The following is a 113182-nucleotide window of genomic DNA, read 5'->3' as shown; positions in this document are numbered from 1 at the left end:
CTTTGACTTGAACCTAAGAACCTCTCGGTCAATCCCGATTGTTATCGGGATAAGCTACAGAATCATATTGCTCTGAAAATTTCAGAAAATTTAACTACTAAATGGTAGCTTAAAACCTTTCAAATTGACTCCCTAGTCTTGCTTTTTGCTAGATCATTGCCGTTATTGGACTGCAAAAATAAGGGGACAAATTTTAAATGCCAAACGTGAAATCAATCTTTCTCACAAAACTTTTGATATTTTTATCGATATCACTTCAAAGTATTCATTGTCAAGCAGATGTAATTGAGCTAAAAAACGCAGATTCTTTGTTTAATTCCAGAAGCTACAAGGAAGCGATGGAAATTTACGATTCTAACTACCAATCCGGGATTTATTCACCTGCAATGTTGCTGAAAATGGCTTTCATTGCCGAAGGAATTGGAGATAACGAACGAGCTACACTTTACCTGAGTAAATACTACGACCTGGATCCCAATCCCCAGGCTATAACTAAGATTAAAAGTCTAACGGGTCAGAGTTCTCTTGTAGGATATGAAGTGAGCGACGGGCAGCGGTTTATGATATTTCTTACTGAATATCAGAATTATATTGTAGGGGTTTTGGTAGTATTTCTTGTGCTTTCTATTGTGGCTATCTGGATAAGTGGAAGAAAATCAGAGACGACTCAAAATTTCTGGCCGACTATTTTATTGATCATTTTGATCTTTGTTGCTAATAACTTTCTAAATGGGCCGAGAACTGGACTTGTCACTAGTAGCCCTACTTTTATCGTCAGTAAGCCTACTGCTGGAGGAGAGCTGGTAGATATGGTGGAGCCTGGCCATCGCGTGCGAATTAAGTCCTCTAAAGATATCTGGTATGAAGTAGAATGGAAGGACCACAGAGCTTATATTAAAAAAGAGGACGTTACCAGATTATAATCTATAGAGATATGTATAGCCTCAAACTCTCGTTTATCAAGAAGCATTCGATGATTTACCATCCGCAAAACGAAGAGAATTGCAGATCAAAAAAATGAAATCCAGAAAATTTATGGAAGCTGGTAAGCTCAGCCTAATAAAGAATCCTTTTCAAACGAAAAAAGAGTCCCACATCAGCAGGACTCTTTTTTCGTTTTGATAAGTGTAAAAATTAAAGTTTTTTAATCATCACATTTTTGAAGGTGACTAGATCACCATGATCTTGAAGTGCAATTCTACCTTTCTTGTAAGTGCCGAAATTAGGCATGTCTTTGAATTTGCTGTCTGCGATTAAAGCTTCCCACTCAGGAGTCCAAAGTGTAGTGCTCACCACAGTAGTACCATTAAGGATAAGGTCAAGTTTGCCGTTGTTAGAAATGATCTCAGCTGAGTTCCATTCTCCATAAGGCTTCACCGTCTCTTCACTGCTTACGATCAGGTCGTACAGATCTCCTGCTCTATGGCTCACGATTTTAGAGTCAGGATGGCCCTCGTTGTCCAGTACCTGCATTTCCATTCCCGTGTTCCATGAATTTTGATATTCTGAAGCTTCATGAGAATAAAAGATAACACCACTATTTCCGTTTTGTGCGATTTTCCAATCGTATTTCAAATGGAAATTTTCGTATTCCTCATTAGTGATGATGTCTCCACCGTCTCCTGTTTGCCAGCCGTCTTTGTTTTTGGCATCAAGATATGCTTCACCGTTCTCGATTTTCCAAGCTTTGCCCACTTCTCCACCACCGTATTTGTGCCAGTTTGAGAAATCGTTGTTAGCGAATAAATCGGTCCATTCTTCTGCCGGAGCTTCTGCTACAGTGAGTTCTTCGGCCTCAGTTTCGGTTGCTTTTTCCCCAGAACAAGAAGCAAGAATACTTGCCAATGCTGCTACGATGATATAATTTTTTTTCATCTTATTTTTTAAGAATGAGTACATAAGCCACCATGTCTTTAGCATCTTCCAAACTTACTGTAGGGTGGGCAGGCATTGGAATTTCACCCCATACACCTACACCACCATTGACTACTTTTTGAGCCAACATGTTGATGTTCTCTTCAGTGCTTTCATACTTTGCAGCTACCTCTGCATACGAAGGGCCTACGATTTTTCTTTCAACCATGTGACAAGATGTACAATCAGAGGCCTTAAGTTTTGCAAGTCCTTTGATATAAATAGGGTCATCTTGGTATTTTTCTTCAAGGCTCATTTCTTTTTCTGGAGCAGCTGGAGTTCCTACAGGTTCAATTGTAGTAGTTTCAGTAGATTTTTCGCCGCTACCGCAGGCAAATGCTAAACCTGCCATTGCTGCAATCGCTAAGTTTATTGGTTTTGTAATTTTCATTTTGTTTTATAAGTTATTTAAGTAATTAAATTCCTAGGATTCTTTTGTTGAATTCCTCGTCTGCACCTCTGCCGGCGAAGTCATCAAATGCTTTTTCTGTTACTCTTATGATGTGTGAATCAATAAATGGAGCGCCTTCTGCAGCTCCTTGCTCAGGATGCTTGATAGCACATTCCCATTCCAAGACGGCCCATCCATCATAATCGTACTGGGAAAGTTTGCTAAAAATTCCTCCAAAATCAACTTGTCCGTCGCCCAAAGATCTGAAGCGACCTGCTCGCTCTACCCATCCTTGGTATCCGCCATAGACACCCTGCTTTCCGGTAGGGTTGAATTCGGCATCTTTTACGTGGAACATTTTGATTCTTTCGTGGTAAAAGTCAATGAATTGCAAGTAATCCAAACATTGTAACACGAAGTGACTTGGATCATACAAGATATTGGCTCGCTTGTGATTATTGACTTTATCTAGAAACATTTCAAATGTCACTCCATCGTGCAAATCTTCGCCAGGATGCAATTCATAACAAACATCCACTCCATTATTATCGAATTCATCCAAAATAGGAAGCCATCTTTTTGCCAATTCTGTGAAACCAGTTTCTACCAAGCCAGCAGGTCTCTGTGGCCAAGGATAAACGGTTTGCCACATCAATGCTCCCGAAAAAGTAGCATGGGCAGTAAGTCCCATGTTTTGGGAAGCTTTTGCTGCATATTTCAATTGCTGCACTGCCCAATCAGTTTTCCCCTGTACGTTTCCTTTCAAATTATCCGGTGCAAATCCGTCAAACAACTCATTGTAAGCTGGGTGTACCGCAACCAATTGACCTTGAAGGTGAGTGGAAAGTTCCGTGATCTCCAAGCCAGCCTCTTCAACTGTGCCGATGATTTCATCCGCATAAGTTTTGCTTTCGGCAGCTTTTTGCAAATCTATCATCCTAGCATCCCACGAAGGGATTTGCACGCCTTTATATCCAAGGTCGGCCATGTAGTTGCAAATGTTTTTTAAGTTGTTGAATGGCGCATTATCGTCAATAAATTGAGCGAGAAAAATCGCTGGGCCTTTAATTGTCTTCATTTTAATAAGGTTAAATTATTAGGTTCAAGAATTTATTTTTCCACTTCAAAAGTAGTCCATTTTACATCGGACTCATTACTTTCTAGTACATGATCAATGAAAGCCATTCCTCTGATTCCATCTTCTATGCCAGGATAGTCTTCCCATTCTGGTTTTGGTGTTTCTCCAGCTCGCTCAGCATATATGCATCTGGCGAAATTCCTATACAAGTTGGCGAATGCTTCTATATATCCTTCTGGATGACCGGCTGGAGTTCGTATGTTCTCATTTGCAAGCGAACCCAAATAGCCTGTCCCTGCTCTCAAAATCTGATCTGGAGCATCTGGCCAGCGAGCGATAAGCGTATTGTTTAATTCCTGCTGCCATTCCAAACCGCCTTTTTCACCATAAACTCTAATTCTTAGGTTGTTTTCTACGCCAGTGTCTGTTTGCGAGGCAGTAAGCACTCCAGAAGCGCCATTTTCAAACCTCATCAAAACCACTCCATCGTCATCAATCGGTCTACCATCCACTTTGATATACAAGTCTGCACAGATAGCAGCTACTTTTTCGCCGGAAACATACTCAGCCAAATGAAATGCGTGTGTGCCAATATCACCCATACATCCTGCCAATCCATTTCTTTTCGGATCCGTCCGCCATTCTGCTTGCTTGTTATTTTCAGATTCTAGCAATTTCCACAGCCAGCCCTGAGGGTATTCTACATAGACTTTTCTCACTTTGCCGATTTGTCCTTCAGCAATCATCTGTTTGGCTTGCTTGATCATCGGATAGCCAGCGTAAGTATGAGTGAGAAGAAACCTTTTCTCAGAAGCTTTGACTAGTTGATATAATTCTTTTGCTTCTGCGTAATTGAGCGTTAGCGGTTTGTCCAGCGCTACATGAAAACCATATTTGAGTGCTTTTACTGTAGGGTCAAAGTGCACATTATTTGGCGTCACGATTACTACTACATCTATTCGCTCAGTTTCTGGAAGTTCCAGTTCTTTGGCAAACATCTCATCGTAATTGCCATAGACTCTTCCAGGATCGAGCAAGAGTTCTTCGCCTCGTTGTTTTGATTTTTCCGGATTTGAGCTAAAAGCTCCTGCTACTAGCTCAAACAATCCGTCCATCAATGCTCCATTCAAATGGATAGCTCCAATAAAAGAACCTGGTCCGCCACCTATAATTCCAATTTTTAATTTTTGTGTGGATGACATTTGGGAAAAGACTTTATATTCAGGATTAAATGCTTGAAATAATTGATTCCGATTGGAAAAACCTTATCTCTTCTAGTGAATTGATAGAATAATTGATCAATAGCTGCATCTTGGTATGAATGGCTTTGTCAGTTAGTGAGAAGACCTTACTTCGGGAAGTCGTTGGACCTCCCTAAAATACTTCAAATTGGCTAGACTTTAAACTTTGGCTGAACCTTAAAAGTTATCACTTCTATATTCTAATTTTAAATCCATGAACATCAATACCAAGTTAAGTTTATCCTTTATGATGTTTTTGGAGTTTTTCATCTGGAGCTCTTGGTATGTGACTTTGGGGACTTTTCTGGGATCCAATCTTCTGGCAAAAGATCAGGAGATTTCACTTGCCTTTTCTACCCAATCGTTTGGTGCCATCATCGCTCCCTTCGTGGTGGGATTGATTGCTGATCGGTATTTTCATGCTCAGAGAATATTGGGTGTAATTCATATAATAGGTGCGGGTTTGATGTATATGCTTTACACTTCCTCGGACTTCTCGGGATTCTTCCCGATACTCCTTATATATATGATTCTCTTTATGCCCACTCTCGCACTGGTTAATTCCATTTCTTTTAACCAAATGAAAGATCCCGCAAAAGAATTCGGAAAGATCCGTGTGTGGGGGACGATTGGCTGGATCGCTGCTGGTTTATTGATCAGTTTTATGTCTTGGGATAGTCAGGAAGGATTAAAAGAAGGCTTATTGAGAAACACTTGGCTGATGGGGGCTGTCAGCTCTTTGGTCTTAGGTCTGTTTAGTTTTGCACTTCCGCATACTCCACCTCAGCCCAGAACAGCAGGGGATTTCAAACTTTCTGAAGTCCTTGGATTGGATTCTCTGGGATTGCTAAAGCATAAGAATTATGCAGTTTTCTTTATTTCCTCTATTCTTATCTGCATTCCTCTCGCATTTTATTATCAAAATACAAGTCCTTTTCTCACAGAGATAGGCTTGACAAATTCCACAGGGAAAATGGCTCTCGGACAGGTTTCCGAAGTAGTATTTATGCTTGCCTTACCTATTTTCTTTTCCAAATTTGGGATCAAAAAGACTTTAATTGTAGCTATGCTAGCTTGGGCAGTACGGTATGTTTTCTTTGCATTTGGAGATGCCAATGAAGGAGTTTGGATGTTGTTGATCGGTATAGCCCTCCATGGCATTTGTTATGATTTCTTTTTTGTAAGTGGACAAATCTACACTGATTCGCATGCTGGACTGAAATACAAATCTTCTGCACAAGGGTTAATTACCTTTGCCACTTATGGTGTAGGAATGCTGATTGGCTTCTGGGCGGCTGGATTAATCTCAAATTATTACACAAATGAAGCGGGAGTACATCTTTGGGAATCAATTTGGTTGATTCCTGCTGGCATTTCTGTATTGGTTTTGCTACTTTTCATGGCTCTTTTCAAGAAAGAACAAATAAATTCACATCAATAAACCCCCTCATGACCAAACCTATTGACACTGGAAGAAGAGATTCTTTCAAAAAAGTTTTACTTGGTGGTGCTGCATTCAGCACGTTATCCTCCTTTGATTTGAAGCAAGAGAAACCCTATGCATTGAAAGGAAATATAAACCACGGTGTGTGCCACTGGTGTTTTCGTGATTATAGTTTAGATGATTTCTGTGTAGAAGCTAAGAAAATCGGTATCAAAGGCATAGACTTGATCGGCCCAAGCAATTGGCATATTCTGAAGAAGCACGGGTTAGACTCCTCTATGTGTAACGGCGCGGAAATCAGCCTTACAGAAGGATTTGGCGAGGTTCAGTATCATGAGCAATTGATCAAAAACTACACAGAAGTGATTCCTCAGGTAGCAGAAGCAGGATATAAAAACCTAATCTGTTTCTCTGGAAATAGAAGAGGAATGGACGATGAGACTGGTTTGAAAAATTGCCTGATCGGTCTGGAGAAAATAATTCCTTTAGCTGAAAAGCATGGAGTCATCGTTCAAATGGAACTGCTCAATAGTAGAGTGAATCATAAAGATTATCTATGTGATAGATCTGCTTTTGGTGTCGAATTATGTAAAAGGGTAGGAAGTGAGAACTTCAAGCTTCTTTACGATATCTATCATATGCAGATCGATGAAGGAGATTTGATCAGAAGTGTTCAGGATAATCACCAGTATTTTGGGCACTACCATACTGCTGGAAATCCGGGGAGAAATGAATTGGACGATACGCAGGAGATTTATTATCCTGCACTGATGAAAGCGATAGTAGCCACAGGCTACAAGGGCTATGTGTCGCATGAGTTTATTCCAAAGTCAGAGGATAAAATGGCATCTTTGGCTCAGGGAGTTCAGATCTGTGACGTATAAATAAAAAGAAAACTTAAAACCCATATTTATGGCAAATGAAGCATATGACGCAATTGTAGTTGGGTCAGGAATAAGCGGCGGTTGGGCTGCAAAAGAATTGACGGAGAAGGGGCTGAAAGTATTACTCCTCGAAAGAGGACCTAATGTGGAGCACATTAAGGATTATACAACTGCTACGATTCCACCGTGGGAAGTACCTCATCGTGGTAGAAGGACTCAGGAGCAATTGGAAAACCATCCAAACTTAAGAAGAGATTATGTACTGAATGAGTTGAACATAGACTGGTGGGCACATGAAGATGATTCTCCTTATGTAGAAGAAAAACCATTTACATGGTTCCGAGGCTATCAAGTAGGTGGACGATCATTGCTTTGGGGCAGACAGTCTTATCGTTGGTCTGATTTAGATTTTGAAGCCAATGTAAAAGAAGGCGTAGCGGTCGATTGGCCGATACGCTACAATGAGATTGCTCCTTGGTATTCTTATGTGGAGAAATTTATAGGAGTATCTGGTTCCAAAGATGGTTTGGATGTGCTTCCTGACGGTGAGTTTATGCCGCCCATGCCGATGAACTGTGTGGAGGAAGATGGTGCTGCCAAAATTAAGGAGCATTATAAGGGAGCTAGAACTTGGACTATCGGTAGGCCGGCGAATATCACCCAGCCACTTCCAGGAAGACCAGGCTGTCAATACAGAAATAAATGCTCACTTGGATGTCCATTTGGTGGATATTTCAGCACGCAAGCTTCCACTTTGCCAGCTGCAAAAGCTACTGGTAACCTTACGCTTCGTCCATGGTCAATCGTCACAAAATTGATTTATGACAAAGACAGCAAGAAAGCCACAGGCGTAGAAGTGCTGGATGCAGAGACCAATCAGACGATAGAATACGATGCAAAAATCGTATTCCTATGTGCTTCGGCATTCAACTCTACAGCTATTCTAATGAACACCGCGACAGATGTTTGGCCTGGTGGATTGGGAAGTAGCTCAGGAGAACTTGGTCATAACGTGATGGATCACCATTTCCGATTGGGCGCAAATGGCACAATGGAAGGCTATGAGGACAAATATTACTTTGGGCGAAGACCAACGGGACTTTATATTCCAAGATTTCAAAATGTAAACGGAGATAAAAGAGATTACCTTCGAGGTTTTGGTTATCAAGGTGGAGCCAGTCGTAGTGGATGGTCTCGTGATGTGGCTGAATTGAATTTTGGCGCTCCTATGAAAGATGCACTAACCCAGCCAGGACCATGGTCTATGGGTGTTACGGCCTTTGGCGAAATACTTCCTTACCATGAAAACACGATCAAGTTTAGTGATACGGTGAAAGATAAGTGGGGAATGAAAGCATTAGTAATGAACGCAGAGATCAAAGACAATGAAATCAAAATGCGTAAAGATATGATGGCTGATGCAGCAGAGATGCTGGAGGTAGCAGGATTCAAAAATATCAATGAGTACGATGCTGGATACACTTTCGGGCAGGGTATTCACGAAATGGGAACAGCTAGAATGGGACGTGATCCTAAAACTTCTGTTCTGAACGGAAATAACCAAGTTTGGGAAGCGAAAAACGTATTTGTGACTGATGGAGCATGTATGACCTCAGCTGCAGCCGTGAACCCTTCACTTACCTACATGGCTCTGACTGCAAGAGCGGCAGCTTTCGCAGTAGATGAATTGAATAAGCAAAATCTCTAATCGTAAAAGACAAGACTATGACTATGAATAGAAGAGACGCTTTGAAGAGCGTCATGGTAATGATGGGTGGGACGATGATTGGCGCTACGGCGATCATGACTGGCTGTACACCCGAAAACCAAATTGAAGGATTAGATTTTGATCCGGATGACATTGCTTACTTGGACGAGTTGGGAGACACAATTATTCCTGAGACGGATACACCTGGGGCTAAAGCTGTAGGTATCGGGTCATTTATGGTGATGATGGTCAAAGACACCTATGACGGAGATAGTCAAAAGGTATTCGTTGATGGCTTGAACAAATTGAAAAAGGACTTCAAAGCTGCTAATGGGAAAGATTTTGTGGGCGCGCCTGCAGAAGAAAGATTGGCTTATCTGAATGGAATGTATGATGAGTTTAAGGCCAGCGGAAAAGATAGAAGTCCTGAGGTGATAAATATGCTTCGTGACTTGACTGTACTTGGCTATTTCTCTTCTGAAATTGGAGCTACTCAGACGTTGAATTATGTGGAAACTCCAGGGAGATTTGATCCATGTATTCCTTGGACAGACGCTGATAAAGCTTACGCTATTTAAGATAAATAAACCTATAAAGAATGGCCTGCTCCTGATAAGGGCAGGCTTACCTTTGTTCAATTGCCCCAAGAATCCGGGGTGAAGTATTTGGAATAGAACAAGAGCAGTTTGTAGGCACTACGCCTTTAGAAGCAGCGGAGAATAATGCTACTTGTTTAGGTAAATTGAAGGTTTGAATAAGTGAGTTTTAGGTTATTTCTGAAATGTCATGTTGTTTCTGAAAAGAAGTAAATATAAAGCGAGTGCTAAAATGATCAACAAAGCCACTTCAAACTGAGACCAGATTTGGGATCGATTGATAATGATGTTGGCTTTGTTGATTAATTTTTCTCCTTCTTCTAATTGGATTTTACTCAAATTATCGAGGTCTTGCTGTGCTTTACTAATTTTTTTATCGTAAAGCTGTACCTGACTCAAATTGACACCAGAAGAGTCGGAATAAAGCAAACTATAGTTTTTAATCTGAAGGTCATTTTCTATGATTGCTTTGAAATCAGTCAAATATTGCGCTTCATTTTCGGTTAATTTCGTTTTCTCAAAGTTTGAAACTATTTCCATAATAGCTTTTTCTTTTTCAGCTATTTCATTTACTACTTTCGAATAGTCATAGTTGTTGTCACAATGATCAACTAGCTTTTGAATCCTAAATAGATTTTCTGAAATTCTGAATATATATCCCTCCACTACCAGACGGTCGTTGTATACCTCTGTAAAAGTGCTACTGATGTTTTTGAATGCTTGACGCTCGGTAAGGTTTGTCCCATACATCAAGAGCATCAGCAAACCAATGACCACAAGAGCCGTAATTTTCCTTTTTTTAAAAGCAGTATTTAGCATATTTTACTAGTTATGGGTTATGTCTTCTATCAGTTTAAGGATATCTGTCCAATTTCCCAATTTTTTCTAACTAAGAATGGACGTTTGTGGAATATAATTTTGGTTTGAAAGTACTAACTGAAATATCATTCATGAGGTTTTTTATCATAGACTCTTACGTAGTCAATTTCCATTCGCTGAGGCCATATGTCAGTGGCAACACCCTGTAAGCCACCCCATCCACCGCCGACAGCAATATTTAGAATCAAGTGAAAAGGCTGATCAAACGGCCATTCTTTGTAGTCATGGCCTATGTTTTCAAAAGTAAAGTAGATGTTTCCGTCTATCAAAAAATCAATTTTTTCATTCGTCCAGTTTATCGCGTAAATATGGAATTCGGTGTTGTAATCAGACACTTGTTGAAAGCCTCCTTTTTGCGTACCAATGCTGTGATTGAAGGCTTCGGTGTGCACGGTGCCATGTACTTTTCCAGGATCGTAACCCACATGTTCCATAATGTCGATTTCCCCATTTTTAGGCCATCCACCATGTAAATTTTCTTCAGGAAGCATCCATATTGCAGGCCAAGTCCCGCGTCCACGGGGTAATTTTGCTTTGATTTCTAGGTAGCCATATTGCCAAGCTGCTTTTCCTCTGGTGAGTATTCGTGCAGAAGTGTACCCCTTAGGATGTGAACTGTCAGCGTGTGCTTCTATGATTAGTTTTCCATTTTCAATTCGGGCATTTTTAAGGTCACTTTGTGAATAATATTCCAATTCCTCATTGCCCCAACCATGATCTCCGACGTCGTAGGTCCATTTCTCCGGATCAGGTAAACCTTCGTCAGAAAACTCATCTGACCAGACTAATCGCGCTTCTTGCGCATTTGAGCTTAGATTTAAGTAAATAGTTAACAGGAAAAGAGTGAGGACTGTCTTCATTTTGGGTTTTTCTTGGTATGTGCTTTGTAAATTACTAAGTACTCAATGTTTAACTTAAACCACTAATATTATGTCAAGCAACTTAAAATTAAAAGGAAACTGGAATATCATGAAAGGTAAGCTTAAAGAAAAGTACGGCGAATTGACCGACGATGATTTGAGTTATGTAGAAGGTAAAGAAGATCAGTTGCTGGGAAGAATCCAGAAGAAAACTGGTCAGACGGAAGATAAGTTGAGAAAAGAACTTTTCGAAGACTAAGAATAAAAAAAGAATGAAAACGGCGCAAGCCGTTTTTTTTATGCCATTTATACTAACCGAGTGCAAGTTGTCCTGCTTCTTCAGAAGCCGGACTTCGTTGTTTTTACTCGTTTATGAAGTCCTAAGTGATAAACCTTTTTAAAATGCATTTTTTAAGTGCCCATAAATCATTTTTACCAGATACACTGACTCCTTTTGATAGTTTGTTTAAATTTAACCAAAGAAATAAACCCAGTAACTAATGGCATACTATTACAGACTAGGAGCTATCCCGCCCAAAAGGCACACGCAATTCCGTCAGCCTGATGGCAGTCTTTACAAAGAAGAGGTAGTGAGTTCCAAAGGCTTTTCTGGAATCTACTCCACACTTTATCACATTCATAATCCTAACGAAGTAAGGTCTATTGGCAAGCCAGAGCCGTATTCGTGGAAGCCAGCTGCAGAATATGGATTGAATCAGACGCACTTGAAAACTTCCGATGTGGAATTTACAGGCGAAGATTACCTCTCAGCGAGAAGAAATCTCATGATGAACTCTGATGTGATGATGGGGATTTGTTCTCCTAGGCAGCGAAAAATGGATTATTACTTCAAAAATGCAGACGGGGATGAATTAATCTATGTGCATGACGGAGAAGGTGTATTGTATTCTCAGTTCGGTAAGCTTGAGGTTCGCAAGGGAGATTATATTGTGATCCCTCGTACGACGATTTACCGCTTTGAATTCGAAGAAAAAGGTCCGCTGAGACTTTTGATCATTGAATCTCAGGGAGCTATAGAAACTGTAAAGCGATATAGAAATGAAGTGGGACAATTGCTGGAGCATTCGCCATATTGTGAGCGGGATATTCGTCCGCCGCATGAGCTTCACATCGAAAAAGAGAAGGGGGATTACCTAGTGCAGATCAAAAAGCAGGGAATGCTTCACCAATATTCTTACGGGCACAGCCCACTGGATATTGTAGGATGGGATGGGTATTTATATCCTTACGCACTATCGATTTACGATTTTGAACCCATCACTGGTCGAATTCATCAGCCACCGCCAGTTCATCAGACGTTCCAGGCTTGGGGTTTTGTGATTTGCTCATTTGTGCCAAGGCTATTTGATTACCATCCGCTGTCTATTCCGGCGCCATACAATCATTCCAATATTGACTCGGATGAAGTCTTGTATTATGCCGAAGGGGAATTTATGAGCAGAAAAGGGATCGATCGAGGATCCTTTACTTTACACATGGGAGGTTTGCCGCATGGCCCGCACCCTGGAACTGTGGAGAAGTCTATCGGAGCAAAAGCAACGGATGAGTACGCGGTGATGCTGGATACATTCAAATCACTTCAGATTACAACGGATTCGCTTGAATTTGTAGATAAAAACTATCCGATGAGTTGGACGGAGTAAGATTTGCGGTACAGGATTTTGGATTTGCGGAATTATCGCGGGAATGGAGATCTTTACTTCATGGTTGGCGGGCGTGGAATTTGTCATTTAGAACGAAACATTGTTTGTCAGTCCGAGCGGATTCGAGGACTTGTAAAGCTAGTTGACTTCGACTTCGCTCAGTTTGGCAGTCTCAAGAACCAGGTGAGCAAAACCACTAAAACCAAAAAGCCTCGATTTTTTCAGATCGAGGCTTTTTGGATTGATAAGATGGGATTTTATTTTTTGTCAGTGATTTCCAAGATAGGTTGCCCGGTAGCGCCATTTGGCAGCTTGATATCGAGCATCATAGAAAGAGTAGGAGCGATGTCGGTAACAGTCGCATAACGAGAACTCTCTCCAGCAGGCACATGCCAACCGTAAAATAGGATTGGAACATTTGTATCATAAGAAAAGCCAGTGCCGTGAGATGTGCCAGTTGCACCACCTGTTAGCCATCCTGGCTCTAGAATCATCAAAATATCACCTGAAGCTTTATGATTATATCCCATTTGAAGTAGCATTGATCTGCCTTCGGTAAATTCTCTTGTTCGCATCGCAGTACCCGTATAAACTTCCTTGATACCATCAAATTTCAAAAGGAACTGAGCAATTTCATTTTCGAAATCTTCTTGGTTCATTTCTTTCTCCTGAATCAACTCATGGTTAAGGAAAAGCTGACCGTTCGAATTGTTTTTGATCAATTTTCCTGGACCATATTTAGAAGAGATGTAGCTAAGCAATTCGGTCATTACTGCACCTGTTCGAAGATTTCCGCCTGGTACTTTCTCGCTAATCATATGTGTGGCTATCTCAGCTACGGCATGATCTGCAGAGAGGAAAACCACATATTGGTCTTTACCATACTTCTCGTCAAGGTAGTTAAGAAGTCTCTCGATCTCTTGATCCAAACGGAGGTAAGTGTCCTCGATTTCCTTGGATTGTGGGCCAAATCTATGTCCTATATAATCTGGAGAAGAAAAGCTTAGAGCTAGGAAGTCCGTTTCTTCTCCCATTCCCATTTTTTCACCTTCGAGTGCCGCCAAAGCAAAATCCAAGGTCATTGTATTGCCAAAGGGCGTAGAGGAAATCAATCCAAATTCACCATTTGTCTTTCTGAGCTCTTTGAGGTCATATGGGAAAGTAGGAGTGTCTTTTCCACTGAATTTCCCCTCAAAAATATTATCATCCACCATACTTGCCTTATAAGTATTGATAGGATAAAGTGTGTTCCAGGTTTGGGATAGGTATGTATCTACAGATTTCTTTTGGTTGAATTTATCTACCCATTCTGGCAGTTTCTCATGATAATAAGAGGAAGTCATGAATTCACCAGTGTTGGAATCAAACCAATAGGCATCGCCTAAGTGACCCGCTGGAAGGCTTGCGCCACGATCTTTGATTGCTACACCTACTACCTTGGATCGCTTCTGCGTGTTTATTCGAAGTTCGTCAGTAATGGTAGTGGTGAGTAGGTTTCGTGGGCTGATAAACCCATTTTCTGCCGATCCACCGATGTTAGTCACGGTTGTATCTCCCGCGCAATAAATCATTTGATCCAAGCTCTTTACATACCAATCATTGCCAATGATGCCATGAGTAGCAGGAGTGGTGCCCGTATAAACTGATGCATGCCCGGGTCCTGTGTATGTGGGAATGTAGTTATAATGGCCATTTTTCATCATAAAGCCATCCTTCATCATTCGCTTAAATCCACCGTCTGAATACCTGTCCGAAAAGCGATACAAATAATCTTGGCGCATCTGATCGACAATGATGCCGACGACTAGTTTAGGCTTATCTGCTTGCGCCTGAGCGAGCAAAGGGCTCGAAGCCAAAATAAAAAGCAAAAATACAATCCCGAATTTTCTCATGTTTTGATTTTTTTTTAATCCTCAAAGATAAGGATATGACTCAATCTGTAGATTAAGACTTTGTTAAATGGTCAAAAGCGTAGACATTAGAACACTTAAATCAACATGATCTATATGAAAAAGATACTTTGGACTTTGCTTTTGCTCGCGTTCTCTCTTTCCGCATTCTCTCAATCCTATTTTGAAGATGGTCTTACCTCCGAATGGCATCGTGGAAGGAGAGATGAATTAAGGAAATTGATGCCAGCTAATTCTGTTGCTGTGTTTTTTAATAATCCAGTAAAGAACAGAACCAACGATGTTGATTACATCTATCATCCTAACACAGACTTTTTCTATCTGACAGGTTTTCGTGAGCCAAATGCTGTGCTTATTGTCTTTAGTGAAGAGCGCCAAATCAACGGAGAGATGTCCGAAGAACTGATTTTCGTGCAGAATAGAGATGCACGGGCAGAAATGTGGAATGGTAAGAGATTGGGAGTAGAGGGAATGATGAGCGAATTGGGCTTTGAGGATGCCCTGCTCAATTCTGAGTTTGCCGCTAAATCTGGTATCAACCTCCAGGACTTTGATAAGATTTTGACTTTTAGCCTTTCAGAGGCAATAGAAGAAAGTAGCACGAATCTTCCTTTGATACAGATGGTGGATGAATTTAAAAATGCCACAGCATACCCTGATAAACTTAATGAAGTGAGTGCTCAGGTTTATAAAATGATTGAAAGCTCAGACCTTGAGACTTCCGATCGTGTGGTTCAAATGCTGAAGAGATACAGTTCCCAATATCCTGATATGATGCAAGATCCATTGGTTAGTTCTTTTATGAATGCTGACTCTCCAGAGAAGCGAATGATGGTGAAAGAGGAAATACCGGAGCAAAAGCTAGACATTTCTTCACTCGGGGATATGATGGGAATACTTCGTGAGGTAAAGACAGCTGAGGAAATTGTCATGCTCAAGAAAGCTGTGAGGATCTCTGCCGTAGGACAGGTAGAGGTAATGAAGGCTGCGAAAGTGGGGATGACGGAGCGAGAAATTCAAGGTGTTCATGAGTTTATCTACAAGCGCTACGGAGCAGAAGAGCTCGGCTATCCATCAATAGTCGGAGGAGGAAACAATGGTTGTATTCTTCACTACATCGAGAATGATAAACGTGACTTGACTGATCGGTTGTTACTGATGGATCTTGGTGCAGAATGGAGAGGCTACACTGCCGATGTGACTCGTACTATTCCGATAAGCGGCGAATTCAACGCAGAAGAAAAAGCGATCTACGAGTTAGTGTACCAAGCGCAGGAAGCGGGGATAGCACTTTCTAAACCCGGCACTACTTTTCAAGATATTGACGCGGCGGGGCGTAAAATCATCGACGATGGACTGGCGAAACTTGGGATTATCAAAAAAGGAGAGGGTCACATGTATTTTCCGCATGGCACAAGTCACCATATAGGACTGGATGTGCATGATAGAGGAACTTATGATGTGCTTAAGGAAGGAGTAGTTTTTACCATTGAGCCAGGAATCTACATTCCAGAAGGATCTGATTGTGATCCAAAATGGTGGGGCATCGCAGTGCGAATCGAAGATGATATTTTGGTCACAAAAGATGGAAACATAAATCTCTCTGGAGATGCACCTAGAACTATCGCTGCCATCGAAGAAATGATGAGACATCCAAGTGTGCTAGAAGAGTGGGTGCTGCCTGAGATCGATTAAAGGGAGGGGGCTCGCCGCGACGCAGAAAATCCCTCGCTGCGGCGCGGCGGCGCAGCGTATTTTATTTTGAATATGGAAAAGATTGAGAATGATATTGCTACTTTAATTCTGGATAAAGCATTTCTAATTCATAGATAGTTGGGACCAGGTTTGCTGGAGTCTATTTATGAAAGGGTATTATTCCATGAGTTGAAAAAGTCTGGACTTTAAGTAGCAAGTCAAGTTTTCATTCTTTTCAAATGGGATGATATCACTTTTGAAAACGGATTTCGGGCTGACTTGATCGTTGAAGATAAAGTGATTGTTGAGATAAAATCAGTTCAAGTTATTACACCAGTTCACTCAAAACAATTAATGACCTATTTACGCCTAACTACGATGAAATTAGGGTTACTGTTGAATTTCAACGAAGCGTTGTTGAAAGATGGGATTAAAAGAGTGGCTAATAACTTATAGCTGACCTTACTTAAAGGATACTCGTTATTATCGCTGCGCCGTCGCGTCGCTGCGAGAAATAATTTATTATAAGCCTAGGTTCGCCTTAATCCTTCCTCTTCAGATCACCCCGCTTAATAGACCGAATAAACTGCCCCCAGGCGAATGGATCGAGGAGCCTAAGCGTTCTTGGTCCGTAGAGATCCTGGTTTTGAATGGCTTGTCCCTGCTGGAAATATCTGAAGTTTTCGTTTCCTGATGCAGGCATAGATTCGGCCCAGCGTAGTAGCATCTCAGGACTCATGTTGGCTCTGGAGATGGACATAGGATCCACTATGTTCAGTGCAATTACTGCCTGTTTGAATTCCTCCTCGGTAGGATAAGGCATTACTTCGATTTCTGCCAGAGCAATCTCATCTACTTGCATCGTCAGTATCAAACTGATTCCATCACTTTCTACAGTTTCAGGTACTTTGAAGGTTTGTTTTTTCAAGCCGATAAAACTAAATACAACCGAATCGCCTGCTAGCACGGGCATGGAAAAGTAGCCAAACCTGCCTGAACTAGTCCCCCGTCCTTTCTTTGGAACGTAAATGTTCACGCCTGCCACAGCGTCTGTGCTGTCTGCATTAAGGATAATACCAGAAAGTTGGATTACTTTTTTTTGTTGCACATCTTGAGCCAAGGAATGGTTCAGGGAAAAAATCAATCCCAAAAAGAAAAGGAAGCTAAATCGAAGTAGTAATGGATAGTTCACAAATAAAATAACTTAATAGAACGTCAGATGGTTGTCAATTGTGGTACGATAATAATCTAATTTCGGTTGATTTTTTATTTTACCCTCATAAACTCCGTTAAAACTTACAAATGCGGTTAAAAAATATCAGTTTAAACTACGGGCTTAGAATCTTTAAAGCACTTTCTGAAGAACCTCGCGTGAGGATTTTTCACCTGCTGATGCTCAATAGAGAGCTTTCCATTTCTGACTTTGAATTAATCCTTGACTTTACCCAGACTAAAACGAGTAGGCATCTCATTTACTTGAAAAACGCAGGACTTCTCGGGAGCAAGCGAGTGGATCAATGGGTGTTTTACTACATTTTGGAAGAGTACATGGAAATTATTCAGCAGATTTTTAAGTTCATACAGAAAGACCCAAGTCTCATCAAGGATCAAAAGACCTTCGAAATCCTGAAATCCAACCGTGAACTTGCCATAAATAAAATTCAGAACAATCAATACCGACGTTAATTTCCCTTGAAAAATTACCAACACCTCTTCTTCGATCTAGACCACACGCTTTGGGATTACGATCGAAATGTTCAGGAATCTCTTTCCGAACTTTTCCTTCATTATAAACTCGAAGAACTCGGAGTTTTATCCTCACAGCATTTTATTGATTCCTTTTATGCCGTGAATTTCAAACTTTGGAGTGCTTATGACAAAGGTGAAATGCAGAAAGAGGAATTGAGAACTACCCGCTTTCCAAGGATATTTGCCCATGCAGGAGTAGTTGACGCAGTGATCCCTGAAGAATTTGAAGGAGATTTTATGCATCGCACTTCTAGCAAACCGCACCTTTTTCCGCATACGATAGAACTACTCGATTATCTCAAACCGAAGTACAAGCTCTATGTGATCACCAATGGATTTGACGAAAGTCAAGCCAAGAAAATGAACTCATCAGGCTTGAATGATTACTTTGAATTGGTCGTGACATCTGAGACGACAGGGCATAAAAAGCCTGATCCAAGGATTTTCCAGTATGCATTGGAACGAGCAGGTGCAAGCAAGGAAAATAGCCTAATGATAGGTGATAACCCTATTTCTGATGTCAAAGGAGCACATGGAGCCGGCATAGATCAGGTCTTCTTCAATCCATTTGGAAAGCCCATAGACTTGGTACCAACTTACACTATTTCACATTTGAGAGAACTAGAAGCCATACTTTAGGGTCTAGCAGACTATTGCTCTATGTCGCTGTAAATATTTCAATCACAGTTAGATGAATATTATCTATTGTGCCGTTGGCACTCTGTGGTTACTAATCATCAATGAAACCCGAATTTCGCTTCGCTGTATTCAGGGCTGTTATGGTTCTTGCCGTTGGCAAGAGGTTGAAACCTTATGATGAGAACTCTATAAGTTGATTTCAGGTTTTAGTTCGATAAAAATGCCAAAGGCATTTACAATAAAAGCCCAGAATACAATTCTGGGTTAGAGGGGATGTGAATGTGAATGTGAGTGCCAAAGGCACGATCAATAATCTTTGCCGCTGTGAGTGTCTCCACTCACTTCTAAAGTCCTTATGAATTTGGTTTTCCATTCGTGTGACAGGAACTGAGGCTGAAGATTTTGAAGCTCATGTTTCTCGAACTGTATCTGAGAAAACCCTTTCATGAAATATGAACGGAAGATTTAGTGAACTAGAAGCCATACTTTAGGGTTCTTTTACTTCAATTTCATCAGCCAATAAAACCTTCTGGTTATCTTTGGCCAAACAGAAAATCATAACCACAGATATTATGCTCAAAGGTTTTTTTAATGTACCTATTCCGGTAAATGAGCCGGTAAAAGCTTATGCTCCCGGAAGTCCTGAGAGAAAAGAATTGCAAGCTGCTCTAAAAGAAGCTAGATCTCAGCAAGTTGATGTGCCTATGTACATCGGTTCGGATGAGGTCAGAACTGGCAATACTCACCAAATGTCTCCTCCTCATGATCACCAACACGTGTTGGGTCATTTCCATGAAGGAGATGCTTCTCATGTGGAGCAGGCGATCGATGCTGCCCTTGGTGCCAAAGAAGCTTGGGAAAATCTAGCTTGGGAGCAAAGAGCAGCTATTTTCTTGAAAGCAGCTGATCTTTTAGCAGGTCCATATCGTGCTAAAATCAATGCGGCAACGATGCTTGGGCAATCCAAGAATGCCATGCAGGCAGAGATTGATGCGGCATGTGAGTTTATCGACTTCTTGCGCTTCAATGTGCAATACATGACTGAAATCTATGCCCAACAGCCGCCAGTTTCTGGAAATGGTGTTTGGAATAGATTGGAGCAGAGACCGCTCGAAGGTTTTGTGTTTGCCTTGACTCCTTTCAACTTTACTGCTATTGCAGGAAATCTTCCTACTTCTGCCGCGATGATGGGGAATACCATCGTTTGGAAGCCAGCCTACACTCAGATTTATTCTGCAAATGTGCTGATGCAAGTGTTCAAAGAAGCTGGCGTCCCAGCTGGTGTGATCAACTTGATCTATGTAGATGGACCAACAGCGGGAGATATTATTTTCAAGCATCGTGATTTTGCAGGAATACACTTTACAGGTTCTACTGGCGTATTTCAGCATATTTGGAAAACTATCGGAGCTAACATTCATCAGTACAGGTCTTATCCTAGAATTGTCGGTGAGACTGGCGGAAAAGACTTCGTGATTGCTCACAAATCTGCTATTCCAAAAGCTGTGGCAGTGGGACTCGCCCGTGGTGCTTTTGAGTTCCAGGGTCAAAAATGCTCTGCTGCTTCCCGTGCTTACATTCCTTCCAATATTTGGGATGAGGTGAAAGAAGGCTTAGTCGCTGATCTTGCAGATATGAAAATGGGCGGGACGGAAGATTTCACCAACTTTATCAATGCGGTGATAGACGAGAAGTCGTTTGACAAAATCGCCAAATACATAGATAATGCGAAAGCAAATCCTGCGGTAGAAATCATCGCTGGAGGTAACTATGACAAGTCGAAAGGTTACTTCATCGAGCCAACAGTCATCGTGACGCAAGATCCGATGTACACGACGATGTGCGAGGAAATTTTCGGCCCTGTGTTGACTATATATGTTTACGATTCAGAACGATTCGAAGAGGCATTGGAATTGGTGGATCAGACTTCTCCTTATGCCTTGACTGGAGCAATTTTCTCTCAGGATCGCTACGCTGTGGAATTGGCTACTCAAAAGCTAAGAAATGCGGCGGGTAACTTTTACATAAATGATAAGCCAACAGGTGCGGTGGTAGGTCAACAGCCATTTGGTGGAGCGAGAGCTTCAGGTACAAATGACAAAGCTGGTTCTATGATCAACTTGCTTCGTTGGGTTTCTCCGCGTACGATCAAGGAAACTTTTGTATCGTCAACAGATTATAGATATTCTTTTCTGGGAGAAGATTGACCTTTGAGATGTTATTCCGAAGAAGGAACAACTGAGGAATCTCCTCGAAGGTCTTGAGTACAACGCTTTAGGTTAACCTTCGAAATAAAGCCTTCGAGGTCAAAAAAAGACTTCAAAGGTTATCGAATAATTAAAACCTTCGAGGAGATTGTTCGCTACTTTGTAGCTTACAATGACACCTCGAAGGTTAATAGGGCTCAAAGTTCTTGAGAACGATCTCAAAGACTATCGAAATAAAACCTTCGAGGAGATTTTTCAGTCATCCTTCCTTCGAAATGACACCTCAAAGGTTTCTTAGATTAAGTGTACATAGCCCCATTCACCTGAAGCACTTGGCCTGAGATATAGCTACTCATATCAGATCCTAAGAATACGCAAGCGTCAGCTACTTCTTCTGGTCGACCACCACGTTTCATTGGGATTCCATCTCTCCAAGCTTGTACAGTTTTTTCATCCAGTACAGCCGTCATCTCAGTTTCGATAAATCCCGGTGCTACGGCGTTACATCTGATATTTCTTGAGCCAAGTTCCAGGGCAATAGATTTAGTGAAGCCGATGATTCCAGCTTTCGAGGCTGCATAGTTTGCCTGGCCAGCATTTCCTTTCACACCCACTACGGAAGTGATATTAATGATAGAGCCAGACTTCGCTTTCATCATCGTTCTATTGACAGCTTTTACGGTGTTAAAGCAAGATTTTAGGTTGATTCCAATTACTTCGTCCCAAGCTTCCTCAGTCATTCTCATCAGCAAATTGTCGCGGGTGATTCCAGCATTGTTGATCAAAATATCCAATCCGCCAAATTCAGTGACAACTGCGTTAACCAATTCCTCAGCGGCTTTGAAGTCCGAAGCATCCGATCTATATCCTTTGGCTTTGACGCCGAATTCTGCCAATTCCGCTTCTAGCGCTTGGCCTTTTTCCACACTTGACAAAAAAGTAAAAGCGACATTTGCGCCCTCTTGTGCATATCTGATAGCAATTGCTCTTCCGATGCCTTTAGATGCGCCGGTGATCAATGCCGTTTTTCCTGAAAGTAATCCCATAGACTTTAAACTTTTGTTTGGCCAAAATTAGAAAAAAAGCTAAAACTTATGAATCTATAATTGAATTCAGTTGTCTTTTGGATCAGTTAGTAGCTATTCGTTTGAAAAATGATGGTTATGAAAAATATAATTTTAGTCAATTTGTTTAATTCAGAATATTGATTCGAAATGTGATACTCATTTTCCTCAGATCATAGTTTCTGGCTGGAATCATGAAGGAAACCAAATTTTTTTCTGAAGTCAAAAGGCCTATTTTTGCATAGTTTCAATCAGTTTTCAAATAAGATTCTAAGATATGTCTTCGACAAAATATGACTTGATCGTGTTGGGCAGTGGTCCAGGTGGCTATGTAGCTGCGATTCGTGCTTCCCAACTCGGCCTCAAAACCGCCATCATAGAAGCAGAAGAGTTGGGTGGTATTTGTCTTAACTGGGGTTGTATTCCCACCAAAGCTTTGTTGAAAAGTGCTCAGGTATTTGAGTACATCAATCATGCTGCGGACTATGGCATTACTGTAAAAGATGCCAGTGCTGATTTCACAGGGATCATCAAAAGAAGCCGCGGCGTAGCAGACGGAATGAGCAAGGGAGTGACTTTCTTGATGAAGAAAAATAAGATCGATGTCATCAAAGGTTGGGGTAAAATCCAGCCCGGAAAGAAAGTAGAAGTTACTGATAGCGCAGATAAGAAGACTGTCTATTCATTTGATAATATCATTATCGCAACCGGGGCAAGATCTCGGGAATTGCCATCTATGAAGATCGATAAGAAGAAGGTAATCGGTTACCGAGATGCGATGACTTTGGATAAGATGCCAAAGAAAATGGTGGTCGTAGGTTCTGGAGCCATTGGAATTGAGTTCGCCTATTTTTACGCTACCATGGGCACAGAGGTGACTATCGTAGAATTTTTGGATAGAATCGTACCGGTAGAAGATGTGGAAGTCTCCAAGACTTTGGAGAAGCTTTACAAAAAAGCAGGCATGACGATCATGACTTCTTCAGAAGTAACGGCTGTAGATACTAAAGGAACAGGTTGCAAAGTGACAGTAAAAACTGCCAAAGGCGAAGAGACTTTAGAATGTGATATCGTACTTTCCGCAGCTGGTGTAATCTCCAACCTTGAGAACTGTGGATTGGAAGATGTAGGAATCTTGGTAGATAAAGGTAAAATCAAAGTTGACGAGTACTACAAAACAAATATGCCAGGCTATTTTGCCATCGGTGATGTAATTCCAGGACCAGCATTGGCTCACGTAGCTTCTGCTGAGGGAATTATTTGTGTAGAGAAAATAGCCGGTCAGAATCCTGAGCCTTTGGATTATGGAAATATCCCAGGCTGTACTTATTGTTCTCCTGAGATTGCCTCTGTGGGTATGACTGAAGCTAAAGCTAAAGAAGCTGGATACGAATTGCGCATCGGTAAATTCCCTTTCTCTGCATCAGGAAAAGCATCAGCTGCTGGCGTTAAAGACGGTTTTGTGAAACTGGTATTTGATAAGAAGTACGGTGAATTGCTTGGTGCACACATGATCGGAGCCAACGTAACAGAGATGATCGCTGAGATCGTGGCTATCCGCAAACTGGAAACCACAGGTCATGAATTAATCAAAACTGTGCATCCGCACCCGACGATGTCAGAAGCAATTATGGAGGCTGCGGCCGCTGCTTATGACGAGGTGATTCACCTTTGATATAAATATTTTGAAAATAAATAACGCAAGACCTAAAAAAATTGGTCTTGTGCTTTACTTTTAAGGAAGAATTATTCAAACCACCGATTTTTGGAAGAAGTACAAATCATCGCCGGACTAAGGGCAAAAGACAGAAAGACCACAGAGTATTTGTACGACAAATACTCTAAAGCTCTCTATGCGGTGATCTCAAGAATCATTTTTGACAAAGATATAGCTGAGGAGGTTTTTCATGATTCCTTTGTGAAAATCACTAAAAAAATAGCCCACTACGAAGAGTCAAAAGGACGTTTATATACCTGGATGGCCAATATTTGTCGTAATTCAGCCATTGATAAACTTCGCTCCAAGGAAATTTCACAATCCGGTAAGACCAACACAATAGATGACTTCGTATATGGGATGGAGAGCCAATCAGGCACACAAGAACATATAGACGGGATCGGAGTTAAAGAACTGATGATCGAACTTAATGAAGATCAAAAGTTCATTGTAGAGTATATCTACTTTAAAGGATATACACATTCTGAGGTATCAGAAGAATTTCAAATTCCTCTTGGTACTGTCAAGTCTAGGGTGAGAGCGGCCATACAAGTGTTGAAAAAAAATGTAGCAAGAATCTAGTGGACATACAATCTTACATATCGTCAGGTAAACTGGAACTTTTCCTTTTGGGAGAGCTCACAGAGAGGGAGCGCGAGGAGGTCTTAGACTTTGCGAAGCGCTATCCTGAAATCCAACAGGAATTGGACGATCTGGAGGAGACTATGCTTGCTTTTGATAATATGACTGGCATTGCGCCATCTCAGGAAGTGAAGGATAAGATTTTCTCTAAACTAGAAAGTGACTTTATCTTCAAACAAGCTCCTAAACCAACTACTGCCCGAGCTGACACGAAAGTGGTGGCTATGAGCAGTGCGTGGAAACCTTTTGCCATAGCAGCGTCTATTGCTGCAATCGTAGCTTCTGGAGTAGCGTTTTATTATGCGGACAAGTATGATGAGAAAAATATTCAGTTTATTGCTCTGCTTCAAGACCAAAGCGTGATGGCAGGTAATCTGAATCAGGTGAAGCAGGAATATGATCAAAAAGATGCGCAACTTGATAAGTTCGTGGCAGGAGACTATAAGCGAGTGGAGATGAAAGGTGAAGGATTCAATATGCAAAAGGATGCCAGAGTCGATGTGCTTTGGGATCAAAATGCGCAGGTAGTTTTTATTGCAATTAATAACCTGAATGATCTGAGTGATGAGTTTGATTACCAACTATGGGCAATCGGAGACGATGGGCCAGTAGGAATTGGATTGGTGAATAATAAAGTTGAAAAACTGACTTTGCAGCAAATGCAGGCAGTAGCGCAAGCAGGAGCTTTTGCCATCACTATCGAACCTAAAGGAGGTTCCAAAGCACCTAACCTTGAGAAGTTGGTTGTGCTGGGAGAAGTCGTATAGAAATTTAAAATTGAAAATGATATAATTTAAAAGTGCCTGTTCTGAAAAGAGCAGGCTTTTTTCATTTTCAGGAAATAGAAGCATCTTTAAGCTACCAATTTTCACCTATGGAACTCGAACTTTCAACACCAGCCTTACTTTTTTCCGCAATTACGCTTTTGATGTTAGCCTTTACCAATCGCTTTTTGGCTATTGCCAGCCTGATCAGAGGATTACACAAGAAGTATATGGAGGCACCGGAGGAAGGGATTATTGTAGAGCAGATTCACAATTTGCGGCGCCGACTTACACTCATCAAAAACATGCAGCTCTTTGGAGTTTTTAGCTTTTTGCTGTGCATTATTTGTATGTATTTACTCTTCCGGGGTTATACTATGGCTGCTAATTGGGTTTTTGTGGGAAGTATGGCATCGCTGTTGGTTTCGCTTGGGATATCGCTTATAGAGATTCAGATTTCTACCAGAGCATTAAATCTAGAGCTAAGGGATATGGAGGAGATTTTCGAAAAGCGCAGTAGCGGACTGGATTTTATATTCAAAAAAGATTCGAAGAAAGATGACTAATAATTTTTTATTGATTTCGTTTCTGGTCTTATTTCTTGGTTCATGTAGCCAAACACCAGTAGAACAACAGGAAATTCTTTCGGTGGAATCAGCAGTTGAAACGACTGGAAACTACATTCAGCTTACCAGTGTAGAAGAAGCCCGGGATTTTTATGCTTGGACTTCGGATCGTATTCCGATGGTTTCTGCGCATCGAGGTGGGCCATCTGCAGGTTATCCTGAGAATGCTTTAGAGACTTTTGCTAATGTGGTGAAATATACGCCGACGATCATTGAGCTTGATGTAGCCATGACTAAAGATGGTGTTTTGGTACTGATGCATGACGATAAGTTGGATAGAACCACTACTGGAAAAGGCTTGGTGAGCAATGCCACTTATGCAGAAATTCAACAGCTTTTCCTGAAAGATGAAGAAGGGACGATCACTGATTTCCAAGTGCCCACGCCTGAGGAAGCCTTGATTTGGTCAAAGGGAAAAGCACTTTTGACAGTCGATATTAAGAAGTCGGTTCCGTATGAGAAAATAATTGAGGCAATCCGCAAAACTGAGTCTGAAGCTCATGTAGCTCTGATCACCTATTCTTTTCCCGCTGCAAAAATGCTGCATTCTATGGCTCCTGACTTGATGCTTTCGGTGACCATCCGAAATATGGAGGAGATAGAGCGTATGGAAGAAACTGGGATTCCGTGGACTCGGGTGATTGCTTTCACGGGAGTATCTGAGCGTCCGCAAGATTTTAATCAGGCCTTGCACGAAAAAGGAGTTTTTACAATTTTGGGTGTCTTGGGCAATTTGGATAAGAGTGCCATTGCCCGTGGAGATCAGTTGTATGTTAGTTTTGTGCAGAAAGGAGCGGATATTCTGGCCACTGATCATCCCATCGAAGCTGCAACAGCCATCAAGACTTTGGCTCCATCAAAAAGTTCTAAATCCAAGTATTTCAAAAAATGATAATTGACTTAAGAAGCGATACGGTTACCCGCCCTACAGCCGGAATGAAAGATGCGATGTTTTCTGCTCCAATAGGGGATGATGTCTTCGGCGAGGACCCAACAGTAAATGCATTGGAAGAGAAAGCTGCGAAACTCTTTGGAAAGGAAGCCGCTATTTTTTGCCCTTCTGGAACTATGACCAATCAGATAGCAATCCGACTTCATACGCGTATTCAGACTGAGGTAATTTGCCATAAATATTCTCACATCTATCTGTATGAGGGAGGCGGGATTATGGCCAATTCTTTGGCTTCTGTGAAGTTGCTGGAAGGAGATTTGGGGAAAATCACTGCAGATCAAGTAAAGGCTGCAATCAATCCTGATGATGTCCATGCACCCGAGACGACTTTGGTTTCATTGGAAAACACCATGAATAAGGGTGGGGGAAGTATTTACACCTTGAACGAAATCAAGCCAATCAGGAAAGTTTGCGATGAGCATGGCTTGAAATTGCACTTAGATGGAGCCAGACTTTTCAATGCATTAGTTGAATCTGGAGAAAGTCCCGCAGCCTGGGGAGCTCAATTTGATACAATTTCCATTTGCCTGAGCAAAGGACTGGGTTGTCCAGTTGGTTCTTTGCTTCTCGGTTCAAAAGCTGATATCAAGCGAGCCAGGAAAGTTAGAAAGGCTTGGGGTGGAGGAATGCGCCAGGCTGGATTCCTGGCTGCTGCTGGGATTTATGCTTTGGATCATCAAGTTGATCGACTGAAAGAAGATCATGCGCGTGCAAGAACGCTGGGAGAAATGCTGTTGAAATTGCCATTTATTTCTGAAGTATTTCCTGTTGCTACCAATATAGTTATAGCAAGACTGGAAGGAATGTCTCCGGAGGATTTCATGAAAAAGCTTTCTGGTCAACAAATTAAATCCGTCAAATTTGGCCCAGACTTAGTCCGTTTTGTCACGCATCTAGACTTTGAAGATGAGCATTTAGAGGAGTTTGGGAAAAGGATTGGGAGGATTTTTTAACCATAGGGACGCGGAAGATTACGTAGACGACACAGCTTATTGTTATCCTGCTTTTCCAGGAGCTGGAACATTTGAATGCGCACTCTCAGCAGGTTCAAGGTGTTTACGTAGCTGAACGTTCTTTGCAGTTTCCCTCACGAACTTCACGATAAATAATTTTTTTCAAAGCAGAGACGCAGGAGAACTCGCAGAATACTGCAAAGAGATTGCTTTGGTACGTGGCTCCGGACTGCTAGATTTGGTATTGTAATTCCAATCTTTGGGAAGAGAGATAAATCTTTCGCCCTTCCTTATCGTCTGTGATGAATCTCTTCGGCGAAATGGCAAAAGAGCAGGGTGCTAAAGAAAAGTTTGGGAGGATTTAGGTTCTATTTCTGATAAGTGTAAAGAACCTTGATGATTCCACTGTTCGTTGTAAATAGGCATATTCATAAAAATGAAAGAATATGGTATCTCGGGAAAAAGGATTAGAAGCTGTTAAGAATATGCCTAAAGAGTTTTCAATAGATGATCTTATGGATAAGCTGCTTTTATTAAATAAAATCGAAAGAGGATTAGATCAATCCAAAAATGAAGAAACATTTACAGCTGATGAAGCGAAAAGGATGATCCAGGAATGGTCAAAGTAAAATGGACAAAGTAGGCTATCGAAGATATTTATTCAATTCGAGAATATTATTTGCCACTTTCACCCAAGTTTGCAAACAAAGTAACTGACCGGATTTTCTCTAAAGAGAGATTAATAGCATCATTTCCAGGAGTAAGGAGAGTGGTGCCAGAGTTAAGCAAATAAAGTATTATGAAAATTATTTACAAGCAATTCAGCATTATATATGTGGTTTTAGAAAATGAGTTGATTCATGTTATTGCAGTTCATAATAGTTCGAAACCACTTTATGAAATTTCACTTTTCGGGTAATCTTACTTTGACAGCTTTTGTCATATATTTTAAAAAGCCTTCACGGGCCTTTCTTTTTTGTCTAGTATCTTGCAGCTCTAAGTCTAGCTAGAAAATGAATAATACCCCTCTTGCAGAACGAATGCGCCCAGCCCGATTGGAAGACTTGATCGGACAGGAGCATTTATCCTCTCCCAACTCATTTTTATTTAAAGCAATCAGATCAGGTAATGTGCCTTCTTTGATACTTTGGGGCCCACCAGGGGTGGGGAAAACGACCATTGCCAATATTATCGCGAATGAAATCAAAGCGCCTTTTTATACCTTAAGTGCAATTAGTTCTGGGGTAAAAGATATTCGTGATGTAATCGAAAAAGCAAAGTTTCAACAGGGAGTTGTGCTTTTTATAGATGAAATTCACCGCTTTAATAAGTCTCAGCAGGATGCGCTTTTGGGAGCTGTGGAAAAAGGTGTGATTAGATTGATAGGAGCCACTACGGAGAATCCTTCGTTTGAAGTCAATGCCGCTTTGCTCTCTAGATGTCAGGTTTTTACGCTCAATTCTCTGGGGAAATCTGAGCTTGAGGCCATGATCCATCAGGCGTTGGTGCAGGATATTGAGTTGAAAAAAATCAAGGTGGAACTCAAAGAGACTGACGCGCTCTTGCGTATTTCGGGAGGAGATGGGCGAAAGTTGCTGAATCTTCTGGAAATAGTAATCGATGGAATCAACGAAGATCCATGCGTGATCACCGATGAAATAGTGATGCAGATCGCGCAGCAAAAAGTAGCCCTTTATGACAAATCCGGTGAGCAGCACTACGATATTATTTCAGCTTTTATCAAATCAATCCGTGGTTCTGATCCTAATGCCGCCGTTTATTGGCTAGCCCGAATGATTGAAGGTGGAGAAGATGTGAAGTTTATCGCGAGAAGATTGGTGATTTTGGCTTCAGAAGATATCGGAAATGCCAATCCTAATGCTTTGCTTTTGGCGACGAATTGCTTCGAAGCCGTCAAGATTATTGGTTATCCAGAATCTAGAATTATCCTTTCGCAGTGTGTGACATATTTGGCAAGTTCTCAGAAAAGTAATGCGGCTTATATGGCGATCAATCAAGCGCAGGCTTTGGTGAGGGAGAAAGGAGATCTTTCGGTTCCGCTTCACCTCCGCAATGCCCCCACCAAATTGATGAAGGATTTGAACTATGGAAAAGCATACAAGTATTCTCATGATTTTCCTGGAAATTTTGTCGCCCAAGAGTTCTTACCGGATGAAATCAAGGGATTGAAACTATATGATCCAGGAGAAAATACGAGGGAAAATGAACTTAGAAAATATTTAAGCTCGAAGTGGCAGGGGAAATATGGTTATTGAAAAAAGTTTGAAATTTAAAATTTTTCAATCTGAGAACATCAAATGATAAATGATGAATATCGAAGTTTTGTAATCCCTGCTATCTATTAGCCTTTTAAAACATAAACCTACAAACCCCATAAAAATAATAGAGAATTGCAATCACGATCTAGATTTTTTATATATTTGTCACACTAACTATTGGTATGACACAAGAGCAATATTCTAAGTATTCATTTCTATTGGACCGCACGGCCCGAAAGGTGAAGCAATATGCTCAGCAGCAGTTCAAATCAGGCGATTTTGATGTGACTGTTGATCAGTGGTTGGTATTGAAAAACTTGTCGGAAAACGACGTGCTAAGCCAGACGGAATTAGCAAATTTGGTCTTTAAAGACCATCCAACTCTTACTCGCATCATCGATTTGCTTTGCAAAAAAGGATACGTAGAGCGGATGCCACATCCTCAGGATCGACGCAGTTTTCAGTTGCATTTGACTGAAACGGGTGTATCTAAAGTCACATCACTGCGGCCGGAAATTCTTCACATTAGAGAGAAAGCTTGGGAAAACTTGAGTACCCATGATTTCGAAGAGTTTAAGCGGATTCTCAATACCATTTACCAAAATCTCAACGGAGAGTCATTTGACCAATAATTAGTTAACTATAAAAGAGAATTTTAATCAGGGGAAAACCACAAATTTTCATTCACCATGATCCATACAGACCTTTGTATTATCGGAGCCGGCCCAGTAGGCCTATTTGCAGTATTCGAAGCTGGTTTGCTGAAAATGCGCTGTCACCTCATTGATGCCCTTCCGCAGGTGGGTGGGCAGCTTTCGGAGATTTATCCGCAGAAGCCTATTTATGATATTCCGGGTTACCCGGAAGTGAATGCGCAGGATTTGGTGGACAATTTGATGGAGCAGGCAAAGCCTTTTTCACCGACTTTCACTTTGGGTGAGCGTGTAGATCACATAGACAAGCAGGAAGATGGCTCCTTTGTGGTGACTACCAGTGATAAAACTAACGTGCATGCAAAGGTAATTGTCATCGCTGGAGGCCTGGGTTGTTTTGAGCCTAGAAAGCCAGTGGTGGAGAATTTGGAGCTGTTTGAAGGTAAAGGAGTCACATATATGGTGAAAAATCCTGAAACTTTCCGTGATAAAAACGTTGTGCTTGCCGGTGGTGGTGACTCTGCTTTGGATTGGACTATTTTCCTTTCTAAAGTAGCTAAAAGAGTGACATTGGTACACAGAAATGAGACTTTCCGTGGGGCACCTGATTCAGCATCCAAAGTGTTTGATCTGGCTAATAATGGCAAAATTGATCTTATTCTTTCTGCTAACTTGAAAGAGCTTGGAGGAAATGGCAAGTTGGATTCAGTGACTTTCGTCGATAAATCCAAAATCGAAATAAAACTAGAAGCAGATTACCTGATTCCGCTATTTGGGTTGAGTCCTAAGCTTGGGCCGATTGCAGATTGGGGGTTGAGCATCGATAAGAATGCAATTGAAGTAGATACTCGTGATTATTCTACGGGTGTGGAGCGAATCTACGCGATCGGTGATATCAATACCTACCCAGGAAAACTGAAATTAATCCTTTGTGGATTCCACGAAGCGGCGATTATGATGCACTCAGCATTCAAATATGTGTATCCAGATCAAAAATTGAGCTTCAAATACACTACCGTGAATGGTGTAAATTCATTTTAATACTATTTTTGCGGCATGGTTAATTTCACTGTAGAAGATCAAGAAGGAAATCGTCAAGAATGCGAAGCGCCAGATGATATGGGCTTCAATCTGATGGAAATCCTCAAAGCATACGAATATCCGATTTTGGCTACCTGCGGAGGTATGGCCTTGTGCGGGACTTGCCATATAGAAATATTGGAAGGCAAAGACGAATTGGGTCAAGCCACAGACCCTGAATTGGATCAATTGGAAAACCTGCCAGAGTACTATCCCACTTCACGGTTGGCTTGCCAAATCCGGATAGGAGATGTGCTAGAAGGCTCGTTACTCAAACTCCGAGGAGAAGATCAGTAAGCGATTACTGCCTTTAGCTATTCTTAAAGCCACTCAGAAATGGGTGGCTTTTTTGTGCGTTATTATTTTTAACCACGAAGAGCGCAAAGAATTCGCAGAGAACGCAGTTGTCCTGCTTCTCCAGAAGCTAGACTTATTTAGTTTTGCGGAAATTGTAAAATACTTCGTTTGAAAAGGCAATTTCCTTACGTTCATTTTTCTTTCGGACAAGAATTTATACCACCCAATCAAAGTAATTTTCCTTCGAGACTTCATTCCAAACCGCATCCGGATACGCTTTGGCGAAGGCAACAGGGATCTTTGAATTCGCCTTTCCCCATTTGAATTCCAATCCCTGCATCTTATGTTTACTATCGATTTCCAATAAATCGATCTCCTGACCATCATAAGTTCGCCAGAAATAATAAGAAGGATTGTAATCATTTGCAGCATTAAGCTTCATACGCTCGCTGATCATCCATTGCTCCCAAAGCGCTCCGATATCATTTCTATAAGTAAGCGGACTGAAATTATTGATTAGGGCGTTCCGAATTCCATTATCATAGAAATACCATTTTTTTGATTTCGAGACTTCCTTCTTTAGATTTTGACTAAAGCCGCCCAAAGGATAAATAATGAAGACTTTTGAAAGTAGATCTAAATAGCGATCCACGGTCTCTTTGTTGATTTGAAGACTGTTTCCAAGCTCGACTGTGCTCACTTGGCTTCCAACTTGAAATGCGAGTAATTTTAAAAGTCGGAGCAAGACATCGGCACCTTTGATCATTGTCAGCGCCAGAAGATCTTTGAGCAAATAGGAGTTGACCAATGATTTTAAATACTCTTCTTTTTCCGATAGGGTCTGGAGATGAATCAGTTCTGGATAGCCTCCATAAATCAATCGATTTGGCAATTCATTCAAACTTTCCAATCGGTTTTCTAGCGTAGAAAATTCCACTTGCGCCAATGGCAACAGCTGAAACTCCAATTGCCTTCCTGCCAATGGTTCGCCGGCATCATTTATTAAGTCTAAACTGCTGTTTCCAGTAGCGATGATGGTGATCCCTTTGATGGAATCAATCATCAATTTCAAGATCTTGCCAATGTTAGGAATTGCCTGAGCTTCGTCGATTATTACTAATTTCTTTTCGCCTATTAATGCTCTATAGTTTGCTACAGTCCTGTTTTGAAGGTATTCAGAAACTTGAATGTCCTCACCAATAAGCATTAGTGTATCGGATTCGTGCAGTTTGGAAATGTTTTCGATGATGGTAGTCTTTCCCGTTCTTCTACTCCCGTAAAGCAGCAGGACCTTTTCCTTTCCAATCTTTGCGGAGATTTTTCGCTCAATATATCGTTGAATTTCCATAGCTGTAACATTAATTAGGCCGGTTGACCGGCGCAATTTACATTAATTAGGCTGGTCGACCGGCGCAATTTACATTAATTAGGCGGTTTGGTCTTATTTACAAAATATTTTGCAATCATAGCGATTAGTCCATTTGTATGAAAATTGTTATTTTGAAGAGAATTAATGGCCTTCAATTATGAAATTATCCCATATTCCCTTCATCCTACTAATCGGGTTTGCTCAAGCGGGATTTGCACAGACTTCAGACAAACAAAAAGTAGACTCCAATGAGATTTTGCATTTGATTAATCAATACTCAGCTGCTCGAGATAATCGAGATACCGTTTTATTGAGACAAATTTTAACTGTTGATGTAGACCAATTAGTTTCTTCAGGGGAATGGAGAAATGGGATTGATACTGCGGTCAAAGGCATGCTTTCAAGTTCTACTTCAAATCCAGGTGATCGAAAACTTACTGTAGAGAAAATCAAATTTCTCTCTGAAAATGCTGCATTAGTGGATGCACGCTATATCATCACCAATCCCGATCAAACCATGCGAAAGATGTGGAGTAGCTTCGTAGTGGTAAGAAATAAAAAGAATTGGCAAATCTCGGCTATTCGAAATATGCTCCCGACTAGTGGCAATTGATTAATTTTATCAATGCGAAATCTCCTCCTTCCCCTCCTTTCTTTACTCTTGTTTTTCCAATGCAAGCCAACAGAAAATCCACCTGCACTTATCCTTCACAATGCCAAGATCTGGACTGGAGAAAATGAAAGTTCTTTTGTGGAAGCAATCGCAATTCGCGACAGCCTTATTGTTGCCACAGGTGATTCAGAATCTATTTTGGCTTTGGCAGGACCGGAAACTCAAGTCTTGGATTTGGATGGCAAATTAGTCACAGCAGGATTCAACGATGCGCATATTCACTTTTTGAGCGGTTCGATGGGACTGACTCAAGTTGAATTATCAGGAGCAGAAACATTTGAAGCTGCCATTGCAAGTACCTTGAAATTCATCGCTGACAATCCTGAGAAGGAATGGATCACCGGTCGAGGTTGGCAATACACTTTTTTTGAATCCGGGCTTCCAGATCATCAGTCGATGAAAGTATTGGATATTGATCGACCTGTTTTTATTCGTGCCTATGATGGTCATTCGGCCTATGCCAATCCAAAAGCTTTGGAACTAGCAGGCTTGGATGAGAACACAGTTTTCAGCGGTTTTGGAGAATTAGTCAAGGACAAAAACGGGAAGCTCACTGGTGCATTGAAGGAAAGTGCCATGGGGTTGGTTGGGAATTTGGTTCCTGAGGATACGTTCGAAGATCAATTGAATGGGCTTCGGAAAGGTTTGGGATATGCGGCTTCGCTTGGAATCACTTCAGTTCAAAATGCCTCTGGTTCAGAAAATGACCTTCGCTTGTTTCAAAAACTTTATGAAAATGGTGAACTGACCTTGCGATATGCCGCAGCTTTTTCAGTATCTGAACAAACCAGTCCAAGTCAAATCGAGCGCTTTACTTTTTTGAAAGATAGTGTCGGAAATGCGAATCCATGGATTCGAGCTGATGCGATCAAATTCATGATTGATGGAGTGATCGAGGGGCATACCGCTGCGATGCTTGAGCCTTATTCAGATCTTTCTTCATCAGATCCTCTGGCTTTGGGTCAGTTAAATTTCTCCATAGAAAACTATCAGAACTTGGTAAAAACATTGGATGCAAAAGGCTTTCGATTATTCACCCATGCTATCGGAGATCGGGGTGTACGGGAAGTTTTAAATGCCTATGAAAAAGCGATGGTGGAAAATGATTCTAAGGGAAAACGACACCGAGTCGAGCATATCGAGACGATCAATCCTGCAGATATTCCACGCTTTGCCAAAGCTGGTATTCTGCCAAGTATGGAACCGATTCATGCGGAACCCGGCACGACGACAGTTTGGTCAAAGGCAGTGGGAGAAGAGCGATTGCCTTATTCCTTCGCTTGGAGATCTCTTTTGGATGCAGAAGCAAAACTTGTTTTCAGTAGTGACTGGCCGGCTTGTATCAGCTTGAATCCAATTCGAGGAATTCATGATGCGGTAAATAGAAGGAACCCTTCAGGCTATCCTGAGGGTGGATGGATTCCCCAAGAGCGGATCAGTATTTTCGAAGCTATGAAAGCGTATACTACAATAGGAGCATATTCATCTTATGAAGAAGATCGAAAAGGACTTTTGAAAGCAGGGTTTCTGCCAGATTTGGTGGTTTTGTCCAAAGATTTGTTTACGATAGATCCGATGGAAATTCATCAGGTTGTGGTAGAAATGACGCTGGTAGATGGGAAGATTGTCTATTCAAAGAATTAAAATTTTTGAGTAATTCGAAACTTGCTTTTGGCTAACCTATTTATCTCTGAAATCACAGACTTACGGAAAAAGCCTTGCTATTTTAATCATTCATTCTATTATTAAGTTGTAATTTTTCTGCCGATGGAGGCGGCGGAGATCCATTTTTTAGTGCACTGTATTAATTATTGACTGAAATCAATCAGTTGGCTACCTAGCAAAACTTTACGAAGTCATACAGTGGACCTGGGAGATTTCTCGAATTCGGAATATGATTCCGGCTGGGAATTTATAAGAGCTCTAATTTAGACGCGGTACTGACTTTTACATGAACAGTGTTTCTGATTCTGTTTTTTAATTTAATTTGAATCTGAAATTGATTTTTCAACATAATTTCATTCAGATATCACCAGTACTTAACCCTACTATTTATGCAGAGAAAATTATTAATCTTGCCGGCACTGCTTTTAGCCGGGATGACTTTAGCCCAAGATGTAGACCTTAAGGCAATTGAGAAAATCAAAAAAGAAGGCTTAGAGAACTCTAAAGTGGAGGAAATTGCTTTTCAATTGGTAGATAAAGCTGGCCCAAGACTTAGTAATTCGGAAGGCTATGAGCGTGCGACAAAGTATGCTGTCAAACAACTTTCTGACTGGGGTTTGGAAAATGCTGCAACTGAGCCATGGGGTGAATTCGGCCGCGGCTGGGAAATGGAAAAGAGCTATATCGCAATGACTGCGCCGTATTACATGCCTTTCATTGCTATTCCAAAAGCTTGGACAGAAAGCACGCAAGGAGAAGTAAGTGGTAAAGTTGTTTTCCTTGACATCAAAACAGAAGAAGACTTTGCTAAGTACAAAGGGAAGCTCAAAGGAGCGATCATCGCTATCAAACCTTCTGGTACACAAGAAGCAACTTTTGAGCCTGATGCTGTTCGATATACTGCAAGCGAATTACATGGAATGGAGCATCCTGTAGCAAGGGAAAATAGTACCTACACACCAGAAATGCTTGCTCAGTACAGAGCGGCTCGTGAATTTGGTACGAAGGTAAGTGCTTTCATCGCAGCCGAAGGCGCCGCGTTGATTATCAAAGGTGTGAATGGACGTCACGGCACGCTTTTCACCAGCAGTCCAAGAGGCTATCTGAAAGATACGCCTGAAGGAATTCCTGAATTGGAAACTGCTCCCGAGAATGTCAATTTGATGGCGAGACTGAGTGAAAATGGTGTAGAAGTAGAAGTGGAGGCAGAAGTAAAAACCCGGTATAGAAATGAGGATCTTCAGGGATATAATGTGATTGCAGAGATTCCGGGTTCTGATCCTTCTTTGAAGTCAGAAATAGTAATGCAAGGTGGACACCTGGACTCTTGGCATGGAGCTAATGGAGCGACTGATAATGCAGCAGGTTGTATTGTGATGATGGAAGCCGTGAGAATTTTGAAAGCTACAGGCCTTCAGCCAAAGAGAACAGTTCGAATTGCGCTATGGGGTGGTGAAGAACAAGGTTTGCATGGCTCAAGAGGCTATGTAAAAAACCATTTTGGTGATCGTGAAACGATGGAATTGACTCCTGAGTATGAGAAGATGTCCGCTTATTACAATATTGACAATGGTACTGGAAGAATTCGTGGAATCTACCTTCAGGGGAATGCAGCTGTGGAGCCGATTTTTAATGAGTGGTTTTTACCTCTTGATGATATAGTAGATGATCGCACGATCACTATCAGCAATACCGGAGGAACGGATCATCAGAGCTTTGATGCATTGAGTCTTCCAGGTTTTCAGTTTATCCAGGATCCTATCGAATACCGTACGCGTACACACCATACCAATATGGATACGTTTGAGAGATTGGAGCTTGATGACTTGAAGCAAATGGCGGTCGTCGTTGCTTCTTTTGTGTATAATACCGCTCAAAGAGACGAGATGCTTCCAAGAAAAGAATTGCCAAAAGTAGAGTAGGATTGAGGAAAGCATTCAAATAAAGACGGGTATAAAGAGATTTATATCCGTTTTTTTTTGTGAAAGTTCTTCAACTACGGTGTACGCGGAGGTTTCGCAAAGGACGCAATTAGTTTCTTAGTCATTTAGAGAAAAAGAGCTGGGTAAAGGAAGATGATGATTGGTAAAGTAAAGCGTGCTTATCAATATTTAGGAGAGGATTAAATAGAAGAGGAGCTTACTAAGATGTATTTTTTAACGTGAAAGCAGTGATTTTGCTCGATTGGCTATACTTTTGGTAACCTAAATTTTAGAATTTTGAAGAAAGAAAAAGCAATTTTAAACTGGAGCGGAGGCAAAGATTCTGCGCTTACTTTGTATAAACTTAAGCAGTCTCAGAACTTTGAAATCGCTTGTTTACTGACGAGTATCAGTGAGAAATACCAGCGGATTTCCATGCATGGAGTTCGTGTGGCATTATTGGAAGCTCAGGCCGAGCGTATTGCAATTCCTTTGGTTAAAATGGAAATCCCGGATATGCCTTCGATGGAAGTGTATGAGGAGAGGATGCGGGAGACACTTTCCAAATTGAAAAAAGATGGAATTTCAACCTCGATTTTTGGGGATATTTTCTTGGAGGATTTGAGAGCTTATCGTGAGGAAAAATTAGCAGAATTAGATATAAAAGCTATTTTTCCGCTTTGGAAGCAGCCCACAGATAGAATTATCCATGAGTTTTTGGACTTGGGTTTCAAGACCATCACGACGTGCGTGAATGAGAAATATTTGGATAAAAGCTTCGTAGGCCGAGTGATAGATGTAGACTTTTTGAAGGACCTTCCATCGAATGTGGATCCCTGTGGCGAGAATGGGGAGTTTCATACGTTCGTGTATGATGGGCCAATTTTCAGTAAGCCCGTTGAATTTGAGAAGGGAGAAATTGTGCTTAGAAAATATGAAGCTCCGAAAACCGAAAATGACTCCGATCAGTGCTTTTCTGATAAGAAAGAAGATCCTGAGAAATATGGGTTTTGGTACTGTGATCTGATTTCTAGTTGAAAATTGAATTCCAGATTCCTTTAACAAACCCTTCTTGTTTGACTTTTCTAGTTGATACCCCCATGCTGATTCCCAAGGTCATCTCCAGTTCTATTTTCTGATTAATCTCTTCCTCAATCTCAGATTTTATCTCCTCAAAATCATTTTCTGTCAAAACTTTATCTGAAAGCAATGTGACTGAAAGTCTTAGCGGATTCATCTGCATTACTTTCACTTCTCTCAGCATTCCATGTGGAATCTCCTTTCCAGCAAGGTCTTGAATGATAGAGTTTTCATTTACCATCTTATTGAAGCTAAAGCCTAAAGGCAAAGCAATAGCTATTAAAATCCCGAGGCTGATAATAAGCCCTCGCTTGGCTAAGCGGAACGGCGAAAATCCTAGCACCAAGAAAGTAAGGGATGCGGACATGACAATTCCTGCCAAGTTTGTTCCCAGCAATAGCATCGCACCTCCAAAAACTCCCCAATCCAGCCATCCAATTCCAATTCCCGCTACTGCCAATGGTGGTACCAAAGCAACAGATATGGCTACTCCAGCAAGTGTTTTATTGATTTCTTCTTTGGAATAAGCGTATGCCCCTGCGATCCCAGAGGCAACGGCGATTCCCAAGTCCAGTAAATTAGGACGGATTCGAGCAATTATTTGATCATTCAAAACTTCCAAAGGAGTGATCGAAGTAATGAGTATTGAAAAAATAAGCCCCAATACTATTCCCCAGAATATGGTGATCATGCTGTTTTTGATCAAAAGTCCGTCTTGGCGAAGTGCTCCCATCGCTAAAGAAATAATTGGCCCCATCAGTGGAGCCAAGATCATAGCGCCAATCACTACAGGTGCGGAATTTCCAAAGAGACCGAAAGTCGCAATCATGGTGGAAAGTGCCATCAAAACCAAATAGGTCGAACTGGTTTGAGCATTTTGCTTCAATAAGGAAAACAGATCTTTAAATTCCTCAGAAGTGGCGTGACGTACCCAAGGCAAATATCCATGCAGTAGTTCTTCTTTTAACGTACCAGTGGGGAGATATTTGGCATTTATTTGCGCGGGGCCTTCTTTTTTCTCATCCTCCAACAATCTCTTCCCGGGTAATATGGCTATATGATTTTCAATCAGATTTATGGTCAGCTCTTTTTCTTCACCTTCTACTCCATCTACAGCAAAATGAAATTGGTCTTTGGAAGTGATTTTTACTTCACTGGAGGAGATATAGCCTACAAAACTCGGAAGAGTGCCACCATGAGTGGGGAAAAATAGATTTTGAAGCCCAAACTGGATCAAGGCAAACAGGCTTTTTGGCGCCAAAATCAAAATGTGAATCCTGCCATCATCCAGTCCGGACTCCTCTATAATTCTTCGAAAAACAAAGTTGCTTTCACATTGCGCTACTGCCAAGATACCCATTGCTGCTGTTTCAATGGTTTTTTCTTCTTCTCGACTGTCTTGATAAGTAATCGTATATGGCTTAAGCTTTACTCTGCGAAAAAGATCGCCTAGTTGCGAAAGTCTTTTTTTAAGTCCCTCGAAAAAACTGGAAGATTTATTGGAATATAAGATACCCATAGAAGTACCCACGACCAGAGAGTTGAATACCATCTGCTCATTAACCTGCATCATATCGATTTCCGGGATCTTCTCAGCTTCTTGTATTTCTTCCCAGGCTTTTTCAAAATTAGAATTAATCCCGAACCCTTTACTTGCCTCTATCATGTCAGGGTGAGGAAGTAAAGCCAGCGATACCTTAGTTTCTCCGAGTTGTTTGATTAGCTCCAGCAATTGTTTGTCCGAGAGAGAACATGCCAAACAATCCCCTTCCGAATAGTTTTTAGTCTTGAGTTCACTAAAAGAGACTTGATTTGATGGTTTCGGATCAAGTTTTTCTAAAAGCTCTTCTAGCTTTTCTTGCTTCGTTTCAGGGTCATATACAAAAGTGATTTTCTTCATTTTAGATTTTTGAATCAGATGGCATAGTATCCCCTTTCTCAGTCAGGTGAAACTCGACCAGACAGGGTGGTCCGTTATCAGGCTGAAAGTCATATTTATCAGGATGAGAGTAGTCGAAGACCTAATTGTTAATTGTTATTGACTTCGAATCCGCTCGGAATGACATAAATAATGCTACTTGAACTTCAACATGTATTGAATATTTCATTAGATAATCTATTACTCAGAATCTTCACTCATTTCTCTCAATCGATCTATACAATGATCAAGAGATCTATAATGATGATAGATTCCTTTCCAGATATTGCCTTTACCTACAGTTTTTAATTCGGGTTGTTTATCCAATCCACCAGAATACCAGTCGCCATTTTCATGATCGATTAAGTAAGTATCTGTGTATTCCCAAAGCTTTAGAAACTTCGCATAATAATCGTGTGGATCTGCAGGATAAAGTTCTGCCATTAGCAGCAGTGCGTTCATTCCTTCAGCTTGTGCCCACCAGTTTTTGGTATCGTGAATGATTCGAAAACCATCGTTGAAATAATAGCCCTCATCATAAAAACCACCCACACTTTCATCCCAGCCATTTTCAAGCGCATGGTCTATCATCTTTTTGGCAATACCATGTGTGGTAGTGTCATTTTCCCAGCCTAAGGTTTCAGATGCTTCTATCATCAAAAAACCTGTTTCCACATCATGCCCAAATGAAACATGATCCAGTTGATGATGAGCTAGAATAGCTTCTTCCGTAGAATCTGCGAATGTTACAGGCGTCCAATCTGAGTAAAGAAATAGTGTCAAGTAGCCTTTATCTGTCACGATTTGATCTCTGATCAGAAGGAGCATTTCTTCCAGGCGATCTCTGACTAGGGGATCTGGCCAAACGTGGTAGAGTTCAGTGAATGCTTCAAGTAGGTGAATGGAGCTGTTTTGATCTTTATAGCCTAGGTCGGAAGGGGATGGTGTGGATGCAGGTCGAGAAATAGGAGTGCCGTCAGTATCTAAGTGCTGGTAGTATCCACCATTTATGGAGTCATGTGCATGCTTGTCAAGCCAGTAAAAAGCTTCTTTGACAAGCTCTAAAGCGGAGTCATCACCTGATGCTCCATAATATGCGGCAAGGGCAAAAATCCCAAAAGCATTTCCATAGGCTGTTTTCATAGGGTCGCCGATTTGGTTTCCCTGTTTGTCTACCAACCAATAAAACCCACCGTATTCATAATCCCACATTTTATCTCGTAGGAATTCGTATCCGTGTTTTGCTCCAACTTTGTAATAATCGATTTCAGGATACTTTAGCGAAGCTTTTGAATTCGTCCAAACTTGGCGCGATTGGGTTACGATCATTTTCTCCTGCTTTTCTCCAGGTTTGAAATCGTAGGAGAAATTACTTAAAAAGCCACCATCAACTGTGTCCATTGATTGGGGGTACCACTTGTCCAGCACTTCTGTTTTTAGATGATGCTCCATCTGGTTTGCAAGGATTTCTTTTTGGCTTTCACTTTTTTCAGGAGAATCGCATGCAATGAAAAACAGCAAAAATAGAAGCCAAGAATATCTAAAAGACATATAGAAAGATTTATTGGAAGTGAAAAAAATCGGTAGCTTTGAAACGAATTTAGACATTTGTCGTTATATTTATGACAGTTGTATTAATTTAAGCTGATTTGCCATGACTCAATATGCCATTTTTGATCCAGAAGTAGCCTATAATACTACTGATGACAAGTTTATAAACAACATAATAGCTCTCGTGAGAGAAGGCGTTTCATTTGAAGATTTTAGCAAATTTGCTTCTAGGAGTGCTTTTTCTTCGTCCGAATGGGCAGATTATTTACACGTCTCTGAGCGTACTATGCAACGATACCATAAAGAACAAAAGTCTTTTGATTCGTTGCAGTCAGAAAAGATAATCGAAATAGCATTACTTCAAAAGAGGGGAGTGGAAGTATTTGGAAACAAGTCAAAATTTCAAACTTGGCTTGAGACACCATGCTTGGCTTTGGGAGATTTAGAGCCAAAATCTTATTTGGACAGCAGCTTTGGTATTACTCTTTTGAAAGACGAATTGACTAGGATTGAATACGGAGTCTTGGCATGAGGGTCTATCGCTTGAGTAAATCAAAGTTCTCAAGAGACTTATCGGGCAAAGGAGCAGAACTAGCGGGCGGGCGATGGAACAGTAGAGGTAAAGCGGTGCTCTATACAAGCCAATCCAGAGCGCTTTGTACTGCTGAAATCGCCGTCCATACACCCTTAGGTAATATCCCGACGGATTACGAAATAGTTGAAATTACAATTCCAGATGGCATTAAGCTAAAGGAAATAGAAATATCAGATTTGCCGCCAGACTGGAAATCCATTCCGCATTCTCATGCGACTCAGGAAATTGGAGATAGATTTACTTCGGAAAATGAATTTTTGGTATTTAAAGTACCTTCTGTAGTAGTTGCTGGAGATTTTAACTTTTTGATAAATCCAGTTCACCGTAAATTTAATGAAGTAGAAATCACCTCAATTGACCCATTTGAATTCGATGTGCGACTGTTTTCGAAATAGAACTATCAAGATCATTCCTCAATCAACTTTTCCAGAATTTCAATTGCAGCTTCTGACAGAACTGTCCCTGGGCCAAAAACGGCAAAGACTCCAGCGTCTTTCAGAAACTCATAATCTTTAGCTGGGATCACTCCTCCAGCTACCACCATAATGTCGGATCTTCCCAAATCTTTTAGCGCATCGATCAATTGAGGAACTAGCGTCTTATGGCCTGCGGCCAAAGAGGAAGCGCCAACGATATGCACGTCATTCTCAATAGCTTGCTGAGCCACCTCTTCAGGAGTCTGGAAAAGCGGTCCGATATCTACGTCAAAACCCATATCTGCAAAACCAGTTGCGATGATTTTTGCACCGCGATCATGTCCGTCCTGACCCATTTTGGCAACCATTATTCTTGGACGGCGACCTTCCAGTTCTGCAAATTCGTCTGATAGAGAAATTGCTTTTTTAAAAGATTCTTGATTTTTCACTTCTGCTGCATATACTCCAGTGATAGACTTAGTCTGAGCTTGATGGCGGCCAAATGCCTCTTCCATCGCATCTGAGATTTCTCCCAAAGTAGCTCTTTTTCGAGCTGCATCAATCGCTAATTCAAGTAGATTTCCTTCCCCTGATTTCGATGCTTGGGTCAGAGTTTTAAGACTTTCACTCACTTCTTCCTGATTTCTGGATTCTTTCACTTTTTTCAGTCTGGCAAGTTGAGATTGACGAACCGCTTGATTATCCACATCCCGAACTTCAATTTCTGATTCTTCATCGACTTGATAGCGATTCACGCCAACAATAATATCCCGTCCGCTGTCTATTCGAGCTTGTTTTTTGGCTGCTGCTTCTTCGATTCTGAGCTTGGGCAAACCTGCTTCTATCGCTTTTGCCATGCCGCCTAGTTTTTCCACTTCCTCGATCAAAGTCCAAGCACGCTGCACTAATTGATCTGTCAAAAACTCTACATAATGTGAACCTCCCCAAGGATCGACCACATCTGTTATGCCTGTTTCTTCCTGAAGTACCAATTGCGTATTTCTGGCAATTCTAGCAGAGAAGTCCGTAGGCAAAGCAATCGCCTCATCCAGAGAATTTGTGTGAAGTGATTGTGTATGTCCCATCACTGCGGCGAGTGCTTCAATGGCCGTTCGAGTCACATTATTGTATGGGTCTTGCTCGGTAAGAGACCAGCCCGAAGTCTGGCAGTGGGTTCTCAAGGCTAGTGATTTATCGGATTTTGGGTTGAACTCCTTAACAATTTTTGCCCAAAGCAAACGACCTGCCCGCAGCTTGGCGATTTCCATAAAGTAATTCATCCCTATTGCCCAGAAGAATGAAAGTCTCGGAGCGAAATTGTCTATGTCCAAACCTGCCTTTATGCCTGTTCTCAGATATTCCAAACCATCTGCAAGTGTATAAGCCAATTCCAAATCTGCCGTAGCGCCAGCTTCCTGCATGTGATAGCCAGAAATAGAAATGGAGTTGAACTTCGGCATGCGCTCAGAAGTGAATTTGAAAATATCCGCGATAATCCGCATTGAAGGTTGAGGTGGATAGATATACGTGTTGCGCACCATGAATTCCTTCAGAATATCATTTTGAATCGTGCCACTAAGTTGCTCTGGTTTTACACCCTGCTCTTCAGCTGCTACGATATAAAAAGCTAAAATTGGAATTACAGCCCCATTCATAGTCATGGAAACTGACATTTGATCCAGAGGAATCTGATCAAACAGCAACTTCATGTCTTCTACAGAATCAATTGCGACTCCTGCTTTGCCAACATCACCTACTACACGAGGGTGATCAGAATCATAGCCACGGTGAGTAGCCAAATCAAAAGCTACAGAAAGCCCTTTTTGACCTCCGGCTAGGTTTTTTCTGTAGAATGAATTGGATTCTTCAGCTGTGGAAAATCCTGCATATTGGCGAATGGTCCAAGGTCGCATTCGATACATTGTGCTGTAAGGGCCTCGCAAATAGGGAGGAATTCCTGCTGCGTAAGTCACATGAGAAAGGTTAGCGATTTGCTTTCCATCAAAATTAGGCGGGATGGAAATCTGCTCTGGAGCTTCCCAATTTTTTTGATCCTCTGATTCGGAAGTATGGATTTTCGATGATTTCCAATTTTTTATATCTGGTCTCATGAGTCGCTCAGGTGATTTAGTTCTACAAAGTATGTTGCCCGGCTTGGAAGCAACTCAAAGTCTTCCTCAATTAGTGGTTGAAAGGGAAGATGATTTTCGATCTTACTTTTGGAGAGGTATTTATTTGCGCCAACTTTTATGCTTGAATCTGACAAGACTTTCTTTTGAGCAGTTTCACGCGAATTTCGAATTTTAGCGTGCAGCGTTAGGTCTTCGAAGCTTTTTAGCCAGCCTCCTTTCTCTTCCAAATCTTGAAGACCTGAAATCACAGATTTCTCGATTTCCTCTTGCAATTTTTCCAAGTAAAATGATCCAGCTGCAGGATCCATCACTTTGTCGAGATAACTTTCTTCTTTAAGAATGGCCGAAATGTTTCTCGCAATTCTCTTTTCCAATGCAGAAGCCTTTTTGCTTTCGACAGGTTTTACCCAAAGCGAATTTCCACCTCCAAGGATTCCTGCCATGGCTTCGTAAGTCTGGCGGATAAGATTGGTGTCTCTATCCATAAGTGATTTGCTCCATTCAGCAGTTGAGGTGACAATGTGTATACTGTCCATTTCGATTTGCACGCCGTAATTGGAGGCTAGCTCCACGATCAGCTTCCGCAAGGCTTTTACTTTGGCGATCTCCGCAAAATGCGAATCTCCCATTCCAGTATGAAAAGCAATGTTTTCGAATGCTTGACTCGGAGAAATGGCTTTTTTTGAAAGTTTATCTATCACCTCGATGACTTCACCTAATCCGTATGTCAGTTCTTGAATTCCCGTACCCCCGGCATTTGCGTAGCGTGAGAAATCAATGGTCAATGGATAAAACTCTCTGAACTCCTTGAAGTCGTTTATTGCTTTGACCGCTTGGTCCATTCCCAAATCGAAATTTTCTCCACTGCGAAATAACTCATCGCATGGATTCCAGAATATTGCCCCGCTCAGCATACTTGGTTTCAGAGTTAGAGATTCTATCCACTCCTGTATCAAATGGAAAAACTGAGAAATATCTCCTGTTGGCAAAAAGTTGGTTGATATAAATTCTGTATGAACTGCTTTTAGAATCTGGTTTAAATTTTCTGTTCCTTCCAAATGCAGAATCAGTCCGTCTGCACTATTTTGAAGTGAATGAAGTATTTCCTCGTTTGTGGATTTATCTTCTTTTGGAAAAATGGAAACCAGATTATTCCAGATTCGAGGTGAAATTTCTGGGATTTTCGAGTCAGGATGGAATTTGAATTCCGCCGAAGGACCCTTTAAATCTTCGGCTGTATAGAATGGTTGAATTTTGATTTTTTCCCATAGCATGGAAGTGAGTGTGTCATCAAAATCTTTCCCGTCTAGGTCTCGTTTTACCTGATCTATCCAGTCTTCTTTGCTGGTAGGAGGAAATGAAAATAAGTCCTGATTTGTCATAGTAGGGTATAGAATTTTACTGAATCCGAAGTAAAAGCATACTTTGATTAGTAGTTCTGGATCAAAATGGCCTGTATCAAAATTAGGAAAATGAAGGGGAAATCAAGAACCTAAATGAATTGCTTTATTATTTCGATTTGTTTTACAGTTCTTTTCAATAGACTGAAGATTAGAATAAATATTATTTTATGCCAAATAGAGGCCCGTAAAGCATTAATCTGAATCTCTCAAACGGAAAGGGGTTTAGTCTCCAAATTTACTTTGGTAGGAAAAGAGGAGTTGTTTAAAAACTCAATATTTCAAGAAGAAATCAATTTTTTATTTAAGTTAATTTTCATCAAATTTGACACCCTTGCACCTACCGCAAGATCATTGTTTTTCAGAAATCTTCTCTAATGAGTTCAGAAGCTAGCGCCGTTTGGAATGAATGTTTACGTGTTATCGAACAGCACGTCAATGAGCAGAGCTTTTCAACTTGGTTTAAGCCCATTAATCCTGTCAAACTTGAAGGTACTTCGCTGACCATTCAAGTTCCCAGTCAATTCTTCTACGAATGGCTGGAGGACAATTATGTGCAGGAATTAAAAATTGCCATCAAGACTACTTTGGGGCAAAGTGGAAGATTGGAATACGCTGTTGTGGTAGATAGAGGAAACTCTTCTAATCAGCCTTATGTGGTTTCTTTCCCGCAGGGAAATGCAGGGAATAATAAGAAGCCTCAAGCACCAGCGGAGCCAGATAGAACTCCATTTGAGATGAAATCGCTTAATGCAGAGGCATTGACGAACAGTAATCTGAATCCTACTTATACTTTTACCACTTACATTGAAGGAGATTGTAATCGTCTGGCCCGCTCAGCTGGTTTTGCAGTTGCGACGAAGCCAGGAATCACCTCCTTTAATCCATTGATGGTGTATGGCGGAGTAGGATTGGGGAAAACACACTTGGTGCAAGCGATAGGAAATGAGATCAAAAATGGTCCAGAGGACAAGTTTGTTCTTTATGTTTCTTCAGAGAAATTTGTAAATCAATTCATGGATTCCATCAAGGATGGCAATGTGAAAAGCTTCACCAATTTCTACATGCAAGTGGATGTATTGATTATTGATGACATTCAGTTTTTGGCAGGAAAGGACAGAACTCAGGAGATGTTCTTCCATATTTTTAACCACCTTCATCAAAGCAAGAAGCAAATAATCATGACATCAGATTGTCCGCCTAGGGATCTGAAAGGGTTGGAGGAACGATTACTTTCACGCTTCAAATGGGGTCTGACTGCTGATTTGCAAATGCCTGACTTTGAGACGAGAGTAGCGATAATCCGTCGAAAAATGCAGTCTGAAGGAATTGTTATTCCTGACGATGTAGTAGAATATCTTGCTTACACGGTGGATACAAATGTTCGTGAGCTGGAAGGAATTCTTATTTCGCTTATTGCACATGCATCACTGAATCGTGTGGAAATCAGTCTTGAGCTTGGTAAGACCGTGATGAAAAATATCATCAAGGATATTGAAACGGAAGTTGGAGTTGATTTTATTCAGAAGTCTGTTTCGGAATTTTATGGGATTGCGCTTGATGATCTGAAGGCAAAAACCCGTAAAAAGGAAATAGTAACAGCTCGCCAAGTTGCGATGTATTTTTGCAAGGAATTTACCAATCATTCCTTGAAATCAATTGGTTACCACTTTGGCGGGAGAGACCACTCTACAGTAATTCACGCAGTGCAGACTGTGAATGATATCATGGAAACTGATAGCTCATTCCGAAATGCAGTACTGGAATTGAAGAAGAAGTTTAAGATGAGGTCTTATTAGGAGATTTCGAGCAGCTAATCCGGCGAAGGTTTTACCACTTACTTCTTATAAAAGTTACCTTTTACAATATTTTAAGTTGCGTTTTATTCGTTTAGCTTTTTCTCCATGGTTTCTTCAAATCGCTGAAGGAGCCTGATGTAATGTTTTTGGATATTTTCCAGAAATTTTTCCTGTGTGTCTATTTCATACACTGGATTGTACTGGATACGATCTATCACGATGTCCAGCCAAGCTTTTCCATCGTCGATTAGTTCTGCGTGAAACGCCTCTACAGTCAAATCTCTAGATCCTGAAAATGGCCCTTTCCCTATTTGTTTGAAATAATGAGTAATTACTTTCAGCGCCAACTCATGCGTTTCCTCAAAATGTTTCAATAGTTCTCTTGATTGTGGCTCTGTTAATTTTCCGTTTTTAGCACGTCTCGCATAGTCTGTCAGATCAACAAGCTGATCACTGAATTCTTCCAGACATTTCTCACAGGATTTTATTACTGTTTTCATGGGAAGACGAGTTTTGAGTTTGAATGCGATTTGACTGAATATAAAATCAATTTAAAGTAATAAAATGATTCGTTATAACTAAGTTATTTCGATTGGAAAATTCTCTTATCTCGATCTTACTTTCATAACTCGTCTTCCCATAATTTCACCTCACATTATAAGTTTGCATAAATGGCTGGCCATTAGAAGCTACTCCCTCAAGAAGTAGTCTTCCGCTGAATTTCTCTAAATAGGCTCCAACTTTATTCGGATCCTTGGCCGCATCACCGTTGATCTGTGTGATTATAAATCCCTCTCTCAATCCGAGTTCTCTCAAATAACCTCTTGTCAATCCAGTAAGCTTTATTCCATAATCCACTCCAAACTTGTCTTTTTCAATAGTATTGACAGCTTCAAGTCTTGCTCCCAAAATGGTCGAACTATAGAATTCCCGCTTGATTACGCCATTTCCACCCTCCAAATTTTGAAGCTGAAGATTGGCAGATTTCTCAGCTCCATTTCTTAGATAAGTTACTTGAAGTTGTTCACCGGGATAGTAATAAGAGAGTGCTTCTTCAAAACTTCCTTTCCCTGTGATCACTTGAGATCCGAGTTTGGTGATTACGTCGTTACGCTGCATACCCGCTCTTTCTGCTGCTCCGTCTTTAATCACATGAGTTGTGATGACACCGTCGAGTGTGTTTATCTTCATTTCTTCCGCTAGCTCCGGCGTGATTTCCACCGCTTCAATCCCAGGAATGGCTTTTTGCACTTCACCGTATTGTATCAGGTCGTTGGATACTTTCATGGCGATATCCACTGGCACAGCAAAGCCATAACCAGTGTAAGATCCCGTTCTGGATAGGATAGCAGTATTTATACCCACCAATTCTCCGTTGATATTTACCAACGCTCCGCCTGAATTTCCAGGATTAATAGGAGCGTCTGTTTGAATGAAACTTTCCAATGGAAAATCACCTCCTAAAATATTGATCTGTCTCTCTTTTGCAGAAACTATTCCTGCAGTGACTGTGGAAGTTAGATTAAATGGATTTCCAACTGCAAGAACCCATTCGCCAATTTTCAGATCGCGACTACTTCCGCGTCTGATCGCAGGGAGGTTCGTTTCCTCAATTTTTAAAACTGCGATATCGGTGTTTTTATCAGTTCCCACGAGACGAGCTTTGTAAGTTCTTTTCTGGTGAACGACCTCGATCGTTTCAGCTCTGTCAATCACGTGATTGTTAGTCACGATGTAGCCATCTCCTGAGATAATTACTCCAGAGCCAGTACTCACTTGCTGAGAAGGTGCGCTTCCCCCGCCACCGAAGAAATAGTCAAACATGCTGTATCTGGTTGGATCCGTTCCGGAAAAATTCTTGATAAAGACTACCGATTCAGTGCTGTTTTCTGAAGCTTCTACAAAAGAAACAAGCGCATCGGTAGGAGCGTGGCTATTCGCTGGTTGATATTGCGAAGCAAAACTTACTTCCGTTTGATTATTCTGCGGGAAGTCAAAGCGTTGCTCGGTTTCATTAAAGTTGATAGAAGTCCAAACTGCAGCGCCGGCCAAGCCTGCTATAAAGGAAATTCCAGTTGTTTTGATTAGACTGTTCATAGGTAAATCATTTAATCAATTTGACGAAAGGGAGGATTTACAGTTTAGAGAATTCACATTTTTTAAGTTCCGGATTTGCGAAATCTCTGCCTATTGATATTTAATATTGTGATTATACGGAATCTTGCCAGTAGAAAATTTATAGGATCAAAAATCCAAAGACACCTTGAATTCTGGTTTACTTCGGTCTTCGTACTTCGGTCATCGGTCTTCCAATCCATTGACCAAAGAGAATTCGCTTACTGGCAGAAAAGCGTATATACAGATTAATATTATGCCATTTGGTAAAAACTGACGATTTGTACGAGGAAAAGTGGGAGCATCTTGTAATTTTGTCAGCTATTGAGAAAGCCTATCTAATTATGAGGGTTTTAATTGCTCAAAAATCTCAAACTGAATGACAGAACCCAAACGCATAGCCATCCTGGGTAGCACCGGAAGCATTGGTACTCAAACCCTAGCGGTAATTCGTCAGCATCCTGAAGACTTTATTGTTGAGGTTCTTACTGCACAGAATAATGCGGATTTGCTGATCGAGCAAGCTTTGGAATTTACTCCAAATGCCGTTGTGATCGGTAATGAGAGTCTTTACGCTCAAGTTCGAGATATCTTGCAACCCAAGGATATCAAGGTATATGCCGGCATCAAGGCAATTGCTCAAATAGTCGAGATGGAAAGCATCGATTTGGTGTTAACTGCTTTGGTTGGGTATTCTGGTTTGATTCCGACCGTAAATGCGATCAAAGCCAGAAAGCAAATAGCTTTGGCAAACAAAGAAACCCTGGTCGTAGCGGGAGAAATAATCACTGCCTTAGCAAAGGAAAATCGGGTGAATATCTATCCGGTTGATTCGGAGCATTCGGCTATTTTCCAATGCTTGATCGGCGAATTTCACAATCCGATTGAGAAAATCATCCTTACAGCATCTGGAGGACCATTCCGAGGTAAGGATAAAACTTTCTTAGAAACTGTCACCAGAGAGCAGGCGCTCAAGCATCCCAATTGGGATATGGGCGCAAAGATCACTATCGACTCGGCTTCTCTTATGAATAAGGGTTTGGAAGTAATCGAGGCGAAATGGCTTTTTGGTCTGAAAACCGAGCAGATAGATGTGGTCGTACATCCGCAGAGTATCATTCATTCTATGGTGCAATTTGAGGATGGATCGATTAAAGCACAACTCGGATTGCCGGATATGCGTATCCCAATTCAGTTTGCCCTGAGCTTTCCTGATCGATTGAAAAGTGATTTCGAGAGATTTGACTTTATGAATTACCCACAATTGACCTTCGAGCAGCCGGATTTAAAGACTTTCCAAAACCTTCAATTGGCTTATGATGCCCTTGCAAAAGGCGGCAATGCACCCTGCGTGCTGAATGCTGCCAATGAAATAGCGGTAGCTGCTTTCTTGAATAAAGAGGTGGGCTTTCTTGAAATGTCTGATTTGATTGGCGAAACTCTCGTAAAAGCTGAGTTTATTGCACATCCGAATTTGGAGGATTATGTGGAGACGGATAAGCGGGCAAGAAAAATTACTAAAGAACTAATAACGAATAAAGTATAATGGATACCTTAATTATGGTGGGCCAGTTACTCCTGGGATTATCAATTCTAGTGGGTTTGCATGAGTTGGGCCACTTGCTTACCGCCAAGATGTTTGGCATGAGAGTAGAGAAATTTTCGATCGGATTTCCTCCCAAAATCGCTGGCTTCCAGTGGGGAGAAACTGAATATTCTATAGGAGCGATACCATTGGGGGGATTTGTGAAAATCTCCGGAATGGTAGATGAATCCATGGATTCTGATCAGATGGCGGGAGAGCCTCAGCCGTGGGAGTTCCGTTCTAAGCCAGCTTGGCAGCGTCTGATCGTGATGCTAGGTGGGATTTTCGTCAATGTCGTAACAGGTATTGTCATTTTTGTAATCTTGGTTTACAATAATGGCGAGACTTATTTTTCCCGTGATCAAGTAGTAGAAAACGGAATCGTAGCCTTAGAGATCGGTGAATCTATCGGTTTGAAAACCGGTGATAAGATCTTGGATATCAATGGGGAGCCTTATCAGTCTATCAATGATTTGACATCCGGGTCAGCTCTACTAAGCGAGAATGGCTACTACACAGTAGATCGTGGAGGAGAAATTATCAAAGTAGATATCCCAAGAGGTTTTATTAATTCTTTCAACAGTCAGGAAGCGATGAGCAGCTTTGTGAATATCCGATATCCATTTGAACTAAAGGTAATAGATGAAGGTGGAGCAGCCGATAAAGCTGGGATCACTACCGAAGATAAAATCCTGTCAGTAAATGGTCAGCCTATCGCTTACTTTGATGAGCTGCAGTCTGTGCTGGCAAATAATAAAAGCCAGGAAACAGATTTCGAGTTGTTGACCAGCTCTAAAGATACAATACACACAATGGTTGCCGTTTCTGAGCAAGGTATGATTGGCATAGCGGTGGATCCGATTATAGATATGGTTCAGCGTAAGTATGGCTTTGCTGAATCAATCAAAAAAGGAACTACTAAAGCGTTTACAGTAGTCATCATGAATGCAAGGGCAATGGGTAAGATGTTCACCGGTGAAGTCTCTACCAAAAACGTAAGTGGTCCTATCGGAATGGCAAAGATTTATGGAGATACTTGGAACTGGGGTAAGTTCTGGACGATTACAGGTTTGATCTCTATGATATTAGCATTTATGAATTTATTACCGATCCCAGCATTGGATGGCGGCCATGTGATCTTCTTGCTTTATGAGATGATTTCCGGTAGAGCGCCTTCAGATAGATTTTTAGAGAATTCTCAAAAAGTAGGAATGGTTATACTTCTTGCCTTAATGGTTTTTGCCATTGGAAACGATGTGTTGAAATTATTTACCGGGGAGGGATAACCCACCAAAATAGGAATTCAGAGCCGGGAGAAATCTCGGCTTTTTTTGTTTTTAACTAGTTGCAAATACTACTGAAACTATTTTTAACTAATCTATTGTTGATTGAATCAAATCTGCTTATCTAGCGCAATAATTAGATTATCTATGGTTAAAATTTTACGATTGGTAACAGTTTTAGTTTTGTTAAGCATGCCATTTATAAGGGCTCATGCACAGGGCGGTTATATTGAGGAAAGTGTCTGGTCAAATGTGAATCCTGCCTCAGAACAAGCTTCGGACTTTATCATCACAAAAAATGGAGAGAAACTCTTCGGTGATGTTGTAAGCGCTTATGATTTCGCTAATTATGAGAAGGTTGATTTTGAATATAGAGGCAGTGTGAAAACTTATTCTCCAGTAGATCTCAAAGCCTTTGGTTTGGAAAATGGCCGATTTTTTATGAGTAAAAAGCTCTCAGAATCATCTGAGGTGGAGTTTGTTCAGATACTTTTCTCCGGTAGGTTACAATTGGACTATAAAAAGGGTAAATACTACTTAGATAATGGAACAGATATTCAAGAGTTAAGATCATACTATCAGGATGTGCCTGGTGAAGGATCCCCAAAAAAGCGTCATATCAAGCTATATATATCTATTCTTAAGATAAATACTTCTGGGACGTGCGGTTTTGAGATGAATGATTTAATCGAAAGATCAAGAGTGGATGAACAGGATTTTATTCAAATTGTGACGCAATATCATGCTTGCGAAGAGCTACCATATAAGTTGCATGTAGAGAAAATTCCCTTTGCGAAGATATCTCCAACTGCGGCTATTGGCGCTGGGTCTGAGTTTACCAAGTCATCAGATATACCTGAAAATTTCAACTATTCTTTCAGTAAATCTTTAAGTTACAGAGCATTTCTAGGATTTAGATTACATGACTTCAGACGAACTCCTAAGTCCTCTATTGATCTTAGAATTGGGTTTATGATGCGTTCGGCTACACTTGAGGCTAGCAGTGTTACTAGAGCAGAAGTCATCACAGCAAGTCAAGAATTTAAAGAAAGTAGTATCTTTATTCCCTTTAGTTACAATTATAGTTTTTTCAAAAAAGGTGTTACAGACATATATATGGGCTTAGTTCTGACTACATGGCTAAGTACACTCCAAAATGACTTATCGATAATTGAACAAACTTTAACCTTAGCGCCAAATGAAACGATTTTGTACGAACAGAGAAACATGGATGTTGTGAGTTCGAGTTTTTCACCAGGTATGAAGGCAGGAGCGAATTTTCCGCTTAACAGTAAAATGACACTTTTCACTGAATTCGGAGTCGATTTTATCAAAGATTATTACACTGTTCAAGTTTTATCTTCGCCAATTATACACCTCAACCGTACCTATCTTTCCTTTCAGGTGGGAATAGAATTTTAACATATATGAAAAATTATTTCTTAATTCTACTCGTTGGGTCAGCTCTGTTTTTTGGGTGTAATGAAAACGATGAAGTTGTGCCAAGGACCAATCCACGCTTTAGCGTCACTTACGTACAGGAGATTTCTGCTACAGGAGCTGAGTTCTTTGCGAATATCTATTACCTTGGTTCGGACGAAATCCTTGAATATGGTTTTGTATATAGTAAAGAGAGTGAGCCCAGAATCGGAGCTGGAGAAATAGTAAAGGCGGAGGGTCAACCTGCGGATTCATTCAAATTGGTAGGAGATCATTCTATGATCAAGGGCCAACGATATAATGTGGTTGCTTTTATTTCTACTTCCAAAACGACCACTTACTCCCAATCAATTTCTTTTACGAGCCAAGGTTCGGAAGGCTTTCTTTTCGAAAGGTTGACTGGTGGGCCTGAAGTCTATTATGGAGATACGCTCACTGTATATGGCGACAAGCTTAGCACTAACCTAGCTAACTACGAGGTAAGGGTGAATGCAGGCATTTCGAGAGTAATTGACCTTCAAAAAGACAGTTTTAAAATTATTATTCCCGAGGATTTGGGTTTTGGATATACCTATGATTATGATGGGAAAATTGTAGTGAACATTAAGATTTTAGATAAATCATTAGAGATTTTTCCCGATGTAAAATTCTATGATCCGATTTTCTACGATTATGAAAAAGAGCTAAAGTATGAAGATAATTTCTACCTCAAAGGGAAATACCTGAGAGACGGCAATACAAGACTTAGTTATTCTAATCAATATCTTGAGGTGGTCAGTAGCTCTGACACTCTGATTGTCTTCAAGCCTAATGCTAATTTTGAGACGTTACAACCAGTATTTATGATCTATATGCGTGGTAAAGCTTATGAAGTAAACAACGTTGTTCGTATAGAGCGAACAGAATTGTTGCCTAATCAGCAATTGAAGATGGGGACTATCTATTCTCATCTGGTTATTAAAGGGACAAATTTCAATTCAGTTAATCCATACAATAATATGTTTGTGTCGGATACTGACGCTCAAGAGCAGCAGTTCTACATGCAAGAATCAACTTCTACTGAGGCTAGGTTAGAAGTGAATAATTCCTATTTAATACCAAACCCGCGATTTTTTAAAGTCTATTCAAACAATGGCGGTGTGAGGTCCACCAATTTTGTCTCGGTAGAAAATACAGAGCCTATGTTGGTATATATGCGAATGCACGCTTTCCCCTTTAATGTTGCCTCTGATGGCAGATCAGTCAGTTGGAGAGGGAAGGGGATATGGCTGGGTGATGGTAAAATCAGTGAAATAGATCCAGTAAAAAAATCAGGCAAAATCCTGAAGAATGTGGATATTAACCAAGGAAATATCGCATCATCTTTTGCTGTTGTTCATCAGGATGTTTTGTATTTCGCAGGAAAAGATCAAGCAATATCGAATACTCCTGGTAGATTCTATAGCTATGATTTGAATTCAGGACTGCTCAAAGAGTTAGCAGCTATTCCGTCCAAAGCATCGACTCCTCGCGCTTTGTTTGTGTCTGGAGGAAATCTGTATTTTGGAGGGGGTTTTTATATCGATGAAGTGGATGTGCAAAAAGTGTCTGAAGGATACAAGTTTAATCTAGCTACCAAGACATGGAGCAGTTGGAGCAAGGTGTTCCCGACCTCAGATTATTATGATTTTGAAACAACTTTTGTTCATAAAGAGCAAGTGTTTGGTCTTGTCAATGAAATAGTAGGATCTGATGTTCGGGCTACAAGATTGATGAGATTTGATGGTGTGAGCGAAGATTGGGTAGAGTTAGCCAATTATCCGTATTTAAGTTACTCAAATGGAAATGCTTCATTTTCTATTGGCGAAAATGTCTATGTTTTCCTTAATGGAACCCTTCATCTCATAGATATGAGAACGTATGTTAGAAAGCAACTTGATGACGTTTCTTTCTACGATAGAGGGTATTCAGGACCTCCATTACTTTTTCTTTCAGACCAAAAAATATATTATGCTAGCTACAATGATTATGTGCTTAATGAGATAGATCCTAACTACTTCAGAGAATAGCATCTGCCAATCTGACCACTTAAGGCTTTGGCATACACCTTGACCTTTTAGGAGGAACCTTCGTATTTTGAAGGTTCTTCTTTTATTTTAGCATAAAACAGACAGCCTGGCTGTCATTCTGTCTATATGAGCCAATTCGAAAATTCTGTGTTTCAAAACTTAATGGTCGGTGAGTTTGCCGGTGAGGGAGATCTGATCCAGCTGATTACGGACGAGGAGGATGATACACAAGGAAAGGAAATTCTTGAAGAAGAGATTCCGATCCTTTCAGTGAGAAACACGGTCCTTTTCCCAGGTGTGGTCATCCCAATTACTGTGGGAAGACAACGCTCCATCCGTCTGGTAAAGAAAGCCCAAAAAGGAAATAAATTGATCGGAGTTTGCGCTCAGATCAACCCAAATATTGATGATCCGGGATGGGAAGATATCTATCAGGTAGGTACACTCGCCAAGATCATCAAAATGATTGTGCTTCCAGACGGAAATACCACCATCATTATTCAAGGTAAAAAGCGTTTCAAAATCAGCGAACAGATTACTGATGATCCATATTTTCTTGCAAAGGCTGAATATCTGGAAGAGAATTTCCCGAAAAGCTCAAAGAAAATTCAAGCACTTGAAGAATCTCTTAAAGAGTCTGCTACGCGAATTCTTCACTTAAATCCTGAGATCCCAAGGGAGGCTCAGGTTGCGTTGGACAACATAGATAATACCCCTTTCCTTACGCATTTTCTTTCTTCCAATATCAATGCGCCGGTGGAAGCCAAGCAGCGATTGCTGGAGATAAATGACGGCGTGGAACGAGCGACTCTTTTGCTTGAATTCATGATGAAGGATATTCAGATGCTGGAACTGAAATCTGAGATTCAGAAGAAAGTTCATACAGATATTGATCAGCAGCAACGTGATTATTTTCTTCGCCAGCAGATGAAAGTGCTTCAAACTGAACTGGGTGATGAAGGGCCTGAGAAGGAAGTCGAAGATCTAGCTGCCCGTGGTGCCTTGAAAAAATGGTCGCCGGAAGTCAATAAGCATTTTCAAAAGGAATTGGATAAAATCCTGAGAATTAACCCTTCTGCAGCTGAATATCCAATAGCATTGAATTACGCCGAAACGATGGTGGAATTGCCATGGAATGAGTTTACTCAGGATAATTTCGACTTGAATCACGCTAGGAAAGTGTTGGACGGAGATCACTTTGGTCTGGAAAAAGTAAAGGAAAGAATCATAGAATACCTTGCTGTACTCAAGTTGAAGAATGATCTGAAAGGCCCGATTCTATGTCTTTATGGCCCTCCAGGTGTAGGTAAAACTTCACTTGGTAAATCTGTGGCGGCTGCATTGGGAAGAAAATACGTCAGGATGTCTCTTGGAGGTATGCATGACGAAGCGGAGATCCGTGGTCACCGCAAAACTTACGTTGGTGCTATGCCGGGGAAGATTATCCAGAATATGAAAAAGGTGAAAATCTCTAATCCGGTTTTTGTGCTGGATGAGATTGATAAACTTGCTTCTGACTTCCGTGGTGATCCATCTTCAGCATTTTTGGAAGTGCTGGATCCGGAGCAAAATAATGCTTTCTATGATAACTACCTCGAAGTAGAATACGATTTGAGCAAAGTGCTTTTCATTGCGACAGCGAACTCCCTGGATACCATTCAGCCAGCTTTGCGGGATAGAATGGAAATCATCGAGGTGACGGGCTACACGCAAGAGGAGAAGGTGGAAATTGCCAAGCGTCACTTAGTGCCTAAGCAGAGAAAAGAACATGGGCTGAAAGCCAAGCAGATTAGTTTTGACAAGGCTTCTTTGGTTAAATTAATTGAAGACTACACCAGAGAATCCGGTGTGAGAAGCTTGGAAAGAGTGATAGGAAAAGTGGTGAGAAATATTGCCAAATCTATTGCGATGGAAGAGGAATATAGCCCGAAAATCAATGTTGCTGCAGTGAGGAGAATCTTGGGTTCGGAGATTTTCGACAAGGAATCTTATACAGATAACAATACTGCAGGAGTCGTAACAGGACTGGCTTGGACCAGCGTAGGAGGTGAGATTCTGTTCATCGAAACTAGCTTGAGTAGAGGAAAAGGGAAGCTTACACTTTCTGGTCAGCTGGGAGAAGTGATGAAGGAATCTGCGATCACTGCGCTTTCTTATCTGAAATCCAAAGCTGAAAAATTGGGAATCGATCATCGGGTGTTTGATCAATATGATCTTCACATTCACGTACCTGCCGGGGCTGTCCCAAAAGATGGACCTTCAGCTGGTATTACTATGCTTACTGCAATGGCTTCCGTATTCACTCAGAGGAGAGTTAAAGCAAAAGTTGCAATGACAGGAGAGATCAGTTTGATAGGAAAGGTAATGCCTGTGGGCGGAATCAAGGAGAAAATCCTCGCAGCGAAAAGAGCAGGAATCAAAGAGATAATCCTTTGCAGAAAAAACAAACGCGATATTGAGGAAATCGATGAGCAATACATCAAGGGAGTTGAATTTCACTTTGTGGACAGAGTAGAAGAAGTGCTGGAAATTGCTCTTCTCAAGGCCAAAGTAGAATACCCGTTGAAGTTCAATCTACAGGCTGAAAACGCAAAAGATAACTAAAAGGGATCCTGATGCTTCCTTTTGGGAATGCATTTTTCCTTTAAAAAATATTTCTATAAAAAAGCTCAGATCGCAATTAACCACGTCGGTCTGAGCCTATTTTAACCTAACATCATGGAAAAAATAATTTCACTTACTCCGAGACAGATTGTCGCTGAGTTGGACAAATATATAATAGGGCAGAACGACGCCAAACGTAACGTGGCAATTGCGCTGAGAAACAGAATTCGTCGCCTGATGGTGAAGACAGATATCCAAAAAGATATCGTACCAAATAACATTTTGATGATCGGTTCTACCGGTGTTGGTAAGACTGAAATAGCCAGAAGATTAGCCAAAGTAGCTAATGCGCCATTTACGAAGGTGGAGGCTTCCAAGTTTACAGAAGTCGGCTACGTAGGCCGAGATGTAGAGAGCATGGTTAGGGACTTAATGGAGCAGTCAATTGCTTTGGTTAGAGAGCAGAAAAATGAGGCCATTAAGGTGAAAGCTACCGAAGCGGTCGAAGAAATAATTCTGGACATTTTGATTCCCCCAGTGAAAAGCGCTGGTTTTACGCGTGCTATTCCCGTGGATACAGATGATAATTCTGAGCCGAACAACGATGCGGAACTAAACGAAAGAACACGCGAGCGATTCAGAGAAAAGCTTCGTGATGGAGAACTCGATGAGCGTAAAATTGAAATTAGCGTAAAAGCAGGCTCTCCGATGGGTGTTGGGATGATTGGAAACGGAATGATGGATGATGCCAGTATGGCAGGCCTTCAGGATATGATTTCCAACATGATGCCCAAAAAGATCAAAAAGCGAAAAGTGAGTATTTCTGAAGCAAGGAAGATTTTGCTGGAAGAGGAGATGTCCAAGCTCGTTGACTTCGAAGAAGTAAAGGAAGAAGCGATCAAGCTTGCCGAAAATAACGGCATCATCTTCATAGATGAGATAGATAAAATCGCTTCCAAATCAAGTAAAAACGGTGGTGGGCCAGACGTAAGTCGTGAAGGAGTGCAGCGGGATTTGCTCCCTATAGTGGAGGGATCAGCTGTAAATACCAAATACGGCGTGGTCAATACGGATCACGTGCTTTTTATAGCTGCGGGTGCTTTTCACGTGGCGAAACCATCTGATTTAATACCGGAATTGCAAGGTAGATTCCCGATTCGTGTGGAGCTTCAAAGCTTGACTCAGGAGGATTTCTCCAGGATTCTACGGGAACCAAAAAATGCGCTTACTAAGCAATATCAAGCGCTTTTTGAAGCAGAGGAAGTATATCTTGAATTCAATGATGAATCCATCGAGGAGATCGCAAGACTGGCTTTTCTGATCAATCAGGAAGTGGAAAACATTGGCGCGAGAAGACTTCATACTGTGATGAGTCATTTGCTGAATGATTTCTTATTTGATGTGCCAGATACGATCACTGCTAATTCCAAAATCATGGTGACCAAGGAAATGGTACAGGAAAGATTGAATACTCTTGTTCAAAATAGAGATTTGTCTCAGTACATACTTTAATTTTGAAATAGATATAGATTCCATTCAATCATGAAAAAATCACTTCTTATACTTACTGGCCATAGCAAAGGTCTTGGTCGGGCTATCTTGGATGCTTATTTGCAAAAGGATGAGTTTGAAATTATAGCCATTTCTAGAACCAAACTTGGATTGGATAATTCGAATCTGACCGAAATCAGCATTGATTTCGGAGATTTGGAAGTGCTTGAGAATGAGCTTGCCAGCTTATTTCCTAGAGGTGATTATAAGCAAGTGCTATTGATCAACAATGCTGGATGGATAGGAGAGATCAAGCCCATTGGGAGTCTTCAGTTTAAAAAGATGAGGACGCAGATTAATATTAATTTATTGGCACCTATGTATCTGACGAATGCTTTTGTATCAACTTATAAAGATTCAGAAGCGCGAAAGATTATATGTAATATCAGTTCTGGTGCTGCTTCCAAGCCTATGGAGGGTTGGGGTGTCTATTGTAGCAGCAAGGCTGCGATAGCAATGTTTACAAACGTAGCAGCGAAGGAAAATACCGATGGGAAATTTAGGTTTTTCAGCGTAGCTCCCGGAATCATAGATACGCAGATGCAGGATGAAATCAGACAGGCTGATGGAATGGATTTTCCTCAAGTAGAACGCTTCAAAGGCTATAAGGAAAATGGAGACCTTTCTACGCCAGAGTCGGTGGCAGCTAAGATCAGTTACTTGCTAGAAAACGAAAATAAATTCCATGAAGTAATCCAGGATGTGAGAAACTTTGATTTGCCTTGATGAGGATTCAACCGCGGGGGCACAGAGGTTTACGCAGTGTACGCAGATTTATTTCCAGTCATAATTTTTTTTTCAATGTGCTCACTTGGTTCAAGGCTGGGTAGCGGAAGGAAAATCTTCAGACTTGGGCCTGAGCCATCATTTAATTGCTAGATCCTGAAAATTAATTTCATGAAGTATAACCCAGGATGAGAGAAATTTTAATTTGCCATTATGAGGATTCAACCGCGGGGGGCATAGAGGTTTACGCAGAGGACGCAGATTTATTTTTAGTCATATTTTTTTCAATGTGCTCATTTGATTCAAGGCTGGCTAGCGGAAGGAAAATCTTCAGACGTGGGCCTGAGCCATCATTTAATTGCTAGATAACGAAAATAAATTCCATGAAGTAATTCAGGATGTGAGAAACTTTGACTTGCCTTGATGAGGATTCAACCGCGGGGGCACAGAGGTTTACGCAGAGTACGCACCTGTTTAATTATACTATTATCGTTCGTGTGACATTAACAGGTCGAGAACGGCGACTGAAAACTTCGACTGAGACTGATCACTTCTCAAAACTTACCACATACCACAGCTTTCATTTTTTGAATTCTAATTCACAAATTTTTCTTAGGGTAATCAATAAACCAAGTCTTAGTGTTTTCAGGTCTTAGTTGGATCCAATGAGCTGTATCTACCAATAGACCGTATTGCCCTGAGGTAGGTAGATTGTCTAAGTTTCCACCGAAAAGGTCTATGAAGTCATTCATTCCGGGGTTGTGACCGACCACAAAGATCAGGTCATTGGTATCATCTTGCCTTTGGATACATTTCAAAATCGTAGCGTAGGAAGCGTGATAGAGATTTTTATCATAAGACAATTTCGATTTGGGAATGTGAAGTACCTCAGCGAGTATTTCGGCAGTTTGAGCAGCACGAGTTGCGGGAGAGCTTATAATAAGGTCGGGAAAAATACCTTTTTCCTTTAATCTAAAACCCATTTCAGGCACATCGTCTAGTCCTCGATCAGCCAGAGGGCGCTCGTAATCGCTCAGATTGGGGTTGTTCCAAGCTGACTTTCCGTGTCTCACCAAAATTATTTTCTTCATTTCCTGAAAAAAAGAATGATTATTTTGTTTTTTTTAATACAATATTTACTTTTAGCGCTCTTTCAATTCCAATTTATTACAAATTATTATGTCTACGGGAACAGTAAAATTTTACAATGAGGCCAAAGGGTTCGGATTTATCGTTGACGATGAATCTCAAAGCGAAGTATTCGTACACGCAACCGGTTTGGTAGATCAAGTCGCACAGAATGACAAAGTAACTTATGACATCAAAGAAGGCAATAAAGGGCCAAATGCTGTCAATGTAAGAAGAGCTTAATAAAGATCTTTTTTGTTAGCGAAAATCAATCCTCTGAAGATTATTCTTTAGAGGATTTTTTAATTTCATCTGATGAATTTGGATCTGAACCCAAATCCAACTTTTTGGGACTAATATCTTCTCCGGGCTTTGATACTTTTTCCTGCCAGTTGGAAGGTACAGATTTTAAGTAAAGATCTCTTTTTGGGAAAGGGATTTCAATATCGTTTTCCGCAAATTTTTCAAAAATAGTACTCATAACCTCGGCACGTACATCTATCCAGATATCCATGCTTTCCACCCAGAAAAGTACTCGAAAGTCAACTGAACTATCGTTGAAAGTTTGCATATAAACATGCGGGGAAGGGGCTTTCAATATTCTCTCTCCTTTCAGCACCTCTTCCAAAACAGATTTCACAAGCTTCATATCCGATCCATATCCTACACCAATAATCAATTCTACCCTACGTTTTTTGTCCGAAAGTGTCCAGTTGATCAAGCTTTGCGATAGCAAGTCACCATTTGGTACCACAATCTCAGATCCATCATATGCTTGGATCTTGCTTGCGCGGATACCCACCTCTTTCACTGTTCCTGCATTTAGGCCGACTTCGATCTCATCACCTATCTGAATGGGACGCTCGAAGGCTAGGATTACTCCTGAGACTAGGTTATTGATTATCGTCTGCAAACCAAAGCCGATACCCACAGAAAGTGCTCCTAAGACTATGGCGATTTTGTCAAACGGAATTTTAGCCGCAGTCATTCCGATGAAAAAACCAATTGTCAATACTGCCAGACGGATTAAAAGAACTGAGCTTCCCAGTCTCTGTTTTCTGGAACTTGCATTTCTTTGATCTTTTACAGAAGCAAAGTAGGCTATGTTATTAGCGAGAAAGGTGGATACGTAAAGGATAGTAATGAAAAGAAGAATACTTCCAAATTGAAATACAGTCTCACCCAGCGTACGGTCTTGGAGGAGAAATTCTGAAAGCCAATTATAGACTTCATCAAAATATCCGAGATGCCAGATGACGCCATATAGCCATGTGGCAGAAGCGAATACGTATAGAAAACCTTTCATACGACTCTGCAAATCCTGAAAATCAAAATAGGATGTAAATCCGTCACTCTCTTTTTTGCTATGTTCTATAAATAGATAAATAGCCTCTAGAAAGACATTCACAAATAGAAACAATCCTATACCGCGATAGAATAAGATAGCGCCGGTGACTGAGTAGGTTTTTGAAAGATTGAACCTGCCCATGACATTTGTCAAGAATGCGAATCCTTCTATTACAATTAGAAAGATGGCGAGATACTTCACGAAGGCATTGTGTTTGTTTTTACTTGCATTGGCATATTTCAAAAGCAATATGCCCATCCCTAAGAATAGCAATGAGGACAAGAGTATATACCATCTTTCTTGGTAAACTACCTTCCAGTTTAAACTGCTAAGAGCCAGGAGTAAATACGGTATCATGAAGACAAACCATATTTTAGTGAAATACTCGCCAAATTGCTTTTTGACTAGGAAGCATGAAGCTATCACCATTGAAAGCGAAAGGATTGATATGAAAACTAAGGGAGGTTTAGTGAAAATAATCAAAAATATAGGCAGAAGTATAAGGATCGTAGAGGAGAAAGTATGCCGTTTGAAATATTTGACACGATCTAAAATAAGAGATGCGAAATCTTTTTGATTGCCTATTTCCCTGATAGTAGATTTGATTTTCAGATAAAGTACAATCAGCATAATGCTGCAGATCAGGAAAATGTATCCCTTACGTTCTACATAAGCTTTCATCAAGGTAATATTAAGGTCCATTGACTCGCTAAGCACCGTCCGCAAATTGGTTACTTTTGAATAATTAACTGGTTCCCAAGGGTAATTAATCTCCTTAGTCCAATATTGCCTGTCCAGTCTCTTCTTGTTTTGATTTAGGTATTGGTTCAGGGTCAAAAAAACAACCGTGTTCTCAGAAATCTTAGCTTGAAATCTAGCGGTGAGTATCTCTTGCTCTAGATAAACGCTATCTACTGTTTTTAAAGATTTTTTCAGCATTCGTAGTTCGCTGTTAATAGCCGGAACTAAAGAACTGTCACGAAGTGTCATAGCAAATAACGAATCTGACTTAATGGTATTCAGCCTATCGCCTACCTCAGCAAGTATATCGACTCTCTGTTGAATATTTTTCAGGTAGGATCTATTTAAGTCTCCTGCGGTTGAAACCAAATTCTCCATTCCAACTATATAGCGATGATTGAGATATTGTGAGTCTTCTTCAGTTTTACTCATTATTCGCTCTGCTAAGAGATTGATTTTAGGGAGCATTTCGGACATTTCCGTCGTATCAAGGAAATCAGAAAGTTCCAGTTTTAATTCGCTTAGTTCGAAAGCATAGCGCTGCACCTTACTAATCACCTGAGTCAGTACGGAGCCAGTTGATTTTAGGCTTATTGGCTGGATATCCGCCGTGTCTGCGTAATCAAAAAGCGTATCTATAGCAGCAATTGGTGTGACCGGGTTCTCTTGGGCTTGCGAAAAGAGGGAAAAGGGTAGAATAAAAACCAGTAATAAAAATAAGCGTTTCATAAAATACGTGTATGGGATTAAGATAGAGAAAATCGACCTAAATGAAGATTTACAGCGAACTAAGCTCCTTTGAATAAAGTTTTTCATTTAATGGACGATTATTTCTAACTACAAGAATACAAGTTTTATGGAATGATCGATTTTGAAATTAGAAAAACATCAGGATGTTTATTTTGGTTAAGATGGTAACAGCTTATAAATGGAGAGTTCAATTGATTCAATAATTTAAAGCTCCTGAAAAGCGGTTAATACATGTTAATTTGGTCATGCAGCCAACATTTCAGGTATAATAATTGGATCTATATGATTATCACTCAGTTTAATACTTAAAAAAAATAAACCTAAGGAAATATGAGTAAAAGACAGTTCTTTCTGGGAATCCTTCTTGCCTCTTTGGTCGGAGGCATAGTCGCCTTAGCAGGCGTTAGTTTTCTCGCACAACCACAAAATGCCACAAGCTTCGATGGGAAGCAGCCAGCCAGTTTTGCAAACTTACTTTCCGGCGAAGATTTTACGATTCCAGACGGGATCAATTTTGTAGCCTCTGCAGAAGCTGTAGTGCCGGCAGTCGTTCACGTCAAAAGCCAGATCACATACGCAAGTAGTGGTAGAAGTCAACGAGATCCTATCCACGAATATTTTGGAATACCTCCAAGAGAAGGGCAGCGGGATAAGGGCGGTAGACAACAAGGCCCTGTAGCTATGAGCTCAGGTTCAGGTGTAATTATTTCGCCTGATGGCTACATCGTAACCAATAATCATGTAGTGGAAAACGCAACTAGGCTAGAGATCTCTTTGGATAATAATAAGAGATATGTAGCTGAAGTAATTGGCACTGATCCTACCACAGACTTGGCATTGCTGAAGATCGATGCAGAGGGATTGCCCTTCGTTAGATTCGGAGATTCTGACAAAACTCAAATAGGGGAATGGGTGCTTGCTGTTGGGAATCCGTTTGATTTGAATTCTACCGTTACAGCAGGGATTATTTCTGCGAAAGCTAGAAATATTAGAATTCTTGAAAACGTAGAAAATAATCTCTCCATTGAATCTTTCTTGCAAACTGATGCAGTAGTAAACCCGGGTAATTCCGGCGGTGCACTTGTCAATCTCGCCGGGGAATTGATCGGTATCAATACAGCGATTGCAAGTAGCACAGGTACATTTAGCGGATATTCGTTTGCTGTGCCTAGCACACTGGTGAAAAAAGTGATGGATGATCTAATGAAGTATGGTACGGCACAACGAGCTTTACTTGGTGTAAATATCCAAAACGTAAGTCCTGAACTTGCAGATTATTTAGAGAAGGAATTGCCTGTAGAGCAAGGTGTATATGTAGGTGGTGTCAATGAAAATAGCGCTGGAGCGGATGCTGGACTCCAAGCAGGAGATATCATCATAAGCTTGGATGGCAGAGTGACCAATAACGTGGCGAACTTGCAAGAAATGGTGGCTAGAAAACGGCCAGGAGACAAAGTAGAAGTGGAGTACATCCGTGATGGTAAAACCAATAAAACTAAAGCGACTCTAAAGAATTTCTCAGGTACCACAGGTGTAGTGGAAAAAGTTATTCCAAAAACCTACGCATTTCAAGGTGTCAGTTTTGAAGAAGTGCCTGAACAAGTAAAAGGACAACTCAAACTTTCAGGTGGAGCATTAATTTCAACTGTCACTGGTGAGAAGTGGGGTAGAGCTGGTGCAAAACCAGGTTTCATCATTACTTCTATTATCACCGAAGATGGAAGGCTAAGAATATCAGGAGTAGATAATCTTCTGGAAGTGTTGAATGACAATGAAGGAGATGGAATAGTAGTGCTTGGTATGTTCCAGGATGGAACTGAATACTATTTTGAAGTTGACTAATCGATTATAAATTCAAAAGTGGGCAGGCCGATGATTATTCATTGGCCTGTTTTTTTTGAAGTTTTTCATCCACGGTGAACGCGGAGTATTTCGCAGAGAGCGCAATTTCAAGAGGTGAATGGGCTGAAAGCCCGCCATAACACAGCCCAGCTCTTGGGCTAAGTGAAAAGTAATGCGATTCAAACCAAAGCTCTGAAAGAGCGAAATACCACTTTTATCCATGTTCGTGAACCATAAAATCATGAATGTTTTTTGCCATTGAAAGCAGCAGGGTAGATTTTTGGCAGAGATTCCCTATTTTACCTTTCAATCAAACCCACAACCTATGAATAAGTACATCAGCTTGCTCAGCTGCTTTATTTACACGATTCTTTTGAGTGTAACTATTTTTGCCCAAAGTCCATCAACGATTCTTTCACCGCAAGGGAAACAGCCAATAATTGGGGTTTCAGCAGAGCGATTGGATCGTATCGACCAAATGCTGGAGGAAACCGTAAGTTCGAATCAAGTACCTGGTCTGGTAGCGCTAATCGTGAAAGACGGAAAGATTGTCTATCATGAAGCCAAGGGTCTTGCGGATGTTGCTTCTGGGACTGAAATGGCCAAAGATCAGATTTTTAGAATTGCCTCCCAATCAAAGGCGATTACTTCCACTGCCGTGATGATGCTTTGGGAGGAAGGAAAGTTCAAGTTGGATGACCCGATTTCTAAGTACATTCCCGAGTTTGCCAATCCTCAGATTCTAGCTGGTTTCCGCTATGGCGATTCTTCATATTCTTCCAAGCCTTCTCCGCGCGAGATCACGATTAGGCACCTGATTACCCATACCTCAGGGATCGGATATGGATTGATCGATGGGAATGAGCAGATGAAAATGATCTATCAGAAAGCTGGAATAGTGGATTTGTTCACGACAGAGCCTGTGAAAATCAGAGATAATATTAAGAAGCTGGCAAAGCTGCCGCTCCATCATGAACCGGGAACTAAATATACATACAGCGAAGGACTTGACGTTTTAGGCTATTTCATAGAAGTTATTTCCGGGATGACGTTTGACCAGTTTCTTCAAACTCGGATTTTTGATCCTATGGGAATGAAAAATACCGGATTCTACTTGAATGAAGCTCAAGGGAAAAAGTTGGTGACAATTCACCGAAAAGTAGCTAATCAATGGGAGGCTTTTCCAGTGACTTTTTATGATCCTGATTATCCTAAAACAGGAGCAAAGACTTTCTTTTCTGGTGGAGCAGGACTTTCCTCCTCTGCAGAGGATTATGCGAAATTCCTTCAGATGTACCTAAATGGGGGAGCATACAATGGCACGCGATTCCTGAGTCCAACTACTGTAAAAGCTATCATGAGCAATCAAGTAGGGGATTTGCTGGGTGATGGAGGAAAAGATTATGGATTGGCCTTTGGGCTAGTCGATGAAAAAGGCGTAGCTCAAGGCGGGATCGGAAGCTTAGGTACCTTCGATTGGGGTGGTTATTTCAATACCCAATACTTTGCCGATCCAGTGACAAATACTATAGGGATATTGATGAAGCAAACCCAAGGAGGAACTGGCGATGAGTCGAGCTGGAAATTCCGGCAAATGGTATTTTCAGCGATTGAGTGAGTGGGGTACTTGGTTGATGTTAGTTGGAGAAATATAACTTCGTAAATCTTCCCCTCGGCTTCGCTCGGGGATCGGATTCTTTTTGGTTAAGCGGAGGGTGTTGGAATGAGGTATATCCGTATTTCAACACCCTCCCCGCAGAATCCCAGAAATCCGAAGACCGAGCAGCTGCCTTGCCGGCAGGTCTTCATACTTGGATCTGATACAATGCTGCCTTAAAACTGCCTTAACGGACTGCCGAAAAATATCAATATACCAGATCTTAGATTGCCAGGTTATTGAATTTTTAAGCTCATTATGGAGTATCAGTGCATAACTATTTTTTGATTTCCAAACTATCTAGCTCCCTACTTCCCTCCTAACAACAAAGCTCTTTCTCCAATTTCCTGAATTTTTCTAAGAGACCGAGAGAAACAGGCCCTGGTTTTCCAGAGCCTATCTCATGCTCATCGATTTGAGTTACAGGAAGCAGAACCTTCGTTGTGCTGGTAATAAATGCTTCATCAGCATTCAAAGCTTCTTGCATACTAATAGGCCTGATTTGCACATCTCCTGCCAATTCTATCACATGTTTACGGGTAATTCCCATGAGCACATGAGCATCAGGAGTGCTGATGTTACCATCCTTCACGATGAAAAAGTTGCTTCTAGAGCTCTCGCTTAGGATGCCGTTCATGTGATAAATTACATCTTCAGCACCAGCATCTTTCCAGCGCATACTATCCCAAACTGGATATGCATAATTGGTCGTTTTGATTTCTGCAATTGGTCTCACGTATTCTAGAGAGAGCAGTTTGATGCCCTTGTCGTATTTCTCTTGCGCAGGGAAAATCAATGACTCAGCAAAAATGAAAAGTTTTCCTTTGGCCGGTGAAAAGTGATTCGGGGAAACTCCACCGCTCAAAACCATTCGAATTCCACCTTCTTTGAGATGATTTTTCTCGATCAAGTCTTGAATCACAGCTTTTAGTTCTGCACGGGAATAATCCAGCGGCAGAAAGGTTTTTTCAGCCGAGGCAAAAAAGCGGTCCAAGTAACTGTCCAGGAAAAGAGCTTTAAAATTGACGGTTCGGAAAAAATCGAAAATCCCGTATCCCCGGATAAAACTTAAGTCCATAGGATGAATACTGGCTTTTTCGGTGGATATTATTTGCCCGTCGGCAAAACAAAATGGTTTCATAATGTGCAGTAGTTAAGAGCTTCTAAAATTAATAGCTCTGGCCGAATAAATCACCTTTCTTTCTCATCTTACTTTTTAATACTATCTCTAGATAAAATAGTAACTTTAAGGCAGATAAATTGATTTACCATGAAGCGAACAATTCTATTTTTGATTTTAACCTCATTTTTATTTGTAAACGCCTGTGGCCTAAAGGGTTCAAGTGAGAATGAAAAACTCCGTGCAGAAGTAATTGCTGTTCACGATGAAGTTATGCCAAAAATGGGTCAGCTGAAATCACTGGAGCGTAAAGCTCTCGAAAGGGCACAGGAATTAGAAAGCGAAGATACTATAGATTCAGCAAAGGTAGAAGAGTATAAATCACTTGCATATGATCTTAATCATGCGAATGAGGCCATGTTTGAATGGATGCACCAATACGAAAAAGAGGATGGTGATAAGTCAGAAGAGGAACTCAAGCAATATCTTGATGGACAGATGCTGCAAATAACTAAGGTCAATGTGGAAATGAAAGCAGCATTGGACAATGCGAAAAAAGCGCTGAAATAATCAGAATTCAGGCTTTTCTTGGAGATATTTTTCTACCTGCTTGGAAGTGATCTTTCCTTCATTCATTCCCCAGATATTGTACAGGTAGGTACTGATCTGTGATATTTCCAGAGGAGTGAGTTGTGGACTGGCAGGCATGGCTTGATTATAGATTTGACCATTTACCACGATTTCCCCCTCCTGTCCATACTTCATGATCCACACCGTTCGGTGAACGCTGGCTTGGAAGTAGTCGGATTCACGCAAAGGTGGAATCAGTTTCCCAAGTCCCAAACCGTCATTTTGGTGGCAATTCCCACAGTGATTTTCGTAGATTGTTTTGCCTTCTACAGCATATTTCATCACTTCGGGATCTTGTATTTGAGCTAGCGTATTTTCCTCGTTGGAGCTTTTGGGACTACATGCTGCCGCAAAAAGTAAGATGATTAGATATTTTCTCATTTCCCCAATAGCTTCGGAATATCAGCTATCAACTTATCCACCTGATCTGCTTTGGTACCGTCGTACACGCCTCTAATATGTCCCTTTTGATCTATCAAAAGAAAAGCTCCTGAATGCAGAAATCCCCCAGGTTCATTTTGATCAGCCTGGGCAGTGGTGATGTAGCTAGTTTGGCCTATTTCGTAAATCTTCTCAGAATCCCCCGTTAGAAAATTCCAGGTGTTGTCATCTTCGACACCTAATTTCTGAGCATAATCTTTCAAGACTTCTTGTGTGTCATGATTTGGGTCAATGGTGTGACTCAGGATTTTGAAGTTAGGGTTATCTCCGAATTTGTCAAAGACGCGAAGCATCTCCTTTTTCATAATTGGGCAGATCGTCGGGCAAGTCGTGAAAAAGAAATCTGCCACATATACTTTTCCATTTACGTCAGCATTGGATATTGTCTTACCTTCTTGATTAGTGAATGAAAAGTCAGCTATTTTATGGTAAACCGTATCCTGAACTATCTTCCCATCGACAGTTTTTTCATCTACGTGCCAATTTCCAAGTTTTGGAAGAGGCTCGTTTTTTTCTCCCGCAGGTTTGCAGTGAGTAAATAAAAATGAAATCAGAAGAAGTGATAGGATTGAAAACCTCGTTTTCATGTGCTTTTAATTTAATTTTCAATGGCCACATGGAATCTCGCATGACGGATAATTATTCCTCCGTGTGTTGTTTGCAACATGCTCGATTTCATGGTAATTATTATTTTTTTCTAAATTTTTTATAAAGTCTAATGGCAAGCATCAGAGTTACACCAAGCGTGATTAGCCCTGCCAAACCCCAAACCATGCTCATGGTATTTTTTAGGACAATCAAAAATACGATTGCGAATAAAAGCAGGGTGCTAGCTTCATTCCATATCCTCAACTGAGTGGAGGTCCATCTGGTTCTTCCAGATTGCAATTCTTTGAAAAGTTTATGGCAAAAAAGATGGTAGATATATAGAAGAAACACAAATCCCAACTTGGCTTGCATAAAACCAAGCTCCAAATAACCCCATCGATAGAAGAGAACCCAAGTGCCAAAAATCAAAGTTAAAACAGCAGAAGGCCAAGTGATGATGTACCAAAGTCGGCTGGCCATCAAGTCAAGTTGTGGCTTGAGAATGTCTCGCTCATTTGCAGGTCGTGCCAGCGCCTCGGTCTGATAAATAAACAATCTGACGATATAGAATAGCCCTGCAAACCAAGTGACTATAAAAATGATATGAAGTGCTTTGATGTACTCGAAACCCATTCTCGGAATTTTCGGCTAAATTAAGGCCTAATCTTTATAACCGCACTAGTTTTTGAAAACCTCTAAAATCATTTTCTGGATTATCGCCATTATAGTGGCTGGACTTGTAGTCTATATCTCCATTGATTCTCTTTCCCAACCTGGAATAGAGCGTTTTGAAGGAAAATATGAGGAATTGTCAAGCTATAGAAATGAAAACAATACTGGGCCAGTCATAAGAGTGTATGCGATAAAAGCTCTGGACAGTTCGAAGGAATGGATGCAGGAGTACGGAGACGCACAGCCACATACCAAATACGGCAGGACAGTGGTTTTCTTTTTCTCCAGTGAAATAGATCAGGAAATCAGCTTGTCTCCGACTGATCCCTATATCGCAATAGAGATGCAATCGTATGTAATAGCAACTTACCTAAAGAGTCCAATGGGAGATGTTAATTTTACCGAAGGCTACCCAAAATGAGAAAACGCTTCACACTACAGGAATACAAAGAAGGTGTTCTTTCTGGCGATAGAACGAAGCTCAGCCAATCTATTACACTTGCAGAAAGTGCCTTAGAAAGTGACTTGGGCTTGGCTTCAGACTTGGTGCAGGAGGTTTTGCCGTTTACAGGCAATTCTATTCGAATTGGAATTACTGGAGTGCCTGGAGTCGGGAAAAGTACCTTTATAGAAGCTTTTGGTCAACTATTGGTAGAGCATGGGAAATCTGTTGCTGTTTTGGCTGTAGATCCTTCCAGTCAAAAAAGCAAGGGCAGTATTCTCGGTGATAAAACCCGAATGGAAAAGCTATCTAGCGATAAACGTGCCTTTATCCGTCCCAGTCCAACTGGTGCTACCTTAGGAGGAGTAAGTTCAAAGACCAGAGAGGCGATGTTGCTTTGCGAAGCGGCAGGTTTTGATGTGATTTTAATAGAGACTGTTGGCGTGGGGCAATCCGAAACTGCAGTAAAAGGGATGGTAGATTTCTTTCTTTTACTTATGCTCGCTGGAGCTGGAGATGAACTCCAAGGAATCAAGAAAGGTATCATGGAGATGGCAGACTGCGTTGTGATTCACAAGGCAGACGGGGAAAATCAATCCAATGCCAAGAGGGCAAAGTCAGCGTATAAAAATGCGCTCCATCTTTTTCCGCTCGGACAAAATAACTGGTCAACTCCTGTAATGACAGCTTCTTCCCTGACAGGTGAAGGGCTAAGTGATATTTGGGAAATGATTCAGATATACAATCTCCAGATGCAGAGTTCAGGATTTTGGGAATCAAATCGTGCCGAACAACGACTGAATTGGCTGGATGAGAATCTACATTTTTTGCTGGGTAAATTCTTCCTGGAGCATCAGCAAGTTCAGGAATTGCTGTCCAAAAATCGTAAGCGGGTTGAAAATGGCGAGCGCAGTCCACTGTCTCTTGCACGAGATTTGATAAGTGCTTTTTTCAATCCAAAGAAAAACGATAAATGAAATACCTAGTAGTTATAGCAGCATTACTTTGCTTTGCCTGTAGCAAGTCAGATCAAACTAAAGAGCAACTGAGTTTTAGTACAAAGGCTTTTTCTTCCGAAAGATGTGTGGATGATAATTGTGCAACGGTAGAAGCGAGTTGGCCAGTAGCTGAAAATACATCAGCTGATTCATTGATTAATGAACAGATAAGGCTTCAACTATTGGTTTATTTTCATCACGAAAAGAATTTTGATAACCTTGATTCCGCAGCAAAGGATTTCCTCGATTCGTTTGATGATTTCATAATAGATTTCCCAGATGCTTCAGGCGGCTGGTCAATAGAGCTGAACGTAGAGAAAAGTTATGAATCAGACAGCACACTGAGTTTTAAATTCTCCGAATTCAATTTTGCAGGAGGCACCCACCCCAATTCGAGCATTTACTATATGAACTTTGACAAGAAGACGGGAGAGTATCTGAGTTTAGATCGGGTCATTTTAGATGAGAATAAAATGCTGGAATTGACTGAAGCAGCATTCCGAAATTATCATGAGGTCGAAGAGGGAGTGGCGCTCAAAGATGATGGTCGTTTTTTCTTGCCAGAAACAGGTTTCTTTCTTCCCAATGCAATTGGGTACCAGGCTGATAAACTTGTTCTCATTTACATTCCCTATGAGATTGGCCCTTATGCGATGGGATATACGGAGCTGGAGTTTGATTTGAAGGATTTGGAAGGGATAAGCAGGCTGAAGTGATTTGGGATTAGAGGATGAATTCTCTGAAATTTTCTCTGTGAACTAATTTATAGTCTGCAACATAAGTTTCTTTGAAGGCGGATGGAATGGAGAGTTTTGCGTCAGGATTCCATTTGAATTCAAAGGCCTTCAGTTTCCCGTCTTTTTCTTCGAGATAGTCCAGCTCCTGTTGGTTTTTGGTGCGCCAAAAATAGCTGTTGACTTTAATCCCCTCATATTCTAAATACTTTATTCTTTCGGACATCAGAAAATTTTCCCAAAGGGCTCCGATATCGTTTCGTAGCGCAAGCGGCTGCAGATTTTTGATCAGTGCATTGCGGACGCCATTGTCATAGAAATAGATTTTCTTATTCATCTTTATTTCCTTCCTCAGGTTTCTGCTGAACGTGCCGAGGCGATAGATTACATACGCTTGCTCCAGTAGATCACTGTAGCTAATGACTGTTTTGACATCCACTTGGAGCGATCTGGAAAGTTCGTTATAAGACACCTCATTACCCACCTGATACGCCAAAAGCTGTAGGAGACGGAAGATCACATCTTGCTTTTTAATAATACCCAAAGCCAACACATCTTTGTAGAGGTAGCTTTCTGTGAGTTCATACAATAGGCTTTCCTGATCGTTCACATTTGTAATGATCTCTGGATAAAAACCGTAAACAAGACGATTAGGTAGATCCTGCTCGGCAGCAACATATCCTACAGTTTGCTCAAATTCCTTCCAGCTGATGGGATAAAGGTGAAAAGTCATCTTTCTTCCAGTAAGTGGCTCCTGAGTCAAACCGGATAGCTCAAATGAAGATGAACCACTAAGAATCAATCTCACATCGGGAATCTGATCGTGAATGATTTTTGCAGTGATACCTATGTTTTCGATTCGCTGGGCTTCGTCGATAAATGCATATTTATAATCCCCAAGGATTGATTTGATCTGCATGGTGTTAGGTGTGTCAAACAATCGCCTGGTTGTAGGATCATCCCCATCCAAGAATAAGTAATCCTTTCCAGCCAGTAAGTCATAAACAAGCGTTGTTTTCCCTACTTGGCGCGGGCCTATCAGGATGATTACTTTCTTGTTTTCTAGCTTATCAGAAAGGTTATGAAAATGTATTCTATTGAATTTCATATCCAAATATAGATTTTTATGGAATAAAATCCACAAAAAGCCGTCTTTTTATGGAATGTAATCTACAAAAAGCCGTATTTCCATGGATTACGATTTTTGAGATTCAAATTATAAACGGAATAAGCCGCCGAGACATCAATCTCAGCGGCTTTTTGTAACCATTAAATATCCAATGTCGAATGATGGATATTAAAGTGTAAAGTCTCAATAAACCAAAAAGCCAGAAGGGCCCCTTCCTACTTCGAAACTTCTGATGACTGACCCTGTTTCCGAAAGGACTGTTACAGTTCCGTTTCCTTGGAAACCATTGGAGTTGGCTACATAAATTTGATCTAAGTCATCGTCAAAACCGATCCCGTAAAAGCCCGATCCTGTCATCAATTCCGTTGCTGTAGCTGTGTTTCCTTCGATGTCAATAGTTACTACCGCATCATTGTAATCAGGATATCCTGAGCTGGTCAAAATATACATTTTGTCATCTCCGTCGAAGGAGATTCTGTTGGTAGCATTTGCGACAGGAACTGTATACGAATTTTCTAAAGTAAGGCTACTAAGATTTAAAGTATAGAAAATCACTTCATCCGTTGCGATTGCATAAACCCATAGTATTCCGCCTTCAGCATTGAATTGTTTAGGGGAAGCTTCCAATTCAATCGTAGTAACAACTGTTTCCTGAGTAGCGTCGATGATTTCGATTTTGTTTGCTTCAGAGCTAGCAACAAAGATGTAATTCTCATAAGAGAAAAGATCCTCAGGCTTATCAGACACCTCAATCTTCTTTGAGACAACTCCACCATCAAGACCATTCACGACGGCTACATAAGAGTCCGGCGTTGCATAGCTCGCGTCATATGGCCCATAATCACTGATGAAAAGCTTGCTTCCATTCACTGCCAGAGATCTTGGCTGATCCAATTCCGCTGACACTGCACCAAGGCTTTTGAAGTCAGCCGGATTTACGATTTCTACTTTTCCCGTGTTTGCCACTAAATACAATCTGTCTGCCTCTAGCACCATGTCTTCCAGCAAACCTGCAAAAGGTCTAAGGTTTTCTGCTTCGAAAATATTTGGAAGAAGCTCTTCAGTGTTTGGATTCAAATAATAGACTTCTCCGTCATTTGTTCCAAAGTTGCCTTCGTTCATGATCAAAATACCATTGTCGTATTTGCCTAATGGTTTTTCTTCGCCACTGTCAGAGCAGGCAAAAGAGACAGAGATCAAGGCTGAAGCCCAGAGTAGTTTGTTTAATTTCATATGTTTATAGTTTAGTTTCAAGGTCACATGGAATCTCGCATTACGGATAATTATCCCTCCGTGTGTCGCTTGCGACATGCTCGATTTCATACTAGTATGGATAAATTGAATTGAAAAGATCTTCCCGGCATGGCTCTCAGATAGAGTACCTGATAGTCACTGTTAAAAACATTGTTGATTTGAAAACTCAATGGAAAATGAAGCTTGCCTCGTGACAGTTGGTCGTAGCCTAGACTAAAGTTGAAAAGCTGAAATGAAGGCATCATACGGGGATTGTCAGCCGTGACGGATCGTTCACCCACGAAATAAGTGCCTAATGAGCTGGAGAATCCTGATTTCTCTAAGCGCACTTTTGCATTTGCTTGGTGCTGCGGAGTGTAGGGGAGCTGCTTGCCTAGCGACTGGTCATTTTCGTCCGTGCCTTCAGTGGTTACAGCTTTGGAATAGGTATAAGAAGTCATCAGTTCCCAATTCCAGGTTCCAATACCTCCAGCCAAACTCCCTTGGTATTCTATGCCTTGATTACTGACTTTTTTGATGTTTTCCGGAGTCCAGACACTTCCTTTTGGCAGCCAAATAATCCAGTTGTCCACCGACATTCGGTAGTAAGTCAGACTTTGATTCCAAGTGATTTTACCTGTTCCGCTCCAGTTCAAGCCAAGCTCGCCGTTCATACTTTCTTCAGGTTTCAATTCCGGATTTCCTCCAGGATTCCAGAATCTATCGTTGAGCGTCGGAACTTTAAAACCTTTGCCGATGGAAGTTTTGAGTTGCAAGAATTGTGAGCCTTTTTTCCAAAAACTCCAGTCCATGCCCAGATTTGGTGTAAACGGAGCAAAAGTGCCAGAATAGATTAACTGCCGCAGATTAATCGAAAAAGCTAAGTTCTCACTCGAGGTGAACTTGGTGCTTTGGTACAGCTCAACTCTGGAATCATCTTCCGTATAGGTACTGAGTTCTCCTTTTGCTAGCGTGAATCGAACTCCAGTTTTGGTGTTCCATTTTTCAGAAAAAGTCCTATCCCAATCTCCACTGACAAAATATTGGTTGGTTTGATTTAAGCTTTCGCTGAAAAGCATTTTGTCTTGTACAACCCCTGTTTTCAGATTCCAAATGGACTTTTTTCCAAAATGAAAGTAGTCCAATACAGCACGGATACTTTGATCTTCCTGCTCATCTTGGGTGTTGGAGCCCATTACTGGCTGCACTTCCCGATTGGTTTTATTCCACCAAAAAGCCGCTTTCAACTGATTACTTTCATTGAGGTTCCACGCCAAATCCTGAACCAATCCAATTTGCTCAAACTGAGCATGGTCTTCTTTTACTGCTGGAGTTCCGATTTGCCCAAGGTCTTGGTAGGGGAAATTGTTGTTCGAAAACTCTCGGTAGACTTTGGTGCTACTGCTAAAATTTTTCGAAGAAAAACCTCCAATTAGGTTTGAGTTGAATAAGCCAAAGCTTCCGATCTGCTGAGAAATACCAGCTTTAAGACCTTTGCCAAATTCAGAATTCGTTTCCAAATGGATAGATCCTCCGATTGCTTCATTTCCAAAAAGCGCGCCCGCATTGCCAAACTGCAAACTCACCTGATCGACCGCGGAAATTGGTAAAATGGATAAATCGCTTTGACCGAGGGAAGGACTGTTGATCGGAAGTCCGTTCCAAAAAACTGCGGTGTGTCCAGCAGAGGTGCCTCGAAAGGCCGGTGAGGCGATCATTCCAGCTCCGTATTGTCGAACAAAAACCGGCGATTGCTCTTGAAGAATATCTGCGAGTGAGCGGCCTTGGTAATTTTCCAAGTCCTTTTTTGTCCAGCTGATCACTTTTTGCCCTTGGGCAAATCGATCCAAAGCTGGTGCATACACTTCGACCTCGGCCAACTTGACCGTGTCTTGGATTGGGCTGGAAGCCACAAAATAAAATGCACATAAAAGCAACAACATCCCTGATCGAATTAGTTATAAATTCGATTCGGACTTAAAGAGAAATGGGAAGAAGGGATCGAAGCCGATACTAATCGGCTCAGGTACTTTCTTCATTGCTTTTCCTCCGAAAGCACAGAATCAACAGAAATGGGCAGGTCTCCTGGCTCACCTTAATTTGCCGCCTTCTCATCCCGAATTCGTTTCGGGGCAATGGCATTTTTGACAAATCATTTGCGGAAAAATCCGCTCGGTTCACAGTTGCGGGGACAGCTTTGGTTTTACACCAAATTCCCTTTTAATCCCAAGAGCTCGTAAATGAGTTTGGGAACCTATTTCGGCTGCAAAAATAGATCGGGAAAGCTTAGAAAAAAAATCTGTTTAGCGACAAGTTTTGGAAGTGGCGAAATCCCGAGCTTATTTTGGATTTTATTATCTCAAAGAAATTCTGTGAAAAACCTTCGATTTAGTCTCTTCATTACCTCAGTTTTTTTGACTTTAATCTATTCTTTTTCAGGGTGTAGTGAAAAGAAGGATGAGGAAGAAAAAGGACTTGAGAAAATAGACTTGAGCTATGCTTCTGGTTTTACGATTTCAAAGGGAAATGATTTTTGGGAGGTAGAAGTTAATCAGGCTTGGACAGGCGCGGACAGGATTTTCAAGTATTTGGTGTTGGAAGAAAATGCTAAAAAACCAGCAGGAGATTTCGATGCAATTATCCAGCTTCCAGTGGAGAAGATAATTCTGACTTCAACTACCCATATTCCGCATCTGGACATGCTGAATGACACGGAGAAATTGATTGGTTTTCCCAATCTCAATTTGATTTCTTCAGAGAAAACATGGGTGCAAATTGACGCTGGAAAGGTGGAGGATTTGGGAGCTGGGCCTTCGGCAAATACCGAAATGGTTATTGATTTGGCGCCTGATTGGATCATGATTTCTACTCTTGGTGATAATCTGAAGTACTTGGATTTGCTGGCACAAGCCGAGATTCCTGCGGTAATCAATGGAGAATATGTGGAGCAACATCCGCTCGGAAGAGCTGAGTGGATTAAATTTACCGGAGTGCTTTTGGGGAAATATGAGGAGGCTAAAATCGCTTTTGCACAGGTTGAAAAAGACTATTTGGACGCTGAGAAATTGAGTGCTTCTATCATTGATTCCCTTCGTCCAACGGTGCTCAGTGGCGTCCTTTATCAGGATATTTGGTATGCGCCTGGAAGTGAAAGTTGGGGTGCGAAAATACTTCAGAATGCTGGCGGGAACTATATTTTCTCAGAACAGAAAGGAACTGGCAGCGTGCAATTGAATTATGAATATGTGATTGAAAATGCTTTGGAGGCTGATTTTTGGATAGGATCGGCTGATTTTTTGGATTTGAAAACTATGGGAAATTCAGAGCCTAGATACAAAGTCTTCACCGCTTTCAAATCTGGGAATGTATTTTCTTACACACAGAGAAGAGGTAGAGCCGGAGGTCTTGAATATTTTGAGTTGGGCTACATGCGTCCAGATTTGATTTTAAAAGATCTGATCAAAATTGTTCATCCTGACTTACTTCCAGACTATGAGTTGTATTTTTATCAACAACTCAATGAAACCAACTAATCCGATTTTTCTTCTTTCTGCCGCACTTATCCTGTTGGTTTTGAGCTTTCTGCTCAATGTCAGCTTGGGGTCAGTGGCGATTTCTCCAGGCGAGATCTTGCATGGGATTTTTGCAGGAGAATGGACAAAAGCATCCCGTGAGCAGATCATTTTAAACTACAGAATCCCAAAAGCACTTGTCGCTATTTTAGCGGGAATCGGTTTAAGTATTAGTGGCCTTCAGATGCAGACATTTTTCAGGAATCCGCTTGCAGGACCATTTGTGCTGGGAATAAGCTCTGGTGCAGGATTGGGTGTGGCGATCTTGATGTTGGCTGGATCGGCTTTTGGTTTAGTCGCTTATGGAGGAGCCATGAATCCTTGGGCGATTGCAATTGCAGGGACAATAGGGGCCGGTTTAGTGTTGGTCACGGTGAGTTTGGTAGCTTGGAAAGTGAGGGATAGTATGACTCTTTTGATCGTTGGGTTGATGTTTGGTTCGGCTGTTTCAGCGATCATTTCAATGCTGTCTTATTTTTCTGGAGCAGAGGCGTTGAAGTTATTTACCATCTGGTCAATGGGTAGTTTGGGGGGATTAGTCTGGGATCAGGTTTGGGTCTTAATCTTCGTGATTGCAGTTGGGATTATTCCTGTGGTCGCTTCTGTGAAATCCTACAATGGAATGCTTTTGGGAGAAAGCTACGCGAAAAGTATGGGGATAAATCCAGCTCGTTTACGTTGGTTGATGATCCTAAGCACGGGTTTATTAGCAGGTTGTATTACGGCTTTTTGCGGACCGATTGCTTTTATCGGGATTGCAGTGCCGCATGTCGCGCGCATGATTTGGCGCACCTCTGATCATCGGTTGCTATTTCCTGCCACGGCTATTTTGGGAGCAATTTTACTGTTGCTTTGTGATGCTGTGGCTCAATTGCCTGGCTCTGCACAGACACTTCCGATCAATGCAGTGACTTCCTTAGTTGGAGCGCCGATCGTGATTGGTCTGGTTTTGAAAAAGAACTTTAGCAAAGAATTTTAGGCTATGCAAGAAGCATCAATAGTTGGAAAGAATCTGAGTTTGGGATACACCAAACAAAAATCCAGGAAAGAGATTCTTCAGGAGTTGAATTTTTCCCTTTATGATGGAGAGATGACATGCTTACTTGGCCCCAATGGTGTGGGGAAATCGACTTTGGTAAAAGCTATTTTAGGTCAATTAAAGCCATTTACGGGTTATGTTTTGCTTAACGGTAAACCTATTTCTACTTATTCTAATGAAGCTCTTGCCAAAGAACTTTCGGTAGTTTTAACCGAGCCTTTTTTGCCGGGAAATATGACTGTCGGGCAGCTGGTATCAATGGGCAGAATTCCTCATACGAGCTGGACTGGTAAGCTGAGCGAAGCGGACTTGTTGGCAGTTGATGAAGCTTTGGAAGCAACAAAAATCACTTATCTCAAAGATGAACGACTTGGGGAAATCTCCGACGGTCAGCGGCAAAAGGCGATGATTGCCCGTGCCTTGGCGCAGGATGGAAAGGTGATGGTTTTAGATGAGCCTACAGCTCATTTGGATTTGGTCAATCGCTTTGAAATTATGCATTTGCTTCATGAGATTTCGAAAACGCAGCAGAAGGCGATATTGGTAGTTACACATGATCTTGAAATTGCTTTGGAAACGGCCGACAAATTCTGGATACTTAATTGTGGATCGCCGATGATTTGTGGTTTACCTGAGGATTTGGTGATTTCTGGTGAGATCAATCAACTTTTGCCCGGGGATAGATTTCACTTTAGCATAGATCGAGGAAGAATTGAGTTAACTTTTTCTGAGTTGAAATTTGATATTTCTGGGGCACCAGAGCTGGTGCAATTGGTGAAAAATGCCTTGAAAAAGTCAGGAATCCAAAAACTGGATTCTTTGATCCAAGTCAGTGGAAATCCGTTTTTGATCGAATATAAAGAACAGATTTTCAGAAGTGTGGGAGAGTTTGTGGAGGGGATGAAAAGTAGGGGTTGTTAACCTTTGAGGTTTTCGAAACCTCGAAGGTTTGTGGAAGGATGTTCGGTTTGATCGAGCAAATTAGTTTGAATAATCACCACAGGTCTGATCTTTCCTGGTTCTGTCCCTCTAGCAGGGTTGAGATTTGCGAGCCATAATTTATTCTGTTTCATCTTCCTCGAGCATTGCGTCAAATTCTGCAAGAATTTCGAAAGAACTCTCTTTTGTAAGTTCCGACGCTTTTTCAAATTCAGCACTCAGCTTTTTACGTTTTTGATACTTATTATAGAATTCGAGCGCTTGATTGATGTACCTATTTCTCGCTACCTTTTTATCCTTAATGATGGCTTCTGTTTCTTCGAAGACTTTGGTGTCCAATTTTAGAGAGAAAGTTTTCATGATTTCTAAGGTGTATACTATTAATTGTGATTATATGGAATGTTGCCAGTAGAAAATTTATAGGATCGGAAATTATAAGATACCTTGAATTTTGGTTTACTCCGGTCATCGGTCTTCCAACCCATCGACCAAAGAGAATTTGCTTACTGGCAGAAAAGCGTACATACAGACTATTAATAAATACTTTTCTCAAATGGTCACAATAATTTCACATACCTTCAATCCATATTAAGAAATTCAAAAGCGATAATTACTGTTGGTTTTCTTATATTTTGGGCTGAAATTAAGCCTCTTTTTACTTTTAAGATTATATGTTATTTGAATTGATCCGACTGGAACTCCTGAAAAGTTTCCGGTCCACAGCATTTGCCAAAAGCGTGATGGTTGCCATTTTTCTTGGTTTTCTCGCGATTATGCTTTTAGGTTATCTATTTATGGCTGGTATTTTTCTAAACAGAATTTTACAGGAGATAGCTGAAGGGCAGGATACTATCATAGTATTGAATTCTGGATTGATTTTCTTCTTTTTGGTTGAGTTTATGTATCGGTATTTTCTACAAAAGCTGCCCGTGATTGAGCTTGAAAGTCTGTTGCATTTGCCGATTTCTAAAAAGAAAATCATCCATATGCTGCTGGGAAGATCCTTTTTCTCTCCATTAAGTATCGTGGCTTTAATACTTTTTGCTCCATTTGCTTTGACTGAGATCTCAACTCAATATGGTATGTCGGGAGCGATTTCTTGGCTGGGGACTGTAGTTTTTATCAGCTGGACCTTGCATTGGTTTATGCTGTGGTTTAAGCAGCGCTTTGAGGATAGTTTGATAGGTGTGATTATCGTTTTCATTGTTCTTCTTCTGGGCGGAGGATCTACTTATATGGGTTGGTTTAATTTGGGTGAAATGGTTTCCCCATTTTTCACTTTTGCCATGAGTAGTTTTATTCCTATGGTGATAATGCTGGTTCTGTGTCTTGTGGGATATTATCTAGCATTTTCATATTATCTGAACAATGCTTATTTGGAGGATTTGGCCAAAGAAGAGGAAGTAAGATTTATAAATCAAAGTGTGGGATTTTTCTCCCGATTTGGAGAAGCTGGAGAATTGGCGAATCTGGAGTGGAAGCTGATTATTCGTCACAAAAAGAGTAGAACCTTCCTAATGCTCAGTGCATTTTTCCTTTTGTATGGGACGATTTTCTATGATAATCCCGCCTATCAATCTGGACCAATGCAGAATATCTTCATCTTCGTTGGGATTTTTATTACAGGTATTTTTACCATCCAGTACGGACAGCTTTTCTTAAGCTGGAACTCTGGGTACTTTGATTTTTTCCTTAGTCGAAAAGATGGGATAAAAAACTTAGTGAAAGGAAAATACCTTTTGCTGCTATCTATCTCCTTATTATGCTTTTTGCTGTCCATTCCCTACGTGTATTTTGGATGGAAATTCTTGCTTATTCACTTTGCTACTTTCCTGTTTAATGCTGGGATTATGATCCACTTGATAATTTACTTGGCTATATGGAAACCGAAGCCTATGGATCTGAGCAAGGGCGCAATGTTTAATTACGAGGGTGTGGGCGCAGCTCAGTTTCTCATGATTATTCCAATGATGGTAGCTCCTTACCTTATTTACTTGCCTTTTGCTTTGATTTTCAATTTCTATGCAGGTCTTGCAGCGCTAGGCACGATAGGAGTTGTGGGGATTTTGTTCTTCAATCAACTAGCCGCTATTAATGTTAATCGGGTACTGAAAAACAGACACGAAATTTCATCTTCATTCCGTCAAGAGTTATGATCAAAGTTACTGAACTAAAAAAACAATATAAAGAAGCCGTTGTACTCGATGTGACACTTTTGGAAATCCCCAAATCTGAGTGCTTTGGTTTGGTGGGTAATAATGGTGCGGGTAAAACAACCTTGTTTAGAATAATGCTTGATCTAGTTCGTGCTTCGAATGGGAGAGTGGAAATTGACGGGAAGGATGTGAGTAAATCCGAAGAATGGAAGCGAACTACTGGGGCTTATTTGGATGAGCATATGCTGCTATCCTATTTGACTGCGGATGAATATTTCCAGACACTTCGAAAAATCTATGGTCTCTCTGAAGCTGATTTGCAGCTACACCTTGACATGTTCACAGAGTTTTTCAATGATGAGATTGTTGGGAAAAAGAAATATATCCGAGATCTGTCAAAAGGTAATTTGAAGAAGGTAGGGATTGCAGCTGCTTTGATGGGAAATCCTGAGGTAGTCCTTTTGGATGAGCCTTTCGAAAATTTGGATCCTAGCTCTCAAATCCGATTGAAGAAATTAATCCTTCAGATAAAGGAGGCTTCTCAAGTTACTTTTTTGCTTTCGAGTCATGACCTGAACCATGTGACGGAGATTTGTGACCGTATTGTATTACTCGAAAAAGGAAAAATCATCAATGACATGCGAGACAAGTCTGCGATGCTGGCTGAGTTGGATGCTTATTTTACAGGGTAATGTTTCCGGAAATCATTGTCCATTTTGTAGTGATTAAATGAACAAGTGGTACGTCAGACTTATTTCTCCGGAAAGGTTTCGATAACGAGTCCAGTATTTATGGAAGTCTGAATATTTGCCTAATGAGCTTCCGCCAAATGAACAGATATTGTGATTAGGCGCATTTTAGTACCAATGCGACAGGTTTTTTGATCTTCTGTACAGTTACGGGATTGATTCGAAGAACCTAAGTCCTAACTAAAACGAACTATTGCTTAGAAAGTAGCTTTCAAAGTTTTAGATGAATTGATGCAATCATGAGTATTTTCCTTAAATGGAAGATAAACTCATTTTGCTTTCGTTCAAATTACAAGTTCAATAGCAGGGTGGGAGATGTTTTCTCTTTAAAGATTTTCAAGTAATTTTTTTTTCCTACTGTTTGTTGATGCTTTAAAAAAAGATTTACCTTTCGACGTTTTAAAACAAAATGCCGATACTCTTAAGTGTAATACTGTTTGCTTTTAGATCACTCTTCCTTCTGGGAATTGGGGTTAGCGATACACTTGAGTCACTGGCTACCCAAGAGCAGGAACAAATTTCCTCGGAGATTTACGATAGCCAGCTTCACCCAATACTTCTCGAGGACTCTTCCATTGAGCTCCTACTGATAGAAAATCAGGAGCAGGAAGAAAAAAGTGAAACGGAAGATCTACCTCTGCTTTATTATGTAGAAACTCCCACATTTTCTGATTCCAAAAAGGACTTTACGGATTGGCAGACCTCATTTTTCTCGTCAAAAGCCAAACAAGGTTGCATTCACTTCTATGATCTTTTTGGCTGCTGGAAGTCAGAATTAGTCTGAATTTTTTTCGGCTCTAAAAGCCTGAAATCAACCTTTTGGTTGATGTCCTAATCGCTTCTCTAGAAGCTTTACTTCCACTATTTGAGCATAACTTTATGAATCAATCTAAGCATTCGCATGCTTATGATTTGGATGAGATCCTGCATGAAATCAGGCATTATCTTCCAAGCCAAGCGCCTTTGAAGGACTTTGTCCATCATAATACGCTACATGCGTTTCAACATTTACCATTTCATCAGGCACTAAAACAAGCCAATTCCCAGTTTGGCTTTAAAGGTTATTTGTCAATCGCCGAATACCAAACTCTCTATCGGGAGAAAAAGATTAAAGGAGAAATTTTACAGCAAGTTGTCCAAAATCACTTCGGCGAAAATGAAGCCAATCATTGGGCAGTGAAAATCCTAGATTCTCCCGCCATACAGCAGACCTATCCGAAGGTTGGCTCATTTAGAGCCCATTGGAAAGTGGATTACCATATCAATTTGGACAAAAGCATCCACCCATTTCTCTTTAGATTACTAGCCGCTTACCTGGATCAGGGGATTTCTATCTGGTCTTTCCCTGTCGAATCAACAGGTTTTCTAGACGCAATTCGGCAAATCAATCAAGCTAGTTATTCATCCATTTTCAAAGGAAAGCGAGCTAAAAAACTGATTGCAAATCCAAAGCTTAACCTGACACAACTATTAGAAATCTTGGTTGGTCGTGAAGAAGCATACGGTTGGTACCTTTTTGACCAGCAATTCGCCCATCCGGGTTGGTCGGGAATGGTCTCTGTTTTGGAAGATCAGCCTAGCTCACTCTTGGATCGCCGACCGATCAAATTTGAGGACTTGTTGATCTTTGAATGTCTTCTGGAAATCGATGCTTTGGATCAGAAGTTTGGTGAAAACTGGATTCCAATCGGAGTTCGCTTTCCCCATGAGACTTCCCAATTATTTGAGACTAGCCTTATCGAAGAGCAAGATTTGATTTTACAATGCTTTCAGGAAGCTTACGAATGGAGCTATTACGATGAAGTCTTAGCAGGAATCAGCCACGTGAAGCCAGTAGCTGAGTCTAAAGAGATTCCCAGCTTTCAGGCAATGTTCTGCATTGATGACCGGGAATGTTCGATGCGGAGGTATTTGGAATTCATCGCACCAACTTGCGCCACTTTCGGTACGCCGGGATTCTTCAGCGTGGAATTTTACTTCCAACCTGAATTCGGGAAATTCCATACGAAAGTTTGTCCTGCTCCAGTTTTCCCAAAATACTTGATTAAGGAAACAGCTTCTCATAAAAAGCTCCAAAAAGACGTTCATTTCAATCAAAACAGTCATTCCTTAGTCAGAGGCTGGGTCAGTGCACAGACTATTGGTTTTTGGTCAGCTTTGAATCTGGTGAAGAACATCTTCAGTCCATCCAGCTCAGCGCTGGAAGTTTCTTCTTTTAAGCACATGGATCCAAATGGATCATTGACTATTGAGCACAAAGGAGAATTTGAAGGGGAGCTTCAGATCGGATTCAAAATCGAGGAAATGGCCGACCGAATCGAAAGTTTACTTCGTTCCATCGGCTTGATTTCGGGTTTTTCCCCTTTGGTATACCTAATCGGTCATGGCGCTTCTAGCATCAACAATACGCATTATGCAGGTTATGATTGTGGCGCATGCTGCGGTAGACCGGGTTCAGTGAATGCTCGAGTGGCAGCTCACATGGCAAATGATTCTCGGGTTCGGGAGATTTTAGCTTCCCGTGGCATCGAGATTCCTGTGTCAGCTCAATTTGTAGGAGCGCTTCATGATACGACTAAGGATGAGATCGAATACTATGATCTTGAGGTTTTATCAGAAGCAAATTTGCGCTCACATCATAAGAACGTAGGACTATTCGCTGAGGCATTGGATGCGAATTCTATGGAGCGATCCAGAAGGTTTGCGACACTTTCTAAAGCTCAATCTGTGGGTTCAATTCATGCAGCAGTTAAAAAGCGTGCATTCTCACTTTTCGAACCAAGACCTGAGTACAATCATGCGACAAATAGTCTCTGTATTGTTTCCAGAAAGTCTACAATCAAAGGATTATTCCTAGATCGTCGTGCATTCTTGAATTCTTATGACTATCGAAAGGATCCTGCTGGAAAAGCCCTAACCAAGATTCTTGGTGCTGCGGCTCCGGTCTGTGGCGGGATCAATTTGGAATACTATTTCTCCAGAATGGATAACGACCATCTGGGCGCGGGCACCAAACTGCCTCATAATGTGGTGGGACTAATCGGGGTAGCCAATGGCGCAGATGGCGATTTGAGAACTGGATTGCCATACCAAATGGTAGAAATCCATGATCCTATTCGCTTGATGCTGATCGTAGAGCACTTTCCTGAAGTAGTGATGGAAGTGTTCTTGGCTAATCCTGCCACCTACGAATGGGTGAAGAATTATTGGGTCCACTTTGTAGTGATCGAACCTGTAACCAAGCAGTTTTTGCACTATAAAGATGGGGAGTTTGTGAACTACAAGCCATTGAGCAGCATCGATCACATTGATCATCTTCAGGATAAACTAAAGGACGAAGCCGGAAATATGCCTGTTTACTTAATCGATTCAATCTAATGGAATTAACATTCTTTATCCAACTGATGATTGGGATACCTCTAGTCGGTTTTGTTTTGAGTTTGATTATCCCAGAAAGTCGTGAAAATCTCCTTTCAAAAGTAGCCTTCTACACTGCTGGACTTAATCTGATCAGCATTCTGGTATTACTGGTATTGTGGGCAGTTGAAGGTTTTGGTGCAGTAAATGTGAAAGAATTTGTCTTATATCGAAATCCAAACTTTGAATTTCTGATTGACTTTTTCTTTGATCGGGTAGGGGCGGTTTATGTCACAGTCGGCGCTTTGTTGACGTTCTTGATCACATTCTACAGCCGGTACTACCTGCACCGTGAGCCTGGATACAAGCGATTTTTCAATACTGTTCTCTTCTTTTACTTAGGATTCAATATCACCGTTTTGGCGGGAAATTTTGAAACCTTATTTATCGGGTGGGAAGTTTTGGGAATCTCTTCGTTCTTGTTGATCGCATTTTATCGAAATAATTACCTACCAACCCGAAATGCGATTCGCGTGTTTTCGATCTACAGAATTGGTGATGTGGGGATGATTTTAGCCATGTGGGCCAGTCATCACCTGTGGCATGAGAATGTGACTTTCCACAAACTCGGCAATGCTGAACTGGTACACGAGCACCTTTTGGGACATTCGGGTATTGGGCTTTTCATTTCCCTCATGCTCTTGCTTGCAGCTGCTGCCAAATCTGCACAGTTTCCCTTTTCTTCCTGGCTACCCAGAGCGATGGAAGGCCCGACGCCTTCTTCGGCTATTTTCTATGGCTCGCTTTCGGTGCATTTGGGCGTATTTCTATTGCTTCGGACTTTTCCTTTCTGGGAAAATCAAATCGGAGTCCGAATCATTATCGGACTGATTGGCTTAACCACGGCGGTACTTTCGACGATGATCGCACGGGTTCAGACTTCTGTGAAAACCCAAATTGGCTACGCTTCCCTGACTCAAATCGGGATTATGTTTATCGAAGTGGCTTTAGGATTGGAAACCTTGGTTTTGATTCACTTTGCAGGAAATGCGTTCCTTAGAACTTACCAACTCTTAGTTTCCCCTTCCATCGTCAGCTACCTGATTCGGGAGCAGTTCTACGGTTTTGAACCTAAGTTGAAATCTGTCAAGACTGGTCTTGCTTCCAGGCTTATCATATCCTGCTACATCTGGAGCCTGAAAGAGTGGAACCTAGATCTATTGATGAATCGATTGGTATTTAGACCGCTCAAAAACCTGGGGCATCGATTGGATTTCTTAACCTACAAGACAGTGCTGCTTTACTTTATTCCGACCTATGTTCTAGGCCTGAGCCTATTGGTAGCAGGGATTAAGATTCCCGATTCGGTGCGTGTTTACTTACCAGTGATCTTTGGATTTGTCGCTTTGATGATGGTATTGAAAGCGTTCTCCGAGCGTGGATCGGCACGATTGAGCTGGATTCTATTGATTCTAAATCACTTCTGGATGGTGCTGGCGATTGCTGAAAATGAATTATTCGCTTGGCCACAAGTGGCAATCTATCTAAGCGGCGTCATCTTCTTTGGTATTTCTGGATTGCTGATCATTGATTGGCTGAAGCGCTTGACCGGTCAACACGGCCTGCATCACTACAAAGGCTACGTGACCAAATATCCACTTGTAGCATTTCTGTTTCTGCTCAGTGCGCTGGGATTGATGGGCTTTCCACTGTCTCCAACCTTCCTTGGGGAGGACCTGCTCTTTTCCCACATTCATGAAGATCAGTTTCTCCTGGCTGGCATTGCAGCCTTGACTTTCGTCATGGAAGGAATCGTAACTATTCGAATTTTCGCCAGACTATTTATGGGCGCAACGGTGGATCGAGAGATTTCATCTTTGAGCTCCGATGATTTAGCCCTGAGCAAAAAAAATCAATTCATCAAACGACCCTTGGCGGCAAAGGCCAACTCTTATTAAAATATTCACTTAAATGGGTAGGCTCTACCCTTGAAAAATATGGAAAAATCAACCAAGCTTTCGCTTCCAAAAGATGGATGGGAAGGATTAAAAGAGAACTTCTCTTCGGATGCCGTATCTGGCTTCGTCGTATTTTTGTTGGCAATGCCGTTGAGTTTGGGGATTGCAAAAGCTTCTGACTTTCCACCGATCATGGGATTGCTTACTGCAATCATTGGTGGTATTGTAGTCAGTATTTTCGCAGGATCTAAGATGACGATCAAAGGTCCAGCTGCTGGATTGATCGTAGTTGTGGCCGGAGCGGTGACAGACTTTGGTGGGGGAGAGATCGGCTGGCGATTTGCCCTTGGCGCAATGGTCGTAGCAGGTTTGGTTCAGGTGCTTTTTGGGGTTTTCAAACTCGGGAAATTAGCTGATATCTTCCCACTTTCTGCGATTCACGGGATGCTTGCAGCAATTGGTATTATCATTATTGCGAAGCAGATTCCTATTTTACTGGATGTCGATCCTGTCCTTTACAAAGGAAAAACGATCATCGACATGATTTTAAGCATCCCTACTTTTCTGGTAAATCTTGATCCTAAAGCTTCCTTGATCGGTGTAGTCGCACTGGCAATTATGATGGGATGGCCTTATATCAAAAATGCCAAAATCAAGAAAATACCTGCTCCTTTGGTGGTTTTACTTTTGGCTATTCCAGCCGAGCTGTTGATGGATTTTCAGCATACTGAACCGGCCTATGCGCTACTTCATATTGGAAATTTTGTAGAGAATGTGAAGTACAATGCAGATTTTGGTGGGTTTGCGATGACTGGTACTTTCATAAAATACGTGATCATGTTTGCCTTGGTGGGTTCATTGGAATCCTTACTTACCGTAAAGGCCATTGACATGGTGGATCCTTACAAGCGTAAGTCTGACAACAATAAAGATTTGATCGCAGTAGGGGTGGGAAATACCTTGGCGGCATTCCTTGGTGGTCTTCCTATGATTTCAGAAGTAGCCCGTAGCTCTGCAAACGTCAATAGCGGCGCTAAAACCCGTTGGGCAAACTTCTTCCATGGCTTGTTTATGCTGATTTTCGTATTGGTCGCAACGCCGATAATCGAGATGATTCCTAATGCAGCTTTGGCCGCAATGCTAATCACAGTTGGAATCAAATTAGCCCATCCAAAGGAATTTGTCAACACGTTTAAAATCGGTAAGGAGCAGTTGGCCATATTCGTCGTTACCATTTTGTTTACCCTTTTCGAAGATCTTTTGGTGGGTATCGCAGCAGGTATCCTTTTGAAAATGATCTTCCACGTAGTCAACGGTACACCAATCAGCTCTTTCTTCAAGGCGCCTACTTTGGTTTCATTCGCTGGTAACAACTATTTGGTAGAAATCGATAAGTCCGCAATTTTCTCAAATTACTTGGGGATCAAAAGAAAGTTAGAAGAGATTCCAGCTGGCTTCAATGTGACTATTGATCTGAAAAACACCAAACTGGTGGATCACTCAGTGATGGAGAATCTGCACCATTTCCAGCATGACTACGAGGATAATGGAGGGACTGTTAAAATTATAGGTTTAGAAAAACACGTGGCAGTCTCTGATCATGAGCTTGCAGCCCGCAAACTTCCAAAACTCACCAAATCCTATTAATCAATCCTTTCATTCGAGAAATCTCATTCAGGGATTTCTCGATGGATTTGATCTTGATTATAAAAAACATAGATGAAAAACTTTAGATACAAGATTATTGGGTGGTTTTCACTGTGCTTATCCCTCTTAGCTACTTCGCTTCATGCGCAGGATAAAGAATTGAAAGTATTCTTGAATGATGCTCAGACTCACTACATCAAAGGAACAGGACTAGGGCAAATATGGGTAAGACATACGGCATTTAACCCCGGGTCAACAGTGTTTGGTACTCCTAAGGAAAGCGGTTTTGATGTAGGATTGAGACGAGTTCGTTACCAAGCATTTGGTCAACTGACTGATAAAGTATTTGTCTACACCCAGTTTGGAATCAATAGCTTCGGTTCGCTTTCCTCGCGAAAGCCGGGCTTATTCTTGCACGATGTGACAGGTGAATACGCCGTCATCCCCTCCAAATTGACAATCGGAGCAGGACTTCATGGGGTCAATGGAACTGTTCGCTATTCATCCTCTTCTGTAGGGACTATTTTGGGTATGGATTTACCTTTTATCGAGGAATCCACCAATGATATCTCGGATCAATTTGTGAGAATGCTTGGCGTCTATGCCAAAGGTCAACTTGGACAATTAGATTACCGCTTTTCTGCATCCAACCCTTTTCCGATTCAGACTGCGATCAATCCCGTGCCAACCCTACCTGATGGGGTAATCAATCAGGCCTATTACAGTGTCAATGCGCCAGAACTCAAGTACCAAGGCTATGTGATGTGGCAGTTTTGGGAAAAGGAAAGCAACCAATTCCCGTACATGACTGGTACCTATTTAGGAAAGAAGAAAGTGCTGGCGGTAGGTTCTGGATTTTCGACTCAATCCAATGCTATGGAATACAGAGCTACTTCTCAAGGCGCGAAAATTCTCGCTCCAAGTACCCAATTCGGGGTGGATATCTTCATAGATACGCCCTTGGATAAGGCAAAAGGAACTGCTTTTACGGCCTACGCGGCTTATATCAATTATGATTTTGGCCCAAACTACTTACGAAATGGTGGTGCGATCAATGTTGCAAATGGGATGAATGCTAACGGCACTGCTAATGGACCTGGCAACAACTTTCCACTGATCGGAACTGGTCAAGTTTACTATACCCAAGTAGGCTACCTGATGCGCAAAGATCTACTTGGCGATGCGGGCACATTACAACCCTATGCCCAATTGATTATATCGGATTACGTGAAAGTTGATGAACCATTTACTGTATATGACATTGGTGTCAATTGGCTGCAAGCCGGTCATCGCTCCAAGCTCTCGCTCGACTATCAAAGCCGACCCATTTTGGCTCAAGGGACTTCCGAAAAGCTAATCAAAAATTCTGCTGAACCCCGCAAAGGAATGCTGGTGATGCAATACCAATTTGCCTTTTGATTATGGATTTATCCCCGCAGGCCTCCTGCGGGGCTATTTTTTTATTTAGCAGGATTAATATATCCTTTCCGTTTTAGGCCGACTGGAAAAGGTGGCATACAACTAATCGGTTTGTTGCAAATCGCATCTCATTGTCCCGAAAATGAAAGATTATCGATGATATGTGAACCAAATTTGTCAGGCTGGCTGAGCTGATCCCATTTTTTCCAGCGCAATGTCTCTGAAAACATTGGTACATTTTCTAGTGATTATATGAACCTGTAATACGCTAGACTTCTTTCTCTGGACAGGTTTCGATAACGAGTCCAGTATTTATAGATCTGAACATATGCTTATTATGTGCTCACCAAATGGACATTTATTGCTTATATGTCCATTTTTAATCAAAATATGGACATGTTTATTTGTTGGTGATCATGCTGAAGTATTGTGGTATTAGTTGTCAAAAAAAACTTTCATGAAAAAAGTCCCTCCGAACACTCAGAGGGACTTTCGAAATTACTACCCATTTGTAAAATCGGATAGATATTCAACCTTTAATCAACCAATTCTATTTCCATCCGCCGCCAAGGGCTTGATAAATATTAACCTTGGCATTCATTTGTCTCATCTTAGTTTCGACCAAGTCGAATTTAGATTCCAGCGCATCTCTTTGTGTCAAAAGGACTTCCATATAATCTGCTCTTGCAGAATTGAATAGTTCATTAGAAATGTCAATGGATTGTGTAAGTGCATCAACTTCCTGAGACTTCAAGTCATAAGTTTTTTCCAAGTTATTGATATTAGAAAGCTGATTGGCTACTTCTATGTAAGCGTTCAAGATGGTCTGCTCATAGTTGTAAATAGCTTGAATTTGCTTTGCGTTAGCCATCAAATATTTTGCTTTTATCGCATTTCTATTGATCAGAGGAGTTACTAATTCACCAGCGAGTGAATAGATAATTGACTCTGGAGAAGTGAAGATATAACTAGGATTGAAAGCATTAAAACCAAGACCAGCAGTGATCGCCAGCGAAGGGTAGAAGTCAGCTTTGGCTACTTTAATATCAATTTTTGAAGATGCTAACTCAAGCTCTGCTTGTCTGATATCAGGTCGGTTTGCCAGAAGCTGAGAAGGGATACCCGCTTGAATCGTCTCTGGAATCAGATCTCCAAATGCAGTAGGGTTTCTGTCCACTTTCTGGGGGAATCTACCTACTAGGAAGTTGATTCTATTCTCTACTTCTATGATGTTCTGTTGAATACCAAATTGAAGACTTTTCGTGTTGAGTACCTGTGCCTGAAATCTACGAACAGCCAATTCAGTAACTCTCGCAGCATCTTTCTGATATTTCACTATCTCATAAGCATTGTTTTGAATCTCAATGTTCTGCTGCACGATTGCAAGTTGATTGTCTAGCGCGAGCAACTCATAATAGGAGTTTGCGATCTCAGAAATCAGATTGGTCACCATGAAGTTTTTGCCCTCCACGCTTGCTAAATACCTGGTCATTGCTGATTTTTTTGCATTTCTCAGTTTGTGCCAAATATCGACTTCCCAAGTAGCATACGCACCCAGCATATAATCTTGCAATGGATCAGGCATTTCCTTACCCGTTCTGATATCTGTATTTGCATCATTAGCACCTTGGCTGGTATATCTACCTACTTTGTCCGCACCTGTGCCTGCTCCGATATTCACAGAAGGTAAGATTTCGCCTTTACGGACTCTTATTTCGTTCTGTGCTATCTGAATTTCCTGCAAGGTGATATTCAATTCCTGATTGTTGCTCAATGCAGTATCTATCAAGGCTGTTAAGCTGGGATCAGTAAAATAGTCCTGCCAAACTACATCTGCGGCAGTATTTGTAGTATCCTGAGAGCCATTCGAATAGCTCTCAGGTACTGTGTCATCTACTTCTTTCTGAATTAATTCTGGGGTTTTACAACCAGACACTGCTAGTGTAATAGAGGCTGCTCCCAGGCATATATATATGATTCTCTTAAGCATGTGAGTGGTGTTTTTGTTCGGATAATGGAGTTTCATCTTCATTTTTGATCAAGTGACGGCCATCAGCCATACTAGCAAATATGTAGTACAAGCCTGGGACAATGATCACCCCGAAAATGGTTCCGAATAGCATGCCTCCAAGTGCTGATGCACCAATGGTTCGATTACCAATAGCTCCTGCACCTGATGCGATAATCAAGGGGATCAGACCTGCGATGAAGGCAAATGAGGTCATTAGAATTGGACGGAAACGAACTCTGGCGCCTTCAATCGCTGCTTCCAAAATGGATAAGCCTTCCTGCCGTTTCTGCACTGCAAATTCTACAATCAGCACGGCATTTTTACCCAACAGACCTACCAGCATGATAAGTCCAATTTGGGCGTAAATATCGTTGTCCAGCCCCATCATCTTTAGTAAGAAGAACGAGCCAAATACCCCTGCCGGAAGTGAGAACACCACAGCGAGCGGAATAATAAAGCTCTCGTACTGTGCGGCAAGTACAAAGTAAACGAACACGAGTACGATCAAGAATACGTAAAGTGCCTCATTTCCTCTATTTGATTCATCGTACGATAGACCTTCCCATGCGATGTCATAACCCTTAGGCAAAGTTTGCGTGGACACTTCTCTAATCGCTTGAATCGCATCAGCAGTAGTGAATCCAGGGCCTGGAAGCCCACGGATAGATGCTGAATTGTACATGTTGAAACGGGTAACTTCATTGGGTCCCTGAGTTTTCTTCATAGTCATGAAAGCTGAGTAAGGAACCATTTCTCCTGTCTCATTTTTCACAAATAGATTCAAGACATCAGAAGGAAGTCTTCTGAATGCAGGATCTGACTGCACATATACTTTGAAGAATCTGCCAAATCGAATGAATCCTTGCTCGTAAGTACTACCGATTAGAATGTTCAGGTTTTCCATTGCTGTTCCTATAGAAACTCCTTTTTGCATCGCCTTGTCGTTATCAATCTCCAATTCGTACTGAGGATAGTTGGCGGCAAAAAAGGTGAACAAGCCTGTTAGTTCTTCACGCTCACTAAGATCATCCATGAATTTCTTGTTGATCTTATCAAAATCCTGGTAATCTGTAGTTGTAGTCTTGTCCAATAGTCGCAAGGAGAAACCTCCCGATGAACCAAAACCTGGGATTGCTGGCGGTTCGAAGAATTCCACAACGGCGCCAAGGCCTTTTGATTCTTCTTCCAGCTCTTCCATGATTTCTTTCACTGAGTGCTTACGATCTCCCCAGGGTTTCAGGTTGATCAAACAAGTACCGGCGTTGGAACCACGACCCTCTGTCATAATCTCATATCCTGCCAAGGAGGAAACGGATTCTACTCCGTCGATCTCTTCGCATATTTTCTGCAGCTTCTGAGAAACCTGGTTAGTACGCTCAAGCGTCGAGCCCGGAGGTGTTTGGATAATGGCGTAGATTGTTCCCTGATCTTCACTTGGGATAAATCCTGCAGGTAGTATTTGGTTTTCGAATACGATACCTGCACCGAAGAGTAACAGAATTCCGAAGGTGAGCCATTTTCTACTTACCATTGATCTAAGCAAGCTTACATATTTACCAGTTAGTTTATCAAAACCACTGTTGAAGCCATCTAGAGCCTTCGTAAGAATATTTCTCTTCTTTTCTTTTCCATGATTATTTTTCAATAACATGGCACATAATACTGGTGTCAAAGTCAATGCAATGATTGCTGAAATCACAATCGAACTAGCCATGGTAATGGAGAACTGGCGATAGAATGTGCCCACCGGGCCACTCATAAATGAGATCGGCAAGAACACAGATACCATTACTGCGGTGATCGCGATGATTGCACCACTGATTTCCCCAAGCACTCGTTTTACCGCCTGATATGGAGACAAGTGAGGCATTTCCTCCATCTTGGCGTGTACGGCTTCCACCACCACAATCGCATCATCGACCACAATACCAATAGCAAGTACTAAGGCAAATAGCGTAATGATGTTGATAGAGAGGCCAAACATCTGAAGGACGAAAAATGCTCCTATCAGCGACACCGGCACTGCAATAATTGGAATCAAAGTCGATCGCCAATCTCCTAAGAAAATAAATACAACTAAGGCTACCAAGATAAATGCATCTCGCAATGTATGAATCACTTGCTCCGTGGACGCATCCAAGAAACGGGATACATCATAACTGATGTTGTAATCCATTCCTGGAGGGAAAGAGGCTTTCATGATCTCCAGCTCCGCTTTTACTTCTTCAATTACATCACTTGCATTACTACCATAGTTTTGCTTCAAAACGATCGCTGCAGATGGTTTACCATCCAAATTGGAATAAATATCAAAGAATTCACTACCCAATTCGGTCTTGGCAATATCCTTTAAGTGAATGCTTTCACCTTCAGGATTTGCACGAATGATAATGTTGTCATACTCTTCTGCCTTACTGAACCGGCCTTTGTAGGTCAATACATATTCCAGTGATTGTGCCTCAATACCAGAGCTTTGACCTATTCTGCCAGGCCGACCTACTATACTCTGTTCTTTCATTGCTTCCATCACCTCATCTACAGAGATATTGTAAGCACGCATACGATCAGGATTTAGCCAAACACGCATAGCGTAAGTACGGCTACCTAATATTTGAGATCTTGCTACCCCTTTGATTCGGTTGATTTCAGGGATCATATTCACGTTAGCGTAGTTGTACAGGAATTTTTCATCCATGTTTTTGCTGGTAGAATACAGGTTGACATACATCAACATACTAGGCTGGATCGGTGTGATTACCACACCTTCACGCTGTACAAGTTCGGGTAGGAGAGGCATTACCTGATCAACTCGTGTCTTCACGCGAATTACAGCCTGATTGGGATCTGTGCCGGGTTCGAAGATGATGTTAATTGTGGCTTCACCCGCACTGGTAGCATCCGTGGCCATGTATCTCATATCCTGTACTCCATTGATGGCGTTTTCCAACGTAATCAAAGTGGACTTCACAAGCACATCTGCACTTGATCCTGGATAGGCTATGAAAATACTTACCGTAGTAGGGGCAATGGGAGGAAACTGAGATATAGGCAGCTGGTTAATTGATAGTGAGCCTACAAATACGATAATGATCGATATGACAATCGCGAGGACTGGTCTTTTTATGAATGTGCTAAACATTAGTGCTTCTGGTTTGTATGAGAGAATAGACTACTCTGCATATAGGTCTAACTGGGACAATACGGTGTGCGGATGCACGAAATCGTAGTGTATTTCATCATTTTCTTTTACCAGACGCAGACCTTCAAGTAGGATTTTGTCTGTCTTCTCCAGTCCTTCTGAAATCACATAAATATGTGGTATTTCCGCTGCGATGGTTACTTCTCTTGAGCGGATGATATTTTCTGCATCCACTACATAGACGTACTTTTTATCAAGTACTTCGAATGTTGCTTTTTGTGGGATAAGTAAGGCATCCTTTAAAGGAATTCTCATTTCGATATTACCAGTTTCACCATGTCTCAGTAGACCTTCAGGGTTTGGAAAAGTAGCTCTGAAAGCGATGTTACCAGTTTCATTATTGAAATCAGCTACGATAGTCTCTACGACTCCTTGGTAGGCGAAATATTTATTATTTGCCATTAACAGGTGGACAATTACATCGTCATTACTCGCCACTTTAGCTTTATATTCTAGGTATTCTGCTTCAGGAACGTTGTAGTAAACCCACATTTTACTGTTGTCTGAAAATTCAGACAGTAAATCCCCTTCATCCAACAAACTTCCTTCTCTCACGTGGAATCGACCGATAATCCCATCAAATGGAGCTCTGATTTCTGTGAATTGTAAGTGAACTTCTGCTAATGCCAGTTCTGCGCTTGCTTTAGCCAATTTGGCTTTGGCCATCGCTAGCTCATTAGGCGCCACGATATTTCTGTCGGCAAGAGTTTTAGTGTTTTGGTATTCGATTTCAGCAAAATCCACTTCTGCTTTAGCGCTTTGTTGCTCCGCTTCATAAAGCTTAGGCATAATCTTGAACATGAGCTGGCCTTTTTTCACGAGTTGGCCCTCGTCCACATAGATCTTCTGTAGATATCCTCTTTCCTGAGCACGCAGCTCAATATGTTGGATGGAATGTATTTGGGAAACATAATCTTTGGTGAGTAATGTATCCATAGTCAGTGGGCTAGTAACCATAAATGTGGTTTCAGCCTCTTTATGCTCTTCTCCGTGTGAGTTACAGCTTGCAATCCACAATGTGCCGCACAGGCTCAAGAGCATGAAAATTTGATTTTTCATAGGTTGATTTTTAAAAACGAGACTTTTTCCAGGTGATTTTGGGTGTTTGTGTATAGTAAATACACGAAGCCCTTATAGCTTGTCGCTAATGGTTTAAGGGCTTTAAAATAAATAGGAGGAGGTTAGGCAAAAAAGAAATTTGCCTCAAAAGAGGGTATTATATTCTAAACACCTGTATTAGGACGTGCAATCGAAGTGCTCTAGTATCGGGAACAAACTTGCTGAAATGCAAGTCTTGAGATAAGTCCTGAAATAGAAATCCAAAAATGCGCTTAAAATGCAGCGCATTAAAGTAATGGTAGTCTAAAAAGCTGTGGCTACTAACAAAGTCATCTTCTTCTTCTTCAATCTTGGAATTATTGACAGTAAATATGTCATTGCCATGTTCCTTGGATGCAGAATAAGAAAGAGGATGCTGGCGTGTATTGTTGACTCCAAGGCTGCTCTCAAAAGAGCCACCGTAGCTGTCAATAGTATTATCATTATCAATACTGGCATAGATTGCACTATAGCCACTTGATATGAGAATACTCAGCGATAAGAGGAATCTAACTAAATATTTTGCCATTCAGGTACAAACCTAGGTAACGTTTTTATAAGATTCAAGCTCTATTGGTTAATTAATGTCAACAATCGGCGTATTTTTTTGAAATTCGAATAATTTCATTTTGGGCTGATTTAGTTTCTTTTTTGTAGAAGTTTAAACTTTTCCGCAGGTTAATGCCTAAACCAATACTGCTAATTTGGACGCTGGTAATGAGCTTATATGTCTAGGAATTAGGGAACTGATAGTATGAGCCATTCCTACCTTGCATATTTCAAAATAGATTCTTGAAAAAAACACGAACAAGTAGAAAAATATTTGATTGCTTAAAAAGAGATTTATCACTGCGATAAATCTCTTTTTGGTTGAATACCACCGTCACGAGTTGATCCATTTCTACAGCAGGTAATCCTTTCAAAAGCTTTAAAGCTTTGAATGGGGAAATCCCAAATTTTGGGATTGAATCTCCTGTGATGGCAATACCAATTTCATCCGCACTGCTCAGAATGATGATCTGGTGCGAGTCCGAAGAAATTATTAAATCCGCTGTGATGGAGATGGATTTGGGCATAAGCCTATTTCTCGCTTGTGGAGATTTTTAATTTTCCACTGATCTTCCAAGTAGTAAAAGTGGTGGAATCGCCGACTTCTTTTGGGATACCTATGGTGAAATCTTCAAAATCATAGGAAATTACAGCTCCCTTTCCGGTGAGTTTTTCATAGAGACCGATTGCAAGATCTGGCCAGGTTTGGATATTTTCTTGTGCTTTTGTCATGTTAGCTAGTTGTAGGTTAAATACAAGTAGCTAACCGTCTAGAAAAGGGATTGTTATAAGATTTTTATATTTCAGCTAAATCTCATTGAAGCGCAATAAAAAAACCTCCCGAATCTCGGAAGGTTTTTTGTGGAGCTGGTGATACAAAAGTCGAACCATTTTGAGGCGGATTTGGAGCGTTTGGGGAGATTGTTTAAATCTCTTTAGAGCAATTTTCTATAAAAGTTGAAATATTAGGTTTGTTAACCTTCATGGTTTTGATGTCCTTCTTCAACTCCTTTTAAAAATGCGGTTCTACCCTTAAGTTAGTGGAAAATAGCCCTATCTATGGCCTAATATAGAACTCGGCAAATTATCAGGATAAAACTCCGAACTGATTTACGGTGCCTTACAGGACATAATCGGCATACAGTATTCTTCATATTGGAAGATCTCCATTAAATTCGTGGTAGAACCAAAAATGCAACCAATAGAAAAAGAGTGTAATCTATGGGTTGGTCTATTTTTGCTACCCAGTCTTTGGCAATGGCAGATTGATAGCGGTCTTTAATATTTTGTTCCATCACAAGTAGGATTCGCTCTTTTAGTTTATTTGAAAGCTGAAGGAATTTTGCCGCTTCTCTCCCCAAGACTCTGGAGGCCACGATTCGTTGGCTGTTTTCGCCATCCTCTCCCAAAAGTTCTAACAGATCAGTTTGGAAATCAATTGTTTCCTTCAAAAATATCATAGCCCAGGGGATAACCTTCCGGTTCCACGAGCAAGCCCAGTTTGATTTGGGGATGCTGATGTTTGCCGTCCTTTGAATAGCCTATTTTGCACAGGTCATCTTCGTCGGGCGTTTCAAAATACAAGGTGGTCATATCGTAAAAGACAATGCCTACCTGCCCGCCCAAAATCTGCTTAAAATGTCCAAAGTTCACTTCCTCCACCTTGTCTATGAACTCTTTATGGATTTTATCCCTATAATGGTAAATGGTATAAACACTGGTTTCCCTGTTCTTATATCTTGCCAGATAATCAATGGTTTTCAGTTTGGATCCGGGATATAACAGTCTTGACATTACCAGATCCTTGAAAAGCCCATCAATGCCGATACTTCCATAACCGATGGATTCATAGATCTTCCCCAGTATCCTGTCCGGTCCGACCAGTTCTACCTCATTGTTGCTTACTGCTGACAGGATGGATGTGAGGCTGTTGTCCCGTTGATTGGAAAACAGGGAGGCCTGACCCTGAAGTTTGTCAATTTCCAATCTGGCCTGGCGTTCCAGAATATCCAACTCACTCTCATCAAAAGAACTGCCCAAAGTCTTGACAACTTTGTTGATTCTGCCGACTTTTTCGATAATCTGCACACTGAAACTTCCGCTTAAATTCCTTTTTCGCCTGACAAATATGGACTAAAAATAGACCTGGACACCCAAAACCACAAAACATGAATATAACTTTTATTTAATATATAGCTAACATTTAATTTACATTGAAAACCTAAATTTACAGTAAAGATTATTACATATATAAAAATACTTTTCAAGAGGCTGTTAAACCTACCTTGTGTATAACGAAAGGAAAAACTAACAGTATCATGAAAAAGACCGTTTATAATTTATCTGGAGCAGCTTTATTACTGTTCGAAAAACATTTGTCTCTACTCTTTAGGCGCATAATCAAGGGTGGGGGTATAAAATGAAAGATATGAATTGCCATACCCACATGATCCAGATGCTATTCGAAAAAGGTATAGGCCTACCGATCTAAAAAGTTACTCGGAAGATTAGACTTTTTGCCCTCGATAATAGATAACAAGCTGTTTTTCTAGTAATAGAAAGAGTAATGATTCTGATATTACCCATTGACCATATATTCACAATTATAATTATTTATAATATTTTTGTACTTTATGAAGTCTCTTTTTTATAACTCGCTTTTTCAAAGAATATTTCTTCTGCTTTTGGGAATTATACTATATTTTTCTGTACTTGACAACTGGTATTCTGGATACGCAGGTGATGATGACTGGATGGTTTATGAAAACCTTCAGGTTTTCAGCCTTTCACTTGAGAATATCTACGGCTATTTCAGCAGTTTTTATCGGGGACAATATTCCCCCATCAATACACTAACCTACGGTTTGATTTATCATTTATTCGGGATCAATCCACTATACTTTCATGGATTTAGTCTGATTTTGCATTTATGCAATACCCTATTGGTTTTTGAGCTATTCAGGCAACTTTTGAATCTTCTGGAAGGTAGGGTATCTGAACTTGGGGTTAATGTCAATTCTTCCACTATAGCTTTTGTTACTGCCCTTCTTTTTCTGGTGCACCCCTTGCAGGTAGAGTCTGTGGCCTGGATATCCGCATCAAAGGTGTTATTGTATTCCTGCTTCTTTTTGTCAGGGCTGATTTTGTATCTATGGTATTTGGTCGCTTTGAAAAAGGTATTCTATTATTTAACGATACTACTATTTGTACTTGCTTTTGGTGCTAAAGAGCAGACCGTAGTTTTCCCGCTGGTATTGGTGCTGTTTGATTGGTATTTAAATCGCGACTTGAAAAGTAAACGGGTAATCATAGAAAAAATCCCTTTTTTATTACTCTCACTAGGATTCAGTATTCTTTCTATGATTGCACAGCAAACAGGCTTCAGTAATAGACTAGAAAATGAATATTATCCATTCGTAGATAGGGTGTTTTTGGCAAGCTATGCCTTAGTGGAGTATTTAATCAAGTTAATATTTCCTTTCAAACTTTCGGCATGGTATAAGTTCCCTATGGAACCGGGCGAGACATTGCCATCCATCTATTACTTCTATCCTATTATTATTCTATTTCTTGGATATTATCTCTGGAGATTCTGGGTAAAAAGGCAATATCTGATAGTGTTCGGCAGTCTATTCTTTATTGTAAACATTATGCTCACCCTCCATATTTTACCTATGGCTCGGGCAGCTCTGGTGGCTGACCGATATGTATATCTTGGGAGTATTGGGATATTCTTAATTATGTCCGCTTATTTGGAAATCTCAGTCATAAAAAATCATTTAACATTAAGGAGAAAATTGATCTTATCTTCCTTTATACTATATATTATTGGACTAAGCGGTTATACTTACTGGTACATTGATCAGTGGAATATCATATAAGCAATAAAATACCTATTATTATAATTACAACCTAAACAAACAGTATCATGAAAAACAACAAATCAATTTTCAATCCAATTAAGCTAATAAGTGCACTAGTGTTCTTAATGGCTTTTGTTTTAAACATCCAGACGGGTCTAAATGGAGACTGGGAACTGGTGACAGCGGGGTTTGGACGGGGAACTACTTGTACAAGCAGAGTAGTTACAAATTATGAGCTAGATATCACATGGATGGGAAATAATAGCACGAAATACGATCGTGATGATTGCAAATATAAGGCATGTTTCCTATATACCAAAGATCAGACATGTACATTCAATACATGTGACTAGTGAATATTTTGTCAATATTACTTCTAACATAGACTATTAATCCTAAAAACATAGTATGTTTATTTTATTTACCTAGCTGCATGTAATTAGTTGTAATGCAGCTAGGTAAAACTATTTATTAAATAATTAATTTTGAGATTTTTCTCGAAAACAATAAGTAAATGGCTTATTCCTGACTTTGTGAACGTTTTTCCTATCTGTTTGGACTGATTAAGGATAAACCATTTCATATCTATTATTAATAATTATATAGGATCATGCATAAATAGTTGATAAAATATAAAATTATCGCATATAATACTGCAAGTTCTTTTTAATTAGTATCAAATTTATTAAGCTTTAAATTCAAAATTTACTAATATTTATACTCAATAATAATGGTTTAAGTAAAAATTAATTGATATAGTTTCAATAATTTACAACCGTTTATAATTTTTATCACTCATGATTAAAAACATTTCAAGATTTGTTGTTTTGCTAATACTTATTTTTTCCTATTGCAAAGGAAAGGAAGATCCCAATGAAACATTTATAGATGATTTTCCTCAGGAATTGAAACCTAATGTTAAAATAGTTAAAGAATTACATAATGCTATTCCTAATAGGATCATTGTAAATGACTCTCTTGTATTTATAGTTAATAGCAATAATGAAGACACATTAATAAATGCTTATGATAAGGTGTCTTTCGAATTAAAAGAGTCTTTCGCACTTAAAGGTGATGGCCCAAAAGAATTTAGGAGCATTGGATTGGTTGGACAGCAGTTTTTTAAGAATGGCTCATCCACAGACTATGCTTACGACTACTCTTCACAAAAAGTGGTTGATATTAATTTAATTAGTGAAGTTGGTGATAATAGGATTGGAGAAAGTCATATAGAATTACCTCAGTTTTTTAATGGTTTTTTCAAATTTTTCTTTATTAGTGATAGTTTAACGATTTCGATTCCGCTAGATAGGGCTGAGAATAGATTTAAAATCTATAAGGATGGTGTTGAAATTAATGTCCCATATTTTTCAAATCCTCCTTTTGAAATTAATAATGAGAATTTAAGTAATATATATGCAAATGTTGGATTTTCGATTAATGAAAAAAAAAGGATTTTTGTAGGTGCTCCGAATTTGCTAGGTCAATATGATTTTTTTAATTTCAATGGAGATTATTTATACACCTCTGTTATAGATAGAGATGTGAATTTGATTGAACAGGCGACTGTACCCGATTTTGTTGATCAAAGAGTTTTACCTCATTACATTACGGAGATTATTGGTGATGAAGAAAAGTTCTATTCACTATTTTTCACCATGTCTGCATCTAATGGGCTTTCTAATTCAGTGATTCATGTTTTGGATTGGGAGGGAAACCCTATTTCCAAATATGTATTTGATAGAGTTATATTTTCGTTTGCATTTGATCGGGTTGACAATTGTTTCTATGGACTTTCTTATAACGCCACCGATGATGATTATTTTTATATTGTTAAATGGGAGCTATAGTTATTTATTAAATATAAATTAGGATTAATATGTAGGAGACCTAGTTTTTCTATTTTGTATTACTGTGTATGTTTTTGTTTTTAATGTAATTAAATGGTTTTTGATTCCGATATACAAGTATGTTTACTGTTTCCCTGTTTTAATGAGGAAGAAAATTTTGAATTATTGCTTCTTAAAATAATACCGTTTATTTCAAATTACAAATATAGTATTCTATTTGTTGATGACGGAAGCACGGATCACACACGCGAAAAGTTGTACGATCTTGCATCCAAGAATTCAAGGATCAACTATATTAGCTTCTCCCGTAACTTTGGCCACCAGAATGCACTTAAAGCGGGATACCGTCATTCAAAAGGTGCCGATGTAGTTATCACCATGGATGCCGATCTCCAGCATCCCCCGGAACTGATCCCTGAATTGTTAGAAAAATGGAAACAGGGACACAAGGTGGTCAATACAATCAGAAATCCTGATCCTAATACTTCCTTCTTCAAGAGAACAAGTTCTAGGCTCTTTTATAAACTATATGGCTTTATTACTGGAACCAAGTTGGTTCCTGGATCTTCTGATTTCAGACTACTTGATAAGTCTGTAGTAAAAGTAATTAACAGTCTCCCAGAAAGTAGCCCTTTTATACGAGGAATGATCTCCTGGGTGGGCTTTAAGCAAATCTCCGTCGAATATACCGCAGCTCAGCGTACCAACGGAAAATCCGGTTACACATTGGTCAAGATGGTCAATCTGGCCATCAGTGGTATTACATCCTTTGGAATCAGCCCTATCAGAGTTTCTTTTTTGGCAGGTTCACTATGTTCTTTTTTAGCTTTTCTGTACGGTATCTATGCTGTAGCCGTTCACTCTCTTACTGATAAAACCGTAATCGGCTGGACCTCCGTGATCGCCAGCGTATTGTTTCTCTCTGGTTTTCAGCTGATCATGATTGGGGTCATTGGCGAATACATAGGTAAAATCCATATCCAATCACGGAAGAGACCAGATTATATCATAGAAGAAAGCACTATCTGATGAGGGGATCAACGCTATCAAAATTGACCTATCCTATGGGCCTTACGGTATTGTTGGTACTGATTTTTGTGCTTTGCCTGTTAAATCAGTACGATGGACAGTCCTGGGGGGATGATTTTTCACTCTACCTGAACCAGGCTAGGAGTCTGGTGGAGGGAAATGTAGAAAAAGTGCTGGAAGATACCGCTTACGCTATCCATAATTCTACCGTTCCTACATTTTCGCCGGTATCCTATCCCTGGGGATTCCCCCTACTCCTGTCTCCCCTCTATTATTTCTTTGGAAAAGATTTCGAGACTTTCAAAATTCTGGAAACTATTTTCTTAATCGGATTTCTGTTTGTCTTTGACCGACTGTTAGAGGATAAACTGTCGAGCCCTTCCCGATTGCTCCTTATTGCCTTTGTCGGTCTTAACCAGCTCTTTATTTATTACACCAACTATATACTTTCTGAGATCCCCTTCCTGTTTTTTTCTACGCTTTCCCTCTTTGTCCTACAGAAAACGGGAAGTCAAGGATTTTCCCTGAAACCTAATTTATGGGCAGGGGTCTGGATATTCTTTGCATTCAATATACGTACCGAGGGAATCGCACTCCTCGCTGCATTACTTTTCTATCAGGTTTTTACTTTACTCCAAAAGAAAGTCAACTTACAATTGGGGGTAAAAACACTTATAATATACGCTAGCCCTTACTTTGTTTTTTTGAGCTTGTATTTTCTGACCAAACTTATTTTACCGGCAGGATTTGCCTCCCACCTGGATTTTCTGGAATACTACTCGCTAAAACAGTCGCTCCGAAATATGGAATATACCTTTAGGTATCTAGGCTCATTCATCAATAAAGATATCAACCTGATAAGCCTGATACTGATTGTCCTGCTCTTCTTTTTAGGTATACTGAAGCGCTGGAAGGAGGATTTTCTGTTTTTGGCTTTTTGGTTTTCCGTTTTGGGTATTTTGTTTATCTGGCCATTTTTCTGGGACAGGTACATGTATGTGCTGATACCTCTTTTTTGCTATTTTTTTCTGCGAGGTTTAGAATACCTGAGCACTTATCTGGTCACGAAAAACTATGCGCTATACTTTCTACTGATACTGCTGCTGTTCAATCTTTTTCCGGTTTACACCTTGACCAAAAACAGCATGGAGAACAGAACCCCTATAAATGGGCCGGAAAGCCCGGAAAATACAGAGATGTTTGATTTCATCAGAGCCCAAGTTGCTGCGGACGAAGTAGTGGTTTTCGGTTTTCCACGGTTGATGAACTTTTACACGGGACGAAAATCACTGTTTATCTATGACAACATTGAAAATGTCCAGAAAAAGGGGGACTATCTGGTGATTTTTAAAAACTGGGATCATGATTTCCAACTAAAAAACACACTCTCTATTTCTTTTCGGGATGGCTTTGAAATCGTTTTTGAAAACAGGTCATTCATCATCTATAGCATATCCAAAGAACCCCAAAATACCGACTGATGCATAAAAAAACAGCCATAATTATTGGGGCAGGACCTGCGGGTCTTACCGCTGCCTTGGAGCTATTGCAGAAAACTGACATTAAACCAATAGTTTTTGAAAAAAGTGAATACATGGGTGGAATATCCCGGACTGTCAATTATAAAGGCAATAGAATTGATATTGGTGGCCATCGGTTTTTCTCCAAATCCGACAAGGTCATGGACTGGTGGGCTAGAATTTTACCCATAGAAAAACGTACGACAGACCAAGGAGAGCCATTAACAATATCCTACCAGAACAGACATCGAACTATTGAAAATTCCCCGAACGGAATAGATTCGACGAAAGAGGATAAAGTGATGCTGGTGAGAAACCGCATTTCTCGGGTTTATTATGGAAGAAAATTATTTAAATACCCTATATCTCTTTCTTTGGATACTTTACAAAAACTAGGGATAGTAAATGTATTGCAGATTATGTCCAGTTATCTATATATCAGAGCATTTCCCAGAAAGAACATAGAGACTTTAGAAGATTATATTGTTAATGGGTTTGGTAGTAAACTCTACAAGACGTTTTTTAAGGATTATACTGAAAAAGTGTGGGGTATCCCATGCAATAAGCTAAGTGCTGAATGGGGTGCACAGCGGATAAAGGGTATTTCAATCCGAAGCATTTTCGCACACGCCTTGAAAAGCAAAAAAGATAATTCAATTGGTCAGAAAAACACCCAAACAAGCCTTATCGAAAAGTTCCTCTACCCTAAGTATGGTCCCGGTCAATTGTGGGAAGAAGTTGCTTTAAAGATAAAGGATGCCGGCGGGGAGATTATTACCAATACCAGGGTCATCGATTTTAAAATGGATGCCAATCAGTTTCATGAAGTTCTGATCGATGACGGCGAGCAACAGCGATTGGTAAAGGGCGACTATTTTTTCTCCTCAATGCCTGTAAAAGATCTGATTCAATGTATGGCTGACCATGTACCAAAAAAAATAAGGGGAATCGCTCGCGAGCTAAAATACAGGGATTTTATCACTGTGGGTATATTGGTTCATAAACTAAAAATACGTAATCGGGACGGAACTGATGTTCTTGACAACTGGATATACATTCAGGAAAAGGACGTGAAAATCGGGAGGCTTCAGATCTTCAACAACTGGAGTCCCTATATGGTCAAGGACATGGACACCGTATGGTTGGGTCTTGAGTACTTTTGCAATGAAGGTGATGAATTATGGTCTATGGGCAAAGAAGCTTTGATTGAATTCGGTAAGAATGAACTTTCTAAGCTCGGCATTATCGATAATGAAAGTTTTATTGATGGTACAGTGATCAAAGTTCCGAAAGCCTATCCTGCATACGTGGGCAGTTACGAATTTTTTGACCAGATCAAGGACTATGTCAGCAACTATGACAACCTGTTTCTGATAGGAAGGAATGGTATGCACAGGTATAATAACCAGGATCATTCTATGCTGACAGCCATGGCTTCAGTCCAGTGTATAATAAACGGTTCAAAGTCCCGGGAGCATATTTGGGGAATCAATGATGAGGATGAATATTTGGAGGAGAAATAGTGCTTGATTAATCAGTTTTGATGATTCCATAATGAATTAGCACCTTAGAAATTTGTAGTACAATGAATTCTTTTTAAGTGTAAAAACCGTAAATACATAAGAGTGACTGATACAGGACCAGTATATCCATTGAGAGAGAGTAAGGGAGGAGTCATAATTGGACAAACGTTATGACAAATGCCGGCTCCACATTGGGAATAATAAATTGCGATTATATTGGTCACAGATTTACAGTAGTGATTTGATATTTAATCTCAAAAATTAATTTACTTCAATGCTAGAGAGGCAGAGAAAATTCATCTCACACCTTTAAAAATAAATTGTTGATTTATAGCTTTGTAATTTATAAAATTAGATGTTCGTTAATGAAAAATTATTATAATATAATAACCAGAAAAAGTAACTTAGTGTATTTGGAGGTTATCATGAATAGGTTGTTGGTTTTAATTTTATTATACACCTTGATTCGATTTTTCTTTATTGCGTTTAATTGGGAGGCTTTCCGTACCTATTATTTTTATATTTCTATAAATAATATCTTAAGAATCTCTTTCCTAGGTTTATATTTTGACTTAATAACGATAATTTTTTTAAACATACCGGTTATATTATTATATTTAATTCCATTTAAAATTAGAAGCGCTTCTATTTATTTAGCATTTATTGACTTTCTGTTCGTAGTGATTAATGCCGTAGCTTTGTTTATTAGTATAGCTGATGTATTTTACTTTAGCCATGCAATGGTTAGATCCTCAGCAGCTATGTTAGGCGTTTTAGACGGTGTTTTTTTAATGCTCTATCAATATTCTATTGAGTATTGGTATGGATTATTGATTTTTATATTTTGCTTTTACTTATTGATTGTTATTTGTAAAAGGATACGAGTAAGAAATGTTAAAAGTGAGAATTTAACTTTTCAGTTCGCTATATTTATTATATTTATCTCTGTTTTCAGCTCTTTCGCCTTTAGTGTTTCTCGCTCATTGCCTGCGAATGTTTCTGCTTCAGTAACAAATACTCCTTTTGTTATTGTTAATAGTTTTTTTAATGACGCATTGATTTTTAATAATAGAAAATTACCGGACCTGAATTATTTCTCTGAGGAAGAATTAAACAAAAGATTGGATCTCAAAAAGAACTACTATGATTCTAATCGAGTCTCAATTAAATCAAATGTTTTCGTCATAGTATTGGAAAGTTTTTCTAAAGATTATGTTGGCTTTCTTAATCCAGATTCTAAAAGGAGCTATACTCCGTTTCTAGATTCATTATCGCAAAACAGTCTTTATTTTACAAATGCATATGCTAATGGAAAGTTCTCTAATGAAGGAATGGCGGCAATTTATTCATCAATTCCTTCATTAATGGGTAGTTCTTTCATGACGTCTGGTTTTTATGATAATAAAATCCTCGGTTTGGGAAGTTTACTTAAAGATGAGGGATATAATAACTATTTTTTTCATGGTGGATTAAATGGGATGTATGGTATTAACTCGTTCATTAAGAAAGCAGGTTTTGATAACTACTATGGTATGGATGAATATGGTTCGAAGGCTGACTATGATGGGGCCTGGGGTGTATGGGATGAAAAATTCTTCACGTACACTGCACATGAAATTGAGAACCTTAAAGAACCATTTTTAGGAAGCTTGTATTCTATTTCTTCGCATCATCCATTTAGACTCCCTCATGATTATGTTGATTCAGACTTTTATGAACATCCAATTTTGAAATCCGTGAAATATACAGATTATTCCTTAAGAAAATTTTTTAGTTTAATAAGAGATGAAGATTGGTTTAGCAATACACTTTTCGTTATTGTTTCAGATCACACAGCTAATGTAGATTTCAATTTTCACTATCCAAGAACATCCTTGGACAACTACCATATCCCTCTTTTGTTCTATAAAAGGGGGAGTTCATTAAATGGGGAACAAGAAGATTTTATTCAACAAATAGATATTATACCTTCTATAATTGATCTACTAAATTTAGATATTAGCTACTTTGGTTTTGGTGAAAGTTTTCTTGATAAAAATAGATCAGGTTATGTATTTCAGTATCGCGAAGGAATATATCAGATAGCAGATGAAAATTATTTAGTCCGCTATGATGGGAATCAGGTAATTGAATATTATAATCTTAAGAGTGTTAATGACTCCACTATATATTTGAATGGTGATGAACAAGTAGTGAAGTTAGATGTATATGTTGATCAGATAAAATCTATCATGCAGATTTTTAATTACTCAATGAATAATAATTCTCTTGTTAATTGACTCTGGGATTTTGTAAAATATCTTATTGAAGCTTGGCTAATTTCATTGTAGAGTAGGATAATTGTACTGATTATTACTTAGAATCTGCTGAAAAACTCAAGCCGCCCAGGCTATAAAGCCCAGTCCAGATTCGCAGTTGGCCTGGTCTTCTGGTTTCAGGTAGACAGGGGTGTTATTATGGTGGAATCAAAATAAATCCGTATTTATACAATGG

Annotated in this window: 93 protein-coding genes, 2 pseudogenes and 1 riboswitch; of the genes and pseudogenes, 60 read left to right on the top strand and 35 right to left on the bottom strand. The window is 40.5% G+C overall.

Translation table 11 applies throughout. From position 1 onward, the window contains the following. The first annotated feature begins 308 nt into the window (after positions 1–308). Positions 309–923, top strand: a complete 615-nt coding sequence (locus BVH04_RS09995) for an SH3 domain-containing protein (protein ID WP_317045496.1) — start codon at positions 309–311, stop codon at positions 921–923. Between the two features lie 211 nt (positions 924–1134). Here BVH04_RS09995 and BVH04_RS09990 read toward each other — a convergent pair whose 3' ends face one another. Genes BVH04_RS09990 through BVH04_RS09975 form a run of 4 tightly spaced genes read right to left on the bottom strand, consistent with a single transcriptional unit; the run spans position 1135 to position 4585 of the window. Further along, entirely contained in the window at positions 1135–1875 is a 741-nt protein-coding gene (locus tag BVH04_RS09990) for a 3-keto-disaccharide hydrolase (RefSeq protein WP_086541334.1), read from the bottom strand. 1 nt (position 1876) lies between these two features. Next, positions 1877–2305 carry a c-type cytochrome gene (locus tag BVH04_RS09985; protein ID WP_086541329.1) on the bottom strand — a complete coding sequence of 143 codons (429 nt, stop codon included), beginning with the start codon at positions 2303–2305 and terminating at the stop codon, positions 1877–1879. 25 nt (positions 2306–2330) lie between these two features. Next, positions 2331–3383 carry a sugar phosphate isomerase/epimerase family protein gene (locus BVH04_RS09980; protein WP_086541328.1) on the bottom strand — a complete coding sequence of 351 codons (1053 nt, stop codon included), beginning with the start codon at positions 3381–3383 and terminating at the stop codon, positions 2331–2333. A gap of 32 nt (positions 3384–3415) precedes the next feature. After that, on the bottom strand, positions 3416–4585 hold the full coding sequence (locus tag BVH04_RS09975) for a Gfo/Idh/MocA family protein (RefSeq protein WP_086541327.1): 1170 nt from the start codon (positions 4583–4585) through the stop codon (positions 3416–3418). A gap of 253 nt (positions 4586–4838) precedes the next feature. Between BVH04_RS09975 and BVH04_RS09970 the strand changes: the two genes are divergently transcribed. From BVH04_RS09970 to BVH04_RS09955, 4 genes are read left to right on the top strand one after another with little or no spacing between them, the layout of a single operon-like run. Further along, a complete protein-coding gene (locus BVH04_RS09970) occupies positions 4839–6065 on the top strand; it encodes a nucleoside permease (RefSeq protein WP_086541326.1) in 1227 nt (408 codons plus the stop codon). Between the two features lie 8 nt (positions 6066–6073). Next, positions 6074–6952, top strand: coding sequence for a hydroxypyruvate isomerase family protein (locus BVH04_RS09965; protein WP_086541325.1), 879 nt, complete (start codon positions 6074–6076; stop codon positions 6950–6952). A gap of 28 nt (positions 6953–6980) precedes the next feature. Further along, a complete protein-coding gene (locus BVH04_RS09960; RefSeq protein WP_086541324.1) occupies positions 6981–8660 on the top strand; it encodes a GMC oxidoreductase in 1680 nt (559 codons plus the stop codon). Positions 8661–8677: 17 nt separating this feature from the next. Continuing rightward, a complete protein-coding gene (locus tag BVH04_RS09955; RefSeq protein WP_086541323.1) occupies positions 8678–9238 on the top strand; it encodes a gluconate 2-dehydrogenase subunit 3 family protein in 561 nt (186 codons plus the stop codon). Between the two features lie 192 nt (positions 9239–9430). On the opposite strand, the gene BVH04_RS09950 is transcribed toward BVH04_RS09955, so the two are convergent. Together BVH04_RS09950 and BVH04_RS09945 are read right to left on the bottom strand one after the other, a co-directional pair. Then, positions 9431–10075 carry an MCP four helix bundle domain-containing protein gene (locus BVH04_RS09950; protein ID WP_086541322.1) on the bottom strand — a complete coding sequence of 215 codons (645 nt, stop codon included), beginning with the start codon at positions 10073–10075 and terminating at the stop codon, positions 9431–9433. Positions 10076–10200: 125 nt separating this feature from the next. Next, complete coding sequence (locus BVH04_RS09945; protein WP_086541321.1) at positions 10201–10995, bottom strand: glycoside hydrolase family 16 protein; 795 nt, start codon at positions 10993–10995, stop codon at positions 10201–10203. A 70-nt stretch (positions 10996–11065) separates the two neighbouring features. Between BVH04_RS09945 and BVH04_RS09940 the strand changes: the two genes are divergently transcribed. Together BVH04_RS09940 and BVH04_RS09935 are read left to right on the top strand one after the other, a co-directional pair. Next, on the top strand, positions 11066–11254 hold the full coding sequence (locus tag BVH04_RS09940) for a CsbD family protein (RefSeq protein WP_086541320.1): 189 nt from the start codon (positions 11066–11068) through the stop codon (positions 11252–11254). 241 nt (positions 11255–11495) lie between these two features. Further along, entirely contained in the window at positions 11496–12659 is a 1164-nt protein-coding gene (locus BVH04_RS09935) for a homogentisate 1,2-dioxygenase (RefSeq protein ID WP_086541319.1), read from the top strand. A 257-nt stretch (positions 12660–12916) separates the two neighbouring features. Here BVH04_RS09935 and pafA read toward each other — a convergent pair whose 3' ends face one another. After that, complete coding sequence (pafA, locus tag BVH04_RS09930; RefSeq protein WP_086541318.1) at positions 12917–14551, bottom strand: alkaline phosphatase PafA; 1635 nt, start codon at positions 14549–14551, stop codon at positions 12917–12919. 114 nt (positions 14552–14665) lie between these two features. Here pafA and BVH04_RS09925 point away from each other — a divergent pair, with 114 nt between their 5' ends. Both BVH04_RS09925 and BVH04_RS09920 read left to right on the top strand, forming a co-directional pair. Beyond that, positions 14666–16264 carry an aminopeptidase P family protein gene (locus BVH04_RS09925; protein WP_205635834.1) on the top strand — a complete coding sequence of 533 codons (1599 nt, stop codon included), beginning with the start codon at positions 14666–14668 and terminating at the stop codon, positions 16262–16264. 138 nt (positions 16265–16402) lie between these two features. Beyond that, positions 16403–16720: pseudogene (locus BVH04_RS09920) on the top strand (GxxExxY protein). An 85-nt stretch (positions 16721–16805) separates the two neighbouring features. On the opposite strand, the gene BVH04_RS09915 reads toward BVH04_RS09920, so the two are convergent. Then, complete coding sequence (locus BVH04_RS09915) at positions 16806–17456, bottom strand: carboxypeptidase-like regulatory domain-containing protein (RefSeq protein WP_086541316.1); 651 nt, start codon at positions 17454–17456, stop codon at positions 16806–16808. Between the two features lie 110 nt (positions 17457–17566). Between BVH04_RS09915 and BVH04_RS09910 the strand changes: the two genes are divergently transcribed. From BVH04_RS09910 to pruA, 3 genes are all read left to right on the top strand, one after another. Further along, positions 17567–17950 carry an ArsR/SmtB family transcription factor gene (locus tag BVH04_RS09910; protein WP_086541315.1) on the top strand — a complete coding sequence of 128 codons (384 nt, stop codon included), beginning with the start codon at positions 17567–17569 and terminating at the stop codon, positions 17948–17950. 6 nt (positions 17951–17956) lie between these two features. Continuing rightward, entirely contained in the window at positions 17957–18652 is a 696-nt protein-coding gene (locus BVH04_RS09905; protein WP_086541314.1) for a YjjG family noncanonical pyrimidine nucleotidase, read from the top strand. 572 nt (positions 18653–19224) lie between these two features. Continuing rightward, positions 19225–20859, top strand: coding sequence for an L-glutamate gamma-semialdehyde dehydrogenase (gene pruA, locus BVH04_RS09900; RefSeq protein WP_086541313.1), 1635 nt, complete (start codon positions 19225–19227; stop codon positions 20857–20859). 299 nt (positions 20860–21158) lie between these two features. Here pruA and fabG read toward each other — a convergent pair whose 3' ends face one another. Beyond that, on the bottom strand, positions 21159–21905 hold the full coding sequence (gene fabG / locus BVH04_RS09895) for a 3-oxoacyl-[acyl-carrier-protein] reductase (RefSeq protein ID WP_086541312.1): 747 nt from the start codon (positions 21903–21905) through the stop codon (positions 21159–21161). A 295-nt stretch (positions 21906–22200) separates the two neighbouring features. Here fabG and lpdA point away from each other — a divergent pair, with 295 nt between their 5' ends. The 11 genes from lpdA (at position 22201) to BVH04_RS09840 (ending at position 31886) form a co-directional block, all read left to right on the top strand. Beyond that, the gene (gene lpdA, locus BVH04_RS09890; RefSeq protein ID WP_086541311.1) at positions 22201–23598 is read left to right on the top strand and encodes a dihydrolipoyl dehydrogenase; all 1398 of its coding nucleotides are present in this window, start codon (positions 22201–22203) and stop codon (positions 23596–23598) included. A 90-nt stretch (positions 23599–23688) separates the two neighbouring features. Beyond that, positions 23689–24222 (top strand): RNA polymerase sigma factor, encoded by a 534-nt coding sequence (locus BVH04_RS09885; RefSeq protein WP_086541310.1) that lies wholly within the window; start codon positions 23689–23691, stop codon positions 24220–24222. Next, positions 24222–25049, top strand: coding sequence for an anti-sigma factor (locus tag BVH04_RS09880; protein ID WP_086541309.1), 828 nt, complete (start codon positions 24222–24224; stop codon positions 25047–25049). The genes BVH04_RS09885 and BVH04_RS09880 overlap by 1 nt, the downstream gene beginning before the upstream one ends. Positions 25050–25156: 107 nt before the next feature. Then, a complete protein-coding gene (locus tag BVH04_RS09875) occupies positions 25157–25612 on the top strand; it encodes a DUF2721 domain-containing protein (RefSeq protein WP_086541333.1) in 456 nt (151 codons plus the stop codon). After that, positions 25605–26564 carry a glycerophosphodiester phosphodiesterase family protein gene (locus BVH04_RS09870; RefSeq protein ID WP_086541308.1) on the top strand — a complete coding sequence of 320 codons (960 nt, stop codon included), beginning with the start codon at positions 25605–25607 and terminating at the stop codon, positions 26562–26564. Before BVH04_RS09875 ends, BVH04_RS09870 begins: the two co-directional genes overlap by 8 nt. Then, positions 26561–27577, top strand: a complete 1017-nt coding sequence (locus BVH04_RS09865) for a threonine aldolase family protein (protein WP_086541307.1) — start codon at positions 26561–26563, stop codon at positions 27575–27577. Before BVH04_RS09870 ends, BVH04_RS09865 begins: the two co-directional genes overlap by 4 nt. Positions 27578–28023: 446 nt before the next feature. Next, positions 28024–28206, top strand: a complete 183-nt coding sequence (locus tag BVH04_RS09860) for a hypothetical protein (RefSeq protein WP_086541306.1) — start codon at positions 28024–28026, stop codon at positions 28204–28206. A gap of 384 nt (positions 28207–28590) precedes the next feature. Next, entirely contained in the window at positions 28591–29853 is a 1263-nt protein-coding gene (locus tag BVH04_RS09855) for a replication-associated recombination protein A (RefSeq protein WP_086541305.1), read from the top strand. Between the two features lie 185 nt (positions 29854–30038). Beyond that, complete coding sequence (locus BVH04_RS09850) at positions 30039–30488, top strand: MarR family winged helix-turn-helix transcriptional regulator (RefSeq protein ID WP_086541304.1); 450 nt, start codon at positions 30039–30041, stop codon at positions 30486–30488. 57 nt (positions 30489–30545) lie between these two features. Then, positions 30546–31550 carry an NAD(P)/FAD-dependent oxidoreductase gene (locus BVH04_RS09845; protein ID WP_086541303.1) on the top strand — a complete coding sequence of 335 codons (1005 nt, stop codon included), beginning with the start codon at positions 30546–30548 and terminating at the stop codon, positions 31548–31550. Positions 31551–31565: 15 nt separating this feature from the next. Beyond that, positions 31566–31886 (top strand): 2Fe-2S iron-sulfur cluster-binding protein, encoded by a 321-nt coding sequence (locus BVH04_RS09840; RefSeq protein WP_086541302.1) that lies wholly within the window; start codon positions 31566–31568, stop codon positions 31884–31886. A gap of 214 nt (positions 31887–32100) precedes the next feature. Here the strand turns inward: BVH04_RS09840 and BVH04_RS09835 are convergent, their stop codons facing one another. Continuing rightward, positions 32101–33234, bottom strand: a complete 1134-nt coding sequence (locus BVH04_RS09835) for an ATP-binding protein (RefSeq protein ID WP_086541301.1) — start codon at positions 33232–33234, stop codon at positions 32101–32103. A gap of 178 nt (positions 33235–33412) precedes the next feature. Between BVH04_RS09835 and BVH04_RS09830 the strand changes: the two genes are divergently transcribed. From BVH04_RS09830 to BVH04_RS09815, 4 genes are all read left to right on the top strand, one after another. Further along, positions 33413–33868, top strand: a complete 456-nt coding sequence (locus BVH04_RS09830) for a DUF4440 domain-containing protein (RefSeq protein WP_086541300.1) — start codon at positions 33413–33415, stop codon at positions 33866–33868. Positions 33869–33880: 12 nt separating this feature from the next. Continuing rightward, positions 33881–35572: an amidohydrolase gene (locus BVH04_RS09825; RefSeq protein ID WP_086541299.1), complete on the top strand. Its 1692-nt coding sequence runs from the start codon at positions 33881–33883 to the stop codon at positions 35570–35572. A 410-nt stretch (positions 35573–35982) separates the two neighbouring features. Further along, a complete protein-coding gene (locus BVH04_RS09820) occupies positions 35983–37515 on the top strand; it encodes a M20/M25/M40 family metallo-hydrolase (protein ID WP_086541298.1) in 1533 nt (510 codons plus the stop codon). A gap of 297 nt (positions 37516–37812) precedes the next feature. Next, positions 37813–38553 carry a Dph6-related ATP pyrophosphatase gene (locus tag BVH04_RS09815; RefSeq protein ID WP_086541297.1) on the top strand — a complete coding sequence of 247 codons (741 nt, stop codon included), beginning with the start codon at positions 37813–37815 and terminating at the stop codon, positions 38551–38553. Here BVH04_RS09815 and BVH04_RS09810 read toward each other — a convergent pair. Together BVH04_RS09810 and BVH04_RS09805 are read right to left on the bottom strand one after the other, a co-directional pair. Continuing rightward, positions 38546–40495 carry a TIGR00341 family protein gene (locus BVH04_RS09810; protein WP_086541296.1) on the bottom strand — a complete coding sequence of 650 codons (1950 nt, stop codon included), beginning with the start codon at positions 40493–40495 and terminating at the stop codon, positions 38546–38548. The genes BVH04_RS09815 and BVH04_RS09810 overlap by 8 nt on opposite strands. Before the next feature lie 219 nt (positions 40496–40714). Then, the gene (locus BVH04_RS09805) at positions 40715–42064 is read right to left on the bottom strand and encodes an AGE family epimerase/isomerase (protein WP_086541295.1); all 1350 of its coding nucleotides are present in this window, start codon (positions 42062–42064) and stop codon (positions 40715–40717) included. Positions 42065–42167: 103 nt separating this feature from the next. Here BVH04_RS09805 and parS point away from each other — a divergent pair, with 103 nt between their 5' ends. Beyond that, positions 42168–42596, top strand: a complete 429-nt coding sequence (gene parS, locus BVH04_RS09800) for a type II RES/Xre toxin-antitoxin system antitoxin (RefSeq protein ID WP_086541294.1) — start codon at positions 42168–42170, stop codon at positions 42594–42596. Between the two features lie 11 nt (positions 42597–42607). Next, positions 42608–43054 (top strand): RES family NAD+ phosphorylase, encoded by a 447-nt coding sequence (locus BVH04_RS09795; protein ID WP_240510895.1) that lies wholly within the window; start codon positions 42608–42610, stop codon positions 43052–43054. Between the two features lie 11 nt (positions 43055–43065). Here the strand turns inward: BVH04_RS09795 and scpA are convergent, their stop codons facing one another. Together scpA and BVH04_RS09785 are read right to left on the bottom strand one after the other, a co-directional pair. Next, positions 43066–45186, bottom strand: coding sequence for a methylmalonyl-CoA mutase (gene scpA / locus BVH04_RS09790; protein WP_086541292.1), 2121 nt, complete (start codon positions 45184–45186; stop codon positions 43066–43068). Next, on the bottom strand, positions 45183–46589 hold the full coding sequence (locus BVH04_RS09785) for a methylmalonyl-CoA mutase family protein (protein ID WP_086541291.1): 1407 nt from the start codon (positions 46587–46589) through the stop codon (positions 45183–45185). Before BVH04_RS09785 ends, scpA begins: the two co-directional genes overlap by 4 nt. A 395-nt stretch (positions 46590–46984) precedes the next feature. Between BVH04_RS09785 and dnaA the strand changes: the two genes are divergently transcribed. Continuing rightward, the gene (gene dnaA, locus BVH04_RS09780) at positions 46985–48406 is read left to right on the top strand and encodes a chromosomal replication initiator protein DnaA (RefSeq protein WP_086541290.1); all 1422 of its coding nucleotides are present in this window, start codon (positions 46985–46987) and stop codon (positions 48404–48406) included. An 83-nt stretch (positions 48407–48489) separates the two neighbouring features. On the opposite strand, the gene BVH04_RS09775 is transcribed toward dnaA, so the two are convergent. Next, on the bottom strand, positions 48490–48906 hold the full coding sequence (locus tag BVH04_RS09775; RefSeq protein WP_086541289.1) for a nucleotidyltransferase substrate binding protein: 417 nt from the start codon (positions 48904–48906) through the stop codon (positions 48490–48492). Between the two features lie 145 nt (positions 48907–49051). Beyond that, complete coding sequence (locus tag BVH04_RS09770) at positions 49052–50503, bottom strand: S1C family serine protease (RefSeq protein WP_086541288.1); 1452 nt, start codon at positions 50501–50503, stop codon at positions 49052–49054. Positions 50504–50900: 397 nt separating this feature from the next. Between BVH04_RS09770 and BVH04_RS09765 the strand changes: the two genes are divergently transcribed. From BVH04_RS09765 to BVH04_RS09735, 7 genes are all read left to right on the top strand, one after another. Continuing rightward, positions 50901–52067 carry a 1-deoxy-D-xylulose-5-phosphate reductoisomerase gene (locus BVH04_RS09765; RefSeq protein ID WP_086541287.1) on the top strand — a complete coding sequence of 389 codons (1167 nt, stop codon included), beginning with the start codon at positions 50901–50903 and terminating at the stop codon, positions 52065–52067. After that, on the top strand, positions 52067–53392 hold the full coding sequence (gene rseP / locus BVH04_RS09760; protein WP_086541286.1) for an RIP metalloprotease RseP: 1326 nt from the start codon (positions 52067–52069) through the stop codon (positions 53390–53392). The genes BVH04_RS09765 and rseP overlap by 1 nt, the downstream gene beginning before the upstream one ends. 144 nt (positions 53393–53536) lie before the next feature. After that, positions 53537–54811, top strand: a complete 1275-nt coding sequence (locus BVH04_RS09755; protein ID WP_140160559.1) for a hypothetical protein — start codon at positions 53537–53539, stop codon at positions 54809–54811. A 5-nt stretch (positions 54812–54816) separates the two neighbouring features. Beyond that, the gene (locus tag BVH04_RS09750; protein ID WP_086541284.1) at positions 54817–56877 is read left to right on the top strand and encodes a Kelch repeat-containing protein; all 2061 of its coding nucleotides are present in this window, start codon (positions 54817–54819) and stop codon (positions 56875–56877) included. Between the two features lie 126 nt (positions 56878–57003). Further along, entirely contained in the window at positions 57004–59481 is a 2478-nt protein-coding gene (gene lon, locus BVH04_RS09745; RefSeq protein ID WP_086541283.1) for an endopeptidase La, read from the top strand. 114 nt (positions 59482–59595) lie between these two features. Further along, positions 59596–60993 carry an ATP-dependent protease ATPase subunit HslU gene (gene hslU, locus BVH04_RS09740; RefSeq protein ID WP_086541282.1) on the top strand — a complete coding sequence of 466 codons (1398 nt, stop codon included), beginning with the start codon at positions 59596–59598 and terminating at the stop codon, positions 60991–60993. A 30-nt stretch (positions 60994–61023) separates the two neighbouring features. Then, entirely contained in the window at positions 61024–61758 is a 735-nt protein-coding gene (locus BVH04_RS09735; RefSeq protein ID WP_086541281.1) for an SDR family NAD(P)-dependent oxidoreductase, read from the top strand. A gap of 599 nt (positions 61759–62357) precedes the next feature. Here the strand turns inward: BVH04_RS09735 and BVH04_RS09730 are convergent. After that, the gene (locus tag BVH04_RS09730; RefSeq protein ID WP_086541280.1) at positions 62358–62849 is read right to left on the bottom strand and encodes a SixA phosphatase family protein; all 492 of its coding nucleotides are present in this window, start codon (positions 62847–62849) and stop codon (positions 62358–62360) included. 88 nt (positions 62850–62937) lie between these two features. On the opposite strand from BVH04_RS09730, the gene BVH04_RS09725 reads away from it, so the two are divergent. Further along, on the top strand, positions 62938–63129 hold the full coding sequence (locus BVH04_RS09725; RefSeq protein ID WP_086541279.1) for a cold-shock protein: 192 nt from the start codon (positions 62938–62940) through the stop codon (positions 63127–63129). Positions 63130–63169: 40 nt separating this feature from the next. Here BVH04_RS09725 and BVH04_RS09720 read toward each other — a convergent pair whose 3' ends face one another. Continuing rightward, positions 63170–65704 carry a mechanosensitive ion channel family protein gene (locus BVH04_RS09720; RefSeq protein ID WP_169714406.1) on the bottom strand — a complete coding sequence of 845 codons (2535 nt, stop codon included), beginning with the start codon at positions 65702–65704 and terminating at the stop codon, positions 63170–63172. A gap of 351 nt (positions 65705–66055) precedes the next feature. Here BVH04_RS09720 and BVH04_RS09715 point away from each other — a divergent pair, with 351 nt between their 5' ends. After that, a complete protein-coding gene (locus tag BVH04_RS09715) occupies positions 66056–67567 on the top strand; it encodes a S1C family serine protease (RefSeq protein ID WP_086541277.1) in 1512 nt (503 codons plus the stop codon). A gap of 325 nt (positions 67568–67892) precedes the next feature. Next, on the top strand, positions 67893–69185 hold the full coding sequence (locus BVH04_RS09705) for a serine hydrolase domain-containing protein (protein WP_086541275.1): 1293 nt from the start codon (positions 67893–67895) through the stop codon (positions 69183–69185). Between the two features lie 358 nt (positions 69186–69543). On the opposite strand, the gene BVH04_RS09700 is transcribed toward BVH04_RS09705, so the two are convergent. Next, on the bottom strand, positions 69544–70365 hold the full coding sequence (locus BVH04_RS09700; RefSeq protein WP_086541274.1) for an aminotransferase class IV: 822 nt from the start codon (positions 70363–70365) through the stop codon (positions 69544–69546). A 129-nt stretch (positions 70366–70494) separates the two neighbouring features. Between BVH04_RS09700 and BVH04_RS09695 the strand changes: the two genes are divergently transcribed. Beyond that, a complete protein-coding gene (locus tag BVH04_RS09695; protein ID WP_086541273.1) occupies positions 70495–70914 on the top strand; it encodes a hypothetical protein in 420 nt (139 codons plus the stop codon). On the opposite strand, the gene BVH04_RS09690 is transcribed toward BVH04_RS09695, so the two are convergent. The 3 genes from BVH04_RS09690 to BVH04_RS09680 all read right to left on the bottom strand — a co-directional run bounded on the left by BVH04_RS09690 (position 70915) and on the right by BVH04_RS09680 (position 72636). After that, positions 70915–71355, bottom strand: a complete 441-nt coding sequence (locus BVH04_RS09690) for a c-type cytochrome (RefSeq protein WP_086541272.1) — start codon at positions 71353–71355, stop codon at positions 70915–70917. Then, positions 71352–72002, bottom strand: a complete 651-nt coding sequence (locus BVH04_RS09685; RefSeq protein WP_086541271.1) for an SCO family protein — start codon at positions 72000–72002, stop codon at positions 71352–71354. The genes BVH04_RS09690 and BVH04_RS09685 overlap by 4 nt, the downstream gene beginning before the upstream one ends. A 100-nt stretch (positions 72003–72102) precedes the next feature. Further along, the gene (locus tag BVH04_RS09680; protein ID WP_086541270.1) at positions 72103–72636 is read right to left on the bottom strand and encodes a CopD family protein; all 534 of its coding nucleotides are present in this window, start codon (positions 72634–72636) and stop codon (positions 72103–72105) included. Positions 72637–72688: 52 nt separating this feature from the next. Here BVH04_RS09680 and BVH04_RS09675 point away from each other — a divergent pair, with 52 nt between their 5' ends. The 3 genes from BVH04_RS09675 to BVH04_RS09665 are packed head-to-tail and all read left to right on the top strand — an operon-like array spanning position 72689 to position 74831. After that, on the top strand, positions 72689–73096 hold the full coding sequence (locus tag BVH04_RS09675) for a hypothetical protein (RefSeq protein WP_086541269.1): 408 nt from the start codon (positions 72689–72691) through the stop codon (positions 73094–73096). Beyond that, positions 73093–74094 (top strand): methylmalonyl Co-A mutase-associated GTPase MeaB, encoded by a 1002-nt coding sequence (meaB, locus tag BVH04_RS09670; RefSeq protein WP_086541268.1) that lies wholly within the window; start codon positions 73093–73095, stop codon positions 74092–74094. The genes BVH04_RS09675 and meaB overlap by 4 nt, the downstream gene beginning before the upstream one ends. After that, a complete protein-coding gene (locus BVH04_RS09665) occupies positions 74091–74831 on the top strand; it encodes a PdaC/SigV domain-containing protein (RefSeq protein ID WP_086541267.1) in 741 nt (246 codons plus the stop codon). The genes meaB and BVH04_RS09665 overlap by 4 nt, the downstream gene beginning before the upstream one ends. Before the next feature lie 7 nt (positions 74832–74838). On the opposite strand, the gene BVH04_RS09660 is transcribed toward BVH04_RS09665, so the two are convergent. The 3 genes from BVH04_RS09660 to BVH04_RS09650 form a co-directional block, all read right to left on the bottom strand. Next, complete coding sequence (locus BVH04_RS09660; protein WP_086541266.1) at positions 74839–75957, bottom strand: ATP-binding protein; 1119 nt, start codon at positions 75955–75957, stop codon at positions 74839–74841. A 204-nt stretch (positions 75958–76161) separates the two neighbouring features. Next, positions 76162–77211, bottom strand: coding sequence for a YncE family protein (locus BVH04_RS09655; protein ID WP_140160558.1), 1050 nt, complete (start codon positions 77209–77211; stop codon positions 76162–76164). An 86-nt stretch (positions 77212–77297) separates the two neighbouring features. Next, on the bottom strand, positions 77298–79154 hold the full coding sequence (locus tag BVH04_RS09650) for a TonB-dependent receptor (RefSeq protein WP_086541264.1): 1857 nt from the start codon (positions 79152–79154) through the stop codon (positions 77298–77300). 115 nt (positions 79155–79269) lie between these two features. After that, positions 79270–79484: riboswitch (cobalamin riboswitch) on the bottom strand. A gap of 141 nt (positions 79485–79625) precedes the next feature. Between BVH04_RS09650 and BVH04_RS09645 the strand changes: the two genes are divergently transcribed. From BVH04_RS09645 to BVH04_RS09635, 3 genes are read left to right on the top strand one after another with little or no spacing between them, the layout of a single operon-like run. Continuing rightward, positions 79626–80744 carry an ABC transporter substrate-binding protein gene (locus BVH04_RS09645; protein ID WP_240510894.1) on the top strand — a complete coding sequence of 373 codons (1119 nt, stop codon included), beginning with the start codon at positions 79626–79628 and terminating at the stop codon, positions 80742–80744. Next, positions 80731–81762: an iron ABC transporter permease gene (locus BVH04_RS09640; protein WP_086541263.1), complete on the top strand. Its 1032-nt coding sequence runs from the start codon at positions 80731–80733 to the stop codon at positions 81760–81762. Before BVH04_RS09645 ends, BVH04_RS09640 begins: the two co-directional genes overlap by 14 nt. Before the next feature lie 3 nt (positions 81763–81765). After that, complete coding sequence (locus BVH04_RS09635; protein WP_086541262.1) at positions 81766–82743, top strand: ABC transporter ATP-binding protein; 978 nt, start codon at positions 81766–81768, stop codon at positions 82741–82743. Here BVH04_RS09635 and BVH04_RS09630 read toward each other — a convergent pair. Together BVH04_RS09630 and BVH04_RS09625 are read right to left on the bottom strand one after the other, a co-directional pair. Further along, on the bottom strand, positions 82740–82895 hold the full coding sequence (locus BVH04_RS09630) for a type II toxin-antitoxin system PemK/MazF family toxin (protein ID WP_086541261.1): 156 nt from the start codon (positions 82893–82895) through the stop codon (positions 82740–82742). The genes BVH04_RS09635 and BVH04_RS09630 overlap by 4 nt on opposite strands. Then, positions 82882–83121: a hypothetical protein gene (locus BVH04_RS09625; protein WP_086541260.1), complete on the bottom strand. Its 240-nt coding sequence runs from the start codon at positions 83119–83121 to the stop codon at positions 82882–82884. The genes BVH04_RS09630 and BVH04_RS09625 overlap by 14 nt, the downstream gene beginning before the upstream one ends. Before the next feature lie 311 nt (positions 83122–83432). Between BVH04_RS09625 and BVH04_RS09620 the strand changes: the two genes are divergently transcribed. The 7 genes from BVH04_RS09620 (at position 83433) to BVH04_RS09590 (ending at position 94047) form a co-directional block, all read left to right on the top strand. Further along, positions 83433–84917, top strand: coding sequence for a DUF5687 family protein (locus BVH04_RS09620; protein WP_086541259.1), 1485 nt, complete (start codon positions 83433–83435; stop codon positions 84915–84917). Next, a complete protein-coding gene (locus tag BVH04_RS09615; RefSeq protein WP_086541258.1) occupies positions 84914–85609 on the top strand; it encodes an ABC transporter ATP-binding protein in 696 nt (231 codons plus the stop codon). The genes BVH04_RS09620 and BVH04_RS09615 overlap by 4 nt, the downstream gene beginning before the upstream one ends. Positions 85610–86075: 466 nt before the next feature. Beyond that, positions 86076–86450: a hypothetical protein gene (locus BVH04_RS09610; protein WP_086541257.1), complete on the top strand. Its 375-nt coding sequence runs from the start codon at positions 86076–86078 to the stop codon at positions 86448–86450. 95 nt (positions 86451–86545) lie between these two features. Further along, positions 86546–89044 carry a YbcC family protein gene (locus BVH04_RS09605; RefSeq protein WP_086541256.1) on the top strand — a complete coding sequence of 833 codons (2499 nt, stop codon included), beginning with the start codon at positions 86546–86548 and terminating at the stop codon, positions 89042–89044. Further along, positions 89044–90981, top strand: a complete 1938-nt coding sequence (locus BVH04_RS09600; protein WP_086541255.1) for a proton-conducting transporter transmembrane domain-containing protein — start codon at positions 89044–89046, stop codon at positions 90979–90981. The genes BVH04_RS09605 and BVH04_RS09600 overlap by 1 nt, the downstream gene beginning before the upstream one ends. A 39-nt stretch (positions 90982–91020) precedes the next feature. Beyond that, positions 91021–92628 carry a SulP family inorganic anion transporter gene (locus BVH04_RS09595; RefSeq protein ID WP_086541254.1) on the top strand — a complete coding sequence of 536 codons (1608 nt, stop codon included), beginning with the start codon at positions 91021–91023 and terminating at the stop codon, positions 92626–92628. A 72-nt stretch (positions 92629–92700) separates the two neighbouring features. After that, the gene (locus BVH04_RS09590; protein WP_086541253.1) at positions 92701–94047 is read left to right on the top strand and encodes a hypothetical protein; all 1347 of its coding nucleotides are present in this window, start codon (positions 92701–92703) and stop codon (positions 94045–94047) included. Between the two features lie 550 nt (positions 94048–94597). Here BVH04_RS09590 and BVH04_RS09585 read toward each other — a convergent pair. From BVH04_RS09585 to BVH04_RS09550, 8 genes and pseudogenes are all read right to left on the bottom strand, one after another. After that, on the bottom strand, positions 94598–96037 hold the full coding sequence (locus tag BVH04_RS09585; protein WP_086541331.1) for a TolC family protein: 1440 nt from the start codon (positions 96035–96037) through the stop codon (positions 94598–94600). Further along, positions 96030–99197, bottom strand: coding sequence for an efflux RND transporter permease subunit (locus BVH04_RS09580; protein ID WP_086541252.1), 3168 nt, complete (start codon positions 99195–99197; stop codon positions 96030–96032). Before BVH04_RS09580 ends, BVH04_RS09585 begins: the two co-directional genes overlap by 8 nt. A 30-nt stretch (positions 99198–99227) precedes the next feature. Further along, complete coding sequence (locus BVH04_RS09575; protein WP_086541251.1) at positions 99228–100316, bottom strand: efflux RND transporter periplasmic adaptor subunit; 1089 nt, start codon at positions 100314–100316, stop codon at positions 99228–99230. Between the two features lie 157 nt (positions 100317–100473). Continuing rightward, the gene (locus BVH04_RS09570) at positions 100474–100884 is read right to left on the bottom strand and encodes a hypothetical protein (protein ID WP_086541250.1); all 411 of its coding nucleotides are present in this window, start codon (positions 100882–100884) and stop codon (positions 100474–100476) included. 250 nt (positions 100885–101134) lie between these two features. Then, on the bottom strand, positions 101135–101431 hold the full coding sequence (locus BVH04_RS09565) for a hypothetical protein (RefSeq protein ID WP_086541249.1): 297 nt from the start codon (positions 101429–101431) through the stop codon (positions 101135–101137). A 4-nt stretch (positions 101432–101435) separates the two neighbouring features. Next, the gene (locus BVH04_RS09560) at positions 101436–101636 is read right to left on the bottom strand and encodes a hypothetical protein (RefSeq protein ID WP_086541248.1); all 201 of its coding nucleotides are present in this window, start codon (positions 101634–101636) and stop codon (positions 101436–101438) included. Between the two features lie 437 nt (positions 101637–102073). Next, positions 102074–102364 (bottom strand): hypothetical protein, encoded by a 291-nt coding sequence (locus tag BVH04_RS09555; RefSeq protein WP_205635833.1) that lies wholly within the window; start codon positions 102362–102364, stop codon positions 102074–102076. Further along, positions 102345–103034: pseudogene (locus BVH04_RS09550) on the bottom strand (IS1634 family transposase); the annotation flags it as partial. The pseudogene BVH04_RS09550 and the gene BVH04_RS09555, both read right to left, overlap by 20 nt. Before the next feature lie 503 nt (positions 103035–103537). Between BVH04_RS09550 and BVH04_RS09545 the strand changes: the two are divergent. The 6 genes from BVH04_RS09545 (at position 103538) to BVH04_RS09515 (ending at position 112968) form a co-directional block, all read left to right on the top strand. After that, positions 103538–104785, top strand: a complete 1248-nt coding sequence (locus tag BVH04_RS09545; RefSeq protein ID WP_086541246.1) for a hypothetical protein — start codon at positions 103538–103540, stop codon at positions 104783–104785. 779 nt (positions 104786–105564) lie between these two features. Continuing rightward, positions 105565–106617 (top strand): BF3164 family lipoprotein, encoded by a 1053-nt coding sequence (locus BVH04_RS09535; protein ID WP_086541244.1) that lies wholly within the window; start codon positions 105565–105567, stop codon positions 106615–106617. A gap of 93 nt (positions 106618–106710) precedes the next feature. Next, positions 106711–107646, top strand: coding sequence for a glycosyltransferase family 2 protein (locus BVH04_RS09530; protein ID WP_086541243.1), 936 nt, complete (start codon positions 106711–106713; stop codon positions 107644–107646). Positions 107647–107681: 35 nt separating this feature from the next. Next, positions 107682–109127, top strand: coding sequence for a hypothetical protein (locus BVH04_RS09525; RefSeq protein WP_140160557.1), 1446 nt, complete (start codon positions 107682–107684; stop codon positions 109125–109127). After that, positions 109127–110689, top strand: a complete 1563-nt coding sequence (locus BVH04_RS09520) for an NAD(P)/FAD-dependent oxidoreductase (RefSeq protein ID WP_086541241.1) — start codon at positions 109127–109129, stop codon at positions 110687–110689. Before BVH04_RS09525 ends, BVH04_RS09520 begins: the two co-directional genes overlap by 1 nt. Before the next feature lie 365 nt (positions 110690–111054). After that, positions 111055–112968: an LTA synthase family protein gene (locus tag BVH04_RS09515; RefSeq protein WP_086541240.1), complete on the top strand. Its 1914-nt coding sequence runs from the start codon at positions 111055–111057 to the stop codon at positions 112966–112968. The last annotated feature ends 214 nt before the right edge of the window (positions 112969–113182 follow it).

Source organism: Algoriphagus antarcticus (assembly GCF_002150685.1).
Lineage (GTDB): Bacteria > Bacteroidota > Bacteroidia > Cytophagales > Cyclobacteriaceae > Algoriphagus > Algoriphagus antarcticus.
This window is presented reverse-complemented; position numbering and strand designations above follow the sequence as displayed.

Bases quoted from the DNA above. Each gene is read 5' to 3' on its own strand.
- BVH04_RS09655 (WP_140160558.1), bottom strand. From the start codon at position 77,211: ATGAAATTAAACAAACTACTCTGGGCTTCAGCCTTGATCTCTGTCTCT.
- BVH04_RS09715 (WP_086541277.1), top strand. From the start codon at position 66,056: ATGAGTAAAAGACAGTTCTTTCTGGGAATCCTTCTTGCCTCTTTGGTC.
- BVH04_RS09615 (WP_086541258.1), top strand. From the start codon at position 84,914: ATGATCAAAGTTACTGAACTAAAAAAACAATATAAAGAAGCCGTTGTA.
- BVH04_RS09860 (WP_086541306.1), top strand. From the start codon at position 28,024: ATGGTATCTCGGGAAAAAGGATTAGAAGCTGTTAAGAATATGCCTAAA.
- dnaA (WP_086541290.1), top strand. From the start codon at position 46,985: ATGAGTTCAGAAGCTAGCGCCGTTTGGAATGAATGTTTACGTGTTATC.
- parS (WP_086541294.1), top strand. From the start codon at position 42,168: ATGACTCAATATGCCATTTTTGATCCAGAAGTAGCCTATAATACTACT.
- lpdA (WP_086541311.1), top strand. From the start codon at position 22,201: ATGTCTTCGACAAAATATGACTTGATCGTGTTGGGCAGTGGTCCAGGT.
- BVH04_RS09910 (WP_086541315.1), top strand. From the start codon at position 17,567: ATGCGGTTAAAAAATATCAGTTTAAACTACGGGCTTAGAATCTTTAAA.
- BVH04_RS09545 (WP_086541246.1), top strand. From the start codon at position 103,538: ATGAAGTCTCTTTTTTATAACTCGCTTTTTCAAAGAATATTTCTTCTG.
- BVH04_RS09560 (WP_086541248.1), bottom strand. From the start codon at position 101,636: ATGACAAAAGCACAAGAAAATATCCAAACCTGGCCAGATCTTGCAATC.
- BVH04_RS09935 (WP_086541319.1), top strand. From the start codon at position 11,496: ATGGCATACTATTACAGACTAGGAGCTATCCCGCCCAAAAGGCACACG.
- scpA (WP_086541292.1), bottom strand. From the start codon at position 45,186: ATGAGACCAGATATAAAAAATTGGAAATCATCGAAAATCCATACTTCC.
- BVH04_RS09625 (WP_086541260.1), bottom strand. From the start codon at position 83,121: ATGAAAACTTTCTCTCTAAAATTGGACACCAAAGTCTTCGAAGAAACA.
- BVH04_RS09950 (WP_086541322.1), bottom strand. From the start codon at position 10,075: ATGCTAAATACTGCTTTTAAAAAAAGGAAAATTACGGCTCTTGTGGTC.
- BVH04_RS09565 (WP_086541249.1), bottom strand. From the start codon at position 101,431: ATGCCCAAATCCATCTCCATCACAGCGGATTTAATAATTTCTTCGGAC.
- BVH04_RS09965 (WP_086541325.1), top strand. From the start codon at position 6,074: ATGACCAAACCTATTGACACTGGAAGAAGAGATTCTTTCAAAAAAGTT.
- BVH04_RS09840 (WP_086541302.1), top strand. From the start codon at position 31,566: ATGGTTAATTTCACTGTAGAAGATCAAGAAGGAAATCGTCAAGAATGC.
- BVH04_RS09695 (WP_086541273.1), top strand. From the start codon at position 70,495: ATGAAGCGAACAATTCTATTTTTGATTTTAACCTCATTTTTATTTGTA.
- BVH04_RS09970 (WP_086541326.1), top strand. From the start codon at position 4,839: ATGAACATCAATACCAAGTTAAGTTTATCCTTTATGATGTTTTTGGAG.
- BVH04_RS09925 (WP_205635834.1), top strand. From the start codon at position 14,666: ATGAAAAAGATACTTTGGACTTTGCTTTTGCTCGCGTTCTCTCTTTCC.
- BVH04_RS09520 (WP_086541241.1), top strand. From the start codon at position 109,127: ATGCATAAAAAAACAGCCATAATTATTGGGGCAGGACCTGCGGGTCTT.
- BVH04_RS09735 (WP_086541281.1), top strand. From the start codon at position 61,024: ATGAAAAAATCACTTCTTATACTTACTGGCCATAGCAAAGGTCTTGGT.
- BVH04_RS09810 (WP_086541296.1), bottom strand. From the start codon at position 40,495: ATGAAGAAAATCACTTTTGTATATGACCCTGAAACGAAGCAAGAAAAG.
- BVH04_RS09725 (WP_086541279.1), top strand. From the start codon at position 62,938: ATGTCTACGGGAACAGTAAAATTTTACAATGAGGCCAAAGGGTTCGGA.
- BVH04_RS09850 (WP_086541304.1), top strand. From the start codon at position 30,039: ATGACACAAGAGCAATATTCTAAGTATTCATTTCTATTGGACCGCACG.
- BVH04_RS09775 (WP_086541289.1), bottom strand. From the start codon at position 48,906: ATGAAAACAGTAATAAAATCCTGTGAGAAATGTCTGGAAGAATTCAGT.
- BVH04_RS09640 (WP_086541263.1), top strand. From the start codon at position 80,731: ATGAAACCAACTAATCCGATTTTTCTTCTTTCTGCCGCACTTATCCTG.
- BVH04_RS09945 (WP_086541321.1), bottom strand. From the start codon at position 10,995: ATGAAGACAGTCCTCACTCTTTTCCTGTTAACTATTTACTTAAATCTA.
- BVH04_RS09960 (WP_086541324.1), top strand. From the start codon at position 6,981: ATGGCAAATGAAGCATATGACGCAATTGTAGTTGGGTCAGGAATAAGC.
- BVH04_RS09980 (WP_086541328.1), bottom strand. From the start codon at position 3,383: ATGAAGACAATTAAAGGCCCAGCGATTTTTCTCGCTCAATTTATTGAC.
- BVH04_RS09595 (WP_086541254.1), top strand. From the start codon at position 91,021: ATGGAAAAATCAACCAAGCTTTCGCTTCCAAAAGATGGATGGGAAGGA.
- BVH04_RS09785 (WP_086541291.1), bottom strand. From the start codon at position 46,589: ATGACAAATCAGGACTTATTTTCATTTCCTCCTACCAGCAAAGAAGAC.
- pruA (WP_086541313.1), top strand. From the start codon at position 19,225: ATGCTCAAAGGTTTTTTTAATGTACCTATTCCGGTAAATGAGCCGGTA.
- BVH04_RS09720 (WP_169714406.1), bottom strand. From the start codon at position 65,704: ATGAAACGCTTATTTTTATTACTGGTTTTTATTCTACCCTTTTCCCTC.
- BVH04_RS09535 (WP_086541244.1), top strand. From the start codon at position 105,565: ATGATTAAAAACATTTCAAGATTTGTTGTTTTGCTAATACTTATTTTT.
- lon (WP_086541283.1), top strand. From the start codon at position 57,004: ATGAGCCAATTCGAAAATTCTGTGTTTCAAAACTTAATGGTCGGTGAG.
- BVH04_RS09705 (WP_086541275.1), top strand. From the start codon at position 67,893: ATGAATAAGTACATCAGCTTGCTCAGCTGCTTTATTTACACGATTCTT.
- BVH04_RS09870 (WP_086541308.1), top strand. From the start codon at position 25,605: ATGACTAATAATTTTTTATTGATTTCGTTTCTGGTCTTATTTCTTGGT.
- BVH04_RS09600 (WP_086541255.1), top strand. From the start codon at position 89,044: ATGGAATTAACATTCTTTATCCAACTGATGATTGGGATACCTCTAGTC.
- BVH04_RS09765 (WP_086541287.1), top strand. From the start codon at position 50,901: ATGACAGAACCCAAACGCATAGCCATCCTGGGTAGCACCGGAAGCATT.
- BVH04_RS09975 (WP_086541327.1), bottom strand. From the start codon at position 4,585: ATGTCATCCACACAAAAATTAAAAATTGGAATTATAGGTGGCGGACCA.
- BVH04_RS09845 (WP_086541303.1), top strand. From the start codon at position 30,546: ATGATCCATACAGACCTTTGTATTATCGGAGCCGGCCCAGTAGGCCTA.
- BVH04_RS09835 (WP_086541301.1), bottom strand. From the start codon at position 33,234: ATGGAAATTCAACGATATATTGAGCGAAAAATCTCCGCAAAGATTGGA.
- BVH04_RS09610 (WP_086541257.1), top strand. From the start codon at position 86,076: ATGCCGATACTCTTAAGTGTAATACTGTTTGCTTTTAGATCACTCTTC.
- BVH04_RS09660 (WP_086541266.1), bottom strand. From the start codon at position 75,957: ATGAAATTCAATAGAATACATTTTCATAACCTTTCTGATAAGCTAGAA.
- BVH04_RS09820 (WP_086541298.1), top strand. From the start codon at position 35,983: ATGCAGAGAAAATTATTAATCTTGCCGGCACTGCTTTTAGCCGGGATG.
- BVH04_RS09750 (WP_086541284.1), top strand. From the start codon at position 54,817: ATGAAAAATTATTTCTTAATTCTACTCGTTGGGTCAGCTCTGTTTTTT.
- BVH04_RS09580 (WP_086541252.1), bottom strand. From the start codon at position 99,197: ATGTTTAGCACATTCATAAAAAGACCAGTCCTCGCGATTGTCATATCG.
- BVH04_RS09665 (WP_086541267.1), top strand. From the start codon at position 74,091: ATGAAATACCTAGTAGTTATAGCAGCATTACTTTGCTTTGCCTGTAGC.
- BVH04_RS09525 (WP_140160557.1), top strand. From the start codon at position 107,682: ATGGGCCTTACGGTATTGTTGGTACTGATTTTTGTGCTTTGCCTGTTA.
- fabG (WP_086541312.1), bottom strand. From the start codon at position 21,905: ATGGGATTACTTTCAGGAAAAACGGCATTGATCACCGGCGCATCTAAA.
- BVH04_RS09940 (WP_086541320.1), top strand. From the start codon at position 11,066: ATGTCAAGCAACTTAAAATTAAAAGGAAACTGGAATATCATGAAAGGT.
- BVH04_RS09555 (WP_205635833.1), bottom strand. From the start codon at position 102,364: ATGATATTTTTGAAGGAAACAATTGATTTCCAAACTGATCTGTTAGAA.
- BVH04_RS09680 (WP_086541270.1), bottom strand. From the start codon at position 72,636: ATGGGTTTCGAGTACATCAAAGCACTTCATATCATTTTTATAGTCACT.
- hslU (WP_086541282.1), top strand. From the start codon at position 59,596: ATGGAAAAAATAATTTCACTTACTCCGAGACAGATTGTCGCTGAGTTG.
- BVH04_RS09650 (WP_086541264.1), bottom strand. From the start codon at position 79,154: ATGTTGTTGCTTTTATGTGCATTTTATTTTGTGGCTTCCAGCCCAATC.
- BVH04_RS09570 (WP_086541250.1), bottom strand. From the start codon at position 100,884: ATGGCAAAATATTTAGTTAGATTCCTCTTATCGCTGAGTATTCTCATA.
- BVH04_RS09755 (WP_140160559.1), top strand. From the start codon at position 53,537: ATGGTTAAAATTTTACGATTGGTAACAGTTTTAGTTTTGTTAAGCATG.
- BVH04_RS09830 (WP_086541300.1), top strand. From the start codon at position 33,413: ATGAAATTATCCCATATTCCCTTCATCCTACTAATCGGGTTTGCTCAA.
- rseP (WP_086541286.1), top strand. From the start codon at position 52,067: ATGGATACCTTAATTATGGTGGGCCAGTTACTCCTGGGATTATCAATT.
- BVH04_RS09685 (WP_086541271.1), bottom strand. From the start codon at position 72,002: ATGAAAACGAGGTTTTCAATCCTATCACTTCTTCTGATTTCATTTTTA.
- BVH04_RS09985 (WP_086541329.1), bottom strand. From the start codon at position 2,305: ATGAAAATTACAAAACCAATAAACTTAGCGATTGCAGCAATGGCAGGT.
- BVH04_RS09730 (WP_086541280.1), bottom strand. From the start codon at position 62,849: ATGAAGAAAATAATTTTGGTGAGACACGGAAAGTCAGCTTGGAACAAC.
- BVH04_RS09875 (WP_086541333.1), top strand. From the start codon at position 25,157: ATGGAACTCGAACTTTCAACACCAGCCTTACTTTTTTCCGCAATTACG.
- BVH04_RS09515 (WP_086541240.1), top strand. From the start codon at position 111,055: ATGAAAAATTATTATAATATAATAACCAGAAAAAGTAACTTAGTGTAT.
- BVH04_RS09585 (WP_086541331.1), bottom strand. From the start codon at position 96,037: ATGCTTAAGAGAATCATATATATATGCCTGGGAGCAGCCTCTATTACA.
- pafA (WP_086541318.1), bottom strand. From the start codon at position 14,551: ATGAGAAAATTCGGGATTGTATTTTTGCTTTTTATTTTGGCTTCGAGC.
- BVH04_RS09700 (WP_086541274.1), bottom strand. From the start codon at position 70,365: ATGAAACCATTTTGTTTTGCCGACGGGCAAATAATATCCACCGAAAAA.
- BVH04_RS09630 (WP_086541261.1), bottom strand. From the start codon at position 82,895: ATGAAACAGAATAAATTATGGCTCGCAAATCTCAACCCTGCTAGAGGG.
- BVH04_RS09620 (WP_086541259.1), top strand. From the start codon at position 83,433: ATGTTATTTGAATTGATCCGACTGGAACTCCTGAAAAGTTTCCGGTCC.
- BVH04_RS09575 (WP_086541251.1), bottom strand. From the start codon at position 100,316: ATGAAAAATCAAATTTTCATGCTCTTGAGCCTGTGCGGCACATTGTGG.
- BVH04_RS09865 (WP_086541307.1), top strand. From the start codon at position 26,561: ATGATAATTGACTTAAGAAGCGATACGGTTACCCGCCCTACAGCCGGA.
- BVH04_RS09955 (WP_086541323.1), top strand. From the start codon at position 8,678: ATGACTATGAATAGAAGAGACGCTTTGAAGAGCGTCATGGTAATGATG.
- BVH04_RS09530 (WP_086541243.1), top strand. From the start codon at position 106,711: ATGGTTTTTGATTCCGATATACAAGTATGTTTACTGTTTCCCTGTTTT.
- BVH04_RS09825 (WP_086541299.1), top strand. From the start codon at position 33,881: ATGCGAAATCTCCTCCTTCCCCTCCTTTCTTTACTCTTGTTTTTCCAA.
- BVH04_RS09855 (WP_086541305.1), top strand. From the start codon at position 28,591: ATGAATAATACCCCTCTTGCAGAACGAATGCGCCCAGCCCGATTGGAA.
- meaB (WP_086541268.1), top strand. From the start codon at position 73,093: ATGAGAAAACGCTTCACACTACAGGAATACAAAGAAGGTGTTCTTTCT.
- BVH04_RS09690 (WP_086541272.1), bottom strand. From the start codon at position 71,355: ATGAGAAAATATCTAATCATCTTACTTTTTGCGGCAGCATGTAGTCCC.
- BVH04_RS09770 (WP_086541288.1), bottom strand. From the start codon at position 50,503: ATGAACAGTCTAATCAAAACAACTGGAATTTCCTTTATAGCAGGCTTG.
- BVH04_RS09990 (WP_086541334.1), bottom strand. From the start codon at position 1,875: ATGAAAAAAAATTATATCATCGTAGCAGCATTGGCAAGTATTCTTGCT.
- BVH04_RS09805 (WP_086541295.1), bottom strand. From the start codon at position 42,064: ATGTCTTTTAGATATTCTTGGCTTCTATTTTTGCTGTTTTTCATTGCA.
- BVH04_RS09590 (WP_086541253.1), top strand. From the start codon at position 92,701: ATGAAAAACTTTAGATACAAGATTATTGGGTGGTTTTCACTGTGCTTA.
- BVH04_RS09605 (WP_086541256.1), top strand. From the start codon at position 86,546: ATGAATCAATCTAAGCATTCGCATGCTTATGATTTGGATGAGATCCTG.
- BVH04_RS09635 (WP_086541262.1), top strand. From the start codon at position 81,766: ATGCAAGAAGCATCAATAGTTGGAAAGAATCTGAGTTTGGGATACACC.